The 115,343-nt window shown below is 28.7% G+C and carries 114 protein-coding genes, 1 pseudogene and 3 other annotated features (2 of these 118 running past the window's edge); of the genes and pseudogenes, 8 read left to right on the plus strand and 107 right to left on the minus strand.

Features of this window, described 5'->3' with window-relative positions; all coding sequences use genetic code 11:
• The 18 genes from ACN6I1_RS11495 to dapF all read right to left on the minus strand — a co-directional run.
• Positions 1-188: the 5' portion of a thiamine diphosphokinase gene (locus ACN6I1_RS11495; protein WP_419742007.1), read on the minus strand. Its footprint begins 463 nt before the window's first position; the window shows 188 of its 651 coding nt (coding positions 1-188); its start codon is at positions 186-188; the stop codon falls past the left edge of the window.
• Between the two features lie 9 nt (positions 189-197).
• Positions 198-854, minus strand: a complete 657-nt coding sequence (gene rpe / locus ACN6I1_RS11500; RefSeq protein ID WP_220796377.1) for a ribulose-phosphate 3-epimerase — start codon at positions 852-854, stop codon at positions 198-200.
• Between the two features lie 2 nt (positions 855-856).
• Positions 857-1,741 (minus strand): ribosome small subunit-dependent GTPase A, encoded by an 885-nt coding sequence (gene rsgA / locus ACN6I1_RS11505; protein ID WP_419742008.1) that lies wholly within the window; start codon positions 1,739-1,741, stop codon positions 857-859.
• Between the two features lie 141 nt (positions 1,742-1,882).
• Positions 1,883-3,718, minus strand: a complete 1,836-nt coding sequence (pknB, locus tag ACN6I1_RS11510) for a Stk1 family PASTA domain-containing Ser/Thr kinase (protein ID WP_419742009.1) — start codon at positions 3,716-3,718, stop codon at positions 1,883-1,885.
• Between the two features lie 12 nt (positions 3,719-3,730).
• A complete protein-coding gene (locus ACN6I1_RS11515) occupies positions 3,731-4,480 on the minus strand; it encodes a Stp1/IreP family PP2C-type Ser/Thr phosphatase (RefSeq protein ID WP_025162257.1) in 750 nt (249 codons plus the stop codon).
• Between the two features lie 16 nt (positions 4,481-4,496).
• On the minus strand, positions 4,497-5,525 hold the full coding sequence (gene rlmN / locus ACN6I1_RS11520) for a 23S rRNA (adenine(2503)-C(2))-methyltransferase RlmN (protein ID WP_419742010.1): 1,029 nt from the start codon (positions 5,523-5,525) through the stop codon (positions 4,497-4,499).
• Between the two features lie 8 nt (positions 5,526-5,533).
• Positions 5,534-6,859 (minus strand): 16S rRNA (cytosine(967)-C(5))-methyltransferase RsmB, encoded by a 1,326-nt coding sequence (gene rsmB / locus ACN6I1_RS11525; RefSeq protein ID WP_419742011.1) that lies wholly within the window; start codon positions 6,857-6,859, stop codon positions 5,534-5,536.
• A 58-nt stretch (positions 6,860-6,917) separates the two neighbouring features.
• Positions 6,918-7,616 carry a zinc metallopeptidase gene (locus ACN6I1_RS11530; protein WP_332840804.1) on the minus strand — a complete coding sequence of 233 codons (699 nt, stop codon included), beginning with the start codon at positions 7,614-7,616 and terminating at the stop codon, positions 6,918-6,920.
• A gap of 2 nt (positions 7,617-7,618) precedes the next feature.
• Positions 7,619-8,353 (minus strand): DUF116 domain-containing protein, encoded by a 735-nt coding sequence (locus ACN6I1_RS11535; RefSeq protein WP_021430099.1) that lies wholly within the window; start codon positions 8,351-8,353, stop codon positions 7,619-7,621.
• A gap of 4 nt (positions 8,354-8,357) precedes the next feature.
• Positions 8,358-9,290, minus strand: a complete 933-nt coding sequence (gene fmt, locus ACN6I1_RS11540; RefSeq protein WP_419742012.1) for a methionyl-tRNA formyltransferase — start codon at positions 9,288-9,290, stop codon at positions 8,358-8,360.
• 15 nt (positions 9,291-9,305) lie between these two features.
• Positions 9,306-9,746, minus strand: a complete 441-nt coding sequence (gene def / locus ACN6I1_RS11545; protein ID WP_021430007.1) for a peptide deformylase — start codon at positions 9,744-9,746, stop codon at positions 9,306-9,308.
• Between the two features lie 20 nt (positions 9,747-9,766).
• Positions 9,767-12,223 carry a primosomal protein N' gene (priA, locus tag ACN6I1_RS11550; RefSeq protein ID WP_419742013.1) on the minus strand — a complete coding sequence of 819 codons (2,457 nt, stop codon included), beginning with the start codon at positions 12,221-12,223 and terminating at the stop codon, positions 9,767-9,769.
• 130 nt (positions 12,224-12,353) lie between these two features.
• Positions 12,354-13,553, minus strand: coding sequence for a bifunctional phosphopantothenoylcysteine decarboxylase/phosphopantothenate--cysteine ligase CoaBC (coaBC, locus tag ACN6I1_RS11555; protein ID WP_419742014.1), 1,200 nt, complete (start codon positions 13,551-13,553; stop codon positions 12,354-12,356).
• Positions 13,554-13,557: 4 nt separating this feature from the next.
• Positions 13,558-13,827 carry a DNA-directed RNA polymerase subunit omega gene (gene rpoZ / locus ACN6I1_RS11560; protein WP_021430086.1) on the minus strand — a complete coding sequence of 90 codons (270 nt, stop codon included), beginning with the start codon at positions 13,825-13,827 and terminating at the stop codon, positions 13,558-13,560.
• A gap of 2 nt (positions 13,828-13,829) precedes the next feature.
• Positions 13,830-14,444 (minus strand): guanylate kinase, encoded by a 615-nt coding sequence (gene gmk, locus ACN6I1_RS11565; protein ID WP_021430076.1) that lies wholly within the window; start codon positions 14,442-14,444, stop codon positions 13,830-13,832.
• Positions 14,445-14,458: 14 nt separating this feature from the next.
• Entirely contained in the window at positions 14,459-14,719 is a 261-nt protein-coding gene (gene remA, locus ACN6I1_RS11570) for an extracellular matrix/biofilm regulator RemA (protein WP_021430041.1), read from the minus strand.
• Between the two features lie 11 nt (positions 14,720-14,730).
• Positions 14,731-15,612 (minus strand): YicC/YloC family endoribonuclease, encoded by an 882-nt coding sequence (locus tag ACN6I1_RS11575; protein WP_220796385.1) that lies wholly within the window; start codon positions 15,610-15,612, stop codon positions 14,731-14,733.
• Between the two features lie 3 nt (positions 15,613-15,615).
• A complete protein-coding gene (gene dapF / locus ACN6I1_RS11580; protein ID WP_021430043.1) occupies positions 15,616-16,446 on the minus strand; it encodes a diaminopimelate epimerase in 831 nt (276 codons plus the stop codon).
• Positions 16,447-16,626: 180 nt separating this feature from the next.
• On the opposite strand from dapF, the gene ACN6I1_RS11585 reads away from it, so the two are divergent.
• Positions 16,627-18,396 carry an Rqc2 family fibronectin-binding protein gene (locus ACN6I1_RS11585; protein ID WP_419742015.1) on the plus strand — a complete coding sequence of 590 codons (1,770 nt, stop codon included), beginning with the start codon at positions 16,627-16,629 and terminating at the stop codon, positions 18,394-18,396.
• Between the two features lie 28 nt (positions 18,397-18,424).
• Here the strand turns inward: ACN6I1_RS11585 and ACN6I1_RS11590 are convergent, their stop codons facing one another.
• The 53 genes and pseudogenes from ACN6I1_RS11590 to ACN6I1_RS11850 form a co-directional block, all read right to left on the minus strand.
• Positions 18,425-19,672: a uracil-xanthine permease family protein gene (locus tag ACN6I1_RS11590; RefSeq protein WP_419742016.1), complete on the minus strand. Its 1,248-nt coding sequence runs from the start codon at positions 19,670-19,672 to the stop codon at positions 18,425-18,427.
• A 100-nt stretch (positions 19,673-19,772) separates the two neighbouring features.
• On the minus strand, positions 19,773-20,306 hold the full coding sequence (gene pyrR / locus ACN6I1_RS11595; RefSeq protein ID WP_021430049.1) for a bifunctional pyr operon transcriptional regulator/uracil phosphoribosyltransferase PyrR: 534 nt from the start codon (positions 20,304-20,306) through the stop codon (positions 19,773-19,775).
• 197 nt (positions 20,307-20,503) lie between these two features.
• Positions 20,504-21,415, minus strand: a complete 912-nt coding sequence (locus ACN6I1_RS11600; protein WP_419742017.1) for an RluA family pseudouridine synthase — start codon at positions 21,413-21,415, stop codon at positions 20,504-20,506.
• Positions 21,416-21,423: 8 nt separating this feature from the next.
• Entirely contained in the window at positions 21,424-21,867 is a 444-nt protein-coding gene (lspA, locus tag ACN6I1_RS11605) for a signal peptidase II (RefSeq protein ID WP_419742018.1), read from the minus strand.
• A 111-nt stretch (positions 21,868-21,978) separates the two neighbouring features.
• Complete coding sequence (locus tag ACN6I1_RS11610; RefSeq protein ID WP_419742019.1) at positions 21,979-22,713, minus strand: polysaccharide deacetylase family protein; 735 nt, start codon at positions 22,711-22,713, stop codon at positions 21,979-21,981.
• A gap of 15 nt (positions 22,714-22,728) precedes the next feature.
• On the minus strand, positions 22,729-23,220 hold the full coding sequence (locus tag ACN6I1_RS11615) for a TraR/DksA C4-type zinc finger protein (RefSeq protein WP_195947801.1): 492 nt from the start codon (positions 23,218-23,220) through the stop codon (positions 22,729-22,731).
• A 9-nt stretch (positions 23,221-23,229) separates the two neighbouring features.
• Complete coding sequence (locus tag ACN6I1_RS11620) at positions 23,230-23,631, minus strand: DUF5665 domain-containing protein (RefSeq protein ID WP_419742020.1); 402 nt, start codon at positions 23,629-23,631, stop codon at positions 23,230-23,232.
• Positions 23,632-23,786: 155 nt separating this feature from the next.
• Positions 23,787-24,791 (minus strand): tryptophan--tRNA ligase, encoded by a 1,005-nt coding sequence (gene trpS, locus ACN6I1_RS11625; protein WP_419742021.1) that lies wholly within the window; start codon positions 24,789-24,791, stop codon positions 23,787-23,789.
• A 12-nt stretch (positions 24,792-24,803) separates the two neighbouring features.
• The gene (locus tag ACN6I1_RS11630; protein ID WP_419742022.1) at positions 24,804-25,502 is read right to left on the minus strand and encodes a 5'-methylthioadenosine/adenosylhomocysteine nucleosidase; all 699 of its coding nucleotides are present in this window, start codon (positions 25,500-25,502) and stop codon (positions 24,804-24,806) included.
• A 66-nt stretch (positions 25,503-25,568) separates the two neighbouring features.
• Positions 25,569-25,799 (minus strand) — a binding site (T-box leader).
• 241 nt (positions 25,800-26,040) lie between these two features.
• Positions 26,041-29,148, minus strand: coding sequence for an isoleucine--tRNA ligase (gene ileS / locus ACN6I1_RS11635; protein ID WP_419742023.1), 3,108 nt, complete (start codon positions 29,146-29,148; stop codon positions 26,041-26,043).
• A 52-nt stretch (positions 29,149-29,200) separates the two neighbouring features.
• Positions 29,201-29,433 (minus strand) — a binding site (T-box leader).
• 61 nt (positions 29,434-29,494) lie between these two features.
• Positions 29,495-30,004 carry a DivIVA domain-containing protein gene (locus ACN6I1_RS11640; protein ID WP_419742024.1) on the minus strand — a complete coding sequence of 170 codons (510 nt, stop codon included), beginning with the start codon at positions 30,002-30,004 and terminating at the stop codon, positions 29,495-29,497.
• A gap of 11 nt (positions 30,005-30,015) precedes the next feature.
• On the minus strand, positions 30,016-30,801 hold the full coding sequence (locus ACN6I1_RS11645) for an RNA-binding protein (protein WP_419742025.1): 786 nt from the start codon (positions 30,799-30,801) through the stop codon (positions 30,016-30,018).
• A 22-nt stretch (positions 30,802-30,823) separates the two neighbouring features.
• The gene (locus ACN6I1_RS11650; protein WP_021429989.1) at positions 30,824-31,075 is read right to left on the minus strand and encodes a YggT family protein; all 252 of its coding nucleotides are present in this window, start codon (positions 31,073-31,075) and stop codon (positions 30,824-30,826) included.
• Between the two features lie 22 nt (positions 31,076-31,097).
• Positions 31,098-31,568, minus strand: a complete 471-nt coding sequence (locus ACN6I1_RS11655) for a cell division protein SepF (RefSeq protein ID WP_195947805.1) — start codon at positions 31,566-31,568, stop codon at positions 31,098-31,100.
• A 28-nt stretch (positions 31,569-31,596) separates the two neighbouring features.
• Positions 31,597-32,301: a YggS family pyridoxal phosphate-dependent enzyme gene (locus ACN6I1_RS11660; protein ID WP_053832624.1), complete on the minus strand. Its 705-nt coding sequence runs from the start codon at positions 32,299-32,301 to the stop codon at positions 31,597-31,599.
• A 4-nt stretch (positions 32,302-32,305) separates the two neighbouring features.
• Positions 32,306-33,595, minus strand: a pseudogene (locus tag ACN6I1_RS11665) (HlyD family efflux transporter periplasmic adaptor subunit); the annotation flags it as partial.
• Positions 33,596-33,646: 51 nt separating this feature from the next.
• Positions 33,647-35,119 (minus strand): stage IV sporulation protein A, encoded by a 1,473-nt coding sequence (spoIVA, locus tag ACN6I1_RS11670; protein WP_021430059.1) that lies wholly within the window; start codon positions 35,117-35,119, stop codon positions 33,647-33,649.
• 91 nt (positions 35,120-35,210) lie between these two features.
• Entirely contained in the window at positions 35,211-36,224 is a 1,014-nt protein-coding gene (locus ACN6I1_RS11675; protein WP_220796396.1) for an NAD(P)H-dependent glycerol-3-phosphate dehydrogenase, read from the minus strand.
• Between the two features lie 29 nt (positions 36,225-36,253).
• Positions 36,254-36,859, minus strand: coding sequence for a glycerol-3-phosphate 1-O-acyltransferase PlsY (gene plsY, locus ACN6I1_RS11680; protein ID WP_419742026.1), 606 nt, complete (start codon positions 36,857-36,859; stop codon positions 36,254-36,256).
• Between the two features lie 17 nt (positions 36,860-36,876).
• Positions 36,877-38,199: a ribosome biogenesis GTPase Der gene (gene der / locus ACN6I1_RS11685; RefSeq protein ID WP_114542739.1), complete on the minus strand. Its 1,323-nt coding sequence runs from the start codon at positions 38,197-38,199 to the stop codon at positions 36,877-36,879.
• Positions 38,200-38,213: 14 nt separating this feature from the next.
• Complete coding sequence (locus ACN6I1_RS11690; RefSeq protein WP_419742027.1) at positions 38,214-39,542, minus strand: DUF512 domain-containing protein; 1,329 nt, start codon at positions 39,540-39,542, stop codon at positions 38,214-38,216.
• 92 nt (positions 39,543-39,634) lie between these two features.
• Complete coding sequence (locus ACN6I1_RS11695) at positions 39,635-39,826, minus strand: capping complex subunit for YIEGIA (protein WP_021429980.1); 192 nt, start codon at positions 39,824-39,826, stop codon at positions 39,635-39,637.
• Positions 39,827-39,829: 3 nt separating this feature from the next.
• Positions 39,830-40,756: a YIEGIA domain-containing protein gene (locus ACN6I1_RS11700; protein WP_220796401.1), complete on the minus strand. Its 927-nt coding sequence runs from the start codon at positions 40,754-40,756 to the stop codon at positions 39,830-39,832.
• A gap of 11 nt (positions 40,757-40,767) precedes the next feature.
• Entirely contained in the window at positions 40,768-41,700 is a 933-nt protein-coding gene (locus tag ACN6I1_RS11705; RefSeq protein ID WP_419742028.1) for a YIEGIA domain-containing protein, read from the minus strand.
• A gap of 61 nt (positions 41,701-41,761) precedes the next feature.
• Positions 41,762-43,048, minus strand: a complete 1,287-nt coding sequence (locus tag ACN6I1_RS11710) for a HAMP domain-containing sensor histidine kinase (protein WP_419742029.1) — start codon at positions 43,046-43,048, stop codon at positions 41,762-41,764.
• A 13-nt stretch (positions 43,049-43,061) separates the two neighbouring features.
• Positions 43,062-43,754, minus strand: a complete 693-nt coding sequence (locus tag ACN6I1_RS11715; RefSeq protein WP_021433875.1) for a winged helix-turn-helix domain-containing protein — start codon at positions 43,752-43,754, stop codon at positions 43,062-43,064.
• Between the two features lie 17 nt (positions 43,755-43,771).
• On the minus strand, positions 43,772-44,482 hold the full coding sequence (gene pgeF / locus ACN6I1_RS11720; RefSeq protein WP_150843311.1) for a peptidoglycan editing factor PgeF: 711 nt from the start codon (positions 44,480-44,482) through the stop codon (positions 43,772-43,774).
• Between the two features lie 6 nt (positions 44,483-44,488).
• The gene (nrdR, locus tag ACN6I1_RS11725; protein WP_021430012.1) at positions 44,489-44,944 is read right to left on the minus strand and encodes a transcriptional regulator NrdR; all 456 of its coding nucleotides are present in this window, start codon (positions 44,942-44,944) and stop codon (positions 44,489-44,491) included.
• Between the two features lie 29 nt (positions 44,945-44,973).
• Complete coding sequence (locus ACN6I1_RS11730) at positions 44,974-45,237, minus strand: YlmC/YmxH family sporulation protein (protein WP_021430001.1); 264 nt, start codon at positions 45,235-45,237, stop codon at positions 44,974-44,976.
• Positions 45,238-45,310: 73 nt separating this feature from the next.
• Entirely contained in the window at positions 45,311-46,993 is a 1,683-nt protein-coding gene (locus ACN6I1_RS11735; protein ID WP_419742030.1) for a diguanylate cyclase, read from the minus strand.
• A 67-nt stretch (positions 46,994-47,060) separates the two neighbouring features.
• Positions 47,061-47,180, minus strand: a complete 120-nt coding sequence (locus ACN6I1_RS11740; RefSeq protein WP_369284879.1) for a cyclic lactone autoinducer peptide — start codon at positions 47,178-47,180, stop codon at positions 47,061-47,063.
• A 23-nt stretch (positions 47,181-47,203) separates the two neighbouring features.
• On the minus strand, positions 47,204-47,845 hold the full coding sequence (locus tag ACN6I1_RS11745) for an accessory gene regulator ArgB-like protein (RefSeq protein ID WP_419742031.1): 642 nt from the start codon (positions 47,843-47,845) through the stop codon (positions 47,204-47,206).
• A gap of 10 nt (positions 47,846-47,855) precedes the next feature.
• Positions 47,856-48,320 (minus strand): hypothetical protein, encoded by a 465-nt coding sequence (locus ACN6I1_RS11750; protein ID WP_053832632.1) that lies wholly within the window; start codon positions 48,318-48,320, stop codon positions 47,856-47,858.
• A 128-nt stretch (positions 48,321-48,448) separates the two neighbouring features.
• On the minus strand, positions 48,449-49,222 hold the full coding sequence (gene sigG / locus ACN6I1_RS11755; RefSeq protein WP_021430119.1) for an RNA polymerase sporulation sigma factor SigG: 774 nt from the start codon (positions 49,220-49,222) through the stop codon (positions 48,449-48,451).
• Positions 49,223-49,312: 90 nt separating this feature from the next.
• Positions 49,313-50,044, minus strand: coding sequence for an RNA polymerase sporulation sigma factor SigE (sigE, locus tag ACN6I1_RS11760; protein WP_419742032.1), 732 nt, complete (start codon positions 50,042-50,044; stop codon positions 49,313-49,315).
• A gap of 20 nt (positions 50,045-50,064) precedes the next feature.
• Complete coding sequence (locus ACN6I1_RS11765) at positions 50,065-50,901, minus strand: sigma-E processing peptidase SpoIIGA (protein ID WP_419742033.1); 837 nt, start codon at positions 50,899-50,901, stop codon at positions 50,065-50,067.
• 134 nt (positions 50,902-51,035) lie between these two features.
• Entirely contained in the window at positions 51,036-52,217 is a 1,182-nt protein-coding gene (ftsZ, locus tag ACN6I1_RS11770; protein ID WP_195947815.1) for a cell division protein FtsZ, read from the minus strand.
• A 104-nt stretch (positions 52,218-52,321) separates the two neighbouring features.
• Positions 52,322-52,504: a DUF1290 domain-containing protein gene (locus ACN6I1_RS11775; protein ID WP_114543618.1), complete on the minus strand. Its 183-nt coding sequence runs from the start codon at positions 52,502-52,504 to the stop codon at positions 52,322-52,324.
• A 281-nt stretch (positions 52,505-52,785) separates the two neighbouring features.
• Positions 52,786-53,520, minus strand: a complete 735-nt coding sequence (locus tag ACN6I1_RS11780) for a cell division protein FtsQ/DivIB (protein ID WP_419742034.1) — start codon at positions 53,518-53,520, stop codon at positions 52,786-52,788.
• A 144-nt stretch (positions 53,521-53,664) separates the two neighbouring features.
• The gene (gene murA / locus ACN6I1_RS11785; protein WP_220796409.1) at positions 53,665-54,918 is read right to left on the minus strand and encodes a UDP-N-acetylglucosamine 1-carboxyvinyltransferase; all 1,254 of its coding nucleotides are present in this window, start codon (positions 54,916-54,918) and stop codon (positions 53,665-53,667) included.
• 84 nt (positions 54,919-55,002) lie between these two features.
• Complete coding sequence (gene murG / locus ACN6I1_RS11790) at positions 55,003-56,211, minus strand: undecaprenyldiphospho-muramoylpentapeptide beta-N-acetylglucosaminyltransferase (protein WP_220796410.1); 1,209 nt, start codon at positions 56,209-56,211, stop codon at positions 55,003-55,005.
• A 17-nt stretch (positions 56,212-56,228) separates the two neighbouring features.
• Positions 56,229-57,359, minus strand: a complete 1,131-nt coding sequence (gene spoVE, locus ACN6I1_RS11795) for a stage V sporulation protein E (RefSeq protein ID WP_419742035.1) — start codon at positions 57,357-57,359, stop codon at positions 56,229-56,231.
• A 33-nt stretch (positions 57,360-57,392) separates the two neighbouring features.
• Positions 57,393-58,751: a UDP-N-acetylmuramoyl-L-alanine--D-glutamate ligase gene (gene murD / locus ACN6I1_RS11800; RefSeq protein WP_419742036.1), complete on the minus strand. Its 1,359-nt coding sequence runs from the start codon at positions 58,749-58,751 to the stop codon at positions 57,393-57,395.
• An 18-nt stretch (positions 58,752-58,769) separates the two neighbouring features.
• Complete coding sequence (mraY, locus tag ACN6I1_RS11805; RefSeq protein WP_025162704.1) at positions 58,770-59,735, minus strand: phospho-N-acetylmuramoyl-pentapeptide-transferase; 966 nt, start codon at positions 59,733-59,735, stop codon at positions 58,770-58,772.
• Between the two features lie 39 nt (positions 59,736-59,774).
• Positions 59,775-61,148 (minus strand): UDP-N-acetylmuramoyl-tripeptide--D-alanyl-D-alanine ligase, encoded by a 1,374-nt coding sequence (locus tag ACN6I1_RS11810; RefSeq protein WP_419742037.1) that lies wholly within the window; start codon positions 61,146-61,148, stop codon positions 59,775-59,777.
• Positions 61,149-61,396: 248 nt separating this feature from the next.
• Positions 61,397-63,376 (minus strand): stage V sporulation protein D, encoded by a 1,980-nt coding sequence (locus ACN6I1_RS11815; protein ID WP_035115469.1) that lies wholly within the window; start codon positions 63,374-63,376, stop codon positions 61,397-61,399.
• Between the two features lie 11 nt (positions 63,377-63,387).
• Positions 63,388-63,744, minus strand: coding sequence for a hypothetical protein (locus ACN6I1_RS11820; protein ID WP_419742038.1), 357 nt, complete (start codon positions 63,742-63,744; stop codon positions 63,388-63,390).
• Between the two features lie 133 nt (positions 63,745-63,877).
• Positions 63,878-64,813, minus strand: coding sequence for a 16S rRNA (cytosine(1402)-N(4))-methyltransferase RsmH (rsmH, locus tag ACN6I1_RS11825; RefSeq protein ID WP_419742039.1), 936 nt, complete (start codon positions 64,811-64,813; stop codon positions 63,878-63,880).
• Between the two features lie 3 nt (positions 64,814-64,816).
• Positions 64,817-65,572: a prolipoprotein diacylglyceryl transferase gene (lgt, locus tag ACN6I1_RS11830; RefSeq protein ID WP_220796414.1), complete on the minus strand. Its 756-nt coding sequence runs from the start codon at positions 65,570-65,572 to the stop codon at positions 64,817-64,819.
• A gap of 10 nt (positions 65,573-65,582) precedes the next feature.
• A complete protein-coding gene (locus ACN6I1_RS11835) occupies positions 65,583-66,362 on the minus strand; it encodes a tyrosine-protein phosphatase (RefSeq protein ID WP_419742040.1) in 780 nt (259 codons plus the stop codon).
• A 255-nt stretch (positions 66,363-66,617) separates the two neighbouring features.
• Complete coding sequence (gene yfmH / locus ACN6I1_RS11840) at positions 66,618-67,904, minus strand: EF-P 5-aminopentanol modification-associated protein YfmH (RefSeq protein WP_419742041.1); 1,287 nt, start codon at positions 67,902-67,904, stop codon at positions 66,618-66,620.
• A gap of 9 nt (positions 67,905-67,913) precedes the next feature.
• A complete protein-coding gene (gene yfmF, locus ACN6I1_RS11845; protein ID WP_419742042.1) occupies positions 67,914-69,176 on the minus strand; it encodes an EF-P 5-aminopentanol modification-associated protein YfmF in 1,263 nt (420 codons plus the stop codon).
• 9 nt (positions 69,177-69,185) lie between these two features.
• Positions 69,186-70,292 carry a CbiX/SirB N-terminal domain-containing protein gene (locus ACN6I1_RS11850; RefSeq protein ID WP_419742043.1) on the minus strand — a complete coding sequence of 369 codons (1,107 nt, stop codon included), beginning with the start codon at positions 70,290-70,292 and terminating at the stop codon, positions 69,186-69,188.
• Positions 70,293-70,405: 113 nt separating this feature from the next.
• Here ACN6I1_RS11850 and ychF point away from each other — a divergent pair, with 113 nt between their 5' ends.
• Positions 70,406-71,503 (plus strand): redox-regulated ATPase YchF, encoded by a 1,098-nt coding sequence (gene ychF, locus ACN6I1_RS11855; protein WP_419742044.1) that lies wholly within the window; start codon positions 70,406-70,408, stop codon positions 71,501-71,503.
• A gap of 355 nt (positions 71,504-71,858) precedes the next feature.
• On the opposite strand, the gene ACN6I1_RS11860 is transcribed toward ychF, so the two are convergent.
• The 3 genes from ACN6I1_RS11860 to deoC all read right to left on the minus strand — a co-directional run bounded on the left by ACN6I1_RS11860 (position 71,859) and on the right by deoC (position 77,952).
• Complete coding sequence (locus tag ACN6I1_RS11860; RefSeq protein WP_419742045.1) at positions 71,859-73,313, minus strand: UDP-N-acetylmuramoyl-L-alanyl-D-glutamate--2,6-diaminopimelate ligase; 1,455 nt, start codon at positions 73,311-73,313, stop codon at positions 71,859-71,861.
• 197 nt (positions 73,314-73,510) lie between these two features.
• Entirely contained in the window at positions 73,511-77,050 is a 3,540-nt protein-coding gene (gene nifJ / locus ACN6I1_RS11865) for a pyruvate:ferredoxin (flavodoxin) oxidoreductase (RefSeq protein WP_419742046.1), read from the minus strand.
• Positions 77,051-77,277: 227 nt separating this feature from the next.
• Positions 77,278-77,952 (minus strand): deoxyribose-phosphate aldolase, encoded by a 675-nt coding sequence (gene deoC / locus ACN6I1_RS11870; protein ID WP_021430057.1) that lies wholly within the window; start codon positions 77,950-77,952, stop codon positions 77,278-77,280.
• 250 nt (positions 77,953-78,202) lie between these two features.
• On the opposite strand from deoC, the gene ACN6I1_RS11875 reads away from it, so the two are divergent.
• Positions 78,203-78,598, plus strand: coding sequence for a winged helix-turn-helix transcriptional regulator (locus ACN6I1_RS11875; RefSeq protein WP_021430030.1), 396 nt, complete (start codon positions 78,203-78,205; stop codon positions 78,596-78,598).
• Between the two features lie 139 nt (positions 78,599-78,737).
• Here ACN6I1_RS11875 and pduL read toward each other — a convergent pair whose 3' ends face one another.
• The 7 genes from pduL to ACN6I1_RS11910 all read right to left on the minus strand — a co-directional run bounded on the left by pduL (position 78,738) and on the right by ACN6I1_RS11910 (position 85,767).
• Positions 78,738-79,307 carry a phosphate propanoyltransferase gene (gene pduL, locus ACN6I1_RS11880; protein WP_021430061.1) on the minus strand — a complete coding sequence of 190 codons (570 nt, stop codon included), beginning with the start codon at positions 79,305-79,307 and terminating at the stop codon, positions 78,738-78,740.
• A 77-nt stretch (positions 79,308-79,384) separates the two neighbouring features.
• Positions 79,385-80,653, minus strand: coding sequence for a 3-phosphoshikimate 1-carboxyvinyltransferase (gene aroA, locus ACN6I1_RS11885; RefSeq protein WP_419742047.1), 1,269 nt, complete (start codon positions 80,651-80,653; stop codon positions 79,385-79,387).
• Entirely contained in the window at positions 80,646-81,674 is a 1,029-nt protein-coding gene (gene aroB / locus ACN6I1_RS11890; protein ID WP_419742048.1) for a 3-dehydroquinate synthase, read from the minus strand. Before aroB ends, aroA begins: the two co-directional genes overlap by 8 nt.
• Positions 81,659-82,831, minus strand: a complete 1,173-nt coding sequence (gene aroC, locus ACN6I1_RS11895; RefSeq protein ID WP_419742049.1) for a chorismate synthase — start codon at positions 82,829-82,831, stop codon at positions 81,659-81,661. The genes aroB and aroC overlap by 16 nt, the downstream gene beginning before the upstream one ends.
• A gap of 44 nt (positions 82,832-82,875) precedes the next feature.
• Positions 82,876-83,466, minus strand: a complete 591-nt coding sequence (locus tag ACN6I1_RS11900; protein WP_021430108.1) for a flavodoxin family protein — start codon at positions 83,464-83,466, stop codon at positions 82,876-82,878.
• A gap of 10 nt (positions 83,467-83,476) precedes the next feature.
• The gene (locus ACN6I1_RS11905; RefSeq protein WP_419742050.1) at positions 83,477-85,246 is read right to left on the minus strand and encodes a SpoIIE family protein phosphatase; all 1,770 of its coding nucleotides are present in this window, start codon (positions 85,244-85,246) and stop codon (positions 83,477-83,479) included.
• A gap of 32 nt (positions 85,247-85,278) precedes the next feature.
• The gene (locus ACN6I1_RS11910) at positions 85,279-85,767 is read right to left on the minus strand and encodes a hypothetical protein (protein ID WP_025162717.1); all 489 of its coding nucleotides are present in this window, start codon (positions 85,765-85,767) and stop codon (positions 85,279-85,281) included.
• A gap of 98 nt (positions 85,768-85,865) precedes the next feature.
• Between ACN6I1_RS11910 and ACN6I1_RS11915 the strand changes: the two genes are divergently transcribed.
• Complete coding sequence (locus tag ACN6I1_RS11915) at positions 85,866-86,339, plus strand: hypothetical protein (RefSeq protein WP_419742051.1); 474 nt, start codon at positions 85,866-85,868, stop codon at positions 86,337-86,339.
• A 29-nt stretch (positions 86,340-86,368) separates the two neighbouring features.
• On the opposite strand, the gene ACN6I1_RS11920 is transcribed toward ACN6I1_RS11915, so the two are convergent.
• The 10 genes from ACN6I1_RS11920 to hpt all read right to left on the minus strand — a co-directional run bounded on the left by ACN6I1_RS11920 (position 86,369) and on the right by hpt (position 93,501).
• Positions 86,369-86,566, minus strand: coding sequence for a hypothetical protein (locus ACN6I1_RS11920; protein WP_119472409.1), 198 nt, complete (start codon positions 86,564-86,566; stop codon positions 86,369-86,371).
• 126 nt (positions 86,567-86,692) lie between these two features.
• Positions 86,693-86,908, minus strand: a complete 216-nt coding sequence (locus ACN6I1_RS11925) for an alpha/beta-type small acid-soluble spore protein (protein WP_021430022.1) — start codon at positions 86,906-86,908, stop codon at positions 86,693-86,695.
• Positions 86,909-87,106: 198 nt separating this feature from the next.
• On the minus strand, positions 87,107-88,330 hold the full coding sequence (locus ACN6I1_RS11930) for an NAD(P)/FAD-dependent oxidoreductase (RefSeq protein WP_035115745.1): 1,224 nt from the start codon (positions 88,328-88,330) through the stop codon (positions 87,107-87,109).
• A 5-nt stretch (positions 88,331-88,335) separates the two neighbouring features.
• The gene (locus ACN6I1_RS11935; RefSeq protein WP_419742052.1) at positions 88,336-89,181 is read right to left on the minus strand and encodes a phosphatase PAP2 family protein; all 846 of its coding nucleotides are present in this window, start codon (positions 89,179-89,181) and stop codon (positions 88,336-88,338) included.
• A gap of 76 nt (positions 89,182-89,257) precedes the next feature.
• Positions 89,258-89,662 carry a hypothetical protein gene (locus ACN6I1_RS11940; RefSeq protein ID WP_419742053.1) on the minus strand — a complete coding sequence of 135 codons (405 nt, stop codon included), beginning with the start codon at positions 89,660-89,662 and terminating at the stop codon, positions 89,258-89,260.
• Positions 89,663-89,674: 12 nt separating this feature from the next.
• Positions 89,675-90,514 carry a PTS system mannose/fructose/sorbose family transporter subunit IID gene (locus tag ACN6I1_RS11945; RefSeq protein WP_142729785.1) on the minus strand — a complete coding sequence of 280 codons (840 nt, stop codon included), beginning with the start codon at positions 90,512-90,514 and terminating at the stop codon, positions 89,675-89,677.
• Positions 90,504-91,271 carry a PTS mannose/fructose/sorbose/N-acetylgalactosamine transporter subunit IIC gene (locus tag ACN6I1_RS11950; RefSeq protein ID WP_021433910.1) on the minus strand — a complete coding sequence of 256 codons (768 nt, stop codon included), beginning with the start codon at positions 91,269-91,271 and terminating at the stop codon, positions 90,504-90,506. Before ACN6I1_RS11950 ends, ACN6I1_RS11945 begins: the two co-directional genes overlap by 11 nt.
• 15 nt (positions 91,272-91,286) lie before the next feature.
• Positions 91,287-91,763: a PTS galactosamine transporter subunit IIB gene (gene agaB, locus ACN6I1_RS11955; protein ID WP_419742054.1), complete on the minus strand. Its 477-nt coding sequence runs from the start codon at positions 91,761-91,763 to the stop codon at positions 91,287-91,289.
• Positions 91,764-91,938: 175 nt separating this feature from the next.
• On the minus strand, positions 91,939-92,877 hold the full coding sequence (locus ACN6I1_RS11960; protein WP_419742055.1) for an ROK family protein: 939 nt from the start codon (positions 92,875-92,877) through the stop codon (positions 91,939-91,941).
• Positions 92,878-92,979: 102 nt separating this feature from the next.
• Positions 92,980-93,501, minus strand: coding sequence for a hypoxanthine phosphoribosyltransferase (gene hpt / locus ACN6I1_RS11965; RefSeq protein ID WP_021429996.1), 522 nt, complete (start codon positions 93,499-93,501; stop codon positions 92,980-92,982).
• A gap of 222 nt (positions 93,502-93,723) precedes the next feature.
• On the opposite strand from hpt, the gene ACN6I1_RS11970 reads away from it, so the two are divergent.
• A complete protein-coding gene (locus tag ACN6I1_RS11970) occupies positions 93,724-94,809 on the plus strand; it encodes a pyridoxal phosphate-dependent aminotransferase (RefSeq protein ID WP_419742056.1) in 1,086 nt (361 codons plus the stop codon).
• A 4-nt stretch (positions 94,810-94,813) separates the two neighbouring features.
• Here the strand turns inward: ACN6I1_RS11970 and ACN6I1_RS11975 are convergent, their stop codons facing one another.
• The 9 genes from ACN6I1_RS11975 to uppS form a co-directional block, all read right to left on the minus strand.
• A complete protein-coding gene (locus ACN6I1_RS11975; protein ID WP_419742057.1) occupies positions 94,814-95,191 on the minus strand; it encodes a YkvA family protein in 378 nt (125 codons plus the stop codon).
• A gap of 71 nt (positions 95,192-95,262) precedes the next feature.
• Positions 95,263-96,267 carry an aspartate--ammonia ligase gene (gene asnA, locus ACN6I1_RS11980; protein ID WP_419742058.1) on the minus strand — a complete coding sequence of 335 codons (1,005 nt, stop codon included), beginning with the start codon at positions 96,265-96,267 and terminating at the stop codon, positions 95,263-95,265.
• Positions 96,268-96,381: 114 nt separating this feature from the next.
• Positions 96,382-96,641: a binding site (T-box leader), on the minus strand.
• Positions 96,642-96,907: 266 nt separating this feature from the next.
• Positions 96,908-98,620, minus strand: a complete 1,713-nt coding sequence (gene ptsP, locus ACN6I1_RS11985; protein WP_419742059.1) for a phosphoenolpyruvate--protein phosphotransferase — start codon at positions 98,618-98,620, stop codon at positions 96,908-96,910.
• Between the two features lie 81 nt (positions 98,621-98,701).
• Positions 98,702-98,962: an HPr family phosphocarrier protein gene (locus ACN6I1_RS11990; RefSeq protein WP_021429993.1), complete on the minus strand. Its 261-nt coding sequence runs from the start codon at positions 98,960-98,962 to the stop codon at positions 98,702-98,704.
• A 59-nt stretch (positions 98,963-99,021) separates the two neighbouring features.
• Positions 99,022-100,227, minus strand: coding sequence for a patatin-like phospholipase family protein (locus ACN6I1_RS11995; RefSeq protein WP_025162726.1), 1,206 nt, complete (start codon positions 100,225-100,227; stop codon positions 99,022-99,024).
• A gap of 199 nt (positions 100,228-100,426) precedes the next feature.
• Positions 100,427-100,771, minus strand: coding sequence for a hypothetical protein (locus ACN6I1_RS12000; protein WP_021430017.1), 345 nt, complete (start codon positions 100,769-100,771; stop codon positions 100,427-100,429).
• Between the two features lie 48 nt (positions 100,772-100,819).
• Positions 100,820-102,556 carry an Eco57I restriction-modification methylase domain-containing protein gene (locus ACN6I1_RS12005; RefSeq protein WP_419742060.1) on the minus strand — a complete coding sequence of 579 codons (1,737 nt, stop codon included), beginning with the start codon at positions 102,554-102,556 and terminating at the stop codon, positions 100,820-100,822.
• A 110-nt stretch (positions 102,557-102,666) separates the two neighbouring features.
• Complete coding sequence (locus ACN6I1_RS12010; protein ID WP_220797571.1) at positions 102,667-103,452, minus strand: N-acetylmuramoyl-L-alanine amidase family protein; 786 nt, start codon at positions 103,450-103,452, stop codon at positions 102,667-102,669.
• A gap of 72 nt (positions 103,453-103,524) precedes the next feature.
• Entirely contained in the window at positions 103,525-104,169 is a 645-nt protein-coding gene (uppS, locus tag ACN6I1_RS12015) for a polyprenyl diphosphate synthase (RefSeq protein WP_419742061.1), read from the minus strand.
• A 154-nt stretch (positions 104,170-104,323) separates the two neighbouring features.
• Between uppS and ACN6I1_RS12020 the strand changes: the two genes are divergently transcribed.
• Positions 104,324-104,791, plus strand: coding sequence for a DUF4358 domain-containing protein (locus ACN6I1_RS12020; RefSeq protein ID WP_419742062.1), 468 nt, complete (start codon positions 104,324-104,326; stop codon positions 104,789-104,791).
• A gap of 132 nt (positions 104,792-104,923) precedes the next feature.
• Positions 104,924-105,868, plus strand: coding sequence for a mannose-6-phosphate isomerase, class I (gene manA, locus ACN6I1_RS12025; RefSeq protein WP_419742063.1), 945 nt, complete (start codon positions 104,924-104,926; stop codon positions 105,866-105,868).
• A 41-nt stretch (positions 105,869-105,909) separates the two neighbouring features.
• Here the strand turns inward: manA and ACN6I1_RS12030 are convergent, their stop codons facing one another.
• Both ACN6I1_RS12030 and ACN6I1_RS12035 read right to left on the minus strand, forming a co-directional pair.
• The gene (locus ACN6I1_RS12030) at positions 105,910-106,431 is read right to left on the minus strand and encodes an amidase domain-containing protein (RefSeq protein WP_419742064.1); all 522 of its coding nucleotides are present in this window, start codon (positions 106,429-106,431) and stop codon (positions 105,910-105,912) included.
• A 4-nt stretch (positions 106,432-106,435) separates the two neighbouring features.
• Positions 106,436-106,969, minus strand: a complete 534-nt coding sequence (locus tag ACN6I1_RS12035; protein ID WP_419742065.1) for a hypothetical protein — start codon at positions 106,967-106,969, stop codon at positions 106,436-106,438.
• A 298-nt stretch (positions 106,970-107,267) separates the two neighbouring features.
• Here ACN6I1_RS12035 and ACN6I1_RS12040 point away from each other — a divergent pair, with 298 nt between their 5' ends.
• The gene (locus tag ACN6I1_RS12040) at positions 107,268-108,236 is read left to right on the plus strand and encodes an LCP family protein (RefSeq protein WP_216561964.1); all 969 of its coding nucleotides are present in this window, start codon (positions 107,268-107,270) and stop codon (positions 108,234-108,236) included.
• A 32-nt stretch (positions 108,237-108,268) separates the two neighbouring features.
• Here ACN6I1_RS12040 and ACN6I1_RS12045 read toward each other — a convergent pair whose 3' ends face one another.
• The 5 genes from ACN6I1_RS12045 to ACN6I1_RS12065 all read right to left on the minus strand — a co-directional run.
• Positions 108,269-110,368, minus strand: a complete 2,100-nt coding sequence (locus ACN6I1_RS12045; RefSeq protein ID WP_419742066.1) for a family 10 glycosylhydrolase — start codon at positions 110,366-110,368, stop codon at positions 108,269-108,271.
• 101 nt (positions 110,369-110,469) lie between these two features.
• Positions 110,470-111,549 (minus strand): glycosyltransferase family 4 protein, encoded by a 1,080-nt coding sequence (locus ACN6I1_RS12050; RefSeq protein WP_419742067.1) that lies wholly within the window; start codon positions 111,547-111,549, stop codon positions 110,470-110,472.
• A gap of 70 nt (positions 111,550-111,619) precedes the next feature.
• Positions 111,620-112,429 (minus strand): PIG-L family deacetylase, encoded by an 810-nt coding sequence (locus ACN6I1_RS12055; RefSeq protein WP_419742068.1) that lies wholly within the window; start codon positions 112,427-112,429, stop codon positions 111,620-111,622.
• 24 nt (positions 112,430-112,453) lie between these two features.
• Positions 112,454-114,865 (minus strand): cell wall-binding repeat-containing protein, encoded by a 2,412-nt coding sequence (locus ACN6I1_RS12060; protein WP_419742069.1) that lies wholly within the window; start codon positions 114,863-114,865, stop codon positions 112,454-112,456.
• A 189-nt stretch (positions 114,866-115,054) separates the two neighbouring features.
• Positions 115,055-115,343: the 3' end of a glycosyltransferase family 2 protein gene (locus tag ACN6I1_RS12065; RefSeq protein ID WP_419742070.1), read on the minus strand. 455 nt of this gene lie beyond the right edge of the window; the window shows 289 of its 744 coding nt (coding positions 456-744); the start codon falls outside the window, past its right edge — the gene reads right to left on this strand; its stop codon occupies positions 115,055-115,057.

Here is a 115,343-nt window from a genome sequence, read left to right on the forward strand (position 1 = left end):
TAGTTTTTAACTTTTAATTCCAAAGAATCTAAATCCCCAAGTATATAATCTGGAACTACTTTTATTTTGTATAAAAAATTAGCTCCTCCATCTGCACAGATTATATAATCGTAATTTTCTTTATCAATCGTCTTTTTTAAAAAGTTTAAATCTTCTATTTTACCGTTTAATAAAATACATGCTTTCATAATATCCTCTTACTTAGATGCATTTAGTCTGAATTCTTTAACAGTAGCTTCTATATCATCACTATTAAATATAGCTGAACCTGCTACTATAACATTAGCTCCTGCTTTTACAACTTCGTTCACGTTTGAAGGTTTTATTCCTCCATCAACTTGTATATCCACATCTAATCCTTTTTCATCTATTAATGCTTTTAACTCTTTTATTTTATCTATCATTGTTCCTATAAATGATTGTCCCCCAAACCCTGGATTAACTGTCATTATAAGCACCATGTCTATATCATTTAGTATATATTTAATATTTTCTATAGGAGTTGCTGGGTTTAATGCAACACCAGCTTTAACATTAAATGATTTAATATTTTGTATAGTTCTATGTAAATGAGTACAAGCCTCTTCATGAACTACTATCATATCACATCCAGCATCTACAAAATCCTTTATGTAGTTATCTGGATTCTCTATCATTAAATGAGCATCAAATACCATATTTACATCTTTTCTTAATGATTTAACAATAGCTGGCCCTAAAGTTATATTTGGAACAAAATGTCCATCCATAACATCTATATGTAAATATTCACAACCTGCTCTTTCCACTTTCTTAACATCCTCTAATAACCTTGCAAAATCTGCTGATAAAATCGATGGTGCCATCTTTATCATCTTTAATACCTCCTCTTTGATTGTCTCTTTTCTTTTAGCAATTGTAAGTAGCTTTCATATCTTTCTTTAGCTATTTTACTTTCATTTACCCCTTCTTTAACCCCACATATAGGCTCATTTTCATGCATACATCTTCCTCCGAATTTGCATCCATCTGAAAACTCATCAAATTCTATGAAGTATTCCTTTAGCTCATCTTCTTCTATATCATCTAAAGTTAATGAACTAAATCCAGGAGTATCTGCTACCATACCTCCACATTCTAGCTTTAAAAGCTCTGCATGTCTTGTTGTATGTTTTCCTCTTTTTATTTTATCACTAACTTCACCTGTTTGCAGTTGAAATTTACTATCTATATTATTTAATAAAGTTGATTTTCCTACTCCAGAAGGACCCGCAAATACAACTATATTGCCTTTTAATTCCTCTTTTACCTTATCTATATTTATTTTAGCTTCATTACTAACGGGTATTACTTTGTAACCACTCGTTTCATATATACTTTTTAATTTGTTTAGTTCTTCATCTGTAGCTAAATCAGCCTTTGTAAGTACTATAACAATATCTAAAGATTCTCTTTCTGCTAAAACTATGAATCTATCTAGTAATGATAAATTTGGATTTGGATTTTTTATAGCAAATACAATTATCGCTTTATTTACATTAGCTATTGGAGGTCTTACTAATTCTGTATCTCTATCCTCTATTTCTTCAAGTACACCTTTTTTATTTTCCTCATCAATTATGTTTATTTTTACATTATCTCCTACTAAAGGAGTAATTTTGTCTTTTCTAAATATCCCTCTAGCTCTACATTCGTATACCCCTTGATTTGTATCTATATAATAAAATCCGCCAATACCTTTTGTAATAATTCCTTCTATCATTTAATTCCTCCTATAAAATTTAGTTAAACTTCTAATTAATATTATCTATATTAATTTACATAAATATTACAAAAAAGTCCAATAATTATTAATCATTGGACTTTTTATAATTATTATTTATTACATGTTTAATTTAAACTACTAGTGTTTTGTTCCATTACTCGCATCTTGATGATTTGTAGCTTGGGGTGCAGTTGGTGGTGTTGGTGTCCCTGTTCCTTGACCTTCTCCTCCGTTATTAGTCCCTTGACCTCCTCCAGTGCTTCCTCCTTGACCATCGCCTCCAGTTTCTCCTCCTGTTCCCGGATCAGTTGGTTTTTCTGGTTCTGTAGTTCCTCCTTCATTCCCAGATCCTCCTGTTCCTGGATCAGTTGGTTTTTCTGGTTCTGTTGGTTTCTCTGGTTCTGTCGGCTCTTCTGGTTTAGGTTCTGGCTTTTGTTGAGGTCCTTTACTAACTTCTACATTTACCTTATCTCCTGGCTTTATATTTCCAGAGTTTGGATTTTGAGCTACAACTATATCTTTAGCCTCATTACTATCTACATATTTTACATTTCCTAATTGTAGTTTATTTTCTTTTAAAATATTTCCAGCTTCTCCTAACGTCTTACCTACAACACTTGGTATAGATGTTTGACTTTTACCCTTACTTATAGTTACAGTAATTGTATCTCCTGGGTTAACTTGCGTTCCAGCATTTGGAGTTTGTGATATTACATGATTTTTTTCAACACTATCACTATATTCCTCTATACTAACTCTTATATTTAGTCCCAAATCATCAGCTTTCTTTTGAGCTTCATCAAGTTCCATGTTTAATAAATTTGGAGCAGTTCCTTCTGCTGTATCCTTATTTTTAAATCCTAAAGCAATTTTACCTATCACTACTATTTGTGTTATAAGCACTAAAGTTAAAACTATAGCTGCTATTTTCCATCTTTTTTTACTTTTAGGATTATCCTCTTTCTTATTTTTTTTCTTATTTCTTTTCGAAGAAGATTTAACAGGAACTACATTGTCTAGTTCTTCTTCTACGTCATCTTCTTCATATATATTTTGTGGTTTAGTCTCCGCTAACTTTAAAGCTTTATTTAGCTCAGCTTCATCTATTTTTTGAGTAGCGTAATTATCATATTCTTTTATAAAATCTAAATCTATATTTTTTTCTATATACTCGATATCTTCTATTAATTCATCTGCACCTTGATATCTATCAGCACTAGACTTTGAAGTTAATTTCTTTATTATATTTCTAACACTTTGAGGAATAGAAACTTTCTCTTCTTGAGTAAATTCTATCTCTTCATTTATATGTTGAAGCGCTATGGATATAGGGCTTTCTCCTGTAAAAGGAACTCTTCCTATTATCATCTCGTATAATACGATACCTAAAGAGTATAAGTCTGTTGTATTTGAAACAAATTTTCCTTTAGCTTGTTCTGGTGAAAAATAGTGTACCGAACCTATTACACTCCCAGTACTTGTTATCGTTGAACTAGATACAGCCTTAGCTATACCAAAATCAGCAACTTTAACAAGTCGACCTTCATTCGATATAAGTATATTATGAGGTTTTATATCTCTATGTATAATCCCTTTTCTATGTGCGGCACCTAACGCTTTTGCTATTTGCTTAGCTATATCTAACGCTGTATATTCATCTAAAGTACCTTCATTTTTTATTATATCCTTTAAATTTTGTCCTTCTATAAGCTCCATTACTATGTAATGAACTTTTCCATCTTCTCCTACATCATATACATTTACAATGTTAGGATGCGAAAGACTTGCAACGGCTTCGGCTTCTCTTTTAAATTTAGTTAAAAATTCTTCATCATCCACAAACTCTGGTCTTAAAACCTTTATAGCTACAGTTCTGTTTAAAAGCTTATCTCTAGCTTCATATACAAAAGCCATTCCTCCATCGCCTATTTTTTTTATTATTTCATATCTATTTCCTAAAACTGTTTCTCCCACTATATCACCATCCTAATTATAATTAACTAATATAACCGATACATTGTCTTTCCCTGATAGTTCATTAGCCTTGTTTATTAAATTTTCAGCTATAATTTCTACTTCCTCATCCTTAGATATAATTTCATTTATTTCGCTTTTATCTACAAACCCTGTTAATCCATCAGTAGCTAATAAAACTTTATCATCTTTATTAATATCTTTTTTATAAATATCAACTAATATAATTTGTTCCGTTCCCAGAGCTCTTGTTATAATATTTCTATTTGGGTGTGTTTTTGCTTCTTCTTCAGTTATAGCATGCTTTGCTATAAGTTCTTCGACTAAAGAATGATCTCTTGTAATTTTTTCAAACTCTCCATCGTGTAGCATATAACATCTGCTGTCTCCTACATTTGCAATATATACTTTACCTTTATGTATTATTACAGTTGTTAATGTAGTTCCCATTCCAGTGCATATTTCATCATCTTTAGATTTTTTGTATATTATAGAGTTTACGTTATTATAAGCTTGCTTAAGAATATCATCTATATAATTTATTTTTACAAATTCATTTTGAACTAAGTTATTTTTCAAAAACTTCACTATATTTTCTACAGCTAATTCACTTGCAACTTCACCCTTATTATGGCCACCCATACCGTCAGCTATTGCAAATATTCCTATATCTCCCGAATTTGTTGATATAATTTCACCTTTGCAATAGTCTTCGTTATTTTTTCTTATTCTTCCAATATGGGAAATACAACTATATTTCATAATTTTCCCCCTTCATCTATTTGTGTTTTCTTCTTAATTGACCACAAGCTCCATTTATATCCGCTCCCATTTCTCTTCTTATAGTAGCTGGTATATTTTTTTCATTTAACATATCTCTAAATTTATATACATAAGTTTTATCTGGTTTTTCATAATCTCTTTCTTCTACTTTGTTTATAGGTATTAAGTTAACATGACATAACATACCCTTTAAAATTTTAGATAATTGATTAGCATCATCGGTAGAGTCATTCACACCTTTTATTAATGAATACTCAAACGTAACCCTTCTATTAGTACTTTCTATATAGTATTTACACGCATCTATAACTTCTTTTATTGAATATGCATTTGCTATTGGCATTATCTCTTTTCTTGATTTATCAAAAGGAGAATGCAGTGACAACGCTAAATTTATAGGTATTTTCAAATCTGCTAATTCATACATTTTAGGAACTACTCCACATGTTGATAGTGTAATATGTCTATATCCTATATTAAGCCCATTCTTTTCATTAACTAGTTTTAAAAACTGCTTAGTATTATCAAAGTTATCAAGAGGTTCACCACTTCCCATCAATACAATATTTGACACTCTTTTACCTATATCCTCTTGAATTTGTATTATTTGATCTAATATTTCCCAAGGTTCTAAATTTCTTAGTAATCCATCTATAGTAGATGCGCAAAATCTACATCCCATTCTACATCCAACTTGATTTGATATACATACAGTTACGCCATGTTCATATTCCATCATTACACTTTCTATTATATTCCCATCATTAAGTAAAAATAAATACTTTCTAGTTCCATCAATTTTAGATTCTAATTTTAATTCAACATCTAAGCTGCCTATATATGAAACCTCATCTAATTTTTCTCTTAGAGCTTTTGGTATATTATTCATATCATCAAAAGATTTTGCTCCTTTATAAATCCAGCTAAATATTTGAGATCCTCTAAAAGCTTTCTCTCCTATACTTTTTAAAAACTCTTTTATTTCTTCTTCAGTTAAATTTTTTAAACACGTCTTATTATCCATATAATTGCCTACCTTACTCTCTTAAGTTTTGCTATAAAAAATCCGTCCATACCATGTATATTTGGATAAATTTTTATATATCCTTTATCTTGATTATCTAAATCAATCTTAACTTCATCAATAGGTTCTAATTCAAATTTTTCATTATCTTGTAAGAATTTATTAATTATATCTATATTTTCTTCATCGTGTATAGTACAAGTACTATATATTAAATGACCACCAACTTTAACATACTTAGCTGCATTATTTAAAATAGCGCCTTGTATAACCGGTAAGTCTTTAAGTTCTTCTTCTTTTTTAAACTTTATTTCTGGTTTTCTTTTTATTATTCCCATTCCAGAACAAGGAACATCCGATACTACATAATCGAATTTATCTATACTACTCTCATCTATTTCTAAGGCATCTAAGTTTTCTACTTTTACATTTTTTAATCCTAATCTATTAACAGTATTATTTATAAGTTTTAGTTTATGTTCAAATATATCTCTTGCTATAACTTGTCCACTATTATTCATTAAAGTTGCCAAATGTGTTGTTTTGCCTCCTGGTGCACTACACATATCTAAAACCAAACTACCTTCTTTTGGATTAGTTACTTTTCCTACAAGCATAGAACTTATATCTTGAATTGTGAAAAGGCCGTCTCTAAATAACTTATTACCTTCTATATTTTTAAGATTTTGTACCATTATAGCTTCATCAATTCCATTGACTTTGCTACATACAATTCCTTGATCCTTTAACTTTTCGATTAATTCATCTTTAGTTATTTTAGTTGTATTTACTCTTATATATAAATTAGGTTTTTCAGAATTAGCTTCTAATAAATCCTCTGTAAATTCTTCTCCAAATACATTCATCCATTTTTGAATTATCCATGGGCTATATGAATACTTTATAGATAAAGTATCTACCTTGTTTTCTTTTTCTATATCCATTATAGTCTCTTTGTTTCTTAGTACATTTCTAAGTATAGCATTCACAAATCCTGATGACTTTTTATCATATTTTTTAATAAGAGAAACGCTCTCGTTTACTGCTGCATGCTCTTTTATGCTATCTAAAAATAGTATTTGATAAATTCCTAACCATAATGATATTTTAACATAGGTTGACATTTTTTTCGATTTTATCTTAGATAATTTATCTATTATATAATTTAAATAATATTTATTTTCTATAATTCCATAAATAAGTTCTGTTGCAAGACCTTTTTCCTGATCACTTATATTTACGTTTTTAAAATTTTTGTTAATAGATAAATTTGAATAATTTTTATTTCTTTCTATATCGTATAGTGTTTTAAATGCTAATTCTCTTGCGTTCATTAAATACCTCCATATATTTAAATAGAAAAAGTCCTAGAAACCCCTAGGACAATCTCTATTAATCATCACGTCTTTGTGATATTGCAATTAATCTTAATAATTGAAGCACTGATGCTAATGCTGCTGCAACATATGTTAAAGCAGCTGCTGTTAGTACTTCTCTCCCTTGTTTTATCTCTTTTCCTTCTAATATACCTTCATTCCCAATTTGAACCATAGCTCTACTAGATGCATTGAATTCTACTGGTAAGGTAATTATTTGGAATATTACAGATGCTGAAAATAATAATATCCCAATTTTTAAGAAAGGACCTGTCATAAATAATCCTATGAATATTAAAAACCAAGATATATTAGACGCAAAGTTCACTACAGGAACCAAACTACTTCTCATTTGAAGAGGCGCATATCCCTTAGCATGTTGAATTGCATGCCCACATTCATGTGCTGCAACTGAAACAGAAGTAATAGATGTACCAGAATAAACATCTTGTGATAACCTAACTACATTACTTCTTGGGTCATAGTGGTCGCTAAGACTTCCTCTAACCATTTCAATATTAACATTGTAAAGTCCATTTGCATCTAATATTTTTCTAGCCGTTTGTTCTCCTGTATAACCTAATCTACTTTGAACTCTAAAGTATCTACTTGTTGTACTACTTACTTTGAACTGAGCATACATAGTAAATAATATACCTGGTATTAAAATAAACAATGTCGGATCAAAATAATATCCATAGCCATAGTGCATCATATTTAACACTCTCCTATAAAGAATTTTATTGCATTTTCAACTTCATTTGCATCAATTTTTGTATCTACGCAAGGCCCATTAGGTCTTTTGTTAAATACTCCTAAAACTGGTACTTGTCTTATATCTTGTACTCCTGCAGTTAAATCTCTTTCGCAAGCTACCGCAACTACAGCCTTAGGTCTAGTTTCTTTTATTTTCTTTCTAGCTAATGTACCTCCAGTTGCTATAAATACCTGTACATTGTACTTATCTTGTAAGTCAATTAAATCTTTTACATTACAAAGTCCACAACTTTTGCAGTTTCTTACATTTGTAGTGATCTTTAATTTACACTCACTCTTTTGAATGCAATGTGGTATTAAAATAAGTATGTCTTCAGGCTTTATCTTATACCTATTACTATATATATAATTATTATTTAATTTTATATATACTTTTCTTATTTCATTTTTAGGCACATTCAAAGTATTCCCTAAAACAATAAGTACAGGATATAAAAAGCTAACTATACTAAAGTTAAACTTCATTATATATTTATTTACTCTTTTATCATTTACAACCATATAGGTAACTAAAGTTGAAAATATAGTAATAATTAATAATAATATTATTACCCCATTTACTAATATAGAAAATATATTTTCAAGACTATTCATAAAAATATTTAATCCCACCAATAAAAATAGTAATATTCCTATTAAAAACACTGTAGTTGTCATGTATTTTTTAAAATTCATAATTTTAACTTCCTAATATAATGTCTGTGTTTATATTGTTCCCTTTTATATATTCAGGCACTTCCATTCTTTTCTTTCCAGCCATTTGAATCTCTTTAATTTGAAGTATTCCTTCACTTGTAGACACATTTATTCCTTCTTTATCTACACTAATTATAGTTCCAGGATCTTTATCACTGTTTTTATCTATGACTTTAGTTTTCCATATTTTCATAGTTTGACCTTCATAAGTTGTATAAGCACTAGGCCATGGATTTGTTCCTCTCACAAGGTTATGTATGTCTATAGCTGATTTTTTCCAATCTATATTTCCTAGTGACTTATTCATTATAGGTGAGTAACAAGTATTTTCATTACTTTGCTTTTCTCTAGGAGCCTCACCTTTTTCTATTAAATCGATAGTTTCTTTTAAAACTTTAGCCCCATCTATCATCATTTTATCATGAAGCTCTCCTGCAGTTATTTCATCATCTAAAGGTATTTCACTTTTTAATATCATATCTCCAGTGTCAAGACCTTCATCCATATACATTGTAGTTACACCTGTTTTTTCTTCTCCGTTTATTATAACCCAATTTAAAGGAGCTGCTCCCCTGTATCTTGGTAGTAAAGAAGCATGTACATTAACACATCCATATTTAGGTATATCTAAAATACTCTTTGGAAGTATTTGTCCAAAAGCTACAACCACTATAAGTTCTGGGTTCATTTCTTTTAATGTATCAACAAATGATTCTTCCCTAGCTTTTAAAGGTTGATATACTGGTATATCATATTTTAGAGCCAATTCCTTTACTGGCGGCATAGCTAATTTTTTACCTCTACCCTTAGGTTTATCTGGTTGAGTAACTACTGCTACAACTTCGTGGCCTTCATCTATTATTTTCTGTAAGCACGGAACTGCAAATTCTGGAGTTCCCATAAATACTATTTTCATATTTTTCAACTCCTACTACTTCTCAATTTTATCTACAAATAATATTCCATCTAAATGGTCTATCTCATGGCAAAATGCTCTTGCTAAAAGTTCTTCACCTTCTATTTCAAACATTTGACCTTTTCTATTCATAGCTCTAACTTTTGCGTAGTATGGTCTTGTTACAGGCCCACACTCATTTACAACACTTAAACATCCTTCATCATCAGTTTGAGTTCCAGAAGTTTCTATTATCTCTGGATTTATTAGTTCTATAATCCCATCACCTACATCTATTACAGCTATTCTTTTTAATATTCCAACTTGAGGAGCTGCAAGTCCTACCCCATCAGCCTCATACATAGTGTCTGCCATATCATCTAATAATTGAATTATTTTTTCATCGATTTTTTCAACATGTTTACACTTTTTTCTTAATACCGGTTCTCCTATTTGAACTATTTGTCTTAACGCCATTTTATATTCCTCCTAAAATTTTATAATACACTATAAGGGTTTATATCTATTGATATATTTGTATCCTTATCAAAAACTATATCGCGCTTAGTTATACATATATATTTTATTATACCCTTTAATAGATTAATTTCAATATCATCATCTTTAAATAGTATTTGCCATCTAAAATTTTGATTTATCTTGCTTATAGAACAAGGATTTGGCCCTAATATGAACTCTAAATTACTTATACCTCGTTCTCTTAGTAGATATACTAATGAATCATACATTTTTCTAGCATTTTTCTCTACCTTAGCATTATCTTTTCCACTAATTACAACACTAATCATATTATTAAAAGGAGTATATTCAAATGCTTTTCTTATTTTAATTTCATCTTCATAAAATCCTTTAAAATCATATTTTATAGCATGTCTAATTGCATAATGGTCAGTATCATATGTTTGTAATATAACTTTACCTTCTTTTTCGGATCTCCCTGCTCTTCCTGCTACTTGAGTTATTAACTGGAATGTAGTTTCTGAACTTCTAAAGTCAGGGAATTTCAAAATCATATCCGCAGATAAAATCCCCACCAAAGTAACATTTTCAAAATCCAAACCTTTACTAAGCATTTGCGTCCCTATTAACACATCTGCTTTCTTATTTTTAAAATCATTCAGTATATTTTCGAATTCACCTTTTCTAGATGTTGTATCCTTATCTAACCTCAATACATTTATATTCGGAAAAATCAACTTTATTTCTTCTTCTATTTTTTGAGTTCCTATTCCAAATGGTTTTATATATTTACTTTTACACTCTGGACATTCTTTTGGAATTTCTTTTTCATATCCACAATAATGGCATTTTCCAGTATTATTTTTTTTATGATATGTAAGAGATATATCACAATTTTCACAAGTAAATACATAGCCGCATTTTCTACAAGAAACAAAGTTCGAAAATCCTCTTCTGTTTAAAAATAATATAACTTGATTTCCACAATTTAAAGCGCTTTGTATTTCAACTTTTAACTTATTACTAAATATGCTTTTATTACCTACCATCAGCTCTTCTTTCATATCTACAACTTCGATTTTAGGCATAGGCTTTTTATTTGCTCTTTGATTTATTTCTAATAATTTATATTCTCCATTTAATGCATTGAAATATTCCTCAACAGATGGAGTGGCTGACCCTAAAACTAAAGAAACATCTCTTTTATTAGCTATATATTTAGCAACATCTATAGAGTTGAACTTTGGATTTTTTTCAGACTTATACGCACCTTCATGGAATTCATCTATAATTATAACTCCAAGGCTTGTAAATGGAGCAAATAAAGCTGATCTAGCCCCAATAAGTATCCTTATTTTCCCCTCTTTTATTTGTTTATACACATCATGTTTTTCACCTTCTGATAACTGACTATGGAAAACTCCAACTATGTCTCCAAATTTATTTTTAAATCTTGATATAGTCTGTGGCGTTAGTGAAATTTCTGGGACTAAAACAATACTATCTAACCCTTGGCTTAATGAATACTCTATTATCTCCATATATACTTCTGTCTTTCCACTGCCAGTTACTCCGTGTATCATATATGGTTTTTTATTTTCTTCAAACATTTCGCTTTTTATAATATTTACTGTATTTAATTGTTCTTCATTTAAATTTATTTTTTTATCCTCTACAGAATATATCTCTTTAGGTTTTCTATATAAATCTATTTCTTCAATACATACAAGACCTTTTTCTTCTAATTTTAATATACTTTGTCTACATGAGGGGAATACGTCATTTATTTTACTTAATTCAATAGGTTTCTTTTCTTGTACAAACTTAATAAGTTCTTTTTGTTTACTTCCTAGCCTTACCTTATTTTCCAGTATATAGCTGTCTATGTTATTTATTTGTTTAGATATATCTATAATATAATCTTTTTTCTCGTTTTTATGGTTTTTGTATTCCCATTTTACATCTATAATATTTTTTTTCTGTAGTTTATATATTAAGTTATTTAAATTGGGTACTTTCTTTATTTTTTCAAGTTTTATACATCCATGATTTTCTTTAATTATTTTTATTAAATTCATTTCACTATCACTTAAATTATCTAAATCATCATTTATAAGTGTTAAAACTTTATAATTATTTAACTTATAGCCTTTTGGATACAATAAGTTTATGCAATCTATATAAGTACATAAGTATTTATTTCTCATCCATCCAATTAAGCTTATATCATCTTTTGAAAAAATCGGCTCTTCATCTAATATATCTACTACTTTCTTAGTCTTTATATCTTCATCTAATTCGCTCACAATATCAAATACAAATGCTTCTACTGGCTTATTATAAATTCCAAAAGGAACTAGTACTCTATGCCCAATTTTTATATTTTCACTTAAAAATTTTGGAATTTCATATGTAAATAAATTGTCAGTGTATATAGAGTTATTTCTCACTATCACTTTTGCAAATCGCTTCATAATTTAACCTCTATTTCAAATTTATATCGTTATTATCATTTACAGTAAGTTCATTCTTTATAAGTTCATATATTATATCTATTACATTTGCCTATAAATGAAAATTAAGCATCTATATAAATATAGATGCTTATTTGTTTAATAGAGTTTTTATTTTGTCTAAGATAACATCTGCTACCTCTTCTTTTTTCATTTTAGGATGTTCTTGTACAACACCCTCTCTATCTATAATCTTAACTATATTGGTATCAACACCAAATCCAGCACCATCTTGAGTTAAGTCATTTGCTACGATAAAATCTAAATTTTTCTTTTGAATTTTATTTTTAGCATTTTCTAATAAATCATTAGTTTCTGCTGCAAATCCAACTAAAATCTTATTATTTTTAATTTTGCCTAATTCTAAAGCAATATCTTTAGTTCTATCTAGTCTTATACTTAAATCATCATCAGATTTTTTTATTTTATTATCTGAGTATTCCTTAGGTCTATAATCTGCAACTGCAGCGCTCTTTATAATAACTTGATTTTCATCCATATTTTTTAAAACAGCATTATACATATCTTCCGCTGATTCTATTTGAATAAATTTCTTTAAATTCTGAGGTGGAACTATATTTGTAGGCCCAGATACTAAAGTTACATCTGCTCCTCTTTCTATTGCCTTTTTAGCTATAGAGTATCCCATTTTTCCAGTTGATCTATTCGTTATGTATCTTACCGGATCAATACTTTCAACTGTAGGTCCAGCAGTTATTATCATGCTAGTTCCTTCTAAATCTTTCTTAATTTCTAAAAGTTCAATTATACTATTAAAAATAGTATCAACAGATGCAAGTTTTCCTGATCCTATATCTCCACAAGCTAATCTTCCGCTTTCTGGTTCTACAAACTTATAATTTAAATCTTTTAAAGTTTGTATGTTCCTTTGTACAACAGGATTTTCATACATATTAGTATTCATAGCTGGAGCTATAAGAACTTTTGCTTTTGTAGCCATAATAGTCGTAGTCAACATATCGTCTGCAATACCATTAGCTACTTTGCCTATAACATTTGCAGTAGCTGGAGCTAATACAAATACATCTGCTTTCTTAGCTAATGATATATGTTCTACATCCCAAGTTTTTGGAGATTCAAACATATCTTCAACTACATAGTTTTGACTTAATGTCTGAAATGTAAGCGGAGCTACAAATTCTGTTGCTGATTTAGTCATTATTACATGTACATTTACACCTGTTTTTTTCAACTTGCTAACTAAGTCACAAGCCTTATAAACAGCTATTCCTCCACATACGCCTATAACAACAGTCTTATCTTTTAGCATGATATTACTCCTCTATTATATTTTGAGTTTGAGCTAATAAATGCTTAGCTTCTTCTATTTCTATTTCTTCCTCAGTTAATTTTCTAAATGATATTTTTCTATCTGCAACTTCTTGAGTAGCTAAAGTAACAGGCTTTATTTCTTGATGCTTAGTAGTAGGAACGTATGGAGTAGCTCCATCTATTAATTCTCTAGATCTTTTAGCTACAGTTACTACTAAGTAGTATCTATTATCTATTTGGTTTAATACCTCGTTTATTGATGGTTTTATCATTTTTATAATTCCTCCTTGAATTTCTTTATTATATTATCTTTGTATCTATAAACTTTATTTTTTTCAGCTGATATTATATGTTCTAATTCTTGAGCTGAATTTTTCACATCTTTATTTACTATAAAGTAGTCATAATTTTCTATTTGACATATTTCATCCATTGCACAACTAAATCTTTTATTTATTTGTTCTTCAGTTTCTGTTCCTCTTCCAACTATTCTATTTTTAAGTTCGTCAAGAGATGGAGGAAGTATAAATATGAATACCCCTTCTGGATAAACTTCTTTTATTTGTCTAGCTCCTTGCATTTCTATTTCTAAAACAACGTCATGTCCATTTTCTAGATTTTCTAAAATTGCAGCTTTAGGCGTACCATAAAAATTATCATATATTTGAGCATGCTCTAACAGTTCATTATTAACTATCATTGATTTAAACTTATCTTTAGTTACAAAGAAATAGTTAACTCCGTCTACTTCACCGTCTCTTGGATTTCTTGTAGTAGCTGAAACTGATAACTTTACATCCTCATTATTATTTAAAAATTCTTTACATATAGTTCCTTTTCCTGCTCCTGACGGTCCAGAAACAACTAGCAATAAACCTTTCCTCTTCATCTATATCTTCCTTTCTAATTCTCTATATTATCATCTTTGTCTGTGAATCTATGTGCTACGGTTTCTGGTTGTACCGATGATAATATTATATACTGACTATCAGTTATTATAACTGCTCTAGTCTTTCTACCATAAGTAGCATCAATTAATCTTCCATTTTCTTTGCTTTCTTGTATTAATCTTCTTATAGGAGCTGATTCTGGACTTACTATAGCAACTACCTTGTTAGCCATAACTACATTCCCATATCCTATATTTATAAGGTTCGTACTCATAAACGCATCTCCTATTCTATGTTTTGTATCTGTTCTCTTATTTTCTCTAGTTCGCTTTTTACTTCAACAACTAAATTAGTTATATTTAAATCAGATGATTTCGATCCTATAGTATTAGTTTCTCTGTTCATCTCTTGTATTAAAAAGTCTATTTTTCTTCCTATAGACTCATCTTTATGTATAGCTTTTTTAAGTTGTATTATATGACTTTTAAATCTTACTATTTCTTCTGTTATACTGCATTTATCTGCATATATAGCAACTTCTTGAGCCAATCTATTTTCATCTACAAGACTTGGGTTTTCTAAAATATCAGCTATTCTGCCGTTTAATTTTTCTTTATATTCATTAACAACATTATATGAGTAGTTTTCTATTTGTTCAATATAATCTTTTAACAAATCACATCTCATATCTATATCATTAGCAAGTTTTAAGCCTTCTTCAACCCTCATATCTTTTAACTTAACTAAACAGTCATTTAATGCATCTCTTAGCATTAACCATAATAAATCTTCATCTTCTTCTTTTTCTTCACTTTTTATTATATCAGGGAATTTTGCTATATTCATAACCGTTATATCATCTTGTAAGCTAAATGTGTCTTTTATATTATTTAATATATTTACATACTCAGAAGCTAACTTCTCATCAAATTTTAAGTTTACATCTTCACTACCTACTAAGTCAAGTTTTATATATAAATCAACTCTACCTCTTTTTATATAATCTTTGACTACATTTCTTATTTTATCCTCTAGAAAAGATATTTTTCTAGGAAGACGTGTGTTTATATCTACATACTTATGGTTTATAGTTCTACATTCTACGGTAAAATGATAGTTATCATTTTTGTATTCGCCTCTTCCAAAACCTGTCATACTAATAGCCATATGCTATACCTCCAAAGTTCCTTCACATATTTTAACTGCATTTCCTATCATATATACATCATCAAGAAGCTCTATCCTTACGCTTCCGCCTTCTGATTTTACATTAACTATTTCATTAGTTTTACCTAAATAGTTAGCTAAAATTACAGAAGCTGTCATACCTGTCCCACATCCTAGAGTATATCCGCATCCTCTTTCCCATGTGTATACATGTATGTTATCTTTATCATCAACTTTAACAAAATTAACATTAGTTTTATTTGGGAAAATCTCATTTTCTTCTATAAGTTTTCCATATTTATATATATCTTCTTTTATAAGTTCATCTACGAATACAATAGTATGTGGCACTCCCATTAGAATTGAACTTACTTCTACTTCTTTATTATCTATTAATAGCTTTTCTTTTATAAAGACTTCTTTATTTGTATTTACTGGAATGTTTTTTGGATTGAAATTTGGTTTTCCCATATTTACTCTTATAGTATAATTTTTTTCACTTTCTATATTTAAAGATATTTTTTTTATTCCGTCAAGTGTGTATACACTAAATTCTGTATCTTTTACTATGTTATTGTCATACACAAACTTACAAAAACATCTTAATCCATTTCCACACATATTAGCTCTTGATCCATCAGAATTATAATATACCATTTCTACATCAGATATATCAGAGGTTTTAACTACTAGTAGTCCATCAGCTCCAACGCCAAATCTTCTATGACAAACTTTTTTAGCTAAATCTGAGTAGTCGTTAGAATCTTTATTATCAAACCTACCGTCAATTGCTATAAAATCATTTCCGACTCCATGTAATTTCCAGAAGTTCATTTATATCCCCCCTATAAAATTGAATTCTTAGCTTATTATACAATATTTTGTTCATAAAAGGAAATTATATTGAGTGTAAACTCTATATTATTTTAGACTATATTCTCAATATTATATTCACATTATTATTTATATGTGTAATAATTTACTTACTTAATAAATTTTGAAAGGAATGATATTATGGCATTCGATGGTTTAGTTGTTCATTCAATTTGTGATGAACTGTCTTCTAAGTTAGTTGGAGGAAAAATAGATAAGATATATCAACCAGAAAACGATGAAATAGTTTTACATATACGAAACAATAAAGAGAATTTTAAGCTAGTACTTAGTGCAAGCTCATCTAACCCTAGAATTTACCTTTCTAGTTCATATAAAAAGGAAAATCCTATGAATGCTCCTATGTTTTGTATGTTGCTTAGAAAGTATATCCAAAGCGGAAACATAGTTAGCGTTTCTCAAATTGGATTTGAGAGAATTGTAAAAATCACTGTTGAATCTTTAGATGAATTAAAATCAAAAACTACTAAAGATTTAATAATAGAAATAATGGGGAGACATAGTAATATAATTTTGACTCATGAAGAAGATAAAATAGTCGATTCAATAAAAAGAATACCTCCTAGTATTAGTAGGGTTAGACAACTTCTTCCAGGTATAACATATACACTACCTCCTGCTCAAGATAAGTTAGATCCACTTGAATTAATTTCTATAGATCAGTTTAAAGAATTACTTCAAGATTTTAATGGTCCTATATTAAAATCTATATATTCTAAATTTTTAGGTATAAGTCCGACTGTGTCTAAGGAAATATGCTTTAGATCAAATTTAGATAGCTCTATGCTAGCTTCTGATTTAAATGATGAAAGCTTTAACATGCTACACGAAGAGTTTGTAAATGTTATGCAGAGCGTCAAAGACGCAAATTATAACCCATGCTTAGCTTTAGATCCTTCTATTGATAAACTTTTAGATTTTAGTTGTATAAATCTTTCTCTATTTAATGACTTAAAAGTTGTTCATAATGAAAGTGTTTCATCAATAATAGAAAGCTTCTATTCAAATAAAGATGCTAAGGAAAGAATAAATCAACGTGCATCAGACTTTAAGAAAAGCATATCTATAAAACTAGATAGACTTTATAATAAATTAAAGAAACAAGAATTAGAACTTAAAGAATCTGATAATGCTATAATCTACAAAGTTAAGGGAGAGCTTATAACTTCATATATTTATATGGTTGAAAAGGGAATGAAGTCTGTAGAGGTTCAAAATTTCTATGATGAGAACTGTTCTACAGTAAAAATTGATTTAAACCCAAACTTAACTCCATCTGAAAACGCTCAAAAATACTTTAAAAAGTATACTAAATTAAAACATGCAAAGAAAGAGATAAGTGCTCAAGTTGAACTTAGCTTAGAAGAAATTAATTATCTTGAAAATATAATGCTTAGTGTAGATAACTGTGATAACCTAGCTGAACTTAACGATATAAAAGAAGAACTTCAAAAACTTGGATATATGCGTGGCAAAGTTAAATTAAAAAAAGAGAAAAATACTTTAACTACTAAACCAAATGAATTTTTATCTTCTGATGGATTTACAATCTTGGTAGGTAAAAATAATAAGCAAAATGATTTTCTTACTCTTAGAGTCGCTAATAATGATGATTTATGGATGCATACTAAAAACATCCCAGGTTCTCACGTAATAATAAAATCAGATGGTAAGGAAATACCTGAATCAACTATTTTTGAAGGAGCAATGCTAGCTGCATTTTTCAGTAAATCTAAAATGTCAGCTCAAGTTCCAGTTGATTATACCTTAAAGAAAAATGTAAAAAAACCAAATGGTTCTAAACCAGGAATGGTTATATATGAAACAAATAGTACTATTTATGTAACTCCATCTGAAGAATTAGTAGTTAAATTAAAAAAACAGGGTTAAACCCTGTTTTTTTAATTTCTATTTATAGTTATATAAGCTGAGAGTTAAGAACTTCTGATTCTTTCTCAGTATCCTTTTTAAAGTCTTCTGTATTTAATACTCTATTTAGTACAATACCTACTATTGCAGCTAAACTTAACCCTGTAATTGTAACAGTTTTAGTTACAGGTATTCCTATAACAATTCCTTTATTACTTAAGTAAGTAGTTCCTAAGCCTATTACCATTATAGTAGCTATTATTATTATATTCTTTTTACTTTCTACACATTTGCTATCGTTTATTGTTTTTAACCCTACATATGAAATCATTGAGAATAACATTATACTTATTCCACCCATAACTTCTGTAGGTATACTTTGTAAAAACCCTCCAAACTTACTTACACATGCTAGTAATATTGCACATATAGCAGTTCTTCTTAATATTGATGGGTCATAATTTTTAGTTATAGCAAGTACTGCTGTATTTTCTCCATAAGTCGTATTTGCTGGTCCTCCTAAAAATCCTGCCATAATAGTAGCCAATGCATCTCCCATTAACGTTCTGTGAAGCCCTGGTTCTTCTATGAAATTCTTTCCTACTACAGTTCCATTAGTAGTCATGTCTCCTATATGTTCCATGAATACCGCTAAAACTACAGGTGCAATTAAAACTATAGCTTGTAAACTAAATTTAGGTAGTGTAAATTGTGGTATTTGTAAAAGAGCCGTATTTGTACTCATAAATGAAATATCTACATTCCCTAGTATTAAAGACACAGTGTATCCTATAGCTACAGCTATTATTATATTTAATTGCTTTATAAATCCTTTACAAAATACATTTATTGCTATTGCTAATCCTAATGTCATAATTGCTATTAAAAAATTATTTGATGCCATATCAACTGCAGTTGGTAATAGGTTAAGTCCTATAACTGCTATCATTGCTCCAACTACTTGAGCTGGGAAATATTTTTTAATCTTATCTACACCTACTTTTTTTATAACTGCTGCCATTATTAAATATATAATTCCGGCTATTATTATTCCACCTTGAGCATATGCTAAATCTCCATTGTGAGCTTCTTTAGCAGCTATTATAACTGGTATAAATGCAAAACTTGAACCTAGGAAAACTGGAACTACTCCTTTTGTACATGCATGGAAAATTAATGTCCCTACTCCTGCACAGAAAATAGCAACCGCTGGATTAAATCCTGTTAATATTGGTACTAAAACTGTAGCTCCAAACATAGCTAATAAATGTTGTAATGATAACATTGTTTTTTTCATAAAAAAACCTCCCTATTTTTAGTTTGGGAGAAATAATTCTCCCTTTTTCAGTATCTCTGTACTGAATTAAAAGGTATTAACCTTATATAATTTTATGCTTTTACTCGTTTATAGTTACTGAATCTTGTTCATCAGTTTCATTTAACATAACTGAAATTACCTCATGTTTTGATGTTGGAACATTTTTACCTACATAATCTGCTCTTACAGGTAACTCTCTATGTCCTCTATCAACTAACACAGCTAATTGTATAGACTTAGGTCTTCCTATATCCATAATTGCATCTAAAGCTGCTCTTACTGTTCTTCCTGTGTATAAAACATCATCAACTAGTATTACAACCTTATCATTTATATCAAAGTTTATATTAGATCCATTTATAACCGGATCTGTATCTACTTTTTTTAAATCATCTCTATATAGAGTTATATCAATTTCACCAGTATTTACACATACATCTTCTATACTCTGTATTTTTTTTGCTATTCTATTTGCTATAGGAACTCCTCTTGTTTTTATTCCTACTAAAACAACATCTTCTACACCTTTATTTTTCTCTATAATTTCATGGCTTACTCTAGTTATAGCTCTTCCCATAGCTTTTTCATCCATTAATTGCGCCTTTTCTTTCATTAAAATCCTCCTTTGGCATAAGGTTAAATTCAAAAAAGCTTCTTACCCTTAGGCAAGAAGCTATACTTATCAAATATAATGAATCTTATATTTTCTATAAGTTCTCATTCTCTCGCCTTTTGATCTCTCTGGACCAATTAAAGGTAACATTCATTTTTTATAATTATATACTAATAAAGTCCTTTTAACAACCACTTTTATTTCATTTTAGATATTAAGTCACTGAAATATTTTGGAAGCTCTGAATTGAACTCAACATATTCATTAGTTGTAGGATGTATGAAACCTAACTTTCTAGCATGTAAGGTTTGTCCTTCTATCCCAAACTTATTATTTTTCGGACCATATAGAGGGTCCCCTAATAAAGGATGATTTAAAGATAATGCATGAACTCTTATTTGGTGTGTTCTTCCAGTCTCTAAAGTTGCCTTAACATGAGTAAAGTTTTCATATCTATTTATGACTTCAAAGTGAGTAATTGCATTTTTTCCATCTTTAACTATACCCATCTTCAATCTATCTTTAGGATTTCTTCCAATAGGTTTATCAACAGTTATTTTATCTTCTTTCATAACTCCGTGGCATATAAATTCATATTCTCTAGTTATTGAATGATCTTTTAGCTGTTCTGCTAGCGAATTATGAGCTTTATTATTTTTCGCAATCATTAAAAGCCCAGATGTATCTTTATCTATCCTGTGTACTATCCCAGGTCTTATCACTCCGTTTATAGAAGATAAATTCTCTCTACAATGATATAAAATTGCATTTACTAACGTATTATCATAGTTTCCAGGCGCTGGGTGAACAACCATATCTTGAGGTTTATTAACTATTAATAAGTCCCCATCTTCATACACAATATCAATTGGTATATCTTGTGGAGTCACTTCAAGAAGTTTTGGTGCTGGTATCTCAATAATTACATTATCATCTTCTTTTACCAAGTATTTTGCTTTTTCAATTTTATTATTAACCTTAACTTTTTTATCCTTTATAATCTTTTGTATATAACTCCTAGACATTTCACCTAACTGTCCAGACAAATATACATCTAGTCTATCGCCTTCTTCTTCATCTATAACTAAAAATTGTCTTACTTCTTCCATAATTTCACCTACTTGTCATTTTCAAAAAATATTATGTATATGCATAATAATATAGTTCCTATAACTACAAATACATCTGCTACATTAAATACATAGTTCCAAACTATTCTAAAATCAAAATAATCTACTACAAACCCCAATCTTACTCTATCTATAAGATTCCCTACAGCTCCTGCTATTATAAGAATAATAGCACTTTTACCAAGTAAGTTTAGTTGCTTTTTGTATAAATAATATAATCCAAATATGCATGCAGCCAAAGCAACCACTACAAAAATCATTTGGTTATTTTGAAACATTCCAAATGCTGCTCCTCTATTTTCTACATATGTTAAATGAAATATATCTTTAATTATAGGTATACTCCCTATATTAACTAAATACTTTACAGCTAAAAATTTAGATATTTGATCTAATCCTATTAAGCCTAATATAATAAGTATATATATCAAAAAAATATCCTCCTCAATTGTTTTAATCTATATATATTATATATATTAACATATATATGGGCAATACATGTTAATATCAAAAAAAGATAGCAATTGCTATCTATCTTTGATTTATTCTTTAACAAGATCTGATATAGTTACAAATTCATATCCTTGTTTTTGTAACTCTGGAATTATACATTCTAAAGCTTTTATAGTTTGTGATTTATCATTCCTTATACTGTTGTAGTCATGAAGTAAAACTATACTACCATTTTTCGCATTTTTTTCTATTGTGCTTATAATATTTCCAACTCCAGGATTACTCCAATCTCTAGCATCAAAATCAGACCACAACACAACTTTCATATCTTTTGATTTCATTAAGTTAAATAAACTTTCATTTATTGCTCTATATGGAGGTCTAAACCAAGTGGGTTCTTTACCTGTAACTTTTTTTATAATTTCTTGAGTTTTTATAATTTCACTGTTAAGCTTTTCAGGTGAATTGTTGCATACATTTATATGCGTAAATGTATGATTCCCAATTTCATGTCCATCATCAAATGCTCTTTTTACAATTTCAGGATTCCATCCAACTTTTTGACCTACTACAAAAAACGTGGCTTTTGCATTATTTTTTTTAAGTATGTCTAGTATTTGTGGTGTAAAATCTTCATCAGGACCATCATCAAAGGTTAAAGCTATAACTTTTTTCTGATCACTACCTCTTTTAATTATTATATCTTCATATTTTTTTGATATATTATTTTTATTATTAAAAACTTCACTTTCATTTGGCTTTGGCATATTAAATATACCTAATGCTAAAATCAAAAAAAATATAGGTATAATTAACTTTTTCATATTACCGCCTCTTTTCTAGTAGTCATCTCTCATATCTCTATTCATATCAACTAAGTCTTTAACTTCTCGTGTAAATAAATTAGGTCCACTAAAATTATCTTTTATGCTAACACTCTCTATATTATTTACTGGTCTTTCTTCTTTTTTAGCACAATCTACACATAATCTAGTTTCTGGAATAAAATCTAAGCGATCTTCCTCTATACCTTTTTTGCAACTTTCACAAATTCCATAAGATCCATTTTTTATTTTATATAAGGCATTATCAATTTCATTTAGCTTAAATTTTTCATGATTAGTTAAACTATTTTGCATCTCTTGCATATATACTTCACTCCCTATATCCGCAAGATGATTATCATAACTTGAAAGCTCACCTGATGTATACTTCTCACTTGTATGTTCAGTGGTATTTCCAAATACAGTGTTATCTTCCATTTCTGATACTAAATTTATTATATTATTTTTTTCTTCTAGTAACATATTCTCATATTTTTTATTATTCATAATAATCCTCTACCTTCCTCTAAAATTATCTACCATATCTAAAAATTCAGCTATATATTCTCCTATAATAGGTAAGTTAACCCATTTAGATATAACATATAAAACTAAACCTGTAAGAAAACTGAATCCAATAGCTTGCCCAAACCCTTTCCCAATTCCTGCTATAAAGTTAATTGCAAACATTCGTCTTCTACTATCTGTTAAAATCATATAATCCATAATTCTGCTTCTTTCAAACATGTATAGCAGACTATCTATTCTATTGTTTGCAATTTCAAGTGCTTTTAATAATGTGCTAGATTCATCATTTCCATGAATTCTTTTATCAATATCTTTCATACTCAATGCTTTAACTTCTTCTGTGTATATTTCTTTTTCATTTTTTCTATTTCCTAATCTATATCGCTTCAAAACTTAACACGTCCTCTTCACATAGAAAAACTTTTTACAATTTTATTATTCCAACTTTTATATTTTAAATACAAGAATTTGCTTTACTAATAGTACTTAATTAATGTTTTATTGCACAAAAAAAGCCCTATTAAATAGGGCTTTCAATTTTAAGTTTATAAAAATTTCTTTTCTATCAATCCAACTTTTTTATAAACTTTTCTTAGTGTTTTTCTAGCTTGATATTCTGCCTTTTGAGCACCTTTAGCATATATATTTTCTAAGTAATCCTTGTTTGACAGTAAATATTCATATTGGTCTTTTATAGGTTTTAAAGTTTCTACTATTACTTCAGCAACGTCATTTTTAAAATCTCCATATCCTTTACCTTCATACATAGCAACTACATCTTCTATAGATTTATTGTCTAGTTTTGAGTATATATCTAAAAGATTTTTTATACCTGGTTGCTCATCACTATATCTAACTACTCCAACAGAATCTGTTACACTTCTTTTTATTTTTCTTCTTATTGCATCAGCATCATCAACTAATAATATATATCCATTTTCATTTTCATCTGATTTACTCATTTTTTTAGTTGGTTCTTGTAAGCTCATTACTCTAGCTCCAGCTTTTGGTATATATGGTTCTGGAACTTTAAATGTAGAACTATATCTGTTATTGAATCTATTTGCTAAATCTCTAGCTAACTCTAAATGTTGTTTTTGATCTTCTCCAACTGGCACTAAATCTGTTTGATATAGTAGTATATCTGCCGCCATTAAAACTGGATAAGTAAATAATCCTGCATTCAAATTAGCTTCGCTTTTTTGAGATTTATCTTTAAACTGAGTCATTCTGCTTAACTCACCCATATATGTCATTGTATTTAAAATCCACATTAACTCTGTGTGACAACTAACATGTGACTGTATGAATATAGTATTTTTTTCTGGGTCTAAACCACTTGCCATATACTGAGCTAGTAACTGCATTGTATTTGCTCTTAAATTTTTAGCTTCTTGTGGAACTGTTATTGCATGTAAATCTACTACACTATAATAGCAGTTATAATCTTCTTGCAATTCTTTCCAGTTTTTTATAGCCCCAAGATAATTTCCTAATGTTAATTTACCTGATGGTTGAGCCCCACTAAATATTATTTTCTTTTCACTCATATTTAATGCCTCCTATAAATTTTTTAACATTCTAAGTACTATATCTTTTGAGTTGTGTGCTGCTTGACCTACAAACTCTTCATATGTTACATCTGCACTTCCGTCTGCTTTATCTGACATAGCTCTTATAACTACAAATGGAGTATGATTCACATAGCATACATGTGCTATAGCAGCTCCTTCCATTTCTCCACAGTATCCGTTAAATTCTTTTACTAGTTCATCTTTTAATTCCTTGCTACTTATAAATATATCTCCACTTAAAACTCTACCTTTTAAAACTTTATGAGTTTTAACTTCTGCTTTTGATGATTCATAAGCCGCATTTATTAATTTTTCATCTGCTTTAAATATTGAATTATCCATTCTAGGTATCATACCTTTTTTATCACCAAATACAGTAGTATCAAAGTCATGTTGTATCGCATCTGTAGATATAACTATATCATATACATCTAGTTCTTCATTTAATGCTCCTGCTACACCTGTATTAACAACTGCATCTACATTAAATTCACTTATTAATATTTGAGCACATAATGCAGCATTCACTTTACCTATTCCACATCTAACTAAAACAATATCTTTATTTTCTAATTTTCCTACATAAAATTTTAAACTAGCTTTTTCTATAGTTTCTTCTATGTCCATTATATCTCTTAATATATCTACTTCCTCATCCATTGCACCTATTATTCCTATTTTGTTCATTTATAAATTCCTCCTATATGTTATTAATCTTTAGTTTTTTATATAATAAAAAAATCCGTCCTAAATAAATAGGACGGATGTATTTTCCGCGGTACCACCTAAATTATACGTATTTTTATATACATATCACTTAATAATTTCTGCTATAACGTGCAGTCACGATATCAGCTACTTTTTAAATTTCGCCTAATTCCTCAAAGGTCCATTCATTAAATTTATTTATATTGAGTTCTCAGCTACCTCAATTCTCTGTATTAAATAAGAAATTTAATTACTAATCCTCTTCACTGGATTCTTATATTATATTTTTATATTTATTTTATATGATATGTTTTAATCTTAAAAAAGTCAACCATTTAAACTACATATTTTTTTCTACCACCTAATTCCCACAAAAAAGAAGCTGTCTCAAAATAGTTATCAAATAGTAAATATATAAGTTTTAGCGACCTTTAAAGCTTCTTTTTAGCTTTGGAAGCAAAACTTATATATTTATCCTATTCATACTACTATTTGAGTACAGCTTCTTCAATTTAAACTATTTTCTTGTAACTTTTATACCTGTCATGTGATCATTTAAGTTATGTTTTTCTATAGTTTCATCAACAACTCTATTTATGTTTAAAGCTAAAGTTTCTGATTTTATATATTCAGAGTATTCATTTATAGCATTTGCTATTTCATCATCTGAACAGTAATCAATATCTATATTATCTAAAACATCAAAGTCATTAGATTTTCTTAATTGTTGAACTTTAGATATAAATTCTCTAGCATATCCTTCGTTTATTAAAGTCTCATTTAAAGTTGTATCTAATATTACAAATAGGTTGTTTTCCATAGTAACATTAAAACCTTCTTTAGCTGATATATTTATTAATACATGATCTTTATTAAACTTAAATTCTTCTCCATCTATATCTACACTTATAGACTCCCCAGCTTCTAATTTAGGTACAACTTCACTTGCATCAAGTTTATTTAATGCTCCAGCAAAGAATTTCATCTTAGCTCCAAGCACAGGTCCTAAAACTTTGAAGTTTGGTTTTAATGTAAAGTTCATATATTCCCCTAAATCTTTGGCAAATATAACTTCTTTAACATTAAGTTCTTCTTTTATTAAGTCAACAACATCACTTATAGTACCTTCATATTTTCCATCTACTAATACTTTTTGTATAGGTTGACGAACTTTTATTCTAGTAGCTTCTCTTGATGCTCTTCCTAATGTAACTAAGTTTTTAACTAAATCCATTTTTTCTTCTAGATTATTATCTATTAAATCTAAATTAGCTTTAGGATAAGTAGCTAAGTGAACTGAAGTTTCATTAGTTAAGTTTCTATATATTTCTTCTGCTATAAATGGTGTAAATGGAGCTATTAACTTACAAAGTTGTGTTAATATTTCATAAGTTGTATTATAAACTGATTTTTTATCTTCTGTTAATTCAGTTGCCCAGAATCTTCTTCTTGAACGTCTTATATACCAGTTAGATAAATCTTCATTTATAAATTCTTGAACCATTCTAACAGTTTTATTTAATTCAAATATCTCTAAGTTTTCTTCTACTTCTTTCTTTAAGTTGTTAAATTTAGATAATATCCATCTGTCTAATTCTGGTCTATCTTTATATTCAACGAAAAACTCTGATGGATTTATATTATCTGTATTTGCATATAATGTGAAGAAGTTATATACATTTTTCATAGTTCCTAAGAATTTACTTTGAACCTCTTTTAATCCATCTACATCAAATCTTGTTGGAGTCCATGGTGGAGATACATATAATAAATACCATCTTAATGCATCTGCTCCATATTGATCAAATAATTCAAAAGGATTTACTGTGTTTCCTCTTGATTTACTCATTTTCTTACCTTCTTTATCAAGTACCAAGTCATTAACTAAAACTCTCTTATATGGAGCTTTACCTGTAACAAAAGTAGATATAGCAAGTAATGAATAGAACCATCCTCTAGTTTGATCTATACCTTCACAAATAAAATCTGCTGGGAATAATTCATCAAAGTTTTCTTTATTTTCAAATGGGTAGTGATGTTGTGCAAATGGCATAGAACCACTATCAAACCAACAGTCTATAACGTCTGTTACTCTAGTCATAGTTCCTCCACACTTATCACACTTAAAGTGTATGTCATCTACATATGGTCTGTGTAATTCTATAGTTTTTGGATCTATATCTTCTATAGCTTTGTTAGCAAGCTCTTCTCTTGACCCTACAGATTCTTTATGACCACATTCACACTTCCATACGTTTAATGGTGTTCCCCAATATCTACTTCTAGATATAGCCCAGTCATTTAAGTTTTCTAACCAGTTACCAAATCTTCCTTCTCCTACGAAACCTGGATACCATTCAACAGTTTTGTTGTTTGCTATTAATTGATCTTTTAACTTAGTCATTTCTATATACCAGCTTGGTTTTGCATAGTATAAAAGTGGAGTTTGGCATCTCCAGCAGTGAGGATAGTTATGAGCTACCTTTTCTTTGCTGAATAATTTATTTTCTCCGTGTAACCATTTTATAATTTCAACGTCTACACCATCTTCCATTACAAATTTGCCTTCCCATGGAGTAGTTGTAAACTTACCTGCTTCTGAAACTGGTTGTAACACTGGTAAATCGTATTTTCTTCCTAAGTTGTAGTCATCTTCACCAAACGCTGGTGCTGTATGAACTATTCCTGTACCATCTTCTGTTGTTACATAGTCACCTAAAGTAACAAAGAATGCTTTTTTATCTGCTTCAACAAATGGCATTAATTGTTCATATTCAACGTACTCTAAATCTTTACCTTTTAACTCTTCTATAACTTCATAATCTTCGCCTAAAACTTTATTAGCTAAAGCTTTAGCAACATAGTATATTTCGTCATTTTGCTTAACTTTTATATAGTCTATTTCAGCACCTACTGTTAAAGCAACATTTGATGGTAATGTCCAAGGAGTTGTTGTCCATGCTAAGAAATATTCATCAGCATCTTTTCTCTTGAACTTAGCTATTACTGTATTATTTTTTATTTCTTTATATCCTTGTGCAACCTCATGTGATGCAAGACCTGTTCCACATCTTGGACAGTATGGAAGTATTTTATGACCTTCATATACGTATCCTTCTTTGTTGAACTTATCTAATATCCACCATACAGACTCGATATAATTATTATCTAAAGTTATATACGGATTATCTAAGTCTATTTCATAAGCCATTCTTTCAGTCATGTCTCTCCATTGTTTTTCAAATGTGAAAACAGACTCTCTACACTTTTTATTGAATTTGTCTAATCCATAAGCTTCTATTTGTTGCTTATCAGATAAACCTAATTCTTTTTCTACTTGTATTTCTACTGGTAATCCGTGTGTATCCCATCCAGCTTTTCTTTTTACTTGATATCCATTCATAGTTTTATATCTACAAACAGAGTCTTTTAAAGTTCTAGCTATAACATGGTGTATTCCTGGGTTTCCATTTGCAGTTGGAGGCCCTTCATAGAATACAAAACTAGGATCATCTTTTCCTTTTTCTAAAGTTTTTTCTAACATATTTATGTCATTCCAGTAATCAGATACTTTAGCTTCAGCTTCTTTTACAGAAGAATCTACTAACGACTTAAATTTAGCCATTAAAATCCACCTTCCTTTAATTTTATTTTTCACACAAAAAAACCCGTCCCTGGAAAGGGACGAGTTATTACTCGCGTTACCACCCTAATTTTACAAATGTATATGATTACACTACATTTGTAACACTCTTTCAATATAACGGTATTTAACCGGCTCAGCTTAATAGATTAATCGTTCAGCCTGCAGCTTAGGAGTGATCTTCATTTTTATAAATTTATTGGTTCTCAGCTTCTCCAACTCTCTGTGAAATTATCTAAAAACTACTCTCTCCATCATAGCATTTATTATAATATTAGTTTATATGTATGAAATTTTATAATAAATTATTCAAATAGTCAATATATTTTTACTCTAAAGCATCTGATAATTCTTTTTGAAGCTCAGCTATTCTTTGAACTCCATTTTCATCTATATCTGAGAAAATATCATCAACACTTCTAATTTCATCTTCTAATAATGATTTAAATTTATTTCTAAATATCTTGAACTCTTTAACTATAGAATCATATTCTTTTCTTATTTCAATAACTCTATTATTAGCTTGTCCTATTATTTGTCTTGATCTAAGTTCAGCCTCTTCAACTATTATCTTAGCTTTTTTATTTGCAGCACTACATGTATCTTCAGCTGCAGTTTGAGCTGTTATAAGTGTTGCCTTTAATGTTTCTTCTATGTTTTCAAACTTACTTATTTGTTCTTGATACATTCTTATTTTATCTTTTAATTCCAGGTTTTCTCTATATACGTTTTCGAAGTCTTCTTTTATTAGATCTAAAAATTCATCTACTTCATCTTCTCTATATCCACGTATACCTTTTTTAAATTCTTTATTTTCAATATCCACTGGAGTTAGCATGTATTCCCCTCCTATATTATTAATTTTGCTTTTACTTTTGTTTTTCCTTTTTTACTTATATCTCCTATATCGGCTATTATCACTCTACCTTTACCTCTTACTGATATAAGAGCATCCCGTTCTATAGTTTTTGATGTAGATATTATTTTTTCATAATCAACAAAAACTTTTTCTGTATTTATAAGCTTCAAACTTTCTTGTCTAGAAATATTGTATATCCCACTTATCAAGCAATCCAATCTTTGTGATGATACAGTTAATGATATTTCTTTGTATTTAGGTTTGGAATATGCTATATCATCTTCGGGAATTTCCTTTACCTTAACACTATTTCTAGCAACTTTTTCTAAATTCATAATAATAAAATCTGAGATATCTTTACTTACAATAACCTGACAAAAGTTATCATGTATATTTATATCCCCTATTTTTTCTCTTTTTATACCTAGACCCAGTAAAGAACCTAAATAATCTTTATGCTTTATCTCTTTAAATTTAAAATTGCCCTCTATTTGTAACACTTTTATAGGTGATTGTACATCTTCATATTCCATATAATAAGGGAATATAGTAATAACTCTTCTTTCAGCTTCTTCAAAGCCTCCATCAACCCTATATTTTATATCGTCGAAACTATTTAATATTGATATAGAATTTTTTATTTCATAAGGATTTAGAAAATCAGTATACTTAATATCATAGCTTTTGATACAAGAATATGCTTTATCTATTACCTTAAACATCTTATTTTTTAAATCTATATCTTTAATATGATTTGTTAATGATACCTTGTCCATAATTTAACCTACTTCTAATATTTTAAAATATATTTATTATTAACATTCTTAAAAATTGAAGTACAAATAGCGCAATTATTGGAGAAAAATCTATTGGACCTTCAATATATCTAAACATAAAGTTTCTTATAGGCCCTTCTATAGGCTCTGTTAGCATACCTATAATATCATAGATTTTTGACTGTGTAGCTCCTGGAATCCATGACATTAATGCTCTTATTACAATCGCAAATTGAACTATGTCTGTTAAAACTAATAAAGAGTATTCTATCATTTCAATTCTTACTCCTTTTTATTTATTTATTTTGCCATGGAAAAAAAGCTTTACTTTCTAACTCTTTCTTCATGTTAGCATCTATATCTACATTATTAGGTGCTAATATAAATATTGCCTTAGATACTTTTTGTATACTTCCATCTAAAACATATACAGCTCCATTCATAAAGTCAAATATAGATTTACGAGTAACTGCATCATCTAAATTTTCTAAATTAACTATTACAGCTCTTCTTTGTTTTAATTGATCAGCTATAGATGTAACCTCTTCATATTTCTTTGGTTCTACTATGACAACTTTCATTTGTCCTGCTGTATGTATATTTACTATTTTATTGCTTTTAGGTTGAGATATAGATCCAACTCCATTACTTAAATCTTCTGATATCTCTACTTCTTCCTCAATCTCTTCTATCTCTTCATCCATAAACTCGTCTTCTACTTCATCTGTCATCCAATCTTTTATCTTACCTATGAAACCATTTCCCATTATTAACATCCTCCATTATATATATTCATTATTTTTTATTATAGTTTCTTTGTCCAAATATAGAAGTTCCAACTCTAACAAATGTTGCTCCTTCTTCAATAGCTATCTCAAAGTCATTGCTCATCCCCATAGATAGAGCTTCCATAGACACATTATTTATATTTTCATGATCTATTTTGTTAGCTAAATCTTTTAATCCCCTAAATACGGATTTTATTAAATTTTTATCATCTGTATTTGGAGCCATTGTCATAAGCCCCTTAACTCTTATATTTGGATAATTATTTGATATATTTTTTATAAAATCAATAGCATCTTCTTCAAGTATGCCGTGTTTACTTTCTTCCTTAGATATATTGACTTGTATTAAACAATTTATTTGTCTATCTATGCTTTGAGCTCGTTTTTGAATCTCATCACATAATGATAATCTATCTATAGAATGTATCATATATACTTTATCAATTATATATTTTACTTTATTGGTTTGCAAACTTCCAATAAGGTGCCATTTTACTCTATCACCTATTACTTCATATTTTCTAGCTAATTCTTGTGGCTTATTTTCGCCTACGTCAGTTACTCCACATTCTATAGCTTCGTTAACTGCATCTATATCTACAGTCTTTGTTACAGCTATTAATTTAACTTCATCATTACTTCTATCGGAAGTTTTACAAGAATCATTAATTCTTTTTTCTATATTAATTAAATTAGATTTTATAGAGTTCATTTTATCACCTGCTTTTACTAATTTTTTTACCTCTTGGGTTTAATATCACTTCATCATAAATACTAATACTTTTTAATCCATTTATATGATTTTTGTAATAGTCAATAACTATATATTCTTCACTCTCATAAAAAGTTCCTTGTAATTCTACAAATTTCTCTTCTCCTGTTTCAGAAATTACGTAGACACCTTTTTTACCATCTACTTCTACAAATGCATCTTTAGGAACCTTTAAGCCTTCTGTTGACTTATATATTATATCAAATTCTTTTACTCTTGTATCGCAAATTTCCATATTTTGTTCGCTTATAGCTAATATGGCAATGTAGTCATTTCCATCCTTATATATATCATATACATTTGCATTTATTTTTTCAACGTCACTAGATATAATTATTTTTTGTCCTACATTTAATTTTTTTATTTCTTTTTCATTACAGCTTATAGCTACATATTGCTTTAGATTGTTTACTATCCTTGCAACAGGTTCACCTTTTTTTACTTCTCCATCTTTCTTTATGTCTATATATTCTTCTTTTGTACTTTCTATATCTTCTTTTTTCACTTCTCCAATATTTTCTAAGTTAAATTTTTTCTCATTGTTATCAAACTTATATGAGATAATACCTGAATTTTTAGCCTTAAATAATTGTGAGTTATCTGCAATTAAATTTGAAACTTTTTCTGCTTCATTTTCTTTATCTTGTAATGTCTTACTATTTAAATCACTTCCTATTATTTCATTTTTGTCTTTTAAAAGTTTAGATATTTTGTTTAAATCACTATCTATGTTTATATCTCCATCTAATAAATCGTTTTGTAAATTTAAACTCAGTTTTTTTATACCCTCATTTATGTTTTTTATATCCGATTTTACTATCTTTGTATTTCCTGATTCTATATCTGATATATCTTGTTTTAAATCTTTTAGCGTACTTACCGCTTTTTCGTCTACATTACCATTGTAGATGTATGCTACTTCATCACCTTTTTTTATTTTATTACCTTCTTTAATACAGTATTTTACTTTTCCATCCATACTACTTTCTAATAAGTATTCATCTCTAATTACTAGTCCCTTTTTCTTGAAACTTTCTCGAACAACTTGATTTTCTAAAACTAAAGTATCTGCATTTTTTTTAATTATACCACTAAGTATATTTGATAATACATATATGCATATAAATATTAAAATCAACTTAGTATAATTAAATTTTAATTTTTTCAATATATATCCCCCTAAAAATAAATATAATACTATATTTATTTCTTCAATATAAATACAACTCCTCTTACTATTTTCAAAAACTTAAAAGGTGCATACCATTGTATGCACCTTTTTTATTTATAAAATAATAGTTATTATATTTGAACAACCATCATTTATTATTTTTTGTAAAGTTTTTTGTATCTTAACTCTTACATCATCTGGCATCATATACAATTTACTTTGTAATTGGTCTTTTACTAAGTCATGTAATGATTTTCCAAACATATTGTATTCCCATATTTCATTTGGATTTTCTTCAAAACCTTTTAGTAAACTTTCTAACATCTCTTTGCCCTGTTGCTCTGTTCCTACACCAGGAGAAATTTCTGTAGATATATCAGCTTTGATCATATGAATAGATCCAGCTTTTGCTCTTAATCTAACTCCATATTGTTTGCCTTGTTTAACTATCTCAGGTACGTCTAAAGTAAGTTCATCTATAGTAGGTGCTACTAAACCATAACCTTTCTCTCTTACGTCAGTTAACGCTTGTTCTACCTTTTCATATTCTGTGTTAACTTTTGATAATCGAGTTACTAGATTTAATAGTTCATATTCACCATCTATTTTAAATCCACTCTTCTCTTCTAAAACATTATAGAATAAGTCCTTTTTAGTTCCTAAATTTATGCTTACTATACCTTCTCCTAATTCTACATTATCAACTTGAGTTTCATCTAAGAAATCTAAACTTTCAAATCCATCTATTATAGAATTTACATCTCTTATAACTCCAACCTCATTTATACTGTCTTTTATAGCACATATTATGTTATTTTTTATCCAATGATTTTTTTCTAATCCTTCTATCCATTTAGGGAAGTTTATATTTATTTCATTTATAGGGAAATCATATAATACATTTTCCATAACTTCTTCCACATCCTCTTCATCCATAGCCAAAACATTTAATGGTATTACAGGCTTATCATATTTTTCTTCTAATTCTCTTTTTAATTCTAGAGTTGACTCAGCATATGGATCTAATGTGTTTAACACTATTACAAATGGTTTTTTAAGTTCTTTTAACTCATTTATTACTCTCTCTTCAGGTATAGAATATGATTTTCTATCTATTTCAGTAATACTTCCATCTGTAGTCATAACTATTCCTATTGTAGAATGATCTCTTATAACTTTCTTTGTTCCTATTTCAGCTGCCTTTTCAAAGGTCATAGCTTCATTAGACCATGGTGTAGATACTAGTCTTTGTTTACCATCCTCTTCATGACCTAAAACTCCATCAACTATGTACCCCACGCAATCAACCATTCTAACTTTCATTGAAACATTTTCTCTAATCTTTATTTCTACACCATCAGCTGGAACAAATTTTGGTTCAACAGTCATAATTGTTTTTCCTGAACCACTTTGAGGTATTTCATCTTGTGTTCTTTCTCTTTTAAATTCATTTTCTATATTAGGCAAAACTAATAATTCCATGAATTTTCTTATAAATGTAGATTTACCTGTTCTAACAGGTCCAACTACACCTACATATATATCCCCTTGAGTTCTTCTTGCTATGTCCTCATATATATTATTCATCTATAACCCTCCTGCATACAAATTCTTAATAAAGTATATTTTAATCTGCAGGTTAATATTACAAAAATAAAAAAAAACTAGATTTAATAATCTAGTTTTCTTTTACTACCTCTTCAACTTCATGTGTTTTATTTCTCATCATTAACTCATCTACAACTTCATCTGGATTCGATCCATTATGAAGAACTGAGTAAATAGCATTAGTTATAGGCATTTCTATGTTTAATTTTTTCGATACATCATAAGCAACTTCCGTTGCAGTTATTCCTTCTACTACCATTTTAACTTCTTTTAAAGTTTCTTCTAAACTTTTTCCTTGTCCTATAAGTATTCCAGCTCTTCTATTTCTACTATGCATACTCGTGCATGTAACAATTAAATCTCCTATTCCTGACAATCCAGAAAAAGTAGGTGATTCAGCTCCCATAGCAATCCCTAATCTGCTTATTTCACGTATTCCTCTTGTCATAAGAGCAGCCTTGGCATTATCTCCATATCCTAATCCATCACATATACCTGCTCCAAATGCGATGATATTTTTCAATGCTCCACCTAATTCAACTCCAACAACATCAGGATTTGTATATACTCTAAATTTAGGGCTCATGAACGTATCTTGGACTTTTTCAGCAGTGTTTAAATTTTCAGATGCTACAACTACAGTTGTAGGTATATCTCTTGAAACTTCTTCTGCATGTGATGGTCCAGAAAGAACAACATATTCACATTCTGGTATTTCTTGTTCGCATACTTTCGAAAGTCTTAATCCAGTCCCTTTCTCTAAACCTTTTGCAACATCAATTAATATTTGATTACTTTTTACAAATGGCTTAATTTGCTTACAAATACTTCTTATAGCTTGAGAAGGTACTGCTAAAACTATCATTGAGCTATCTGTTACTGATTCTTCTATATTTGTTGTAACTTTAATATTTGTTGGTATGTTTACACCTGGAAGATAATCTCTATTTTCTCTAGTTTCATTAATTAAATTGCATTGGTCTTCGTTTAAAGTCCACATAGAGACATCATAGCCTTTTTTAGCTACTACTAATGCTAATGCTGTCCCCCAACTTCCAGCTCCTAATACACAAATTTTTTCCATACAAACACCACCTAAATATACTTAAAGTATTATTTTTTTTCTCCTATTTTTCTTTCTGTTCCATTTAATAATCGTTTAATATTTTCTCTGTGTTTAAATATTACTGATGCTGATAAAAACAAAGTAACTGCTAATCCTTTATAATTTCCTATAAAAAACATTATTATAGGAGATGTACATATCCCAAGTACTGACCCTAAAGAAACATATTTTGTCACATATACAATTAGTATAAAAAATGCGAAACAACTTAAAGCTATCACAGGGTTTACAGCTATCATAGCTCCTAAAGAAGTAGCTACTCCTTTTCCACCCCTAAACCCTAGATATATAGGCCAGTTATGACCTATTACAACAAATACAACTGCTATGTAAGATGCTGTAGCTACATCTGTATGGGCTATAGTGGCTATTACCTTTGCTATTAAGACAGCTATTACACCTTTTAACAAATCTCCTACAAATGTAAGTATTCCAGCTTTTTTCCCCAATGTCCTAAGAACATTTGTAGATCCTGCATTTCCTGAACCTTGGGTTCTTATATCCACACCCATCATTCTTTTTGCTATTATATATGATGTCGATATACTTCCTATAAAGTACGATACTAAAATAATAATTAGGTAATTAATCATTTCTTCCCCCCTAATACCTATTTTCTTTTTTCTCTATAGTCAAACCATACAGGTGTACCTTCAAATCCAAAGTTTTCTCTTATCTTATTTTCAAGATATCTTTGATATGAGAAGTGAGTAAGTTGCTTATCATTTATAAATAATGTGAATTTAGGTGGTTGTGTTCCAGTTTGAGCTCCATAATATATCTTAAGTCTCTTCCCTTTATCTGAAGGAGGTTGGTTAAGAAGTACAGCTTCACCTATTACATCATTTAATGTTGATGTTGGAACTCTCTTAGCATGTTCTTCAGCTATATAAGTTACTGTTTCTAATATTTTGTTCATTCTTTGATTTGTTTTAGCAGATACAAATACTATAGGAGCATATGCCATGAACGGGAATTTTTCTCTTATAGTTTTTGTATATATACTCATTGTTTTATCATTTTTTTCTATTAAGTCCCATTTATTTATTACAAATAAACAAGCCTTACCTTCATCATGTGCAATACCTGCTACTTTTGTATCTTGTTCTGTTACACCTTGTTCTGCATCTATTACAATAAGAACTACATCCGCTCTATCTACTGCACTCATAGCTCTTATTACGCTGTATTTTTCTACATTTTCATATATTTTACTTTTTCTTCTAAGTCCTGCTGTGTCTATTAAAAGGAATTTATTATCTCCTTTTTCTAAATAAGTATCTATAGCATCTCTAGTTGTTCCAGCTATAGGGCTTACTATAACTCTTTCCTCTCCTAACATATTATTTAATATAGAAGATTTTCCTGCATTAGGTTTACCTGTTATAGCAACTCTTATTATATCTTCGTCATACTCTGTATCTAATCCTTCTGGGAAGTTAGCTACAACTTCATCAAGTAAGTCTCCAAGTCCCATACTATTTGCACTAGATATTGCAAATGGAACCCCTAATCCTAACTCATAAAAATCATATACATTGTCAAATTGAGTTTGACTATCTATTTTGTTTACTACTAATATTACAGGTGTCTTAGTTTTTCTAAGCATTTGTGCTACTTCTTTATCTGCTGCCGTAAGACCTGCTTTACCATCAACAACAAACATTATAACGTGAGCCATATCCATAGCAAGCATAGCTTGATTTCTCATTTGAGATAATATTATATCATCACTATTTGGCTCTATACCTCCAGTATCTACAAGTGTAAAATACTTATTTAACCATTCTACCTCTGTAAATATTCTATCTCTTGTTACTCCTGGAGTATCTTCAACTATTGATATTCTTTTTCCTGCTAACTTATTAAATAAAGTTGATTTACCAACATTAGGTCTTCCAACTACTGCAACTACCGGTCTATTATCGTTCATAATAACCTCCCTCTCTATTTCAAAATCTTATCAACAAAGTCTTTACCTTCATTTAAGCAAGGTACGACTTCAATATTCATAGTATTTTGTAATTCTTCTAGTGTAATATTGTCTAAAAATATTTCTTCATCTGCTTTTAACATACTTCTTGGTATATATAAAGTTTGTCCTAAGTCCTTGTTCTTTAACTGATTTATTATATCTGTCGCTGTTATAAGCCCCGATACAGTTATAGTTTCTCCGAAGAAATTATTTACTATCTTGTAAACTTCTATATCTACTCCTGGACATTTATTCATTATGCAACTCGCCATATTTTTTATAAATTCATATGCAGAATGTCCTGTAGCTATAGAAATTTTCTTTTTAGAATTTATCTTTTCATCCGAAACAGTTTGTAGATAATCATGAATTTCTCTTTCTAACTTACTTATCATACCTACTCCATTTTCGAATTGTATAAAGCCTTCATAATCATCATAATCTAATAACTTTTTATTTGACATTATATAAAACTCATCTGATAGGAATATAAATCTTGTTCCTAGTTCATTCAGATATTTTTCTTGTAATTCATGAACTAACTCTATAGTTTCTCCAGCAGTTTGTTCATTAAATATTTCTAAATTTGGTAGATGATCTCTGTGTTTAGTTATTCCTACTGGAACTGCTGCTGCACTATTTACATATGGATATAGTTTTGTTAAATCAGATACAGTTCTTTCTAATTCTGCTTTGTCATTGTAACCTGGACATAAAACAATCTGACAATTCATTTGTATCTGAGCATCCGCTAATCTTTGCATTATTTCATAAAGCCTTCCAGCAAACTTATTTTTAATCATTTTTTGTCTAAGTTCTGGATTTGTAGTGTGCACAGATATATTAATAGGGCTTATTCTATATTTAATTATATTATCTATATCTTCCTCACTCATATTTGTTAAAGTGACAAAGTTCCCTTGTAAAAATGACAATCTTGAGTCATCATCTTTAAAATAAAGTGTTTCTCTCATACCTTTTGGTAATTGATCTATAAAGCAAAATACACATTTATTTCTACAACTTTTAGCTTTATCTATTATAGGATTTGTAAATTCAATTCCTAAATCTTCATCATAATCTTTTTCTATTTCATATACATATATTTCATTATTTTTCTTTTTTATTTCTACTTCTAAGTACTCATCACTTAGCAAGAATCTATATTCTATTATATCATGTATCGGTTGATCATTTATAGAAATTAACAAGTCTCCAACTTCTATTCCTAGTTCCCAAGCGATGCTATCTTTGTATACTTTGCTGATTATATTATTTGTATTTTTTACATTGACTTCCATAAATTTCACCACTTTTCCTTTATAAGTACATCACATTATATTACCACGTTTTCTTTAAAATAGTCAATAAAAAGGTACCTTTAAAGGTACCTTTAATGCTTCACTACTATTAGAGTTCCATGATATACATCATGAACCATACCTCCCATAGTTTTAGATATTATTAAGCCTCTTTCTTGAAGTTCTTTTTCATCTTCTGCATAAAAAACAGGAATATTAGCCGATTTCATTTCTTTATTTGTAGTAATTATAGCTAATGTTACGTCAGTTATACCTACATTCATGTTCTACACTCCTTTTTGTTGTTTTATATTAAACCTCTTCAATGCCCAATTATTTCCTCTAGAGCTCTCAATTATAGGTGTGCTTTTAACTGCTGCTATAAGCTGATTTATATCTTTCTCAATAGGTATATATGGCATTACTAAACTTTCATTTTTAGGATTTCTTCTCAAAAGAGGAACAAAGTCTGGTTCATCTGGAGTTCTCATTATTCCTAGTCTTGAGTAAGCTATATTAGCTATTGTCTGTCTTTGTCCTGGACTTAATATGATGCCGCTATTTATGTAATTTCCATCTTTAGGTATGATTTCTACTGCTAGTCCATAATCTAAATATCGTTGTTTTGAAGAATCCAATCCTATATTGGAAATTACAACATCATTTACTTTTAAGAGAGGTCCATCAAATGATATTTTCGCCGGAATAACCTCCGCTATAGCTCCTATACTTTCTCTTACAAACAACTTCTTAAATATCAATGCCAATGCAAGCCCTGCTGCTGCCCCTAAGAAGACACTACCTCCTTCTCCTACATAAAGCTCCGTCTTAGATAAATGATACACCGCTGACGTCGTTAAAGCTGTAAGAATACAAGTATAACTTCTAACCTCATATGTTAGGGCAATTTCTTCAATAAACCCAGCTCCACGTTTTACTAATAAAGCATCTTCCATATCTGTCAAAGACTTTCTCTTACTATGTCTAACTTGTCTAAATTGACTAGCTGCAAGTGATAAAAATGTAATTGACGTATATGATTTTTGTATTAAAGCAGGAACTAGCATTGCTCCTAAAGCTGATCCTATAATAGCTAAAACAAGTTGTGATACTAACATATTTGGTTCTGTTGGATATTGTTTTCGGTCTGTCTTTAAAGTTATAACCCTTGAAATAATCCCTATAACTATACCAATTATAAATATACTTTTCATTTACTCACCCCTTAATTTTGCTTATTCTTATTTTTCTTTCTATATGCATTGTTATTTCCTTTTGAACTATCTAATATAGGTGCACTTTTTATAGCTTCTACTGTTAAATCCACATCCCTAACTAATGGAATATATCCAAAGTTAACTGAATTATCCTTGGGATTTGTTCTGGCTATAGGTATAAATTCTGGCTCATCAACATCTCTATCTATTCCCATATGTAAATATACGTTATGTAGCATAGCTTGTTGTTGAGCTGGATCTCCTATTATACCAGCAGATACCATATCTTTTGGAATAACTTTAAGCCCTATACCCTTTTCTAAATATCTTTGTTTTGATGATTCTAGACCTATATTTGTTAAAACAACTCCACCTACTTTTAGCAATGCTCCGTCAAATTCTATAGGTACAACTTCTACATCTACAATATCCTCTAAACTCTTATTTGCTAGTATTTTTTTAAATATATATCCAACTACTCCAGTTGCCACAACTGATGATATAGTACAAATAATAAAGTTGACTTTGAATGTATTAAATACTGTTATAAATGCTATAGATGCTGCTAGTGATGAAAAAATACTAAGATAATTTCTAACCTCATAGTTTTTAGACACATCGTGAATATAAGTCATTCCTTTTCTAATTAATTCATTATCATCTATATTAGACAATGTTATTTCCTCTTCACTTGCTACTTCTTGAAACTGCTGGATCCCCACGGCTAAAAATGTAAGAGCTGCAAACTCTTTATCTAATAAAGCTGGGAATGCTACAGCTCCTAATGCTGATGCAATAAACGATAAAATAAGTTGTTCTATATAATCTTGAGGCTGAGTTGGTTGTTGTTTATTTACTATTCTTAAAACTATAAGCCTTGATAAAACTCCAAGTATTAAAGCTACCCCAAATGCACGCCTAAATAATGTAGCATCATCCATTTATTTCCCTCCTTTTATTTTTCACTATATTTATTGTGTGCAAAAACAAAAAAAAATTTCCTTAATTAAGGAAATTTTTTTTTGGTATTGTAACTGTAAATTCAGTTCCTATATTTAATTCACTTTTTACACATATAGTTCCATTTAAAGATTTAACTATATGTTTTACTATAGCTAGCCCTAGCCCTGTACCACCTACATCTCTACTCCTAGCCTTATCAACTCTATAAAATCGCTCAAATACCCTGTCTTTATCTTCTTTAGATATTCCAATTCCATTATCTGAAACTTTTATAAATACCTCTTCATCACTTTCATATACACTAGTTTCTACAAAACCACCATCAGGTGTATATTTTATAGCATTGTCTATTAAATTTAAAAATATTTGTTTAATGTAATCTCTATTCGAATTTATAAAAATTTTCTCATCATCAAATTTAAATTTTAATTCAATATTTTTTATCTTGGCAGAGTTAATCGTTAACTCGTAAACTTCTTTAAATACATTTAGTACCTCTACATTTTCAGATGTTATAGTGTCTTTATTTTCTATAAATGAAAGTAATAATATATCATCTATAAGCCTTTTTAGTCTATCGGATTCTGTTTCAATTATTCCTAAGAATCTATCTCTCATATTTTTATCTATATTTTCATTTATTCTTAATGTTTCTACAAATCCACTTATAGATGTAAGAGGTGTCTTTAACTCATGAGTTACATTAGCAACAAAGTCACTTCTCATATTTTCTAACTTAACTCTTTCAGTTATGTTTTCTATGTTTATTATAGAACCAATGATAACATTATTACTACTTTGAAGGTATATGGGGTCTAGCTTTATATTATATACTATGTCTTCATCATTAGTAATTTCTTTCATTTCAGTTTTCTTTGATCCTATAAATTTAGCAATTTCATTTAATATTTTATAGTCTTTTATAACGTGATGTATATTCTTACCTTCTATTATCTCAATTCCATCACTTTTTATTATTTTTTTTGCTTCTTCATTTATCAATAAAACATTCCCATTTATATCAATAGCTAAAATACCATGTGATATACTTTTTACAATAGATTTTAATTGTAAGTTTTTGTATTGAACTTCTTGAATCGTAATATCTATTGTATCAATCATATCATTAAAATTATCAACTAGTTGCCCTAATTCACCTTTTGCTGATATGTTTATTTTTGCATGGAATTCTTTGTTACTTATTTTTTTTGAAACAGCTATAAATTCTTGTAAGTAATTTCTTAAATTTATAGCATATCTTATTGAAATTATAGAAACTATAATTGATACTAAAACAATTAAAAAGTATATGCTTATATTATCCATGTTAAAACGCCCCTTAATCTATTTTATATCCTATTCCTCTAATAGTTTCTATATATTTTTCTTCTTCACTGGTTCCTTCTATTTTTTTTCTTAAATATCTTATATGAACATCTACAGTTCTAGTTTCTCCATAATATTCATATCCCCATATTTTATCTAATAAGTAGTTTCTCGATAAAACCTTTCCTTTGTTTTCTAGTAAAAGTCTTAAAAGTTCAAATTCTTTAAGTGTTAAATCTATCTTTTCAGTACCTTTAATTACCTCATGCTTTTGTAAGTCTACTTTTAAATTCCCTATACTTAACACTGTTTTATCACTATTATCATTATTAACATTATATCTTCTTAAAACAGAGTTACTTCTAGCTAATAACTCTTTTACACTAAATGGCTTTGTTATATAATCATCAGCACCTGAATCTAAGCCCTCTACCTTGTCGTTTTCAATATTTTTAGCTGTTAGCATTATTACAGGTATATTTTTTAAATCTTTATCACTTCTAATTTTCTTTAAAAGGTCTATTCCACTTATATTTGGAAGCATCCAATCCAATAATATTAAGTCTGGCATTATCTCTTTAGCTTTTATAAATCCGTCAAATCCATCGTATGAATAATGAACCTCATAATCCATAGTTTCTAAGTTAAATTTTAAAAGCTCTACAATATGCTTTTCATCATCTATAACTAACACTTTAGTTTTCATCTTAAGTTAGCCCCTCTCTACTTTACTTCAAGTATCATACCTAGCCTTTTTGTTGTTTGATTGTGTTTTCTATAGGAATGAAACTTGTCACTGTTACAACTAGTGCATATGTTTAAATTAACTATATTCTCTTTTTTCACACCACAACTTGTCAATATCAATTCATTTACTTTCCATAAATCTAGATAGTACTTGCTTTCTTTAATTATATAAAATTTTTCATCTCTATTTGTAATAATTGTGTTAAATTTTTCAATTAAATCTTTAGATACCTCATAACAACAAGGTCCAATTGAAGGTCCTAATACACAAACCAAATCTTCAGGGTTTGTTCCATACAGCTTTTCCATATTTTCAATAGATTTTTGAGTTATTTTTGAATATGTACCTCTCCATCCTGCATGACAAAGTGCTACAGCTTCCTTCTTAGGATCCACAATAGCCACAGGAACACAATCTGCAACAAAAACTAATAGTGGAGTTTTTTTCAAATTTGTAACTAAAGCATCCCCTTCTTTTATTTTTCCTATATCTTCTTTTTTTATTATGTTTACTATATCTGAGTGAGTTTGTTTATTATTTGTTAAGTTATCAAAATTCATATTTAACTCTTTACAAAGATTTTCTTTATCAGACTTAGATGCCATATCAATATTTATATTGGAAAATGCTAAGTTTACAAAATCACACTTTTTATCAAATTCTTCAAATCTTATATAGTTTTTCATACTCAATCACCTTTTTTCTGTTAGTATATTTTTCAGCTCTTTAACAAATGTATTTATATCTTTAAATTGTCTATATACTGATGCAAATCTTACATAGGCTACTTCATCTACATCTTTTAATTTATCCATTACCATCTCACCTATCTTTTTACTTTCTATTTCTGATAAGTAAGCCTTGTTTATTTCATTTTCTATGTAGTGTATTATTTCTTCAACTTGCTCTATTGAAACAGGCCTTTTTTCAGAAGACTTCAATATACCATTTTTTATTTTATTTCTATCAAAATATTCTCTACTATTATCTTTTTTTATAACCATAATAGGAGTTAATTCTATTTTTTCGTATGTAGTAAATCTCTTTTTACAAGATTCACACTCTCTTCGTCTTCTTATAGATTGACCATCTGTATGTCTTGAGTCTATTACCTTTGATTCTTTATAATTGCAGTAAGGACATAACAAAGCCTATCCCTCCTTTTTTCTTATGTCTTTTATATATTAAATTCATCTAAACTATGATCTTGACCTTGGTTTACTATAATTGTATCACATCCTATTTTTATTATATCATTCCAAAAAACAACTTGCCCATCATAATTTCTTGAAAAAAAGTTCATACCTCCATCACCTTCAATTGTGAATGATAAAATTTTTCCTTCATTCGTATCCATCTCTATATCTGTAATAAACCCCATTCTTTTACCATTTTTAACATTTATTACTTCTTTATCCATTATATCAGAAATTCTAATCATATTATAATCTACCTCCTCTTAAAAATAAATATGTACAAGAATAAAAAAAAATGACCATACTGGCCATTTTAAATTATTTTTTTAATTCTATCATACTTATAAATTTTTCAACTAATTCTGGATCAAACTGACTTCCTGAACATTTTCTAAGTTCTTTTATAGCTTCTTCATGACCTTTTCTATTATTGTAAGGTCTATGAGATGTCATTGCATCAAAACTATCTGCTATAGATATTATTCTAGCTAAATATGGAATTTCCTTACCTTTTAAATTGTCTGGATACCCTCTTCCATCGTATCTTTCATGGTGATGTTTTATAGCTGGTAATAATTCTTCAAATGCTTTTACATGCTTTATTAAATCCACGCCCAATTCTGGATGTTTTTTTAACATATCATACTCTAAATCAGTTAGACTTCCTTTTTTATTTAATACTTCTTCTGGAATTTCAATTTTACCTATATCATGAAGATAAGCTGCTAGTTTTAAACGCAGTTTATCTTTTTCATTGAGATTTAAATAGTTTGAAAACCAACCTAGGTATATGACTACTCTTTCTGTATGTCCATATGTATATCTGTCTTTTTTATTTATCATATTTATAAGTCTTTTTAATGAATTGGCTGTTTCTTCGTCTATATATATATGGTCTGAAATTTCTTCTAAAACACTATAATATACTTCTACCCTATTTTTATTAAGTGACTTAGCCCTATAAAGAGCATCATCTGCCGTATTTATAAACTGATGCTTATTGCTTGCCCTTAGCGGATATGATGAAACTCCTATAGATATAGTCATGTTTTTATTTGGTTGATTTTCTTGCCCATAAAAATATGTATTTTCTATATTTATTCTAATTCTCTCTCCAACTAATATAGCATCTTCTTCCACAGTATTTGGAAGAATTACAGCAAATTCTTCGCCTCCATATCTTGCTACAATATCATGTTCTCTTACACTTTCTTTTAAAATTTGACCTACATCTTTTAAAACAACATCCCCTGCTTGATGCCCATTTATATCGTTGTAATTTTTAAAATAATCAATATCCATAAACAACATCGAGATTGATGTATTTTCACTATCAGCACACTCCATTAGTGTTTCTAATGATTCTTGAAAATATCTATGATTATATAAACCCGTAAGTTCATCTACATTAGCTAGATTTTGAAGTTCTTTACTATGCTCTTTTTCTATATTAACGTACATTCCTAGTATCCATGACGTTACAAAAAAAGCACTTACTATAACTATATCAATTTGAAAATAATTTGTTATTAATTCTTTAGCTGGTTCTTGAAGATGAGCTCCAAATTGTATTGATAGTACATCCACTCCGCAAACTAATATAGAACAAATTATAGAAACAATCATAGCATAGTTTCTACCAAATTGTATTGCTGCTATTATAATTATAAAAATATATAGAAATTTATAAGGACTCTCTTCTTTACCTGTTGACATTATTATAACTGTACATATTAGCATTAATAAAATTGTTTCTATATTGTCTCTAGATTTTGCTGGATTATCTATAAATTTATATTGTCTCTTTGATAACCATATAAAGTAAACTATTAAAAGTATTATTATAGCAACTATGTATATGTAAAATAACATATAATTATAACTTTCTATTGTTGTATAAGAACTTATCATAGCTACCATTCCTAGAAGCATGTATATAACTTTTATTATTGCTAATATTTCAAATACTTTTTTATTCCTTATATTTTCAAACTCATTCATTCTTTTCTCCTAAATTTCCTTTTTAATTAATAAACCATAAGGATATATCCTTATGGTTTATTTAAAATTACTCTTCTCTTAAAGATTTTGGCATTTCTGGTTCAAAGAATACCATAGCACACATTGTAGATGCAGAATTTCCTAAATTCACTGCAAAATCTGAGAATAAATTTGCTAAAAAGTTCATAGCTAATCCCCCTTAAATATTTTTTATTTAAGAAAACAATCTAATTTTAATATGATTGTTTCTCCTAGCTTAGTTATTGCTATTGTTTGTAATAAAATCCCTAATTCTATACAATATACAAACATAGCTATGTCATAATTTAAAATTTTAGTTAATCTAACTATTAAAAGTAATATTATGATTGCAATAAAAACATTAAGTCTATTAAATAATTTTTTTCTAAGTCTATTTCTAGTTTCTTCTTTCTTCAAAGGCTTATTTTTTGTTCCAACTGGAGCCTTTTTATAAAAAATATAATAACATGATACAATACTCACTATACTAAAAATATATATAAAGTTATATCCACAATATTTATTAAAAAAAACATAAATATAAGTAAAAATTAATGTTGTTATAATACCTATTATCAAACACCTATTAGGAGATGTTGCATGAACTCCGCCTGAAAACTTTTTCAAACTAGATGCAACAATAGAAATTAATAAAACTTCTATCGTTCTCCCTATCATTATTCCTACTAAAATCGTAGCTATATAAGCCAATATAGTATGTATCCAAATAAATAATCCATAATTCATAACTTGTATTTCATCTTTACTTTTGTTTGCCTTTTCACCTATTTTATTTGAAACATTATATGAAATCTTTTCTATAATATCCATAAGTTTACCCCTATATATTTTTACTTATTTTTTTAGTTATTACACTTAATCCAATAATTAATAAAATAAATATTAGCAATGATGGAAGTGATAGTATTGCGCTGTTTATACTTGTATTGTCAACTAACATTGTTGTAGGTACACCTAATATTTTTTCAGCAACAAGCATATATATAACCTCACTTGTAGCTAGACATATATATATTTTAGAAACATTAATTATGGTTGGTATAATTTGTTGATTTTCAAATTTATAAAAAATTACACCTATTATAAACATGCTAAATACTGTATGTATTCCAAAACTTATAGGCATCATCCTTATACTAGTTAATAAAATCAAAAAAAATAAAGAATTCTTTATAAGGTTCTTGAATTCTATTTTTAAGTTAAATAAAATGTATCCAGCTAAAACTAAAAAAATGCTTTCTGGAAAACTTCTAATTATTACATATGATAATGATGAATTTAACATTCAATTCTCCCTCTTCACTAATATTATCCACTACGAATTATACCATATTTTACATTTTTTTACAATTAATATACAATTATGAGCGCATCAAAAAAATATGCAAAAGTAATAGTACTTTTGCATATTTTTTATATATATTTTCTCATGTTTTTCAAAGCATTTTTCTCTATCCTAGAAACTTGCGCTTGAGAAATACCAATCTCATCAGCTACTTCAATCTGAGTTCTCCCTTTATAAAATCTTAAATCTAAAACCAATCGTTCTCTTCCATTTAATTTTTTTATAGCTTCTTTAAGAGCTATTTCTTGTAACCAATTTTCATCCGTATCTTTTTTGTCTTGAACTTGGTCCATTACAAATATAGCATCTCCATTGTCCTGATATACCGGATCAAATAATGATATAGGATCTTGAATAGCATCTAAAGCCATTACTACATCTTCAACATCTAGCTCAAGCTCTTTAGCTATCTCTGAAACAGTTGGTTCCTTAGAATTAGATCTTACTAGCCTCTCTCTCACTTGAAGAGCTTTATATGCAATGTCTTTTAAGGACCTACTCACCCTTATAGGATTATTATCTCTTAGATACCTCCTTATCTCTCCTATAATCATAGGGACTGCATAAGTTGAAAATCTTACATTTTGACTTAAGTCAAAATTATCAATTGCCTTTATAAGTCCTATACAACCTATTTGAAATAAATCGTCAATATTTTCCCCTCTGTTATTAAACTTTTGAATTACACTCAGAACCAATCTTAGATTTCCTCTTACAAATTCTTGTCTAGCTACTTCATCTCCATTTTTAATTTTTATAAGGAGTTCTGTCATTTGATTATTTTTAAGAACTGGTAACTCAGAGGTATTTACTCCACAGATTTCAACTTTATTTATTTGCATTACAACTCAGTCCTCTCTTAAAAAGTATTTCTTATACAATTATTTACATCTAGTATATTTTTATACTGTTTAAGAGCAATTATTTATTCTCTAAACAAATTTTTTCATCTCTTTTTTTAGTCTAGATATTATCTTTTTCTCCAACCTAGATATGTACGATTGTGATATACCTAACATCGTAGCAACTTCCTTTTGAGTTCTTTCATTTCCTTTGCTAGCTAGACCAAATCTTAACTCCATAATTTGTTTTTCTCTATCTGAAAGTCTATCAAGAGCCATAACTAAAAGATCTTTATCTATCTCCTCTTCTATTAACTTATATATTTCATCATTTTCTGTTCCTAATATATCAGATAATAAAAGTTCATTTCCATCTAAGTCAACATTAAGAGGTTCATCAAATGATACCTCGGTTTTCTTTTTATTATTTTTTCTTAAATACATAAGAATTTCATTTTCTATACATCTAGATGCATAAGTAGCTAGTTTTATATTTTTATTTAACTTAAATGTATTCACAGCTTTTATTAAACCTATTGTCCCTATTGATATAAGATCTTCCACATCAATCCCTGTATTTTCAAATTTCCTAGATATATATACTACCAATCTTAAATTTCTTTCAATTAAGATAGATTTTATACTTTCATCATGTTCTAAGTTTTTTAAAAGTTCTTGCTCTTCCTCAGTAGAAAGCGGTGGAGGCAATATATTTACGCCTCCTAAGTAATATAGCCCCTTTGGATTTAAAATACCTAATCTTTTTAATATTTTATAAAAATAACCTATACACTTTGACTTTAATTTTATAAAATTTTTCATAAAACTATCCCCCTTAAATTTTATATACTCATTAATAGTTGTGGATTTAATATAGCGTTATAACCATCTTCATTAAAATTGGAAAGCCCTAATATTACATTAGGTATTTTTTGTCCATCAACTTTTATGTAATCTGATTTTATGCCTATTACCAAGTTGCTGTCATTTATCTGCTTTACAGGTATCATTCTAATCCTATAAGATATATTTTTATCAACTTTATCTATAACATTATCAATTGAACTTATATTTATATTTTTAAGATCTAGTTTTTGGAATTCTTCAGGTAAAATTCCATATAATTTATTAGCACTTATAATAACAACTTCACTTTTGCTTATCGGATCTTTCAATAAGTTCCCTGTATCTATTAAAGCCTTAAGTTCCACCTCTTTTTCATCTATACATACCGTCATATCCTTTTTCATACTTGCTATATGTTTTAATTCTTTTATGTCATTATAGATATATTTAAGAACTACTCCACTTATATATGTAATTAAGATTATAAAAGATATAGTTAAATGTGTGAGGCCTGTACAATATATAATAAAAAATGAACTTCCAGCAATAAAAATATTAACAAAATAAAATATAGTCAAAGTCCTTAAGTATCCTTTTAACGATTCATTGTTAAATGCTATTTTAGTTACAATTAAAATTAATAATACTTTCATAGGAATCGAAAAAAATAAATTGAAATTATCAAATAAATATAAAATTGAATATACCATTCCAATTGTAGCACCTGTCCATTTTTTCTTCATAGAACTATTATTTTTTGAAATTATAGCAGTGCAACTTATTATTATATAATTTACTAATAAGTTTTCAATTGCATAATATTCTACGTACACCTCCATCCCCCCCTTGAAACATTTACCTATATTATAGTTTAGGTTTAATGAGTTTTATGTCATAATTGATAGTCGAACCAAATTTAATTTATTCTTAAATAAAACAAAAAAACGCAAAAAAAAAGAAGATAGTACTATCTTCTTCTTCTTAGGAATGTTGGAATCTCCATATCATCACTTTCTATGTATGTTGAACTTGTATTTTGTTTAACAACAGTTTCTTCTTCTTGTTTTTGTTCTGGCATTACTGGCCTTTGAGGCTCTCGTGCCGGATTATGATTTAAACTGTTTTGTTGAAAGTTTTGATGTTGTCCTTGATTCATTGCTTTGTTTCTATTTATTAAATCTAAATCCATATCTTGTCCATCTTCAAAACCTGTAGCTATAACAGTTATAACAAGATCATCTTTTAAATCTTCTTTTATTGTAGCTCCAAATATTATATTAGCTTCAGAATCACAAGATTCTTGAACTAATGTAGAAGCTTCATTTATTTCAAATAGTCCTAAGTTTGCTCCACCTGTTATATTAAGTAAAACACCCTTAGCTCCTTTTATAGACGTTTCTAGTAATGGTGATTGTATAGCTTGTCTTGCTGCTTCTATAGCTCTATTTTCGCCTTGAGCTCTTCCCATACCCATATGTGCTAGGCCTTTTTCCTTCATTATAGATTGAACGTCAGCAAAGTCTAGGTTTATTAAACCTGGTGCTGCAATTAAGTCTGATATAGATTCTATACCTTGTTTTAATACATCATCTGCTATTGAAAATGCTTCTAACATAGATGTATTCTTTTGAACTATTTGTAACAATCTATCATTAGGTATAGTTATTAAAGTATCAACTTTTGTCTTTAACTCTTTTATACCTTGTTCTGCATTTTTCATTCTTACTTTACCTTCAAAAGCAAAAGGTTTTGTTACTACTCCTACTGTAAGTATACCCATCTCTTTTGCTAATTGAGCAACTACAGGTGCAGCTCCTGTTCCTGTTCCTCCGCCCATTCCTGCAGTTACAAATACCATATCCGCACCTTCAAGAACTTTGAGAATTTCATCCTTACTTTCTTCTGCAGACTTTTTCCCAACTTCTGGGTTTGCTCCTGCTCCTAAACCTCTAGTAAGTTTCTCTCCAACTTGAATTTTATGCTCAGCTTTAGATGTATATAAAGCTTGTTTATCAGTATTTACAGCTATAAATTCAACACCTTTTAATTGTGCTTCAACCATTCTGTTGACAGCGTTGTTACCACCGCCACCTACGCCTATTACTTTGATTTTTGCAAAGTTATCCATTTCTACGTCAAAGTTTAGCATCTACAAACCTCCTTATTTAATATTCAAAGTAAATCTATGTATTAATTATATCATTTTATATTAGCATTTTGTTAATATTTAACTAACTTATTCCACAAAAAAGTTCATTTTCCTCTTTTTTTATTGCATAAATTAGATACAATCTGTCTTCTTATAATTGATAAATTATTAAATAACCTTGTCCCAAATACCAATATATCTACATAATACATAGGAACTCCTATTATATATCCTATGTAAGTAAATTTTTTAAAGCCTAATTTAATTTTTAATTTACTTATATCCAGAGTACTCTATTGTATAATGTCATTTAAATATAATACCCAGTTATTATAATAAGCGAACTACCATTAATTACCTATATTATAAATATTCACCTTCTATATTTTACTTTGAAATACCTCCATTATTCAAGTTTTTTATTCATGTTTTTTACAAGAATTTGTAAATATACATAAATTTCGTTATCAATTTGTAAAATTTAATAAACAAAAATTAATTTTCAAAACAATTTGTTGCTTATATTTTAGTAAATATAAGCATTTTGAAATTATAATAAAGTTTAACATCATGGAGAGTATATAGCTTGTTCTTTGGAAGTCAAATCTATATTACCACCTTTTTTATTATTAGATTTTAAATCAACTAGTATAGCCTTTAATCGATTGATATTATACTCTATATCTTCATCTATTTTCAAAACAATATTTGTGTTATCATCTGTTTTCATGTACATTTTATTTTTATTTATTTTTATACTTTCAATTTTCCTTGACATATTGTTCTTTTTCAATGTATCTATAGCTAAAATTATATAATTTGATTTATCTGAATTGATTTTAATCTTTGTGTTTAATTTTTTATTTTTTATTTCAATGCCACTTACTAAGGGTATATTCTTGTTCTTTATATCTTTTTTCTCTGATAAAACCAATCCACTTTCACCTATATAAATATAACTTGCTCCTTCTTTTATTATTGCATATTCACTATTTTCTTTAATTGTTATTACTAACTTATCGGGAAACTTCCTACTAACTTTAACATATTTTATATATGGGTTTACCAATAATTTTTTTTCTACATCATTTAAATTATATTTAAATATATTTTTGCCAGTTTCAATATCTCCTATTTTAATTATGTCGCTTTTAGTTATTTTACTATTTCCATCCACATCGATTTGTTTAAGTTCAAAAATACTACTACTTATACATATATATATAAATAATATAACTAGCAAAATAAAAGCATATATAGCAAATTTACCTCTCTTATTTAACTTGCATTTATTTTTTTTCATAATAACCCACCTTTAGTATTTTATATATTATAAAATACTACATAACAATAGCTTATCCTTTGTTATTTGATTATTTAATATTTTTAAATTACAAAAAAAGAAATCGTAATAGTACATAAAACTAATTCGATTTCTTTTTTTATACTAAATTTTTTTTATATTTGCGCCTAGACTTTTCAATGTTTTTTCAATATGCTCATAACCTCGTTCTACATGGCTAATATTAGTAACTTCAGTTATTCCTTCTGCAGCTAGACCTGCCAATATCAAGGCTGCTCCTCCTCTTAAATCCGAAGCTTCCACTTTAGCCCCAACAAGTTTATTTACACCCTTTACCATGCAAATATTTTCAGTTATTTTTATTATGTTTGCTCCCATTTTAGAAAGTTCTCCGCAATGCATGAATCGATTTTCAAATATTGATTCATGGAAAATACTAGTGCCTTCACTTAAACATAATAAAGTCATAAGCTGAGATTGCATGTCAGTAGGAAATCCAGGATGAGGCGATGTTTTTATTATATCTATAGGTAAAATTTTACTTGGAGCTTTAAGTTCTAATCCAGCTCCTTTATATTCAATATTACATCCCAATTCTTCTAATCTGCTAACTATAGGGTTCATATGGCTATTTATAACTCTATCAACTTGTAAGTACCCTCCAGTTATAGCACTAGCAATCATATAAGTCCCTATTGCAATCCTATCAGGAATTATTGTATGTTCAACAGAATGTAATTTATCTACACCCTCAATTTGAATACAACTAGTTCCTGCTCCACTTACTTTTGCTCCCATTAAATTCAAAAAATTTTGCAAGTCTTCTATCTCAGGTTCTCTTGCAGCATTATTTATTATTGTTATTCCCTTTGCTTTTACGGCTGCCAACATCGCATTTTCTGTAGCACCTACACTTGGAAATGTTAGGTTTATAGTATTTCCTACCAAATACTCTCTATTACAATATATATATCCTCTGTCTTCAGTTATTTTTACACCTAGTTTATCCAAAGCATATAAATGAAGATCTATCGGTCTAGAACCTATAGAACATCCTCCTGGATAGCTTATGCTTATATTGTTAAATCTTCCTATCATTGCCCCCATTACTATAATGGATGATCTTAATTTTTTCATATACTCTTCTTTAACACTGTTTACATTAACATTTTTACTATCTATATATAAAGTATACTCATTGTATTCAACTTTACATCCTATGCTTTTCAATATATCAATCATTACATGTACATCTGATATATCAGGAATGTTTTTTATTATATTTTCAGATTCATTTAGTATAGACGCAGCCATTATAGGCAATACAGAGTTTTTTGCTCCTCTTATATCCAGCCTACCTTCTACTTTGTTGCCTCCACTAATTATATACTTTGACAAAAGTATCCCCCCTAGTAGCAAGTATTTTTAGCCTAAAATATAACTTCTTATATTTTTAATACTATGTACTAGAGGGGAAATATGTTACTTTTTATTTTTTATACCGATTGTCTTAACTTCTTTTACTTCATTTTCACTTATTTTTTCATCTTTACTTTCAACTTTAGCCTCTTTTTTCGGCTTTTTATTGTTTCTATTATAAACTTCCATAACTTCTTTATATATTATGTCTATCGCTTCTGGTTTTCCTATTTCTTTACTTGCATTTGACATGTCTATTAAAAGATCTCTGTCTCCTAATAATTTAAATACTGTATCATTTAAAGTTTCAGCTGTAAGATTTTTTTCTAAAATAGCTATTCCAGCACCTTTGCTTTCTATACTTTTCGCATTGTATTCCTGATGATTTTCTGCTGTATAGGCTTTAGGTATTATTATAGATGGTTTACCAAGCGCTGTTATCTCAGCTAAAGATATAGCCCCTGCACTTCCTATAACTATATCACAAGCTGCTAATGCACTTGCCATATCTTCTAAATATGGTACTACCTTTTGATATGGCTTTAACGGTAAGTCACTTATATCACTCATAAAACCATCATAGAAATTCTTACCTGTAGCATATATAAACGCTACATCTTCATTAACAAGATTTCTTATTACTACCTTCATAGAATCATTAATTTTTCTTGATCCTCCACTACCTCCGTAGCATAAAACCATTTTTTTATCTTCTTGTATTCCTAACTTTCTTCTCGAATTACTCTTTTTAGATATAAGTATTTCTTTTCTAACCGGATTTCCTGTAAGTACTAATTTATTTCTAGTTTCTTCAGGGAATCTAACATGAGAATCCTCAAAACTAGTTAAAACTTTAGTTACCATTTTAGCTAAAATTTTATTAGTAACTCCAGGGAAAGAATTTTGCTCATGAATTATAGCTGGAACTTTACCCATAGATGCATTGAATAATACCGGTCCACTAACATATCCTCCAGTTCCTATAACAACATCTGGCTTAAATTTCTTAACAATCCTTCTTGACTGTTCTAATCCTTTAAATAATTTGAATACTCTTTTAACATTATCAAAATCTATTTTTCTTTTAAATCCTTGTACTGTAACAGTTCTTAGTTCATAACCATATTTAGGAACAATTTCAGATTCTATACCTTTTTCAGTTCCTACAAATACTATTTCAGCATCTGGATTTTCTTCTTTTATCTTATTTGCTATTGCGATGGCAGGATATACATGTCCTCCCGTTCCTCCACCAGATAATAAAACTTTCATTAACTTTCATCTCCTGTCTAATTCATTTTTACATGTTTAGAGACGTTAAGTACAATCCCTACTGCTGCCATAAATATTGTAAGGGAGGTTCCACCATAACTTATAAATGGTAAGGCGACTCCTGTAACAGGCATTGACGATGTTGCAACAGCTATATTTAAAGCTGCCTGAATCCCTATTTGCCCACCAATACCTACAACAAGCATACATGAAAATACATCAGGACATTTAATTGCAATTCTTATACATCTATAAACTAAAAATACAAATAGCATTATTACTATTGCACATCCTACAAGCCCAAGTTCTTCTCCTATGATGGCGAATATAAAATCATTTTGCGGTTCTGGTATGTAAAAGTATTTTTGTCTGCTTTTTCCTAGCCCAAGGCCAAACAGTCCACCTGATCCAAGTGCATACAGTCCTTGTATGACTTGGTATCCTGCTCCAAGAGGATCTTTAAACGGGTCTATGAATGAAGTAACACGCGCAAGTCTATACGGAGCTGCCAATACCATTACTGCAAATAATCCAACTCCTGCTCCAAACATAGCATAAACAATTTTCATATCCATTCCTGCTACGAATATCATTACAAAAGTAACTAATATTACTGTTCCAGCAGTTGATAAATTGGGTTGTAATATTATTAATACAAAGAAAATACTAGGTATTATAAGAAGTGGTATAACTCCTTTTGTTAAAGATTTTATTTTATCGTACTTTAATTCTATTAATTTAGCAGTTATTATTATTGTTGCAAATTTAGCTAACTCTGCTGGTTGTATTGTTAATCCTCCAACCCCTAACCATCTTTGAGCTCCATTTAACGAAGTTCCAAGAGGTGAAAGTACTAATAGAAGTAACACAACTACTACTATTCCTAATATTTTTGCATTTTTGTACCAAAATCTATAGTCTATCCTAGATGTAAAAATCATAGCAATAAATCCTATGGTTGCATAAATTATATTTCTTTTTAAAAAGAAATAGGAATCATCTAGTTTAAATGTAGATTGTATAAAACTAGCACTAAAAACCATTATGATCCCTATAAATACTAATAACATTGTTGTATAAAATACCACATTGTCAAAATCAGTTTTTATCCCCCTACTAACACGTTTCTTTACTATCTCTTTAGGCATTAATTAGACCTACCTCCATTCCCGGTTATATATCTATAATTTATATATATTCTCTTTGAAGTCTAATCCTCTTGCCTCGAAGTTTGGATACATATCCCAACTTGCACAAGCTGGTGATAATAAAACTACATCCCCTGATTCAGCTATTTCATAAGCTTTTTTAACTGCAGCTTCCATATTTTCAACTTTTGATATATTATTAATTCCATGTTCTTTTGCAGTTGTTTCTATTTTTTCTGCAGTCTGTCCTAATAGGACTAAAGCCTTTACATTTTTAGTTGCATATTTAATCATTTCAGTAAAGTCGCTTTGCTTTTCATATCCTCCAGCTATTAAAACTATTGGTCTTTCATATGAAGTTATAGCTTTTATAGTTGAATCTGGGTTTGTTCCTTTAGAGTCATTTACAAACATAATACCATCTTTATTTGTAACAAACTCTAATCTATGCTCTACACCTTTAAATGTTCTTAATGTGTCTATTATAACGTCAGTATCGATATTTAATACGTATGCCATTAAAATAGCCGACATAGCATTTTCTAAGTTGTGGTTTCCTGGTAAGCTCAATTCAGCTTTATTCATAAGAACTAATGCTTCACCATCTACCTTTATAACTATATTGTTATTTTTATCTAGATATGCACCTTGCTTTACTTCTTCTTTTATTGAGAAGTATAAAACATTTCCATTGCTGTTTTTACCTAAATCTCTAACAATAGAATCATCATAGTTTAGTATAGTAAAGTCCGTCTTATCTTGATTCTTAAACACTCTAGCTTTAGCATTTATATAGTTTTCCATAGTATGGTGTCTATTTAAATGATCTTCTGTAATATTTATTATAGTACTTACTTTAGGTTTAAAATCTTCTATACTTTCTAATTGGAAACTACTTAACTCTGTTACAAGATATGAGTTTTCATTAGTTAAATCAACAGTGTCTATAACTGGATTACCTATATTTCCAACTATATATGTATCTTTATTTGCTTTTTTAAACATCTCTCCTACTAAGCTAGTAGTAGTAGTTTTTCCATTTGTTCCTGTTATTCCTATGAATGTAGGGTTTTTAGATAGTCTATATGCTAATTCAACTTCTCCTATTATTTTAATGCCTTCAGATTTTATTTTTTCTATAAAAGGCAAGTCTAAAGGAACTCCAGGAGATACTATAGTTAAATCTATGTTTTCTATATTTTCAAGGTGTTTACCTAAAACATATTCTATATTATCTAAATTATCTATTTCTTCTATTATTCCTTCTAATTTTTCCTTAGGTTTTATATCATTTACTATGATATTTGCACCTAATTTATTTAATTTTTTTATAGTTGATACGCCAGTTTTTGCTAGTCCTACAAGTAAGACATTTTTATTTTTTAAATCCATTGCTCTAACCCCCGTAAATTAGAATACTGCTATTATACCTATCCAAGCTAATACTATAGATGTTATCCAGAATACAAATATAACTTTTGTTTCAGGCCATCCACATTGCTCAAAGTGATGATGTATAGGTGCCATTTTGAATATTCTTTTCTTTCTTAGTTTATAAGAACCTACTTGAAGTATAACAGATATAGCTTCTGCGAAATAAATACCTCCAACTATAGGTATTATAAGGACATTATTTGTAAGTACTGCAAATGAAATAACAGCCCCTCCTAATGCCATAGACCCTGTATCACCCATAAATACTCTTGCAGGATATGAGTTGAATCCTAAGAATCCTATACATGCACCTACTGTAGCTGCTGCTAGTATAGCTACATCTGTATATCCATAATTAGCTGCAAGTAACATAAAGAATCCAGATACTATAACAGTTATTCCTGATGCTAATCCATCTAATCCATCTGTTAAGTTTACTGCATTTACAGTTCCAAGTATTACAAATACCATAACAGGTACATATAAAGGCCCTAAATTAATCGTAAAGCTTGTAAATGGTATTAATAATTGAGCAGCACTTGGTGAATTAGTATATTGATAATATGCTAAAAGTGTTGCTAAAGCAATTTGTAGTAAAATCTTTTGATATGCTTTTAATCCTAATGATCTTTTAAATTTAATTTTTAAAAAGTCATCTACAAATCCTACAAAACCAAATCCTGTTATACATAAAAGCCCCATTGTCATATCTGAGCTTACTTTTGTTCTTGTAAGAACTGTAACTAGTATTGCTACTATCATCATTATACCACCCATTGTAGGTGTTCCATTTTTTTGTAAATGTGTCTGTGGTCCATCATCTCTTACAGTTTGACCGAACTTAAACTTAGTTAACATAGGTATAAAAATCGGTCCTAGTATAATCACTATTAGAAATGAAATCATCGCTGTATACGTAAGTTGTGTTATTCCTAACATAATATAACTCCTCTCCCTTGCTGGCTATTTCTTAATTATTGTCTACCTGCTTAAATATTGTACTATATTTTCTAATTGCATACCTCTAGACGCCTTAACTAAAACTACGTCATCCTTATTTATTATATCACTTAATTTCTCGATTGCTATTTCTTTATTGTCAAAATGGTACACATTAGAACTATTTAAAGCTAGTTTAATTGCTTCATCACTTATAAACTTTGAGCTTCCTCCTATTGTTATTAAAACATCTACATTTTCTTTTGCATATCCTCCTACAAGTCTATGCCCATACTCTGAATGTTCTCCCATCTCAAACATATCTCCAAGTATTGCTACTCTTCTTTTTTCATATCTTCCTAATATATCTAATGCAGCTTTCATAGAATCTGGGCTTGCATTATATGCATCATTGATTATTGTTAAATCATCTTTTTTAATAATATCCAATCTCATCTTACTTGCTTTGAAGTTTTTAAGACCTTCTTTTATATCTTTTAAATCCATTTCTAAGCTTAATCCTACAAGTATAGCTGCCATTGCATTATATATATTGTGTTTTCCAACTGTAGGTATATATATTTCTTCTTTATTATTATCTATCATACATGTAAATCTTAGTTCTTCTTCTCCTATAGAGTACTCTGTACAATATATATCATTATTGTGGTCAAATCCAAAAGTTTTTAAATCATAATTTAATTCATCTTTGCATATTTTTTTTAGATATTCATCGTCTCCATTTACTATTAGAGTGTTAGATTCGTCAAAGTTTGAAGTGATTTCTAGCTTAGCTTTTAATATGCCTTCTTGAGATCCTAAATTTTCTATATGAGATAATCCTATATTTGATATTACTCCTATCTTAGGATTAACCATATTTGCTAAATACTCTATTTCGTTAAAATGAGACATTCCCATTTCTATTATTGCACAATCATGACTAGAGTTTAAATTGAACAATGTAAGAGGAACCCCTATATGATTATTGAAATTACCTTCATTTTTTAGAGTATTAAATTTTGTTGATATAGCTGCATATATCATGTCTTTTGTTGTAGTTTTTCCGACACTACCTGTAACTCCAATATATGGTATTTCAAATTTGCATTTATAAAAATCCGCTATATCTCCAAGAGCCTTCGTTGTATCTTCTACTTCTATTAAATTTATATCCGAACTTTCAAATTTTATGCTATTACTTCTGTTTTTTATAAAAGTTTTACATCCATTTTCATATGCTGACTGCATAAATTTATGTCCGTCTAGGCTTTCACCTATTATAGCTATAAATACATCCGTAGATTTTGCTTTTCTACTATCTATAACTATATTTTGTATTTCATCTGATTCATTACCTTTTACCAACGTACCTTTAGTTGCTATAACTAGTTCTTTTATAGATAAAGATTCCATACTAAACCTCCTTAATTAAAGTAAATCTCCTTAAATATTATAAATCTTTTTATATTCATCATCTATACTTATAATATTTTAATATATAATTTTATAGAATACTAATTATTTTACACTTTTGTAAACCTTTAGAAATCCTAATAAAGAGCAATGTATATAAATTATATACATTGCTCTTTAAATTATTAACTCATTAATTATATACTATATATTAATATTTTTGAAGATGTTTATTCCTATATTGTCTTTTAATTATCTGTGTAAATTACTATTCCAGAATCTTGTGGTACTTCTGATCCTGCAGGAGGGAAAATTTCTTTAACCTTTGCACTTCCTTCAACCTCTGTGTCTGTGTCTTGTATCGGTTTTAATTTATTTTCTTCTAATACCTTTAAAGCATCTTCTATACTTAAGTCAACAATATTTGGTACCTTTACCTTAGGTTTTTCATATTCTTGCTTTTCTTCATCTGTATATTTAGGTTCAACCCCTAAATATTTTAGTGAATCATTCATGATTTCTTTTACTATAGGTCCTGCTGTTGTACTACCAAATGCACTAACACCAGTTGGTTCATCTACTATAGCTAATACTACTATTTGTGGATCATCACAAGGAGCTATCCCTACAAAAGAACATATATATTTACCTTGTGCATACTTACCATCTATAACCTTTTGTGCTGTTCCTGTTTTACCACCTATTTTAAATCCAGGTATATATGCAGCTTTACCAGATCCTTCACTTACAACAGATTCAGCTATTTCTAACATTTTTTTAGATGTATCTTCTGATATTACTTGTCTAACTACCTTTGGTTTTATATTTTCTGTTACGTTTCCTTGATTATCAACTTTTGATTTAACTACTCTCGGTTCCATAAGTTTTCCATCATTTGCTATTGCGCCTATTGCACTTATTAATTGCATAGGAGTAACAGATATAGATTGACCAAATGATATAGTTGCTAACTCTACAGGTCCTACATTTTTTTCATTATATAAAATACCTTTAGCTTCTCCAGGTAAATCTATATTAGTTTTATCCATGAATCCAAATCCTTCTATATAATCATACATCTTAGACACCCCTAATCTTTGCCCTAACTCAACAAAAACTGGGTTACAAGAATTTTGAACTGCCTGTTTAAATTCTTGAGCGCCATGCGGTCTATAATGTCTCCAACATTTCAATTTTCTTCCACCTACAGTAACACTACCTGTACATACAAATTTTTCTCCATCTTTTATAACACCCTCTTCTACAGATGCGGATGATGTTATAAGTTTGAAAGTAGATCCTGGTTCATACGTATCACTAACTGCAGGATTTCTCCACATTGAGAAATATCCTTTTATCTTGTCTTTATCACTATATTTTTCAAGCTCTTCTTCGTAGTATGGATATATAGGCGTTCTTGAATCATTTGGATCATAGTCAGGTTTTGATGCCATAGATAAAATATCACCAGTTTTTGGATCTAAAGCTATTGCCGTAACTCTTTTAGCATTATTTATTTCATAAGCTTTTTGAACTGCTTTTTCAGTATAGTGTTGAATTACTTCATCTATACTAAGAACTAATCCATTTCCTTGCACTGGCTCATAATATTTTTCCATACCATGAGGAATTTCTCTTCCTGATGCATCGGTACTAACAATAAGTCTTCCTGGTTTTCCTTTCAAGTGTTTATCATACTGCATTTCTATCCCAGCAATTCCTGTTGCATCGTCTGATGTATGTCCGATTACATATGGAGCAAAATTTCCATATGGATAATATCTTTGATTATCCTCAGCTACCCATATACCTGGTAATTTAGAGTCTCTTATTTTCTCTGCTGTTTTATCATCTATCCATCTTTTTACTTTTACCAAAGCCATGTTTTTCTTTTTCAATAATTTTAAAACATCATCATAGTCTTCACCTATCATTTCAGATATTACCTTAGCTGATTTTTCTTTGTCTTTAACTTCAACCGGTTTAGCCCAAACAGTATACTTAGTAACACTTACAGCAAGCTCTTTCATATTTCTATCATATATAGTACCTCTTTTAGGTTCTATTGGTATATCTCTTGTTTGCTGATCTAAAGCTTTTTCTGTAAGCCAATCCCCTTTAATTATTTGTAAGTATCCAGTCCTAAATATAAGCATCGTAAAAACAAAGCATGCTAGTATTAAAACAATTACTAACCTTTTTTTACTCAATCTCTTTATTTTACTCAAGCAAATCCCCCCTAATTAGGTACTTCTATGTACTTCATCTGACTTTCTTTAGGATAGTCCATCCCTAATTTCTCATTAGCTTTCTTTTCTATATCTCTACTTCTAGTTAATAGATCTACATCTACTTGTAAATTTTCTTTTTCTATAGTTTTATTATGTAACTCAGACTCTAAATCCCCGATTTTATATTTTAATTTTGCAACTTCACTATATCCATACATACACGCAAAAATTATACAACAAACACTTGCTACAGCTCCTAACTTTATACCCCACTTTGTAAATTTTTTTACCATTCTTCTTTTATAGATATTCTTTTTATTTGCTCTATATTCATTTATATCTTTTATTTTATTTTTTCTTTTCATACATATCCCCTTACTTTTTTATAAATAAATAGATATATATTATATTTAACTTTCTATATACGCCTTCCTTTTTAGTCTTAATACAAAATTAAAACAATAAAAAACAAAAAAGTCTAAGCTTTCGCTTAGACTTCTATATTCTTTCAGCAACCCTTAATTTTGCACTTCTAGATCTTGGGTTTTCTTCGATTTCTTTGTCTGTTGGTAATATTGGTTTTCTAGTTATAACTTTTACTAAAGCCTCTTTATCACACTGACATATAGGAATATGTGGTGGACATATACAATCTGTCGCTAAATCTCTAAATGCATTTTTTACAATTCTATCCTCTAAAGAGTGGAAAGTTATTATACATATTCTTCCGCCCTCATTCATAATAGAAGCTGCATCATCTATCATCTCAGTTATAACACCTAATTCATTGTTTACTTCTATTCTTATAGCCTGGAAAGTTCTTTTAGCTGGATGTGGCCCATCTATTCTAGCTTTCTTAGGTATAGCTTTTTTTATAATTTCAACTAGTTCACCTGTAGTTTCTATGCTCTTTTCTTTACGTCCTTCTACTATAAACTTAGCTATACGTTTAGCCCAATTATCTTCTCCATAATCTTTTATTATTTTTGATAATTCCGCTTCACTATATGTGTTTACAACATCATAAGCTGAAAAACTACATCTTATATCCATTCTCATATCTAAAGGTGCATCTTGCATATATGAAAATCCTCTATCAGCCTCATCTAATTGGTGTGATGAAACACCTAAATCCGCTAGAACCCCATCCACTTTATATACACCTATTTTTTCTAATTCATTTTTTAAATTTTGAAAATTACTGTGCACAAACTTTACTCTATCACTATATTCACTCAATCTTTCTTTTGCTGTATTTATAGCGTTTATATCTTGGTCAAATCCTATAAAAAGTCCATCCTTAGAAAGTCTTTTTACTATTTCTTTGGAGTGGCCTGCACCACCCATTGTACAATCAACATATACTCCATCTGGTTTTATGTTTAAATTATCAATACACTCATCTAAAAGTACCGATACGTGATGAAATTCCATATTTTATCGCTCCTTAGTATCATCTATTTCTTTTTTATTTTTCTTTGATAGATATAGGTGGACTATTATTCCGCCTATTACGCCTGCTAAGCTTATAACTTGAGCCATTCTAAGCGGCCCTATCATAAGGCTATCAGTTCTAAGCCCTTCTATAAAAAATCTTCCTAAAGAATATAGTATAGCATATAAAACTATAATCTGACCCTCATAAGATTTCTTTTTTCTAAATATACATAGGAATATAAATATACCAAAATCCCATATAGATTCATATAGAAAAGTTGGATGTACTTTTACTCCATCTACCATTATTCCCCATGGTAAATTAGTTGGACCTCCATGAGCTTCTTTATTTATAAAATTGCCCCATCTTCCTATAGCTTGAGCTAAAGGCATTCCAAGTATAACAGTGTCTGCTAATTTTAGAAAATTAATCTTCTTATATCTAGAAAATACATATCCTGCTAATATTCCACCTATTAAAGCTCCATGTATTGCCATTCCACCACCTCTAAAATTGAATATTTGAGATGGGTTATTAGAATAATATTCCCAATTAAATATTACGTAATACAATCTGGCACTTATTAGTCCTACCGGAATTGCAATAATTGCTAAATCTAATATATCATCTTCTTTGATTCCAACTCTTTTAGCCTCTTTCAATGCTATTAATGTACCTAAAATCATACCTGTTGCCATAAGTATTCCATACCACATTACATCTATTCCAAATATAGTAAATGCAATTCTATCCATAAACTAATCCCTACCTTTTAAATAGTCTTTTAAATAAATTTTTCTTTTCTATGTATTTTGTTGGTTCTAAAATGCATATATCTTTATTTTCTAAAATACATTTTTGATTTTCTTCAAATATATTTTTTGCATTTTCTTCTCCATATTGCTTACTTATGTAATCATATACTTCTTTAATTAGTGGTCTTCTCTTTGTACTACTATGTGCATCTGTCGCTATAAAGTGAACCATATTATTTTCTAGTAAAATTTTACTAGTCTTCTCTGCCTCTTTACCATTTTTCCCTATTACACTAGCTCCATTCAATTGAATTAAAGCTCCCTCATTTATACAATCATATATAATATTTGGATTTTCTTGTACTTTCGGATATCTTTCTACATGTGCTAATATAGGTGTGTATTTTTTTAACTTTAATTCATACACTATATCTGCTAAATTATTAGGAAAATTATTAGGCGAAAACTCAACTAATATATATTTACTGTTATTTAGGCTATGAAACTCTAATTTTTCAAAATCACATAATAAATCATCTGTAAAATAAAGCTCATTTCCTAAAAGAACTTCTATATCTATATTTTCATCTTTTAATTTCTTGTTAAAGCTTTTTAATATTGTTTTTAACTCTTCTCCACTTTTATATTTAAAATCTGGATGATAGTGGGATGTATTAATTATCTTTTTAATTCCTTCGTTTTGTGCTATTTTTGCCATTTCTATAGATTCTTCTAAGCTTTTTGACCCATCATCTACTTGCGGCAATATATGACAATGTATATCTATCATTTATCTCTCCCTCCTTTTATAAACTAAATAATAACATATTACCTATAAACCATCAATTTTCTTTAACTATTTCACTTTAAAACAAAGCTTTTTTTGAGCTTAAAACATATAAACGTGATATAACTAATTTTCATAGATTGTCCATAATTCTTTCATAGCTGTGCTTTGCTTAAGCGTAAAAAATTCACTTCGCTCATGTTACCAACGACTTTGTCCATTGCGTAAAAAAAGTGCTATAATTAGCACTTTTTAAATTTACTTAGGTTCTACTATTGAAATTACGCAATACTCTTCTTTTAAATGATTTTTTAATCTTTCTTCTACTTCTTTAAACTCTACTTCCTTAATAACATCTAAATAATCTAATAAGTTTATATCTTTAAACTTATATGCTATAAAATTATTAGCTATAAAGTTTACTGAATCAAAGTATTTTATAAACTGACCCATTTTTTTCTTTTTTATTCTATTGAAATCTTCTTCACATAGTCCTTCTTTTTGATACTTAGTTATATACTTTAATATAACATCTTTTACTTTCATAGGACTTTCAGATTCTCCTCCTACTAAAGTAAATGCATAATCAACTTGAGATGTAAATCCACACCCAAAATTGTCATTTATCAGTCCACTCATATATAACTCATCAAATACTTCACTACCTCTTTTAAAAATCATATCTAAAAGAATTTCTGTAACAACCTCTTTACGAAGTAGCTCTTTCCCTTTAATTCCTACGTTATAATCTTTAAATCCTATATTAAACATAGGCATTGATATAGGGAAGTTTGCAACTATTTCTTTTTTATTTATTTCTTTAGATTCTTGAGGGTAAAATCTTTTTATACTGTGATCTAGTTTTTCTATATTGCTATGATTACTGTTTTTGATACTTTCAATAACTTTATCAACTTCGACATCCCCTACTACAAATAAAGCCATATTTCCCGGGTTATAAAATGTATTATAACATTTATAAAGTTCGTCTTTTGTAATTTTGTATATACTTTCTACAGTTCCTGCTATATCAACATTTACAGGATAATCCTTGTACATTGCTCTTAAGCAATTGAAATATACATTCCAGTCAGGATCATCATTGTACATTTTTATCTCCTGCTCAATTATTCCTTTTTCTTTCTCTACATTTTCATCTGTAAAGTATGGTGTTTGTACATAATCTATAAGGTGTTCTAAACTTTCATAAAAGTTATCTGTGCAAGAAAATAAATATGCAGTCATAGTAAAATTGGTATATGCATTTGCACTAGCTCCTAACTTAGAAAATTTATCAAATGCATTTCCGCCATCTGGTTGCTCGAACATTTTATGTTCTAAAAAATGTGCTATACCTTCATTTACTCTAAATTTTTCATTTTCATTTATAGGAATGAATTCTAACTCATTAGATCCATAATTAGTAGCTAACACTGCAAATTTTTTCATAAACCCTTTTTTAGGCATAAAATATACATCAAGTCCATTGTCTAATTTTTCATAATAAAGTTCTTCTTTTAATATATCGTTAACTATCTTTTCCATATACTCCTCCTAATTTCTTAAGAAATAAATAGTATCTAATTGTAATTTTTTAAACACACTAATAATTTCTTCTTTATTCACTTTTTCTACATAATTAATAATATCCTCTATACTTAAATTTGTTTTACTTATATCTTGAGAAAATTTAAAATCAGATAATCCACCTATACTATCTTTTAAAGATCTCATAGAACTTATAAGTGATATTTTACTATTTTCAAGTTCTTCGTCACTTATATCTCCATTTATAATGCTTTCTATTTGTTGTCTAACTAAATCTGTTGTTTTTTCATAATTTTGAGTTTCTATACCTGAAGATATGAATAGTATTCCTTTATATTTTTCTATAGATGAATATATATAGTAACATAAGCTTTCTTTTTCTCTTATATTTATAAACATTTTAGATTGTGGTCCTCCACCTAAAATATTGCATCCTACAACTAGAGGGTAATAATTTTTTGCATCTGCAAAGTCTGTATTCGTTCTATATCCCATAACTAATTTACCCTGAGTTATATCCATTTTATCAACTATATTTTTAACAGATTTAACATTCTTTTCATATTTTTCTCTAGGTATTTCTATGACTTTTTCTCTTTCAAATTTAAATTTATTTTTTATAATATCTATAACTTTGTCTTCATCAAATTCACCTTCTATAACAATATCTATAGGAGATGTTTTTAAAATATCTTTATAGTGATTGTATAGATCTTTACCATTTATTTTATCAATTTCTTCTATATATCCGTATTCACTTATACTAAACTTTTCATCTTTGCACATTTCTTCAAAACATCTTTCTAGGGCATATCTTCCTTTATCATTTATCTTAGCTTTTATTCTTTCAGCTAAATTTTGTTTTTCTAATTTAAGATATTCCTCTTTAAAACCACCATTCTCTGTTAGTGGATTATTTATTATTTCATTCAAAAAATCTATTGAATCTGTAAATATAGGTTCTTCTAAATATTGTTCATTAGTTGTTACTAATTTTATATTTAAAACCTGTCTTTCCCCTCTCTTACTTACATCAGCTAAGATAGACGCACCATACAAATCTTCCAATTTATTAGATATATCTTTTAATGTTTTGTATTTGTTACTTGCATTAGTTATCATATTTGGAATCAAAGCATTTTTTGTAGTTTCATTCTTGTCTAAAATCCTTTGTATGTATACGCTAACTAAATTTGTTTTAAATTTTTTAGACTGTATTAAAGTTAAATTTATATTTTCATCTAAATTTATTTTTTTTATATTCTCCATATAATCCTCCTATTTTTCTATTAACAATATTTGAGTATACATTTCATCAATAAGTATCTTTACTTTATCTTTTGGTTCTATATAATGAAATCTAACCTCCGAAGTATCTAATTCTTTTAAAATACTTTCAACTAAATTTTTATTGTACATGTTATCAATTGTACATGTAGGAATAACTACATGCAATACATCGATTCCATATTCTAGAAGTTGTTCTCCTGATTTTATTATATCGTCTTTATTATTTTCTAAAAGTGGTAATTTTATTTGAATTTTTGTATTTTTCTCTTTTTCTATGTAATATTTTATTTTTTCTCTAAAAATAATATCTTGTTCTAAATTATTTTCATCTTCTAATCCTATTAAAAGAACACCTGAATCTACATCTTCATTTTTTATATTTCCCAAAATCTCATTAGTGTATGACTTTGCTAAATTGTTGGATTTATAAAAAACATCAGTAAGTTTAATATTCACTCCATATTTATTAAGACTCATACTATCTAATCTTTTGTTAAATATATCAAAATCTTTACCCTCTGTTATAAACATGGGACATATTATTATATTTTTATACCCTAGCTCCACAACCTCTTGTACCATATTTTCAAAATATGGTTTAGTGTACATATATGCATCAACGACTTTATATTTAGATCCTAATTTAGATCTTAACCCCGATGAAATTTTATGTGCAGTATCTTTAAATTCACTAGTGCCTAGATTTTCATAGTACCCTTTATACTTATGCAAATTATATATACTGGATATGTATGCCTCGTACCCCTTATCAAAATAAATTTCACTTGCACGTTCTCTAATATTATATTTTTTAGATTCTCCATCATATACAAGCATTACTAAAGTTTCATCTTGAATATCTCCATGTTCTATAGATTTAACTGCTATATCATCCTTTATGAAAACTACAATTAATAAATTTATTATTAAAAATGATACTATAAAACCTGCAAATAATTTTTTATAATCTTTTTCATAATATATAAAATATGTATATACAGACACTGTCGCAGCTATAATAAATATATTCTCCATATACCCATCAAATATAATGCTCAATCCAAATAAAATACCTAAACAAATTGGCATAACCATTGAATCAACTCCATTAAAAGTATAGTTTGCATGACTAATATATATGATGTATAATTAGAATGTATGTCTAAATTAAAATAAATATAAGACTTAAGAAGAGAGGAAGATACAATATGAAATTAGGTATAGTTGGTTTACCAAACGTAGGTAAAAGTACACTATTTAATGCGATAACTCAAGCAGGTGCTGAATCTGCTAACTACCCTTTCTGTACAATAGAGCCAAACGTAGGTGTTGTGGCTGTGCCGGACGAAAGACTAGAAAAATTAAAAGAACTATATGATTCTAAAAAAGTTGTGCCTACAGCTATAGAATTTTGTGATATAGCTGGTTTAGTTAGAGGTGCATCTAAAGGTGAAGGTCTTGGAAATAAATTCCTATCTCACATAAGAGAAGTTGATGCAATAGTACATGTTGTTAGATGCTTCGAAGATCCTAACGTTGTTCACGTTGATGGTTCAGTAGATCCTTTAAGAGATATAGAAACTATAAACTTAGAATTAATATTCTCTGATATAGAAATATTAGAAAGAAGAATTCAAAAGACTCAAAAAGCTGCTAAAGCAGATAAATCTTTAGCTTCAGAGCTTGAGTTCTTAAAAGAAATAATGGCTACTTTAGAAGATAGTAAATGTGTTAGAACTATGGAATTTACTGAAGATCAACAATCATTTGTTAACTCATTAAACTTACTTACTTCTAAACCAGTTATATATGCTACTAATGTAAGTGAAGATGATTTAGCTGATGAAGCTCAAAACAATGAATATGTAAATAGAGTTAGAGAATTCGCAGCAACTGAAGATGCTGAAGTTGTTGTTGTATGTGCTCAAATAGAAGCTGAAATAGCAGAACTTGACACTGACGAAGAAAAGAAAGAGTTCTTAGAAACATTAGGTCTTGAGCAATCTGGACTTGATAAACTTATAAAATCTTCATATGCTTTACTTGGACTTGTTTCTTATTTAACTGCTGGACCTCAAGAGGTTAGAGCTTGGACTATAAAGGTCGGAACTAAAGCTCCTCAAGCTGGTGGTAAGATACACTCTGATATAGAGAGAGGGTTCATAAGAGCGGAAACTATAGCATTTGATGATTTAGTTAATGTAGGAACAATGACAGCTGCTAAAGATAAAGGTTTAGTTAGACTTGAAGGTAAAGAATATATAGTTAAAGACGGAGATGTTATACTATTCAGATTTAACGTATAATATAGAAAAAGTATCGATATTTTTTATCGATACTTTTTTTAGTTAATAACACTAGAGGGAGTGAGAGTATATTTTGCTACACAAGATGAAAAAATGCTTGAAATGTAGCTAAAATATACTCTCACTCCCTCTTATATAAATTCACAAAATCTTTTAACTAGTATCGCACCTTATCTATCTACGGTAACGTCTAAAGGTGGAAATATTATTTGATAGTACTTATGTGCTAAAATTAAAGTTTTAAAATCAGATTAGCGAAGATTGAATATATAAGATTTAGCGACTTTTAAAGCATCTTTCCAGCTTTAGGATCAAAACTTATATATTCACCTGAGCGCCCCACTGTTTTAAACTATTATTTATTTTGTAAAAATTCGTTAGCTATTTCTTTATCATCAAAGTGATGTTTAACTTTACCGATTATTTGGTAATTTTCATGCCCTTTACCTGCAATTAGTATTACATCGCCTTTTTGTGCCATTTCTATAGCTTCTTTTATAGCTTCTTTTCTATCTATAACAACTTTGTAATTTTCTTTAGATTTATCTAATCCTTCTAATATATCATTTATTATAAGTTCTGGATCTTCTGTTCTTGGATTATCTGATGTTACTATACATATATCTGAAAGTTTTTGAGCAATATCTCCCATTAAAGGTCTTTTAGTTGTATCTCTATCTCCTCCGCATCCAAATACTGTTATTATCCTATTTTTAACAAACTCTCTAGCTGTTTTGATTACATTTTCTAATGCATCTGGAGTATGAGCATAATCTACTATAACACTTATTCCAGTTTCATTAGATATAGCTTCAAATCTTCCTGCTACTCCACCTGTATTTTTTAATCCATTTAGAACTATTTCTTTAGGAATTTCAAGTGCATAACATGTAGCTATAACCGCTAGAGTATTATAAACCGTGAATTTACCGGGAACCGGAACAAATATATCTTCTTCATAAGTTGGAGTTACAAGTTTATATGATACTCCTCTAGCTTCTATTTTTATGTCTTTAGCCATAAAATCAGCCTCGTGATCTATAGCATAAGTGTAACATTTTGTATCTAAATTTTTTATATTTTCATATATAACTTTTCCGCCTTCATCATCTATATTTATAACATTAGCATTAGTTGTCATATAGAATAATTTCTCTTTAGCATTTCTATAATCTTCTAAATCCTTGTGGAAGTCTAAGTGGTCTGGTGTTAAGTTAGTGAATACCCCAACCTTATACTTAGTTTGAGCCACTCTGTTTAATGCTAATGCATGAGATGAAACTTCCATAGCACAATACTTACATCCATTATTTATCATTTGATTGAAGTAATCTTGTAAATCTCTGCTTTCTGGAGTTGTTGAATTTGATTCAATTTCTTTGTCTCCATCAGATATTTTTATAGTTCCTATTAATCCTACTTTATTATCAGCTGATGTTAGTATTTCATTTAAAAATGTAGTTATACTAGTTTTTCCATTAGTTCCCGTAACTCCTATAACATCAAATCTTTGACTTGGATGATTGTAGAAATTATCTGCAACTTTAGCCATATCTTCTCTAGTGTTTTTAACTTTTATGAAAGTTACTCCATCTCTTTTGATATCTTCTTGAACTAAAAATGCCTTTGCACCTTTTTCTATAGCCATATCTATAAATTTGTGTCCATCAACTGTAAATCCTTTAACACATATAAATAGGTCATTTTCTCCTACTTTTCTAGAATCATATTGTATGTTATCTATTTCAATATCTAAACTTCCTTTAGTATCTAAAATATCTAAGCCTTTTATTACTTCTTTTAGTAACATAAATTTAACCTTCCTTCAATAAAAAATTCGCTATGCTTGAATACTTAACTTATTAATCAAGTTTAGCAGTTAGAATTTATAACTATATTATTATATAACAATATCATAAAAATAGAAATTGTCTAGTATGCTATTTTTATTGCAAAAAATGCAAAATAAAATAGAGAGGATGAAATCCTCTCTATTTATATACTAGATTAGTTTTGTTCAGCTAATCTCTTATAACTTTCGTATCTCTCTTTTGCATTTTCTTCTGCCATTTCAAATAATTCATCAGCTACATCTGGGAATTGTTTAGCTATAGCAGAATATCTTACTTGTTTCATTAAGAAATCTCTGAAGCTTTCAGTTGCTTCTTTAGAGTCTAATGTAAATGGATTCTTACCTTCAGCTTTTAAAGTTGGGTTGAATCTGTATAAATGCCAGTATCCACACTTAACAGCTTGCTCTATGTTTGCTTGAGCTCTTCCCATACCTTCTTTTAATCCATGAGATATACATGGTGAGTAAGCTATTATTAATGATGGTCCATCATATTTTTCAGCTTCTACTACAGCTTTTATTAATTGGTTCTTATCTGCACCCATACCAACTTGTGCTACATATACGTTTCCGTAAGACATAGCCATCATACCTAAATCTTTCTTTTTAGATCTCTTACCTGCTGCTGCGAATTTAGCCATTGCTGCAACTGGAGTTGATTTAGAAGCTTGACCTCCTGTATTAGAATATATCTCTGTATCAAATACTAATACATTTACATTTTCACCAGAAGCAAGTACATGATCTAATCCACCGTAACCGATGTCATAAGCCCATCCATCTCCTCCTAGTATCCATTGAGATCTCTTAGCTAAATAATCTTTTCTTGATTCTATTTCAGCTACTAAAGCTTTTATTTCAGCATTTTCTATATTATGAGCATTTGCTAATACTGCAAGTACTTCTTCAGCTGCTTTAACTGATGCTTCACTATCTTCTCTATTTTCTAACCAGTTAGTGAATGCTGTTCTTGCTGCATCACATATATCCATAGATATTAATTGTTCCATAGTCTCAACTAACTTAGCTCTCATTTGTTTAACACCTAAGAACATACCAAATCCGTACTCTGCATTATCCTCGAATAATGAGTTTGCCCAAGATGGACCTTTACCTTCATGGTTTACAGTGTATGGAGTTGATGGAGCTGATCCTCCCCATATAGAAGAACATCCAGTAGCATTAGCTATCATCATTCTATCTCCAAATAATTGAGTTACTAACTTAAGATATGGAGTTTCTCCACATCCAGCACAAGCTCCTGAGAACTCCATAAGTGGTTGTCTAAATTGACTTCCTTTAACTGTTGTTGGAGCCATTATATCTCCTTTTGGAGCTACTTTCTTAGTATCAACTGCAAATGCCCAGTTTTCAACTTCAACTTCTTGAGTATCAAGAGGTTTCATAACTAAAGCTTTTTCTTTAGCTGGACATACGTCAGCACAGTTTCCACATCCAGTACAGTCCATTGGACTTACTTGCATTCTGTATTGTAATCCTTCAAATCCTTTACCTATAGCTTTCTTAGTATCGAATTTTTCTGGAGCATTTTTCATTTCTTCTTCATTAACTAATACTGGTCTTATACATGCATGAGGACATATGTAAGCACATTGGTTACATTGGATACAGTTATCAACTATCCACTCAGGAACGTTTACTGCTACCCCTCTCTTCTCATATGCAGCAAGTCCAGCTGGGAATGTACCATCTTCTATTCCATTGAATGTACTTACAGGTAAATTATCTCCTTCTTGTGCATTCATAGGTCTTACTATATCTTTTACGAAAGCTGGTTCATTAACTTCTTCTTTAACAGCATCTTTAGCATCTGCCCAGTTAGCTGGTATATTAACTTTAACTAAAGCATTCATACCTGCATCAACAGCTTTGTAGTTCATATTAACTATTTTTTCACCTTTTTTACCGTAAGCTTTCTTTATAGAGTCTTTTAAGTACTCTACAGCATCAGCTTCTGGTATTATTTGAGCTAACTTGAAGAATGCAGATTGCATTATCATGTTTATTCTATTTCCAAGTCCTATTTCTTGTCCTAATTTAGTACCGTTTACTGTATAGAATTGGATATCATTTTTAGCCATGTAATTTTTCATAGCTGCAGGTAAATGTTCGTTTAACTCATCTTCATTCCATATAGTGTTAAGAACGAATATTCCACCTTTCTTTAATCCTTTTAATAGATCATATTGATATACATATGATTGATTATGACAAGCAATGTAATCAGCTTCATCTATTAAGTAAGTTGATCTTATAGGAGCATCTCCAAATCTTAAGTGAGACATTGTTATACCACCAGATTTTTTAGAGTCATATGCAAAGTAAGCTTGAGCATACTTTTCAGTGTTATCTCCTATTATTTTTATAGCTTGTTTGTTAGCTCCAACTGTACCATCAGATCCTAATCCCCAGAACTTACATCTTACAGTTCCTTTTTGAGCTATTTTTAATTCATCAGATAATTCTAAAGAAGTGTTAGTAACATCATCAACTATACCTAATGTAAATTGATCTTTAGGATTTTCTAATTTTAAGTTATCATAAACTGTTTTTATATGAGTAGGAACAGTATCTTTTGATCCTAATCCGTATCTTCCACCTATTATCATAGGAGCATTTTCTTTTCCATAGTATACTGATTTAACATCTAAGTATAATGGCTCTCCAGTTGCTCCTGGCTCTTTAGTTCTATCTAATACACATATTCTTTCAACTGTTGATGGCATAGCATCTACAAAGTGTTGCATTGAGAATGGTCTGTATAAGTGAACTTTAACTAAACCGTACTTTTCTCCTTGTGCATTTAATACATCTATTGTTTCTTCTATAGCTTCTGTTACAGATCCCATAGCTACTATTACATATTTAGCATCTTCTGCTCCATAGTAATCAAATAGTCCATGTTTTCTTCCAGTTAACTCAGACATTTGGTTCATGTATTTGTCAACTATTCCAACTATATCATTGTAATATTTATTTGAAGCTTCTCTTGTTTGGAAGTATATATCAGGGTTTTGTGCTGTACCACGAGTTACAGGGTGATTTGGTGATAAAGCTCTGTTTCTGAACTCTTGAACAGCTTCCATATTTAATAATTTAGCATAATCTTCATTTTCTAATAATTCAACTTTTTGTATTTCGTGAGATGTTCTGAATCCATCAAAGAAATGTATAAATGGTAATCTACCTTCTATTGCAGCTAAATGTGCAACTGGTGCTATATCAGCAACCTCTTGAACTGATCCAGAAGCTAATAATACACATCCTGTTTGTCTAGCAGCCATAACGTCTTGGTGGTCACCGAATATTGATAAAGCTTGTGATGCTAAAGCACGAGCACTTACGTGGAATACTCCAGGTAATAACTCTCCAGCTACTTTATACATATTTGGTATCATAAGTAATAAACCTTGTGATGCAGTGAATGTTGATGTTAATGCTCCAGCTTGTAAAGAACCGTGGAATGCTCCTGCAGCTCCTGCTTCTGATTGCATTTCTACAACACTAACCTTTTGTCCAAATACGTTTTTTCTTCCTTGTGCAGCCCATTCGTCTACAACTTCTGCCATCGTAGATGATGGAGTTATTGGATATATTGCAGCTACATCTGTAAATGCATATGCAACGTGAGCAGCAGCAGTGTTACCATCTACTGTTTTCATAAATTTTGCCATAGTATGTATCCTCCTTGTATATTCCTCCCAAAATAGTCCTTTGTATTCTATATTGAGTAAATATTTTGAATAGTTTAAGATATTCTTAAGTAATAAATTCTACATTAACTTACAAATTCCTTCTATTCAATATATGTTTTTGTTTTTTGTATACTTTAAAAGTTCAATATTACATATATACCCTATTTTGTATACTTAAAACATTTTTCTGCATTTTTTTATTTTTTTTAATATCCTTGTGTTTCAGAATCTTCACCTTTAGCAATTGCAATTGATGCACTTGCTCCTATTCTAGAACATCCAGCCTCAATTACAGCTTTTGCATCTTTTTGATTTCTTACTCCACCTGAAGCTTTTACTCCTATATTAGGTCCAACAACATCTCTCATAAGTTTTATATCTTCAGGAGTAGATCCGCCTGTTCCAAAACCAGTTGATGTTTTTACATAATCAGCTCCAGCTTTAACTGATAATTCACAAGCTATTTTCTTTTCTTCATCATTTAAATAGCATGTTTCTATTATTACTTTCACTAATGCTCTTTTATTAGAAGCATCTACAACAGCTTTTATATCATTTAGTACATAATCGTACTTTTTATCTTTTAATGCTGCTATGTTTATAACCATATCAACTTCATCTGCACCTTTTTTAATAGCATCGTCTGTTTCAAAAGCTTTTACTTCTGATGTATTTGCCCCTAGAGGGAATCCTATAACAGTACATACCTTTACATTAGATCCTTCTAATTCTTTCTTTGCAAGTTCTACATTTGCTGGGTTTATACATACTGAAAAGAAATTATATTCTTTAGCTTCCTTACATAATTGCTTTACATCATTTTCTGTGGCAAAAGCCTTTAAAATAGTATGATCAATCATTTTTGCTATATTTTTATCCATAAATATGTCTCCTTTTTATTTTTATAATGTTCTTTTATTATAGCAAATATATACATTTTTTGTATATATCACTTACTTATTATAATTTACAGAGTATCATATTTTTATTAAAAAATTTTAAGGTATCAACGAATAGATAGCTTGCGAAATTCATGATATAATAGTACCAATTAAGTTTTTTTATAACAAGTAGGTACTTTTTTGTTTTATAGTACCCAAAAGTATACTATTATAATTCAAGGTGGTTATTATGAAAATTCAACTCGAGGTACAAGATCATTCTAAATGTCACATGAATGAAAGATGTAATAAGTATGAAATGTGTCCTATAAACTTAGTTCATAAAATCATTTCGGGAAAATGGAAAATATTAATTCTTTGGTATTTAATGCCTAATCCTCTTAGATTTAGTGATTTAAGACGCAAACTTCCTGATGTAACTCAAAAAATGTTAACACAACAGTTGAGAAGTTTAGAGTCTCATAACTTAGTCTATAGAAAAGTATATCCTGTAGTTCCTCCGAAGGTAGAATATGGACTTACAGAATGTGGGGAGAAACTTATTCCAGTTTTAGAAAGTATGTATAGCTATGGGGTAGATTATCTTCAGGACAATAGTTTGGATAGCTTAAAATTAGATAAGTAGTTTTTGTGTGAATAGAGCCTTTATTGTATGTATAGGATTTGATTTAGTTTCTTATTTACATATATCTATAATTCAATCTTAAATAATTTCATATAAACAAAAAAAGTATGTGAAAAATCACATACTTTTTTTATATATATTACTCAGCTATTAACTCTACCATATCTCCGTTTCTAACAGCTGCTGCATTTCCTTCTTCAACGTCAACATGCATTTCTAAAGCAAAGTTAGCATTAGCTCTTACTAATACATTTTCGAAAACTATAGATCTAGGTCCGAAAGTTCTAACTTTTACTATTTGCTTGTCTTTTACTCCAAATTTAGCTGCGTCATCTAAGCTCATATGTATATGTCTTGATGCAACTATAACACCTTCTGTTAATTCTACTTCACCTGCTGGCCCAACTAATTTAACTCCTGGAGTTCCTTCTATATCTCCAGATTCCTTTATTGGAGCTTTAACTCCTAAAGTAAATCCGTCTGCTAAAGATATTTCAACTTGTGTGTTAGGTCTAGCTGGTCCTAAAACTCTAACTCCTTTTATAGTTCCTTTAGGTCCTACTAAATCAACTTTCTCTTCACAAGCATATTGCCCTGGTTGGCTTAATGGCTTGAATTCTACTAATTGATGACCTGCTCCAAATAATGTCTCTATATCTGCTTGACTTAAATGAACGTGTTTATTTGATAATGCTATTGGTAATTTCATTTATAAAGTCCTCCTAAGTTTTTTAAAATATTGCAATACAATTATACATAATATTCCTAATAAAATCAAATTTTATTCTAATTTTGCTTTAATAAATTATTTATTAAATCGAAATATCCCGGAAAAGATATATCTATACAAGCTGTATTATCTAAGTTTAATTTACCTTCTGAAATCAATGAAGCTACTGAAAATGCCATAGCTATCCTATGATCATTAAAAGTTTTTATATTTGCTCCTTTTAATTTTGTTTTACCTTTTATTACCATGCCATCTTCTAGTTCTTCTATTTCTGCTCCCATGTTTTTTAAATTTTCAACAACAGCTTTTATTCTATTACTTTCTTTTACTTTGAGTTCTTTTGCATCTTTTATTACTGTTGTTCCGTTAGCTTGAGTTGCTAAAATTGCAATTACAGGTATTTCATCTATTAATCTAGGTATTAAATTTGAATCTATAGTTGTACCTATTAATTTGTCGCTATATCTTACAATTAAATCTCCTACAACTTCTCCGCTTTCAACTCTTTTATCTATAATTTCAAAATTTCCATTCATAGCTTCTAATACATCTATTATTCCTGTTCTAGTTTCATTTAATCCAACATTTTTTATAAGAACTTCTGAACCTTCAACTATACTAGCAGCTGCAATTATAAACGCCGCTGATGAAATATCTCCTGCTACATTTATATTTCCTACTGAAAAAAGTTCCCTTACAGGTTGTACATCTATTTTTAAGTCATTAGATTTTATATCAGCTCCAAATGACTTTAACATTATCTCTGTATGATTTCTACTTTTTGATTTTTCAATTATAGTACTACTACTATCTGCATATAAAGATGCTAATATTATAGATGATTTTACTTGAGCAGATGCAACTGGCATTTTATACTCAATTCCATTTAAATTTCCACCATATATAGTTATAGGAGTAAAATTTGCATCATCATTTCCTTTTATACTACATCCCATTAATCTTAGCGGGTCAGTTACTCTTTTCATGGGCCTTTTCCCAATAGATTCATCCCCTATTACAGTGGACTCAAATTCATTTCCAGCAAGTATGCCCATCATAAGCCTTATCGTCGTACCTGAGTTTCCAACATTTAAAATTTCATTAGGCTTTTTTAGACCTCTCAATCCAACACCCTTTACGATAACTTCATTATCATTTATATCTATATTTACACCCATTTTTCTAAAACAATCAATGGTACTTAAACAATCTTGTCCCATTAAAAAATTTTTTATTCTTGTAGTACCTTTCGCTATAGATGAAAACATTATAGCTCTATGAGATATGGATTTGTCTCCAATTAACTCTACAGTTCCTTTAAGCATTAGTGCACCTCTTTATTACTTCTAATATTTCACTTTCTTTTATATTATCAAAAACTTCCACTTTTCCTCTTCCAACTGGTATAACTAGATTTATACTTCCAAAACTGTTTTTCTTATCACTTTTCATCAAGTCTAGTATTTCTTCTGGATTATGGTATTTAATAGAAATAGGTATATTTAATAATTTAGATACGTATAAAAATTGTTGGTAGTATTCAGCGTCTATAAATCCTTTATCTAAGGCTAAATTAAATGCCATGTTTGTACCTATATTAACCGCAAACCCATGGCTTAATCCACAAAGTTTTTCAATTCCATGACCAAATGTATGACCTAAATTCAAAATTTTTCTTAATCCATTTTCTTTTTCATCTTTGCTCACTACTTCCCATTTTATACATGTGCATTTATTTATAATATAAGACAATACATCTTGATTTTTCAATAATACACCTTCACTATTATCAATTATGTAATTTAAAAATTCATAATCATATATAAATGAGTATTTTAAAGCTTCTGCCATCCCACTTAAAAACTCACTTTCATTTAAAGTTTTTAGTGCATTTACATTTATATATGTAAATTTAGGTTGATAAAATGCTCCTATTATATTTTTTATATTGCCTATATTTATACCTGTTTTTCCTCCAACAGATGAATCAACTTGAGCTAATAATGTTGTCGGAACTTGAATTAAATCAATTCCTCTCATATACGTAGCTGCAATAAATCCAGCTAAATCTCCTACAACTCCTCCCCCTAATGCAATTATAGCTGATTTTCTAGTTATCCCAACAGTTATGCAAAATTCCATTATATTTTCATAAACAGCCAAAGTTTTAGATTGCTCTCCACTTTTAACTATAAACACTTCTATAAACTCATGATTCAATACCTTTACAAATTCATCAAACTGATATCTATTTACATTTTCATCAGTTATTATAAGTAGCTTATCGTATCTACAGTTTAATTCAAATTCATTATAATCATATTCAATTTTTATAGATTTTTCCATCCTCTATCACCTAGCCTATTCATATACGAATTATAGTTATTCACTACATCTTCTATATTATCTTTTCCAAATTTATCTAACATAAATTGTAAAATTACAAACGCAACTACATTTTCACATACAACACTGCATGCTGGAACTGCACAAGTGTCTGATCTTTCAACAGTCGCTTGGAAACTTTCCAATGTTTTCATGTTTATAGAGTTTAGAGGTTTGTATAGTGTAGGTATTGGTTTCATTGCACACCTTACTACAATTTCATCACCTGTAGTCATTCCACCTTCTATTCCGCCTAATCTATTACTTTCTCTGTATATACCTTTTTCATCGTTATAGAAAATTTCATCCATAACATTTGATCCTCTATTGTTTGCAACGTCAAATCCTATTCCTATTTCTACCCCTTTTATAGCTTGAATACTCATTACATTCATAGCTATGTGAGCATCTATTTTTTTATCATAATGGACATACGATCCTAATCCAGGAGGTACGTTTTTTACCCTTATCTCAATTATTCCGCCTAATGTATCCTTTTCAGATTTAGCCATATCAATTTCTGATATCATTAATTCTTCTATATCTTTATCAATACATCTAACTTCACTTATATCCACATTGTCTTTTATAAACTCAAAGCTATATAGTTTATCAACCTTTGCATTTCCAATTTGAACTACATGTGATGCAAATTCTATGTCAAATGTTTTTAGAACCTGTTTGCAAATTGCTCCTATTGCAACCCTACTAGCAGTTTCTCTCGCACTCGATCTCTCCAAAACATTTCTAGCATCATCAAAATTATACTTTAAAGATCCAATTAAATCTGCATGGCCTGGTCTTACTTGTTCAACTTTTCTAGTTTCTCTATCAATATCTTCAACTGGATTCATATATTTAATCCAATTTTCATAATCTTTATTTTTTATTTGTATAGCTATTGGTCCTCCAATAGTAGTTTTTCCCCTAACCCCGCTAAGTATATCCACAGTATCACTTTCAATTTTCATACGCCCGCCTCTTCCATATCCAGATTGGCGTTTTTTCATCTCTAGGTTTATTTCATCTATATTTAAACTAACATTGGCTGGAATTCCGTCTATTATTGATGTCAAACATTTACCATGTGACTCTCCACTTGTTATATATCTAAGCATAAATTTCTCCTCTCGTTTGGTTTATACGTAAAAAAAGCTTGTATTTAACCAAGCTCTTTTATATCTTTCACATAATTTTCTATTTTTTTTTCTAAATGTACCTTTTCAATTTCATTCTCTATAAAAGCTAATTTATCACTGCTATTTATATAATGATTATAAGATAGCTTGGTATTTATACTTTTAAAGAAAAAATCCATAACTATCTGTCCACCTTTAAATTGAGATGGATATGGATCACTACCTCCAACGGCAATATACATACCAACTCGTTTTTTATTTCTATCAATGGATGGTTTTTTTAGTATATATTTACTTGCATATATTGCTTGTGTTCTATCAACCACAGTTTTAACTTTTGCAGATATGCAATCAAAGTGAACAGGACTGACTACTATAGTTCCTTTAGCCTTATCAAACATATCATACATAGGTGTCATATCATCCTTAAATTTACAAAACCCTGTTTTTTCACAAAATCCACAAGCTGTGCAATATTCTATGTTCATATCATATATGTCAAAAACTTTGTAGGTTATTTTATTTTCATCCAAATTTTTAATTATCGATTTTACTACAGCTGAACAATTTTTATTTTTTCTTGGACTTCCATTTATTATTAAAACCTCGCTCATATTAATCTCCTTATCTCTCTTTAAGAGTAACAATTAATATATCATCTTCAAAGTTGCTTTTTCTTGAAAACTCCCATAGCTTCGATTTCAAGCTAGTTTCCATATCATCTTGATCTGAAGAACTGGTTTCTTCTAAAAATGTTTTTAGCCTATCAACACCAAATTCTTCTTTGTTGTGGTCTTTTATTTCTAATACCCCGTCTGTGTATAAAGAAACAGTTTTATATTTAGATATATCAATTTCTTTATCTGAGTATTCTACTTCTTCTAGTATACCTATTGGTATCCCCTTACTACATTTTAAAAATGAAGCCTTATGATTCTTATCTACTCCAATTGGATAGTAATGACCTGCATTTGATACAATCATTTTATTTTCATTACTTTTTATTACCGCTATTATGCAAGTGGTAAAAACTCCCATTTTATCAAATTCATCAAATAAGAATTGATTTATATTTTCCATTATTTCGCTAGGTGTATCGTATTGTTTTGCTAATACTTTAAATGCTCCCTTTATCATAGCAACCATGTAGTTGGATACAATACCATGTCCCATTACATCCGCTAGTATAGTTACAACCGTTCCATCATCTTTCTTTATAGTATGGTAGAAATCTCCACCTACTACTTTTGCTGGTTTATGAAAATATCTCAATTCTCTATTGTTATCTAATACTTTATTCCCTTTATTCATTATAAGTTTTTGTTGTTGATTTAAAACTTTAAGCTCATTTTCTAAAACTTGATGCTTTACCTCACTTTTACTATACTCATACAACTGCATAGCAACAGCTACTTGCTTAGCAAGTATACTAAGTATATTTAAATCGTCTTTAGTGTAGTTTTTAGCATTAGTACAAGCTATATATCCTACTATATCATTTTTATTTATTAACTTATGATATATATAAGTCTGAATTCCTTGTAAGTCCACATCCCCATGTATTTCATTTGAGTACGAACCTACAGTTTGGCTGTCAATTATTTTATCTAATGTATAATAAACATCTGGTTTAATTTTATCTAAGGTAAAAAAGCTTGATAGCTCTTTTTTCTTTCCATTTATATTTGCTCCATGTATTACTATAACAGCTTCTCTACTTTTTGTTATATTACAAGCTTGTTTACTTAGATGATCTAAGAAACTCTTTATATCTTTGTTTAAATATAGTTTCTTTGTTGCATCATTTATAGAAGATATAGCTCCTCTTAATTTGTGTATAAGATTTTGTATATCATTATTCTTACTTGTTATCTCTATAGATAAACTTATTAAAGATGCTACTGACGAAATAAAGTCCATATCATCATCTGTAATTTTATCATCTTCTGTTAAAAAGCATGTCATAAATCCAGTTACTTTATCATGAACTATAAGTGGAAATACGATTCTTCCTATATATCCTTCATTTGTAGCTAAATCCCTCTCATCAAGAGCTCTTTCATCTGAAAATACATTTTTAACATAAACTACTTTTTGCTCTTTTACAGCCTCATGAATATACTTAGGATACTGATTAAAATCTATTTTAACTCCTATTGGCTTCTCTATAGGAAACACCTTAGATATATAGTTTAGAGTTTGCGAACACACTAAATAAGCATGTTCATAATTATTTTTATAAAATAAATTTACACATGCTTTTGCTGGATGAACTACATCTAACATTTTTTCAACTATTTTATCTTTTATTTCAAAGAAATTATCTGACTCCGTTACTAAGGTTGATATTTCTACTACACGCTTAAGTCTGTCATTTTCATTGTAGTAATTCATATAGGTGTTTTCTCTCCCCTCTTTATAAAAGTCTATTTATTAATATTACTATATATATCTTTTATAGTAAACATAAAAACTATTATAAAGCACCCTATGATTATGTAGTTAAAGTTCGAAAATATACCTATAAACAATAAACATACTAATGCGTTTATCTTTTGCTTAATTTTATCTGTAACTACACTTTGACTACTAGATTCTAAATTTATTTTTATATTTTCCATTCCATCTTTAACCTGATCTGTTATTTGATTTGCAATATGAAGTTTACTAATTCCATATAAAATTAGTATCAATGTACTCCCTACTCCAAATAATATATTAATACTTAATGATATTACTATTATAGTTAACCCTATTATTAATTTGAATGCTACTAAAAAAAAGCTGTCTACCTTCATAGCTATATTACTTATATCTTTAAATTCATCTCTAATATCATATTCTTTACTTGGCATACTTTTCATTTTTGATTTAACTATTTCAGAATAAAAAAGCTTAATAATACCATTTATCATAAATTCATCCTCCTTTATATATATTTGTAATATTTACAATTATATTATTTCCTATACTTGTTAATACTGTTAATATAACGTAATTAAGGAGTGATTTAATGCTTATTGAAGATTTAGACTTGGAAACCAGAAGTAAGATATATAGTTTTACTAAAAAAATTTTAAGAAAATATCAAAAAGGTATAACTACAGGAAAATTAACTGCTGCTAAATTTGCTGAAAATATACTATCTAACGAAGAAATAACAGATGTTATAAATTCTAATTTACTTGATGACGAGGATTTTAAAAATTCCTATACAAGTTATATTCAAACACTTATTAAGGATCAAAATGAAACTATTAGTAATTCAAAAAAGAAAAAAATTAAAAAAACAGTGTTAAAACCATCAATTACTCAACAAATTCAATTAAAAAAACTTTTACACGAAACTGGTTTTGAACTTAATATACCTCAACAATATTTAAATGAAAATGACGTTAGTAATATTTCAAAATATATTTCCACTGGGCAAATAGATTTAGGTAATGAAAAAATTTATAATTATGTTCATAAAATACAAAAGCACTAAGGTATATAATTTCCTTAGTGCTTTTATATTTATCCTAAAGCTTTTTCTAACTTAGAAAGATGTTGAATTGGATAATACTTAAGTAATTCTCTAAATTGTTCAACTGAAAGTCCTTCAGTTGTAGTATATATTCTTATTTTTTCATCTAAATCTCCATTTATAAATTTAGTTTTTACTTCTTCAAAGTTTATTGCCATAACAACTATTCCTCCTTTTATGTATTTCATTTATATTTTGTCCATCTCTTCTATTTTTACTCTAAAATTAAAACAAATAAATTTAACTTTAATAATTTGTACACATTTTTATTTTTGAACATAAAAAAAGGAAGGTTTTACCCTTCCTTTCTTTAATTATCTTTGTTGTCCACTTAATTGTTGTTCTGCCATTTCAACTAATTTTTTAGTCATGTATCCACCAACATATCCATTTTGTCTTGCTGTCATATTTCCTTTGTCAGCAGTGTCATAATTAGATATACCTAATTCATTTGCTATTTCTAATTTCATTTGTTTTAAAGCTGCTTTAGCTTCTGGTACTGCTTTAGTGTTATTATTGTTTGTTGTCATGTTGATTACCTCTCTTTATATTAGTTTATTTGTAGTATTTATGGAGTTTTATTTATAAGTGGCAAATTTACCATGAACAACTTTTACTCCATTTACTTTGTTCGTTGTTCATGTTCTTATTATGCCAATCTTAGTTTTTTATATACTAAATTTTATAAATTTTTTATTTTTTTTTAACTACAAATGTTAAAAGAGAATTTAACAACTTATTCCCGCTAAATATCCTGTTGAAAATGCAATTTGTAAATTGAAACCACCTGTATATCCATCTACATCTATTACTTCTCCTGCAAAAAATAGACCGCTAACGATCTTTGATTCCATCGTTGATGAATTTATTTCATTTGTCTTAACTCCTCCAGATGTTACTATAGCTTCATCTATAGGTCTATATCTTTTTATATTGAATTCCATATTTTTTAATAAATTAACTAAATGTTTTCTTTGTTCTTTTGAAATCTGATGAACTACTAAATCTTTATCTATACCACTTTGTTTAATAACATAAGGTATTAGTTTTTTAGGTAGTAAATCATCTAAACTATTTTCAAATTTTTTATTAGTATATTTTTTAAAGTCCTTTTGAATTCTCTTATCTAAAGTTTCTTCACTTAAGGCTGGCTTTAAATCTAAATAAATCTTATATGTTTCATTTTCAAAAGATTTCATTCTGCAACTTGCTGATTTTATTATAGGCCCATCTATTCCAAATTCATTAAATTCCATTTCTCCAAAATCTTCAAAGATATTTTTTCCTCTCTTATCCATTACTTTTATAGCAACATTTCTAAGAGATAGCTTATTTAACTCATAAACATCTTCCATAGTTTCAAGTCCAATTAAAGATGGTATAGGTTTCACTATAGTATGTCCTAAATTTTTAGCAAATTTATATCCATCACCTGTTGAACCTGTTCTTGGGTAACTCATTCCTCCAGTTGAAACTATTACACAATCACAGTTTATAATCTTTTTATCTTTTAGAACAACACCTTTGACGTTTCCATCTTTTACCTCTATCTTATCAACTGATGCATTCATAACAATTTTCACATTATTTTGTTTTAATTGTTTTTCTAGTGCAACAACAACATCCTTAGCTTTATCACTCTCTGGAAAAACTCTTTTTCCTCTTTCAGTCTTAGTTTTTACTCCAAGAGAATTAAACATATCTATAACTTGATCATTTGTAAATGTATAAAATGAACTATATAAAAATTTTCCATTAGTAGGAATATTTTCAATAAGCTCTTCAATATCACAATCATTAGTTATATTGCATCTTCCTTTTCCTGTTATAAGCAATTTTTTGCCTAATCTATCATTTTTCTCTAGTAAAGTAACATCGTGACCCATACTAGATGCAGTTGATGCTGCTATCATCCCTGCTGCTCCTCCACCTATTACAACTACTTTTTTCAAATTTATCATTCCTTCCAAATTTTATCGAATAAATATGGCGCTCCTGCAATTGCATATACCATCAACATAAAATATCTTAAATAACTACCTACATAGTTTTGAGGCATAATTAATTTTAAAATAGCATATACAGCTCCTAGACTTAGCAATCCAAATATATACCTAAATATTTTAGATTTTAAGCTAACATCTACTTTAAAATTTATACATTGTCTTTCTATTATATAACCAACAATAAATCCACTTAATAGTCCTGACATTTTTATGTACTCTATGCTATTTACAATAAATATACCTAATATCATAGGGATTACTATTATCATAAAATAACTATACTTTTGACTTTCTTCAATTTTTATTATTATACAATTGCATATAATAGTGAAAAATATTCCGAAAAACCATCCAAATAATACGTCAACAGGCCAATGGACACCTAAATATAATCTTGATAACCCTATACATATAAACATTATTGTACCAAATAAATACATGTACTTATTTTTTAATATATTCATTATACTAACCCAAAAAGTAGTTCCTATTTGAGTATGACCACTTGGAAATGAATACCCTGTTGCAGTTGATGTTCTCATAGATTTAATTCCTTCAACACCTATTGGTCTTGGAGATTTAAAATACTCTTTTACTCCAGTATTTAATGCTATATTTCCTGTTAATGCAAAAAGTAATCTTGCTCCATACTTTTTATTTATACACCAGTATAGAATTGAAGCTAATACTAAAATAACAGGTATCTCTGTGCTCATAGTTATTATTAAAAATATCGTATCTAATATTGGATTATTAAAAGATTGTACATACTTTAATATTTCAACTTCCATATTCATTTTTAATATCACCCTCCTTTTAAAAATAAATATAATTATTATTATATAGAAAAAGAGTAGCCTAAGCTACTCTTTATTATATCCCGTCTTCGCAAAACTCAATTATTTTCTTTTTTGGTTTTATGCTATTTATTCCTGTTTCTTTTATTAAATCAATGTCTATTTGGCAACCTAACGACTCCATCATAGTAGATTCAACTACCATAGGCAAATTAGTTCCGCAAAACACTTCTATATTTTTATTTTCTAATTTTAACTCACTACTAACCTTAAATGGAGTTCCCCCTGCTAAATCTGTAAATATATATGTTTTTGTTTCTATATTTTCATTAACTAAGGACTGTATTTCTTCTTTTAAATCTCTTGGAGTCTTTTCTTCAGTAAAATCAACTACTTTTAAAAATTCATATTCTCCTACTATTAAATTTAAACTACTTTTTATTCCTGATGCAAACTTTCCATGCCCTGTTATTATAATCAATTCAACTTCCTCCTAAAATAATCCTATATACGCTCCTAATATACCTATTGCTACCATTATTAATATATTTACAAGCGGGCTTACATTTTTCTTAACCAATCCGTACATTCCAAAAGTCAATCCAAGAGGTAATATTTTAGGCATTATTCCATCTAGTATTTCTTGTACCTTCAAAGTAGTTTCTCCTATCGGAATTTCCGTTACTATATTTATATTTACATAAGAAGCTATAAGTGCACCTACAACGATCATACCTAATATTGTTGCAGCTCTTGTAAATTCTTTTGCATTTTTAGTCAATCTTGTAATACCATCAACTCCAGCTTTATACGACCAATGCATTAGCCCAAATCTTAATCCTAAATGAACAACATTAAACATTAATAAGAAGACTATAGGCCCTGCTATACTTCCTTGAAGTGCTAAGTTTGCTCCAACTCCTGCTGCAATTGGGAGTAATGTAAACCAGAATATCGCATCTCCTATTCCACCTAAAGGTCCCATAGCTGCAACTCTTAAAGATCTTATAGTTTGTACATCTGATTTCTTTTGCTCTAAAGATAATATAATTCCCATAACGAAAGTTATTAAAAATGGATGACAATTAAAAAATTCTAAATTATGTTTCATAGAAGTTGCTAAGTCGTCTTTATTTTTGTGTATCTTTTTAAGCCCTGGTAATATAGAGTATAACCATCCTCCAGCTTGCATTCTTTCATAGTTAAATGATGCCTGTAAAAACATAGATCTAAAAGCCATTTTATTTAAAGTCTTCTTATCTAATGTTTCTCCTTCGTTTTTGTCTATATACTCAGTATGAATTATTGATTTTTGTTCTATATTAGATGCCATCACTCATACCTCCTCCGACATTTTTAGTTTTTACACTAATATTAAAGTCATATATAGCAACTACTAACCCTACTATAGCTAACGCTAAAAGTGGTAAGTTTAAATATGCAACTAATACAAACCCTAACATCATGAATATAGCATAATCTTTACTTAACATAACTTTAAGTAACATTGCAAATCCTAGTGCAGGCATCATTTTTCCTGCTGCAGTTAATCCAGTCCAAACTTGTTCTGGTAAAACTCTTGTCAATGTATCTCCTATCGCTTGACCTGCTAATAATCCAGCCAAAACAATTAATGCAAATGATATTCCTAATATTGCCATAGCCATATAGTTTACTTTATCTATTCCCTTTGGATTAGCTTCATTAGCTGCCTTATCGCATAATCCCATTAACGGAGACATTACTGTAAATAGAGCTGTTACTGCATATTGACCTAATAATGCAAATGGTATTGCAAGTGGTAATGCTGCACTAGTGTCTAGTCCTGATGTAATTGCAAATACAGTAGCCATAATTCCACCTATAACCGCATTTGGAGGTTGTGCTCCTCCAACTGGCATAGCTCCTATCATCATAAGTTCATATGATCCACCAACTATAAGTCCTGTGTTTAAATCTCCCATTATAGCTCCAACTATTGGCCCCATAACTATAGGTCTATATAAAGACTCTAAAAAGTTAAATTGGTCAATAGCTGCTATAAAAGTTACAATTAGTATAAGAACAATCTGCATAAAACCTAATTCCATGACTTTACCCCTTTCTTATTTGAATAATTCATCTATACTTTCAGCAGATTCACTAGGAATTCTCCTGATTTCTAGCTCTACACCTAATGCTTTAAGTTTTTTAAATGCGTCTACATCATTATCATCTACACAAACTGCTTTAGAAACTTGTCTTTTACCTTGAGCCATATGCATATTTCCTATATTTACTTTTTTTATAGGAACGCCTCCCTCAACAAGTTTTAAAACATCTTGTGGAGTTTCACAAATTATAGCAATGTGCTGAGATTCACTAGCTCTATTTATTATATTTATTGTTTTTTCTATAGAAAAATATCTTGTTTGAGCAAAACTTGGAGCTGCCATATCCATTAATCCCTGTCTAAATTCATTTTTTGATACTTCATCATTTGCTACTAATAATAAATTAGACCCCACACTAGAAGACCACATAGTCGCTACTTGACCGTGAATAAGTCTATTGTCAATTCTTGTTAAAACTATATTTGGCATAATATCATCCCCCTTAGATTTTTTATGTAATTGTTTAAATACTTGTGTTTATACTTAATTTTACGTAGGTAACTTGTCCTTTATTATAATTTTTTGTGTAATTTAAATATATTTGAGCAAAAAAAAAGAGAAGTACTAAACTTCTCAAAATCATTAATATATTTATTATAAAATTTTAGTTTAAAAATGCTGCCCCAACTATACCTGCATCTGCACCTAACGTTGCTATTACAATGTCTGCGAAGTCTTCATTTTTATAAATTATATACTTTCTAACTAATTCATCTAATCCATCTAATATTATATCTCCAGCTCTTGATACTCCTCCACCTAAAGATATAACTTCTGGGTCTAATGTATTTATCATACCTGCAATAGCTTTCGCTAAATACTCTTTGAATCTGTTTATAGTTTCAATAGCAACTTTATCGTTTAATCTATATGCATCAAATACATTTTTAGCATTTATGTTCTCTATATTATTATTAGCTAATTCTAGTATTTTACTATCATTGCCTTCTTCTATTAATTTTTTAGCATACTTTATAATAGCTGTAGCTGAACAAAAAGTTTCTAAGCATCCATTATTTCCACAGTTACAATCAAAATAATTAGTGTCTACTATAACATGACCAATTTCAGACCCCATATTATGTGCTCCATTGAAAACTTTCCCATTTATTATTATTCCTCCACCTACTCCAGTTCCTAAAGTATACATAACACCTACATCGCAACCTTTCATACTTCCAGCTTTAGCTTCTGCCAAAGCTGCAACTGTAGCATCATTTTCAGCGTATACATTTGTTTCTGGAAACTTAGACTTTAAAGTATTTATAAAATCTTCTTCCTTCCAACCTAAGTTAACACATGTGACTTGCCCCTTTTTATTTATAAAACTAGGAACTCCAAATCCAATTGACTTAATTTCCGAAATTTGAACATCGTTTTCCTTTAACATGATTCTTACGAGTTGATTAATATCTTCCATTATTTTTTCAAATCCACTTAAAACATCCGTTGGACATTCTTTTCTAAAAAGAATTTGCCCATTTTCATCTACTACACCAGCTTGTACTCCTGTACCACCTATGTCTACACCTATATAGTACATATTCATATCCCCCTTATTTTATAATTAAGTTCTATTTATAATTTTATTATACAATCAATCTTAATTATTTAAAATATGTTTTAAAAAAATAATAGTAGAAGATTACTCTCCTACTATTCCTATATATGGTAAGTTTCTATATTTTTCTGCATAGTCAATTCCATATCCAACTATGAACTTGTCTTCTATAACAAATCCCACATAGTCAACATGCATATCAACTTTTCTTCTTTGTGGCTTGTCTAATAACGTACATAATTTTAAAGATTTTGGATTTCTAGTTTTTAATGCTGCCACTAAATTGCTTAATGTTAATCCGCTATCTATTATATCTTCAACTATTAAAACATTTTTACCCTCTATATCTACATCTAAGTCTTTTAATATTTTAACTGTTCCTGAAGATTCTGTTGAGCTTCCATAGCTTGATACACTCATAAAATCTATATTAACATCTAAGTTTATATTTCTTATTAAATCAGCAACAAATACACTCGCACCTTTAAGTATACCTACTACTAATAATTCTTGTCCTTTAAAATCTTCCTCTATTCTTTTTCCTAGTTCTTTAACTTTCGTTAATATCTCTTCTTCACTTATCATTACACCTGTAACCTTGTACATAATTGTACCTCCAATTTACCGTATATTAATATATATCATTATAACATATACTTTAAATAATTTGTGAATATTTTTTTATTTTATTTGATAATAATTCGTGTTTATTTCTTATCCTTATTATTCCCTTCATATATTTTTATTTTTTACGTATTAGTTATATATTATATGCAAATTATTATATATAATTATTATTGTAATCAATATTTTAGGAGGACTATTAAAATGAGTACAAACCATGGTGCTAACTTATACGACCTATCAAATAAATTAGGTTTTAAAAAAAATGAATTAAAAGATTTTAGTTCAAATATAAATCCATTAGGCTCTTCTAGTTTAGGTAAAAAAGCTATTGTAGACAATATAGATATGGTATCTATATATCCTGACCCAAACTACTATAACCTAAAGAATTCAATATCAGAATATTGTAATTGTAATATAAAAAATATAGTATTAGGAAGTGGTGCAACTGAACTTATTTCATCATTTATAGAAATAGTTAATCCAAAAAAATCAGTTTTATTATCTCCATCATATTCTGAGTATGAGAAAGAGTTAAACAAAGTAAATTGTGAAATACATAAATTCTTTTCAAAAAAAGAAAATAAGTTCAAAGTAGACGTAGATGAGTTTATAGATTACATAAACATAAGTAAGTGTGATTTAGTTGTTATTTGTAACCCAAATAATCCAACTGGATTTGCATTTACTAAAAATGAAATTAAAAAAATATTAGAAAATACAAATGCCTTTTTAATGGTTGATGAAACATATATTGAATTTACAGATACACAAACTTATTCTTCTACACATTTAGTTGATAATTTTGGTAAGTTATTTGTAATAAGAGGTACCTCTAAATTTTTTGGTACACCTGGTATAAGGCTTGGCTATGGACTTACATGTAATTCTCAAGTACAAGATTCAATTGAAAATCATATAGACCTTTGGAACATAAATACATTAGCATCTGTTATGGGTGAAGTTATGTTTACTGACGTAGACTTTATAAATACTTCTAGTTCTATATTAAAATGCGAACGAGAGTTTTTATTAAGAGAGCTTTCTTCAATTGAAGACTTAGAAGTGTATCATAGCGACGGTAATTTTATACTTAGTCAAATTAAAACAAAAAAAATAACAGCATCAAAGTTAAGAGAAGCTCTAATTGAAAAGAAATTTATAATAAGAGATTGTAAGTCTTTTGAAGGGTTAGATGAATATTTCTTTAGAATTTGTACTTTAAATCATGATGATAATGTTTTATTGATAGAGTCTTTAAAATATATATTCAAAAATGAAGAGTAGTAATCTACTCTTCATTTTTTATTGTAAAATCTACTCCCTCAATTATATTTGGGTCATAGCTTTCTTTTTTATATTTTTCTATTTCTTCACTAATTATACCTAAACTCCATAACAGTACAAATAAATCATCTACAAAACCAAATACTCCAGTTATCATCTCTGGGATAAAGTCTATTCCCGATACAAGATATGTTATAGCTATAAAAATTGCAGATGTAACTTTGGCTTTACTTATTATATTAACCGCTTTATCTGTAAAAAAGTCAGGTAATTTAAATAGATTAATTATAAACATTATTCCAAACTTAGCATCTTTAAATCTTACTAAAACTTTTTTTAATATATCTAAAAGTATATCTAAAATTCTCATTAATACTTTCATAATTACCACCCCTAAAGTTATAACTTAAAACTATTATAACTCATAGAGCATTTTTCTTAAACATACAATTTTTACAATAAGTTAATACCAGATTGCTCACATTTTTTTATCATATCTTTCGGCCATATACCTACTTGAACTTCACCTATATGGGCTTTATTTAGAAAATACATACAAATTCTAGATTGACCAATTCCTCCACCTATAGTGTATGGCAATTCTCCTTTTAATAAAGACTTATGATATTCTAATTCTTTTCTATCTTCACACTTAGATAACTTTAATTGCTTTTCTAAGCTTTTTTCGTCTACTCTTATACCCATAGATGAAAGTTCTATCGCATTATCTAATACTGGGTTATAAAATAATATATCTCCATTTAATTCCCAATCGTCATAATCTGGACTTCTTCCATCATGTTTGTCTCCTGTAGATAATACTTTACCTATTTGCATTAAAAACACAGCGCCTTTTTCTTTTACAATTTTATCTTCTCTTTCTTTTGGCGTTAAACTCGGATACATATCTAAAAGTTCTTGAGATGTTATAAATGTAATCTCTTCAGGTAAAGTTTTTTGTATTTCTGGATATATACTACTTACATGTTCTTCAGTTTCTTTAAAAACTGAATAAATATTTTTTACAATACCTTTTAAAGTACCTATGTTTCTTTCTTTTTTATCTATTATTAATTCCCAATCCCATTGGTCAACATATATTGAATGAATGTTATCTAATTCTTCATCTTTTCTAATAGCATTCATATCTGTATATAATCCTCTTCCTATTGAAAATCCATATTTTTTCAAAGCCATTCTCTTCCATTTAGCTAAAGAGTGAACTATTTCTGCATTTTTCTTTATATCTGGAACTTCAAAACTTACAGCTTTTTCAGTTCCATTTAAGTTATCGTTTGTTCCTGTCTCCGGTAGAACAAATAATGGTGATGATACTCTTGTAAGTTTTAATGTTTCTCCTAGTCTACTTTCAAAAAAATCTTTTAAATCTTTTATAGCTTGTTGTGTTTGAATCACTTCTAATTTTGATTCATATCCTTTTGGTATTATTAAACTCATATTAATACTCTCCTTTATATTTTTTATTTTAGAGAGTATGACGTCATACATTTTTAACTTATAGTGTGGCCATCACTATTTATTGCATAAAAAAAACTCTCATCTCTATATAAATATAGGGACGAAAGTTTATATTTCCGCGGTGCCACCCTGATTAACCTGAATATATTATCAAGTTCTCTCAAATAACGCAGCAAGACAAATCTTAGTGCGTTCCAACTTGATAACGGTTTGGTTCCGTCTAAGCCTACTCTTTAAAATTTCGGTTAGCAACTCCAGGATGTTCTTCAATATAGGCTTCGTGTTGGACTCACACCATAACCAACTCGCTCTTGACTACTTCCTATATATACTCTTCCTTTCAACGTCTTTTTAAAAGATTTGAAATTGTTTAAAGTAATTCTATTTCAATATATGATTTATGTCAACTAAAATTTCTTGCCAAATCATTTTTTATAATTTAATTAAATATATAATTTGTTATTTTCTTATTTTTTTATATTGTTTTTACTCCAATTAACTTTATTTTTTATTCCATTTTATGTTTTTTAATTTATTTTCAAAAAACTTTATTTTTTCAGAATTTTTCTTCAAAATAAAAAAGCTACTATATTTATAGTAGCCTTTTTTATTTAAGATATTACATATTGAAAGTTTTATCTACGTAAGCTTTTATCTCTTCTGCTGTTCCCATAGTTAATACTTCATTAGCAAATTTTTTCATATCTTCATATTTAACAGAAGTTATGAACTTTCTAGCTGGAAGTATAGATATTGGAGACATAGAGAACTCATCAAGTCCCATTCCTAAAAGAATAGGTATCATTCTTTGATCTCCTGCAGCTTCTCCACACATTCCTACCCATTTACCTTCTTTATGAGCATTATCTATTACCATTTTTATAAGTCTTAATACAGCTGGATTAAATTGATTGTATAAATAGCTTATTTTTTGGTTCATTCTATCTACTGCACAAGTGTATTGTATTAAGTCATTAGTTCCTATAGAGAAGAAATCTACATGTTTAGCTAATATATCTGATATTACTGCTGCAGATGGTATTTCTATCATCATTCCAACTTCTACATCTTTAGAATATTCCATTCCTTCAGCATCCATTTCAGCTAAAACTTCTTTTATTATCTCTTTAGATTTTAATAGTTCTTCTAAAGAAGATATCATAGGGAACATTATTCTTAATTTTCCATGTACACTAGCTCTATATAAAGCTCTTAATTGAGTTTTAAATATATCTGTTCTATCTAGACATAATCTTATAGCTCTATATCCTAAAAATGGATTCATTTCTTCGTCCATTTTGAAATATTTTAATTCTTTATCCCCACCTATATCTAATGTTCTTATTACTATAGGTTTTCCATTCATACCTTCAAGAACTGCTTTATATGCTTCATATTGTTCTTCTTCACTTGGGAAATCATCTTCCTTATCCATGTATAAGAACTCAGTTCTATATAGTCCTACACCTTCTGCATCATTTTTTATTAATCCTTCTAAATCATTAGGGCTTCCGATATTCCCTGCAAGCTCTACATGTCTACCGTCAAGAGTTATAGAAGTCTTTCCTATCAATTGTTTTAACGCTTCTTTTTCTTCATCGAACTTAGCCTTTAAATCTCTATACTCATTTATAACTTTTTCATCTGGATTAACTATAACTTGTCCTGTTTCACCATTGAATACTATAAAATCTCCATCCTTAACTTTTTCAGTTACATCACTTAAGCCTACTACTGCAGCTATCTCTAATGTTCTAGCCATTATAGCAGTATGAGAAGTTCTACCACCTATATTAGTTAAGAATCCTAAAACCATTTTTTTATTCATTGTTGCAGTATCTGATGGAGTTAAGTCATGAGCTATTAATATAACTTCTTCAGATAAAGCTGATAAATCTACAACTTTTATCCCTAATATATGTCTTAAAACTCTATTTGTAACATCCTTGATATCCGCTGCTCTTTCTCTCATATATTCATTGTCCATTGACTCAAATATACTTACAAACATTTCTTTAACTTCGTTTAACGCAAAGTCAGCATTTACCTTTTCATCTCTTATTTTAGCTATAGTCTGATCTATTAATTCTGGATCTTGTAAAACTAATAGGTGAGCTTCAAATATTTCAGCTTCATGTTCCCCTAATTCAACTTTAGCTCTTTCTTTTACTTGCTCTAACTCTTTTTTTGACTCTTCTACTGCAGCTTGTAACTTTTCAACTTCAGTCTCAACATTTTCTATGTTTTTTTTCTCTATATTAAGTTCGCTATGTTCTATAACCAAAGCTTTTCCTAAAGCTACTCCTGGTGATGCTCCTGTTCCTTTATACATATATGCGTCCTCCCATTGTCTTGTGTATACATTATATATATTCAACAAACCTCGGTTTTCACCGAGGCTTTTTATTTTTTATTATTCACCAAATCCGCTTTCTATTAACTCAACTAATGCGTTAACTGCTGATTCTTGATCTTCTCCATTAGCAACTACAACAACTTCATCTCCTTGAGCTAATCCTAAACTCATTATTCCCATTATTGATTTAGCATTTACAACTTTATCTTTTGCCTTTATCTCTACTGTTGATTTGAACTCAGATGCTTTCTTTACAAACATTCCTGCTGGTCTAGCATGTAATCCACTTGCATTTTTGATAGTTACTATTTTTTCCATTGTAATACCTCCATAGATTTCATTTGTTATATTCTGATATAAATATTTGCAATATTAATTTATGCCTTTATATCATTTATTATTATATTTGTTAAAAGTTTAGTAAACCTATTCCTATGAATTGTAATTATAGGTCTAGTTTCAAAACTAGATTCCCAATTCACATTAGAATTCATATTAGTATTTACTACTTCTACTACCTTATTAAAATCATATAAGTTTGTTCTATTTATATTATTTTCCTCAAGCTTTTTCTCATATATGCAATAAAATAAATCTTTATACGAGAAGTCTTTTGGTAAATTTAAACACTCTCCTAATTTTGGAATTATGTTTTCTAAAAGTGTTCTTTTACTTATATCTCTTTTTATGTTCAATGCCTTTGTTAATGATTCTATAGTTTCTTTGCTCAAGTTGCTTAACTTGTAAAAACAATAATCATCATCATATTTATATTCCTTGTTGAAATAATATCTTAGACCATCATATCTGTCAAAGGTTTTCATAGCATCAAAATACCCTAGCTTAATGTTTTTACTTACATTGTCTGGATCTAAGTTTAGACACCCTCCTAGAGATTCTGACGGTACAATTATCTTCATGTTCACATCTTGATGGTGATTTAAATTTATCTTTCCAAATAAATCATCAACTAGTCTTATAACAACAATATCTTCATATCCTTTTTCTCTCAATAAACTTACAGGTATATTATTATGAAATAAACCATCTAAAAATAATTTATCGTCTAATTTATCTAGTTTAAATATAGGCAAGCTAGCACTTGCAATTAGATAGTCTAGCAATTTTCCTTTTTCAATATTTTCTAAGAACATAGGACTTGGAATTATTTTTCCATCCCATACAACTGTTACTAACCCAAAATCTTTATTGGAATTTCTTATAATATCTTCATCTATGGTCTTTTCTAATAAACTTCTAAATGGACTTATATCTATTCCTTTATTTTTTCTAGCTTTATTTATAAGAGATATCACTCTATTTATATTTTTAGGAGTAAAGTCAACATTTTTTATATTGTGATATGTTTCCTCATCCACATCCATAAAATGAGTGTAGTCATACTTAGTCCATATCTCTTCTAGTACCTCTAGGTTATTTTGGACTATATACGCTCCATTCAAGGCTCCTATAGAAGTTCCTGCAACACCTTTAAATTCTATCCCTAACTCTCTTAACGCCTTATATGCACCTAACTGGTAAGCACCCTTTGTGCCTCCACCTTCAAGTACTAATCCTTTCATAAATATCACCTTATATAAGTTATAAAGATATATCTTCCTAAAAACAAATATATTACAAGTTTCTCCCTATTTCAAGTAAAAATTATATTTTTTTATAATATTTATTCAATTTTAATTTTATGTTAGATTCTAAAAATAACATAGAAGCTTGTATTTTTAGCATTTCACTAAATTAAATATGCAAAATTTACTATTTTTACTATTTCACATCTAAATCACTATTTACTATTTTCACTACTTTTAAGAACATCTTTTTCTCTATGGGATTTAGCTTTATATTTGACATTATATAGTTATTAGGGTCTATTAAATATATCTTTTTATAACCAGTTTTATAAAACATCATACAAACATTTTTAATATCAGAAAAATTATCTGCATCAAATGGATCTACATCTATTATTAAATTATACTTAGATGTTTTTATTCCCTTTATTTTATCTTTATAATCATTTACAAACGTTTTTATTTCATTGCTATTTAAATATCCATTAACTTTTATATACACTTTACTATTTTCACCTAAAACCTGAGTATATATCATAATTTCCCCCCTGTAAAATACATTTACTATGAATATATGTATATATTCTTAATTTAGTGAATTTAGATTCAATGATTTTTTTATTAGCTCTTCTATTTCTTGTTGTAAATAATTTATCTCTTCATTTACTTTATTATCAAATTTAATATTTTTTATAATTTGTTTTGATAAATTTTCTATTTCTAAGTAATTTTCATCTTTAAAAATACTTATTTCCATAACTTTGTTCGGATAATAATCATATAAATTTTTACCCATCTTTTTTGCAAATACCTTAAAATAATTATCATATATCTTTGAATTTAATAATCCTAATAAATATTCATATGAAAATTCTTCTTCATACTCTTTTTTTATACAAAATGAATATACATCAGCACTGCAAAAACTATCATTTTCATCAATAGCAAATTTATTTTCATTTGACTTATATGGGTACATTATCTTTTTTCTTTCAAACATTGATTTATCTCTACCCCATTGTAATTGATACCATTTGCGAGTATTTTTCTTACATTCTCTTCTATTTTGCAATTTATTTTTATAATTTTGTATGTATTTTATAGATTGTATATAATTATTTATATCATTTATATCATCACTATATATAAGTTTTAAGTCACTTTTTTCTATATAATATTTCTTAATATTTTTATTTTTAATCCAATTTTTCACTATATCTTTTTCTATATTATTACATTGTATTTCATTATTTTTTATAACAAATGCTTTATCACATCCAGTTATAATTCCCTGAAAACTTATACATATATCTTTTAGTTTATATTTACAGCTCTTTTCTATAACGTTATATAAATTTACATTTTCCTTTTTATCTATAATCCACTTTTCACTCATATCACTTTGATTCATATGTATTTTAGTAAAATAGTCACTAAACTTTAGAGTTGATTTGATATCATCTATAAATTTCAATTTAATATTATAGTTGGTAATCCTATAAAAATCAAAACTCGAATCTATATATTTTGACTTTTCCATGGTAAATATACAACTTGCTACATTTGCATTTTTAAATACATTAAATCCATTAAAATCTATAATTTCTTTAATTTTAACATTATTAATGATATAGTTTCTTAAATTTTCTCCACTTGTGCTTTCCAAAAAATATCTTGGAGTTATTATACTTGCAACTCCATTTTTTTTAAGTAAGTCAATTATACGTTTATAAAAACAAAAATAAATGTCTGCTTTATCCTTATATACGTCACCATAATTTTTTATTAATTGCTTTTTATATTTCATAGTCAAATTTTTATGTCCTATATAAGGAGGATTTCCTATTATATAGTCAAACTTCTCACCCCAGAATGTTTCTTTCAAAGTATCATCTATTCCTTCATACATCAAACTATCAAAACAGTATATATTAAATTTAACAGTAGATGAATCTACCTCTTTATTCCTCAAAGAATATTTCAAAACATTTACTGCATTTTGATCTATATCTATACCATATATACAATTTTTAATTATATGTTCATGTATATTTTCAATATTAAGATCATTTTTTATAACTTCAAACTTTTTATACAAAACATCATATACCTCTAGTAAAAAATTTCCACACCCACAAGACATGTCCAATATTTTAGGAGATGGATTCTTGTTAAAATCATGTTCTGTCAAAATTTTATTAACAATATAATCTATTACATATTTAGGAGTATAATAAATCCCCAAAGCTTTTTTTTCATTTTCACTTAAACTATTTTCATATAAATCAGATAAATAGTAGTTATTACAATTTAGAATCTCCATATAACTTCCCCCTAGAAAATACACTTTCTAGCTACCATTATATCAAAGTTTGAATTAATTAATATATAATTAAACATAAATAAAAAGAAGTATATATTATATACTTCTTTTTATTTATGTTTAGAGTCTATGTATCTTAGTATTCCTTGAGCTATACCCTCTGCCATTTGATTTTGGTAACTTGAGTCACTAAGCTTTTTTTCTTCTTCCTTATTACTTATAAATCCAGCCTCAACTAAAACTGATGGCATTTCTGTCTCTCTTAAAATTTCTAAGTTAGAAGGATAAATACCTCTATTTTTAGTATCTAAATATAAGCATATTGTATCTTGTATAGATTTAGCTAATTTTTCTGATCCATCAATATTATTTGACTGATAATATGTCTCTGTTCCAAACGCGGATCTTCCTCCACTTTCTGAATTTAAGTGTATTGAAACAACCATATTTACCCCTTGCTCATTAGCCATTTTACTTCTTTCTTCTAAAGATACATATGTATCTTCTGTCCTAGTTAGAATAACTTCTAAATCTTCATATTGAGATAAATCGCCTGCTACTTTTTTTGCAATTTCTAAAGATATATTTTTTTCTAAGCTGCCATCTACTCCCTTAGCTCCTGCATCATTTCCTCCATGTCCAGGATCTATCAATATCTTAATTTTCCCTTTTGATTTGTCTTCATCTAAGCTAAGATGTTCAATTTCAGTATTGTCTTGAGCTTTAGTCTCATTGCTTTTAGAATCAGTTTTTGTTTTATCTTCACTCGTTGACCCTGTTAACATCTTTAACCCAAACATTATTGAAAATATAATTGCTAATAATAAAAATACTAAAATTAATAGTCTTGATTTTTTTATTCTTTTTCTCTTAACAGTTTTTTTCTTCTTTGCCATACATCCACCCTTCTACTCTATAATTCAGGTTAATTTTAGCATTTTTCGATTATATTTTCAATATGACTAACTTTATCCGCCTAAAGTAATATCTTGTTTGCTATACCAATTTATTGCTTCATGTATATGGTTGTGTTTAAAATCTGGCCAGTAATCATCTAAAACATAAAAATCTGCATATATAGATTGTACAGGTAAAAAACCACTTAGCCTTCTTCTTCCACCCCATCTTATTATTAAATCTAATCTAGATACGTCAAAAGACTGTATGTATTCATGTATATTGTTTTTATTATTTCCTTTAGCCTTAGATAATGTATTTAGGTCCCAATGCCACCCATAGTTAACTAACAAATTAGCTTTTATTTGCCCATCCTTAGCCTCTGTACGACTAGTATATGGAATTAGTTCCTTTGGGAACATCGGCGAACTCGTATTTCCTATAACCAGTAAAGATGCTCCTTCGTCTACTAACATCTTAGCTGCATTTACACACGCATCAGTAAAAGCTTTGGTCTGGGGTGCAGGTCTCTTTGTATTATCCGTAGTAAATCCATAAAATGTAACTTCATCTACGCCTATATCTCTGCATACCCTGTATGCTTCAAGTCCTGGGTCTAGTCCATTATCATACCCTTTGTCTTTAGTAAGGCCATTAGATTCAGCCCACCTTCTATTTCCATCTGGTATTATTCCTACATGTTTTGGAATTCTCATTTTAATCACCTCTTGATGTGAATTATTGACACATATAGAAATTTTACACAATTTAAAATATTTTATTAAAATTTTTAAAATTTTCAATAAAATAACTCCATTATTTATTATATTTATAGTAAACTATAAATATATTTTTATTCGGAGGTATTATATGAGGAAAAATTTGTTTTTAGTTTTTTTACTTTTTACTTTTTTACTTGTAGGTTGCTCTTCTAAATCAGATATTAAAGATGTACCTGTAAGTGAAATTAAAGATGCTATATTAAAAAATAATCTTTTAGACGTAGATCCTTTAAATTATATTCCCGCTTCAGAATTCCATGCTCTTAGTTCTGTAAAAAATGATATTAACGAAGGCTTTATGTTAAGTGCTATGATAAATGTTAAATTAAGAGATGTCATAGTTATTAAAACTGATAATCCTGAAGTTGTAATTAAAGCTTTAGAAAAATATAAAAATAATTCACTAAAACTATTTGCTGACGGATATGGTGGAGAAGATAATATGGAAAGTGTCTCAAATTCAATATTAAAGACAATAGGCAACTATGTATATTTTATAGCTACTCCAAACGCTGATGAGATTGAAAAAGTAATTTTAAATACTATTCAGAAATAACAATTGATCTATCTGATTTATTCTGTTAGTTAGCTATTAGTAGTTTAAGGACATCTAAGTCTTGTTGTTTTTTTTATTAAATATATTATATAATCACTTTAGATATATTATTTTAATTTTAGGAGGGTATTCATGGAACCGTTATTTTTAAAACCATTGTTTATGTACAGAATATGGGGAGGAACTGCATTAAGAGATAAGTTTAACTATGAAATTCCATCTGAAAATACAGGTGAGTGTTGGGCTATAAGTTCTCATGAAAATGGAGATTGCGAGATTACAAATGGAAAGTTTAAGGGGATGACTTTATCTAACTTATGGTCTAATCACAAAGAACTATTTGGAAATATGCCCGGAGATAAATTTCCACTACTTACAAAAATCTTAGATGCTAATGATAATTTATCAGTTCAAGTTCATCCTGATAATGAGTATGCTAAGAAAAACGAAAACGGAGAATTGGGTAAAACTGAATGCTGGTACATAATAGATTGCGATGATGATGCTGAAATGATTTTTGGACACAATGCTAAATCTAAAGAAGAGTTAGAATATATGATTTCAAATAACAAATGGAGTGACTTACTTAAAAGGGTTAAGGTTAACAAAGGAGACTTTTTCTATGTTCCTAGCGGAACAATACATGCTTTATGCAAGGGAACTTTAGTTTTGGAAACTCAACAAAATTCTGATACTACTTACAGAGTTTATGATTATGATAGAGTTGACTCTAATGGGAATAAAAGAGAACTTCATGTAGATAAATCTATAGCTGTTACTACAGTACCTCATGTTGAAAATAAACCTGACTACAACATTCTTGAAAACGATAACTTTAAACTTACAACATTTGTAAGCAATGAGTTTTTTAGTGTTCATAAATTAGATGTTTTCACCGAGTATAGTTCAATTCAAGATAAGTCATTTGAATTATATAGTGTAATAGATGGTGACGGAAAACTAGTATCAAATTCAAATGAATATAGTTTAAATAAAGGCGATAACTTTATATTACCTAATAACTTTGGAGAATTTAAACTAATAGGTAATTTACAATTAATAATTTCTCATATGTAGTTAAAGAGGGATGCATATTTATTTTAATACATCCCTTTTCCTTATTTATAATACCCTAATATCTTTATATATCTTCTCTCTCCTTCTTTTTCACTTAAAGGAAAATCTATCAAATCATCTGTATGCTGACATATTAAGTAATCTAATAAGTAATTTCTATCATCTAATATTACTTCACTTATTATCATTGTATGATATGCACTACCTTTATATATTAATTGAACTAAATCTCCTTTTTCTAACTCATCATAATCTGCTAGCACTGCATATATACCGTAATTTTCTGTTTTGTATTGATTGTTATTTAAAACATATCTACCAAATGCATCTGCAGACGTCCAAGTTGGAGTTCTACTAAAATCACTATACCAATACCATTTATGCATTATATCTTTCCCTTCATGATCAAGTGGTATGTCACCTGCATGTATGCACTGAGATATATAATTAGTACAGTCCCCTCCCCATGGGTCATAGTCTTTATATTTAGGATTTCTGTATAAAGCCCACGTTCTAGCATAATCAACTGCTGACTCTCTATCATATTCATTTAGAAATCTCATATTTTCACTCCATTATATAACTTTTAATGTAATTTGATATGTCACTTTCATTATCTTTAAAATTAATTTTAATTTCATCTATATCGAATGTATCTTTATTTTCATATGAAGAAAATACTATAGATACGTAGTCCTTTGTTATATAAAATTTTTGGTCTATATTCTTATCTATAAGATCTGCTTTATTGAAAATATCTTCTATTAATAATTCTCTCTTTCTTTTAAGATCAAAATTATAAGTATTTATATAATTTATTATTTTGTTAGAATTGTATAGTTCCGAAAATATTATAGATATACTAATTATATTATTTTTATTAAGATGTACTTTAAAAGCTACAAGAATAATTGTATTATCGCTAGAATACATATATTCTTCTTCTGAAACTTCCTTAAAAATTAATATATCATCGTATATTTTCTTATTTATATATTCTATGAATGAATTATTATTTAAATTTGTTATTACAGGATATTCTATTATGCAGTTTAAATTCTCGTACTCCTCATCTATATATGATTTATCTATTTTTAGCATCAAAATAGCCTCCTGTCTTTTAAGTATATTATTATGTATGCTTATTTCCTAAATTGTGTTATATTTTTCTGATATTTCGGTACTAAAATTATGCTTATCGTTTAACATAATATAAATATTTCAAAGTTTCAAAATAGTGTAGTATAATGCTTAAAATAAGTCATTGTGAAATTTGTCATTCATATATAAATTATGTCAATATTGTTACATATTTTGTAATATTTAGTGTATTGAATATATGTTCATAGTTTAATATAATTAGGTGTATGCTAAAAATAGTTAGAAAGAAGGGATTATTTTGTCGAATTTAAAAAAATTCGTTATTGCACTTTTGCTTCTGGTTGTATTAATACCAGCAGGTGCATTTGGTTATATATACTTTAAATTAAATAGTATGTATGACAGTTCTTCAGATACAAAAACACTTACTAAAACTGATTACAAAGCAGAAAAAGGAATAACTAACATTTTATTAGTTGGTACTGATGGAAGAACATTAGAGGAGGCTTCTAGATCAGATTCTATGATGATTCTTACTATAGATAACAAACATAAAAGCGTAAAGTTAACATCTTTAGCTAGGGATACATATGTTAATATTCCTGGGCATGGTGAACAAAAACTAACACATGCTTACGCTTATGGAGGAATTAATTTATTAGTAGAAACAATAGAGTCTAACTTTAAGCTAGATATTCAAAACTACGCTATAGTTAACTTCTTCTCATTTATGGATATCATCGATACTTTAGGTGGAGTTGTCGTTGATGTTAAAGATAGTGAAATTAATGAATTAAATAAATTTATACCTGAATGCTATAATTTTGATAAAAACTCTAACAAAGGTGACCTTAAGTTAATAGAGCATTCTGGTAATCAAAAACTAAATGGATATCAAGCACTAGCTTATGGTCGTATTAGAAAAAATGATAGTGCATTAGAAAGAGATAGACGTCAAAGAGCTCTTATGGAAGGTATGTTTGAAGGAGTTAAAAACTTACCAGTAACTAAATATCCAGAATTAGTTGATACTATACTACCTTATATAAAAACAAATATGAAACCAACTACTATTTTATCGCTTGGAAGTTCAGTTTTAGCTATGGGCGGATTAAATATTAAGACATTAGAATTCCCTATGGAAGAATATAGTAATGGTGGAATTTATGGAAATGCCGGATGGGTTTGGCGTTATGACGAAGATAAATGCCTACCTATTTTACATGACTTTATGTTTAATGATGTTATGTACCAAAAAACAAACTAGAAAAAAGCACTTACATTCGTAAGTGCTTTTTTCTAGTTTAATAATTCTACAACTCTTTTAAATGAGTTCTCATTTATATCATCCGCAATCTTATATATTAGATTAGTACTTTTTTCACTTAATACTCTTTGTTGATAATTACTTACCTCATTTCCTACCATAACTATTGGAGATTTCAACTTGGCAGCTAATGGTCCTGCAGTAAGTGCATCTACAAGAGGATCACTTTTAGATACAAATAAAGCATTATAACTACTTTCATTATAGAATTTTTCAATTACCTTTGCATTAGTTTCCTGTCTATCAATTCCACCTAATCGATTTCCCTTTACGTCATTCGATGTTATTCCATTTACCTTTTCTATTATATTATCTCCTACTACTTCCTCATCACCAATAAAATATGCATTTTTTATTCCTTTTGATTTTATCCAATTATAAACTTCATCTTCCATTTTATAAGTGTCTGTTAATATTATCGGTTGAACTTCTTCACCTGCATGAGATGCTACAGAAAGTGCATCAGCTTCTTTAAATCCATTAGCCAAATATATATTCTCTATAGGTTTATATTTTGCTATTTCTTTAGCTATTAATAAAGCTGTTTCATACCTATCAATTCCACCTATTCTATTTACACTTAAATTTGATATATTTCCTTTTAATATATTTATTAAGTTATCTCCAGTTACATCATCTGTACCTATCAATACCACTTCACTTGGATTTAATCGTTTGATTTCATCCATTGTTGATTTTGGCACATCATTTCTATTTGTTAATAGTATCGGACAATCATATAATGACGCTAATGGTGTAGCCGCTATGCCATCTATCATAGAATATCCATTAACTAATATAACCTTATTAGCTCCATCTTTCCAACCCTCTTTACTTATTGCTGTAGCAGTTTCAAAACGAGTTTCACCTGCTAAAGTTTTTATTTCTTTATTTTCACTATCTTTTATATATAAAGTTTTTAAGTCTTCTTGAAGTTTTTTATTGGATATAATATCTTTTGCAGAGAAATACATACTTCCTTTTATATTTGAATATTGTCTATTTAAATTTACCTGCTGTATTATTTGTCCTGCAATATCCTGACCTACCCAATCTCCAGTTCCTTGTTTATATATACCTTGTCCTATATATAAATTCACATTACTTCCGCTTACTTCATTCGCCCACCAGCTAACTAATTTTGAATAATCTGCTACTGAGTATCCAATAGGCCAATATAATTGTGGAGTAACGTAATCAATTAGATTATTTTTTATCCAATATCTAGTATCTGCATATTGAGTAGAATAACTTTCACTACCTCTTGTATCCGAACCTGTTGGATCACTTGATTTATTCCTCCATATCCCCGATGGACTTACTCCAAATTTAACGTTAGGTTTAATTGACTTTATAGAAGTTTTTACATCTTTTAATAAATTATTTACATTTGATCTTCTCCAGTCACCTTTTTCCATACCATTTCCATACTTATTGTAGGTTTGGTTATCTGTAAAGTTTGAATCTGGATAGAAATAATCATCAAAGTGAATTCCATCTACATCATAATTGCTTACAACTTCATTTACAGTGTCAACTATATGCTTTCTAACTTCAGGTAATCCTGGATCATAATATAATTTATTATTGTACGATATAACCCACTCTGGATGTAATTTTGCAGGGCTATTTGCTGCTAACTTATTAAAATCAGTCCCACTTGTAGTAACTCTATATGGATTAAACCATGCATGTATCTCCATGTTTCTTTTATGAGCTTCTTCAACAGCAAATTTTAATGGATCATACCCTGGGTCTTTTCCTGCAGTTCCAGTAAGAACATCAGACCATGGATTTATAGATGACTTATATAATGCATCTGCTTTAGGCCTTACCTGTAAAACAATAGTATTGATTCCTGTTTCTTTTAACTTATCTAACATATTAATCAGTTCTTGTTTTTGCATTTGAGGATTGTTTTTGCTATTACTACTTGGCCAGTCTAAATTATAAACAGTTGATACCCATGCTGCACTCATCTCGTCTGTTTGTGCACTTGAATTAACTCCTGTTATCATAAATAAACTTAACCCAATCAAAAAAGAAATTAAGTATTTTTTCATCAGTTTCATATTTCTCCCTATTTTTTCATTTTTTTCCTTTAAAATATATCACAAATTGTCTATTTTTGCAAAATAAAAGTAGGGATTTGATTAAAATCAAATCCCTACTTTTATAATACTTTGCTATATAGATTTTTTATTATTTTAAAATTCTCATTAACGTCTAGTTCTTTACACACAAATTCTCTAGCTGAAATCCCCATATCTTGTCGTTTTCTTTCATTTTTTATTAATTCTATAATCGCATCTCCAAGTTCTTCTACATTTTTGCTATTAACTAATATAGAACTCTCTCCTTCTTTAGTTGCTTCTGGCAATCCTCCTACATTAGTTGCTATTACAGGAATACCGCAAGCTTCTGCTTCAACAGCAGCTACTCCAAAGCTTTCTTTTAATGAAGGAAATACAGCTATATCAAATTTATTAAAAATATCTACTATATCAGCTTGATCTACATACCCTATAAATTCAACATATCTATCAATTTCTAATTCCTTACTCAAATTTTTCAAGTATTGTTTTTTACTTCCATCTCCACCTATTATCAACTTTAATTCTCTATCTGGGAAATAATCCTTTACATATTTAAATGCTCTTATAAGGTAATCTATACCATACTTATCCTCTAATGTTTTTATAGTTCCTATAACAATTGAGTCTTTTTTTATTTCCTTTTTAAGTGGTTTAAAAAAGTTTACGTCAACTCCAAAAGGTGTTATATGTATTTTTTTGTCAGTATACAGTGATGTTTCTTCTGCCATAGCCTTACTTGTAGACAAAACTATATCAGCTTTTTTTAAATTATACTTTAATATATGTTTATTTATAATGTTTAGCCTAGGAAATTCATAAATATCTGTTCCCCATACAGAAAGTATGTATGGCTTAAAATTAATTAAACTGCCTAAAAGCCCATAACTACTAGCAAAATGAGCATGTACAATATCAGGGTTAATAGACTTTACTATGCTCTTTATTGTTTTTATAGATTTTAAATATCCTATTTTTTTAAAAGTTTTTTCATTCTTCAACTTTTTAACTTCGTAATCTAAGCTATATACAATCGCACTATCAAGCTCACCTTCATTTAAAGATATAACATATATTTCATATCCATGTTTTGAAAAATAGTCACAAAATTTTTTAGTATGAGTACTCGATGCATCCGCTAAGTAACAAATCTTTTTCATCTTAATCTATCCTTTTCTTATCTGAAAAATCTATTTTATAAAATTAACAAAATTAATTATAACATAAATTTTACTTTTTTATATTGTAATAATAAGATACAAATCCATCATTATCTAAATCTTTTTCTATTTCATTAAATAACTGACTTACGGAATGCTCTCCTATTGCGTAATGTTGATGCTTAGGGTCAAAATTGGTGTATGAATACATGCTTCTTTTAATTTGGTTACTATTCGTTGGATAGTAATTTTCTAGTTTTATATTTTTATTTTTTTTCTCAAAATTTTCACGTACGTAAAACTCCACAAAAAGATCAAGGTTATTTATTTTACCTTCATCATAAAGTTCCTTCGCTGCTATCCCTAAAGTATAATGATCATTATGTCCTCCCTCAACGTTTTGTGACATATTTGATATAGTAAATACTTTTGAATTTGGATATTGCTCTAAATAATCAGATATAATGGCTTTAGCCCTCTCCTTATCTAAAGTTCCATCCTTAACTGCAAACCTAGAAATATGAATATTATTTTGTTTAACTCCTAACGAAGTTAGTGCCTGCTTATACTCCTGATCTCTTAATCTCGTAAATTCAGTCTCGCTTATTTTAAAGTCGTGCCTTTCATTATGAATATTACATACAGCTCTTCCATTTAACAAATTTTCACGAATAGATGACGATATACCATCTGTAGACAGTATAACATGTACATCATATCCATCTTTTATATATCTCTGGATAGCAGGAGAAAAAGTCAAAGTTTCATCATCTTGGTGAGGTATAAAAAACAAAGCTGTTTTTTTAGGCATACTAGTAAATATTAAATATATTAGAACCAATATACATATTAAAATACCTATTATCTTTTTTATTTTCAATCTTTTTCCCCCTATAAATTTTTATTACTTTAAAGCACCTTCAATTATTGATTGTGCCATTTTTTCATAAGATTCACTTCCATATGATATAAATTTATCCATATCGCCTTTACTAGTTATAAACATTCCTTCAACAATAACTGAAGGTGCTTTAGTATTAGTTAAAATGTATAAATTATCTCTATATCTAGCTCCTCTATTTTTAAAATTAAACTCATTAGAAAGTTTATTAGCTATATTTTCAGCTAATAATTTTGATTGTCCGTTTGTATTACTATATAAAACTTCACTTCCCATTTCATTATTAGTTTGATCAGAACTGTTAAAGTGAATAGATATCAGTTTATCTACTTCATTTAGGTTAGCTACAGTTGATCTTTGCTTCAGTTCATCTGCTTGCGTAAACTTGCCTTTAGGTAATGTATCAACGACATTATAGCCTAAATTTCTTAATTTATATATTATTTTTTCTCCAACAACTTTAGTTAAGTAATCCTCATCATAAGCCCCATTTATAGCACCTCTTAACATAGGTCTAGGTACATTATGACCTATATCTACAGCTATAGTTGGCTTAACCATAGAATCTGTGTCACTAGATACTATAACTCTTACTTGAATTTCTTTTATGCTATTAATTGTTCCTATTTCACCTGCAATTTTATTGTCTTTCACCCAAGCTTTCCAACCTCTATCATCTTTTACTCTGTAAAATACGTGATAGTTTTCTGGAGCATTTTTTAAATTAATTCGTATCCCTTGTATATTGCTTACTCCATCTCCAACTGCCGATCCATCAGACCCTTTTTGCCAGCTATTATTATAAAATGCACTGTAATCTATTCCAAAGTCTGAATGCTTTTCTATTGATAAACTTTTTAATCCTGAACTATATACAGGGTTAACTTTTATTGTATTCTGATATTCATCTTGTGCTGAGTCTGTTATTCTACTATCTTGGGGTGAATCTACATAATTTGGTGTTGGTTTTGGATCTGGAAGTGGCTTCTGATCACCCGTGTCTACCGGAGTATCACTTAAATAATTATTACTTACATATGCATATGCATATGTACTGTTATATTTTATTTTTGCCCATCCCGTACTAGTTATATCTACAACCTCAACAGAGCTTCCATATGGTAATTTACCTATTATTTCATCACCTGTACTTGGCCCTTTTCTTACACGCAATCCATCTTCAGCTGTCACATATTTTATTTTTACTGTATTATTATTATCATCAGGCTTCGTATCGCTTAGGTATGATCCACTCATATAAGCTTCTTTTCCATTGAATACAATTTTAGCCCACCCATTATCAAGCATTTGTATAACTTCTATAGCTTGTCCTTTTTTTACTTCTCCTACTTTTTCAAAGTTTATAGAAGGCCCACTTCTAACATTTACAGTTTCTTCATTAGTTACGTACATAATTTTATTAGTATTTTTTGAAAATAATTCTTTTAGTTGATTAAAAGAATTTTCATTTCCTTCATTTCCCACTTGTGTCAAAACAGGTGTCCTTTTATCTTTAAATAGCTTAGATTGAGCTTCAGATAATTGATTCCCTACAATAGCAACTGGAGAATTCTGTTTTGAAGCTAATACTCCTACAGAAAGTGCATCAACTAACTCATCTTGTTTTTTCATGCCATCTTTAGCTACATATACATTATTTAATTGCTGTTGTGGATAAAATTTAGATATTACTTTTGCATTAGTTTCATTTCTGTCTATACCACCCAATCTTTCTGGGTTAGGTACATTTTTTTCTATATTAGTAGGAACTACATCATCAGTTCCTATTATGTAAGATTTGCTTATATTTTCTGATTGTATAAATTCATCAAAAGCTTTAGTCCCATTTTCAGGAGATATAGGCACTATAGCCATGTTGTTCGTAGCTGCTACAGATGCTATACTTACTGCATCTGCAAGTCCATTCATTCCATTTACAATTGCGATTTGAGAAATATCTTTTATTGAGTCCATTTTTTTCACAATTTTTAATGCAGTTTCATATCTATCTACTCCACCTAATCTTTCTGTAGATATTCCCATAGATTTTACTTCTTGATTTACCCTATCTGAAACAACATCATCAGTCCCTATTATATAAACATTTTTTACTCCTAATCTCTCCAATTCTCTTTTTGTATCTTTGTTTAAATAATCTTGTTGAGTCAATAATATAGGCGCATTTTTTAAATTTGCAAGAGGTGTAACAGATAAAGCATCAACTATAGCACTACTATTTACTATAATAGCATTTTCAGCTGACTTCCATCCATCTTGACTAACCTTTATAGCAGTTTCATATCTATCTACTCCTACTAATTTTTTTTCTTCTACGTTATTTGCATATGCTGCAGGTGACATAAGCAATATCGCCGAAGTCGTTAATACTGATATTGCAATATTTCTTTTTTTCACTAAATTTCCCCCTTATAAATTAACATCCTTCAATAAAATAGGTTTTCTTACTAATTGTACCATTTTATCACATAATTAATAAGACCCTTATGCTAAATTATACGTATTAAATAAAAAATCTTTAGTCAAAGACTAAAGATTTCTTAATTTAATACGTATAATTTAATTAATATTGATACTTTGAATATATTACAATCTCTTTTTTACTGCATTTAAAACATAATACGAAGTTACATAAGCTGACTTTACTAAAGATAATTCTTCAATATCCCTATATACTTTCCAGTTTCTACGTATCATTTTTAATTTATTAGAAGATATTGAATTCGATACAACTCTATATCTCGCAAGAGGAATATTTATACCATATGCAGTATATCCTTTTTTTAATATACTTAGCCAAGTTACGAAATCTTGTCTTGCCCTTAAATTTGGCATTTGTATATCACCAACTATATCTTTATCAATAACTACTGTT

Source organism: Paraclostridium dentum (genome assembly GCF_048568265.1).
GTDB classification, from domain to species: Bacteria; Bacillota; Clostridia; order Peptostreptococcales; family Peptostreptococcaceae; genus Paraclostridium; species Paraclostridium dentum.

What these genes read in the sequence shown, in the direction of transcription:
- ACN6I1_RS11535 (WP_021430099.1), bottom strand. Translation starts at nt 8,353, where the DNA reads ATGAATTTTAAAAAATACATGACAACTACAGTGTTTTTAATAGGAATA.
- ACN6I1_RS11995 (WP_025162726.1), bottom strand. Translation starts at nt 100,227, where the DNA reads ATGAAAGGATTAGTACTTGAAGGTGGAGGCACAAAGGGTGCTTACCAG.
- ACN6I1_RS11660 (WP_053832624.1), bottom strand. Translation starts at nt 32,301, where the DNA reads ATGAACTCTATAAAATCTAATTTAATTAATATAGAAAAAAGAATTAAT.
- ACN6I1_RS11675 (WP_220796396.1), bottom strand. Translation starts at nt 36,224, where the DNA reads ATGGAAAAAATTTGTGTATTAGGAGCTGGAAGTTGGGGGACAGCATTA.
- ACN6I1_RS11650 (WP_021429989.1), bottom strand. Translation starts at nt 31,075, where the DNA reads ATGATAGAATACTCTTTATTAGTTTTAACAGACATAGTTCAATTTGCG.
- rsmH (WP_419742039.1), bottom strand. Translation starts at nt 64,813, where the DNA reads ATGGAATTTCATCACGTATCGGTACTTTTAGATGAGTGTATTGATAAT.
- rsgA (WP_419742008.1), bottom strand. Translation starts at nt 1,741, where the DNA reads ATGATAGAAGGAATTATTACAAAAGGTATTGGCGGATTTTATTATATA.
- aroA (WP_419742047.1), bottom strand. Translation starts at nt 80,653, where the DNA reads ATGCTTAAAGGAACTGTAGAGTTAATTGGAGACAAATCCATATCTCAT.
- ACN6I1_RS12005 (WP_419742060.1), bottom strand. Translation starts at nt 102,556, where the DNA reads ATGGAGATTCTAAATTGTAATAACTACTATTTATCTGATTTATATGAA.
- sigE (WP_419742032.1), bottom strand. Translation starts at nt 50,044, where the DNA reads ATGAAAAATTTTATAAAATTAAAGTCAAAGTGTATAGGTTATTTTTAT.
- yfmF (WP_419742042.1), bottom strand. Translation starts at nt 69,176, where the DNA reads ATGGAGAATATAAAAAAAATAAATTTAGATGAAAATATAAATTTAACT.
- uppS (WP_419742061.1), bottom strand. Translation starts at nt 104,169, where the DNA reads ATGAGAATTCCAAAACATGTAGGAATAATACCAGATGGAAATAGAAGG.
- ftsZ (WP_195947815.1), bottom strand. Translation starts at nt 52,217, where the DNA reads ATGCTAAACTTTGACGTAGAAATGGATAACTTTGCAAAAATCAAAGTA.
- ptsP (WP_419742059.1), bottom strand. Translation starts at nt 98,620, where the DNA reads ATGTATAAAGGAACAGGAGCATCACCAGGAGTAGCTTTAGGAAAAGCT.
- ACN6I1_RS11875 (WP_021430030.1), top strand. Translation starts at nt 78,203, where the DNA reads ATGAAAATTCAACTCGAGGTACAAGATCATTCTAAATGTCACATGAAT.
- ACN6I1_RS11975 (WP_419742057.1), bottom strand. Translation starts at nt 95,191, where the DNA reads ATGAAAGTATTAATGAGAATTTTAGATATACTTTTAGATATATTAAAA.
- aroC (WP_419742049.1), bottom strand. Translation starts at nt 82,831, where the DNA reads ATGCTTAGATATATAACAAGTGGAGAGTCACATGGTAAATGTTTGACA.
- ACN6I1_RS11575 (WP_220796385.1), bottom strand. Translation starts at nt 15,612, where the DNA reads ATGGCTATTAGTATGACAGGTTTTGGAAGAGGCGAATACAAAAATGAT.
- remA (WP_021430041.1), bottom strand. Translation starts at nt 14,719, where the DNA reads ATGAGTACGAACCTTATAAATATAGGATATGGGAATGTAGTTATGGCT.
- ACN6I1_RS11860 (WP_419742045.1), bottom strand. Translation starts at nt 73,313, where the DNA reads ATGTTACTAAAAGAAGTAATAAAAGGCTTAGATATTTTAGATACTAAA.
- ACN6I1_RS11905 (WP_419742050.1), bottom strand. Translation starts at nt 85,246, where the DNA reads ATGAATTACTACAATGAAAATGACAGACTTAAGCGTGTAGTAGAAATA.
- ACN6I1_RS11960 (WP_419742055.1), bottom strand. Translation starts at nt 92,877, where the DNA reads ATGTACTATATAGGTGTAGACATAGGTGGTACAGGAGTACAAGCTGGT.
- rpe (WP_220796377.1), bottom strand. Translation starts at nt 854, where the DNA reads ATGATAAAGATGGCACCATCGATTTTATCAGCAGATTTTGCAAGGTTA.
- asnA (WP_419742058.1), bottom strand. Translation starts at nt 96,267, where the DNA reads ATGAGTTTAATAATACCAAAAGGATATGAATCAAAATTAGAAGTGATT.
- ACN6I1_RS11640 (WP_419742024.1), bottom strand. Translation starts at nt 30,004, where the DNA reads ATGCTAACTCCAGTGGATATTGAAAATAAAGAATTTAAAAAAGGTATA.
- gmk (WP_021430076.1), bottom strand. Translation starts at nt 14,444, where the DNA reads ATGAAGAGGAAAGGTTTATTGCTAGTTGTTTCTGGACCGTCAGGAGCA.
- ychF (WP_419742044.1), top strand. Translation starts at nt 70,406, where the DNA reads ATGAAATTAGGTATAGTTGGTTTACCAAACGTAGGTAAAAGTACACTA.
- rsmB (WP_419742011.1), bottom strand. Translation starts at nt 6,859, where the DNA reads ATGAACGCAAGAGAATTAGCATTTAAAACACTATACGATATAGAAAGA.
- ACN6I1_RS11715 (WP_021433875.1), bottom strand. Translation starts at nt 43,754, where the DNA reads ATGAAAACTAAAGTGTTAGTTATAGATGATGAAAAGCATATTGTAGAG.
- ACN6I1_RS11910 (WP_025162717.1), bottom strand. Translation starts at nt 85,767, where the DNA reads ATGATAAATGGTATTATTAAGCTTTTTTATTCTGAAATAGTTAAATCA.
- ACN6I1_RS11990 (WP_021429993.1), bottom strand. Translation starts at nt 98,962, where the DNA reads ATGGAAAAAATAGTAACTATCAAAAATGCAAGTGGATTACATGCTAGA.
- ACN6I1_RS11920 (WP_119472409.1), bottom strand. Translation starts at nt 86,566, where the DNA reads ATGAAATACATAAAAGGAGGAATAGTTGTTATGGCAATAAACTTTGAA.
- priA (WP_419742013.1), bottom strand. Translation starts at nt 12,223, where the DNA reads ATGAAGCGATTTGCAAAAGTGATAGTGAGAAATAACTCTATATACACT.
- rlmN (WP_419742010.1), bottom strand. Translation starts at nt 5,525, where the DNA reads ATGGATAATAAGACGTGTTTAAAAAATTTAACTGAAGAAGAAATAAAA.
- ACN6I1_RS11585 (WP_419742015.1), top strand. Translation starts at nt 16,627, where the DNA reads ATGGCATTCGATGGTTTAGTTGTTCATTCAATTTGTGATGAACTGTCT.
- der (WP_114542739.1), bottom strand. Translation starts at nt 38,199, where the DNA reads ATGAACGATAATAGACCGGTAGTTGCAGTAGTTGGAAGACCTAATGTT.
- ACN6I1_RS11530 (WP_332840804.1), bottom strand. Translation starts at nt 7,616, where the DNA reads ATGATGCACTATGGCTATGGATATTATTTTGATCCGACATTGTTTATT.
- ACN6I1_RS11600 (WP_419742017.1), bottom strand. Translation starts at nt 21,415, where the DNA reads ATGGAAGAAGTAAGACAATTTTTAGTTATAGATGAAGAAGAAGGCGAT.
- pduL (WP_021430061.1), bottom strand. Translation starts at nt 79,307, where the DNA reads ATGAAATTACCAATAGCATTATCAAATAAACACGTTCATTTAAGTCAA.
- ACN6I1_RS11740 (WP_369284879.1), bottom strand. Translation starts at nt 47,180, where the DNA reads ATGAACTTTTTAGCAAATTTATTCTCAGATTTTGCAGTGAATTTAGGA.
- ACN6I1_RS11945 (WP_142729785.1), bottom strand. Translation starts at nt 90,514, where the DNA reads ATGGCATCTAATATAGAACAAAAATCAATAATTCATACTGAGTATATA.
- nifJ (WP_419742046.1), bottom strand. Translation starts at nt 77,050, where the DNA reads ATGGCAAAATTTATGAAAACAGTAGATGGTAACACTGCTGCTGCTCAC.
- deoC (WP_021430057.1), bottom strand. Translation starts at nt 77,952, where the DNA reads ATGGATAAAAATATAGCAAAAATGATTGATCATACTATTTTAAAGGCT.
- murG (WP_220796410.1), bottom strand. Translation starts at nt 56,211, where the DNA reads ATGAAAGTTTTATTATCTGGTGGAGGAACGGGAGGACATGTATATCCT.
- coaBC (WP_419742014.1), bottom strand. Translation starts at nt 13,553, where the DNA reads ATGCTAAAAGATAAGACTGTTGTTATAGGCGTATGTGGAGGAATAGCT.
- ACN6I1_RS11590 (WP_419742016.1), bottom strand. Translation starts at nt 19,672, where the DNA reads ATGAAAAAAACAATGTTATCATTACAACATTTATTAGCTATGTTTGGA.
- ACN6I1_RS12035 (WP_419742065.1), bottom strand. Translation starts at nt 106,969, where the DNA reads ATGCTAAAAATAGATAAATCATATATAGATGAGGAGTACGAGAATTTA.
- agaB (WP_419742054.1), bottom strand. Translation starts at nt 91,763, where the DNA reads ATGCCAAATATAGTTTTAACAAGAATTGACAATAGACTTATTCACGGT.
- yfmH (WP_419742041.1), bottom strand. Translation starts at nt 67,904, where the DNA reads ATGGAAAAGATAGTTAACGATATATTAAAAGAAGAACTTTATTATGAA.
- ACN6I1_RS12020 (WP_419742062.1), top strand. Translation starts at nt 104,324, where the DNA reads ATGAGGAAAAATTTGTTTTTAGTTTTTTTACTTTTTACTTTTTTACTT.
- manA (WP_419742063.1), top strand. Translation starts at nt 104,924, where the DNA reads ATGGAACCGTTATTTTTAAAACCATTGTTTATGTACAGAATATGGGGA.
- ACN6I1_RS11820 (WP_419742038.1), bottom strand. Translation starts at nt 63,744, where the DNA reads ATGAAAAGAAAAAATAAAATAAAAGATATAAATGAATATAGAGCAAAT.
- ACN6I1_RS11610 (WP_419742019.1), bottom strand. Translation starts at nt 22,713, where the DNA reads ATGAAAAAGTTAATTATACCTATATTTTTTTTGATTTTAGCATTAGGT.
- ACN6I1_RS11935 (WP_419742052.1), bottom strand. Translation starts at nt 89,181, where the DNA reads ATGAATATGGAAGTTGAAATATTAAAGTATGTACAATCTTTTAATAAT.
- ACN6I1_RS11630 (WP_419742022.1), bottom strand. Translation starts at nt 25,502, where the DNA reads ATGAACAAAATAGGAATAATAGGTGCAATGGATGAGGAAGTAGATATA.
- trpS (WP_419742021.1), bottom strand. Translation starts at nt 24,791, where the DNA reads ATGAGTGAAAAGAAAATAATATTTAGTGGGGCTCAACCATCAGGTAAA.
- ACN6I1_RS11705 (WP_419742028.1), bottom strand. Translation starts at nt 41,700, where the DNA reads ATGGATGATGCTACATTATTTAGGCGTGCATTTGGGGTAGCTTTAATA.
- ACN6I1_RS11745 (WP_419742031.1), bottom strand. Translation starts at nt 47,845, where the DNA reads ATGGATATTATAGAAAAGATTTCATATAATGTTTCAAATAAAATAGGT.
- ACN6I1_RS11970 (WP_419742056.1), top strand. Translation starts at nt 93,724, where the DNA reads ATGAGTACAAACCATGGTGCTAACTTATACGACCTATCAAATAAATTA.
- def (WP_021430007.1), bottom strand. Translation starts at nt 9,746, where the DNA reads ATGGCGTTAAGACAAATAGTTCAAATAGGAGAACCGGTATTAAGAAAA.
- spoIVA (WP_021430059.1), bottom strand. Translation starts at nt 35,119, where the DNA reads ATGAATAATATATATGAGGACATAGCAAGAAGAACTCAAGGGGATATA.
- ACN6I1_RS11700 (WP_220796401.1), bottom strand. Translation starts at nt 40,756, where the DNA reads ATGAAAAGTATATTTATAATTGGTATAGTTATAGGGATTATTTCAAGG.
- ileS (WP_419742023.1), bottom strand. Translation starts at nt 29,148, where the DNA reads ATGGCTAAATTTAAGTCGTTAGTAGATTCTTCTGTAAAAGAAGCTGAA.
- ACN6I1_RS11925 (WP_021430022.1), bottom strand. Translation starts at nt 86,908, where the DNA reads ATGACAACAAACAATAATAACACTAAAGCAGTACCAGAAGCTAAAGCA.
- ACN6I1_RS11730 (WP_021430001.1), bottom strand. Translation starts at nt 45,237, where the DNA reads ATGATTAGAATTTCTGATATAATGGATAAAGAAGTAATAAATGTTAAA.
- ACN6I1_RS11810 (WP_419742037.1), bottom strand. Translation starts at nt 61,148, where the DNA reads ATGGAATCTTTATCTATAAAAGAACTAGTTATAGCAACTAAAGGTACG.
- ACN6I1_RS11710 (WP_419742029.1), bottom strand. Translation starts at nt 43,048, where the DNA reads ATGGATAATATAAGCATATACTTTTTAATTGTTTTAGTATCAATTATA.
- spoVE (WP_419742035.1), bottom strand. Translation starts at nt 57,359, where the DNA reads ATGCCTAAAGAGATAGTAAAGAAACGTGTTAGTAGGGGGATAAAAACT.
- ACN6I1_RS11835 (WP_419742040.1), bottom strand. Translation starts at nt 66,362, where the DNA reads ATGATAGATATACATTGTCATATATTGCCGCAAGTAGATGATGGGTCA.
- plsY (WP_419742026.1), bottom strand. Translation starts at nt 36,859, where the DNA reads ATGATTAATTACCTAATTATTATTTTAGTATCGTACTTTATAGGAAGT.
- pyrR (WP_021430049.1), bottom strand. Translation starts at nt 20,306, where the DNA reads ATGAAAGAAAAGGCGCAATTAATGGATGAAAAAGCTATGGGAAGAGCT.
- ACN6I1_RS11900 (WP_021430108.1), bottom strand. Translation starts at nt 83,466, where the DNA reads ATGAGCGAGGTTTTAATAATAAATGGAAGTCCAAGAAAAAATAAAAAT.
- ACN6I1_RS11615 (WP_195947801.1), bottom strand. Translation starts at nt 23,220, where the DNA reads ATGAATAATAAAAAATATGAGAATATGTTACTAGAAGAAAAAAATAAT.
- ACN6I1_RS12000 (WP_021430017.1), bottom strand. Translation starts at nt 100,771, where the DNA reads ATGATATATACTCAGGTTTTAGGTGAAAATAGTAAAGTGTATATAAAA.
- ACN6I1_RS12030 (WP_419742064.1), bottom strand. Translation starts at nt 106,431, where the DNA reads ATGAGATTTCTAAATGAATATGATAGAGAGTCAGCAGTTGATTATGCT.
- murD (WP_419742036.1), bottom strand. Translation starts at nt 58,751, where the DNA reads ATGGATTTAAAAAATAAAAATGTCTTACTTGTAGGACTAGCAAAAACT.
- sigG (WP_021430119.1), bottom strand. Translation starts at nt 49,222, where the DNA reads ATGCAAATAAATAAAGTTGAAATCTGTGGAGTAAATACCTCTGAGTTA.
- ACN6I1_RS11690 (WP_419742027.1), bottom strand. Translation starts at nt 39,542, where the DNA reads ATGGAAGTCAATGTAAAAAATACAAATAATATAATCAGCAAAGTATAC.
- ACN6I1_RS11655 (WP_195947805.1), bottom strand. Translation starts at nt 31,568, where the DNA reads ATGGGAAATGGTTTCATAGGTAAGATAAAAGATTGGATGACAGATGAA.
- ACN6I1_RS11780 (WP_419742034.1), bottom strand. Translation starts at nt 53,520, where the DNA reads ATGAAAAAAAATAAATGCAAGTTAAATAAGAGAGGTAAATTTGCTATA.
- aroB (WP_419742048.1), bottom strand. Translation starts at nt 81,674, where the DNA reads ATGGAAAAATCTATAAAAATTGAATATGATTATAATGAATTTGAATTA.
- ACN6I1_RS12050 (WP_419742067.1), bottom strand. Translation starts at nt 111,549, where the DNA reads ATGAAAAAGATTTGTTACTTAGCGGATGCATCGAGTACTCATACTAAA.
- ACN6I1_RS11695 (WP_021429980.1), bottom strand. Translation starts at nt 39,826, where the DNA reads ATGAATGTAGGTATAACTGACGTAACATTAGCTATAATTACTACAAAT.
- ACN6I1_RS11645 (WP_419742025.1), bottom strand. Translation starts at nt 30,801, where the DNA reads ATGGACAAGGTATCATTAACAAATCATATTAAAGATATAGATTTAAAA.
- ACN6I1_RS11850 (WP_419742043.1), bottom strand. Translation starts at nt 70,292, where the DNA reads ATGGTTATGCCAATTTGTTTAGGTATTTTATTTGGATTGAGCATTATA.
- dapF (WP_021430043.1), bottom strand. Translation starts at nt 16,446, where the DNA reads ATGAACTTCTGGAAATTACATGGAGTCGGAAATGATTTTATAGCAATT.
- ACN6I1_RS11950 (WP_021433910.1), bottom strand. Translation starts at nt 91,271, where the DNA reads ATGGAATTAGGTTTTATGCAGATTGTTCTTATACTAATTGTAACTTTT.
- ACN6I1_RS12010 (WP_220797571.1), bottom strand. Translation starts at nt 103,452, where the DNA reads ATGGCAAAGAAGAAAAAAACTGTTAAGAGAAAAAGAATAAAAAAATCA.
- ACN6I1_RS11515 (WP_025162257.1), bottom strand. Translation starts at nt 4,480, where the DNA reads ATGAAATATAGTTGTATTTCCCATATTGGAAGAATAAGAAAAAATAAC.
- hpt (WP_021429996.1), bottom strand. Translation starts at nt 93,501, where the DNA reads ATGTACAAGGTTACAGGTGTAATGATAAGTGAAGAAGAGATATTAACG.
- pgeF (WP_150843311.1), bottom strand. Translation starts at nt 44,482, where the DNA reads ATGAAAAACTATATAAGATTTGAAGAATTTGATAAAAAGTGTGATTTT.
- lgt (WP_220796414.1), bottom strand. Translation starts at nt 65,572, where the DNA reads ATGGATAGAATTGCATTTACTATATTTGGAATAGATGTAATGTGGTAT.
- ACN6I1_RS11915 (WP_419742051.1), top strand. Translation starts at nt 85,866, where the DNA reads ATGCTTATTGAAGATTTAGACTTGGAAACCAGAAGTAAGATATATAGT.
- fmt (WP_419742012.1), bottom strand. Translation starts at nt 9,290, where the DNA reads ATGAAAATAGTATTTATGGGAACTCCAGAATTTGCAGTTCCGTGCTTA.
- rpoZ (WP_021430086.1), bottom strand. Translation starts at nt 13,827, where the DNA reads ATGATAAAACCATCAATAAACGAGGTATTAAACCAAATAGATAATAGA.
- ACN6I1_RS12045 (WP_419742066.1), bottom strand. Translation starts at nt 110,368, where the DNA reads ATGAAACTGATGAAAAAATACTTAATTTCTTTTTTGATTGGGTTAAGT.
- ACN6I1_RS11750 (WP_053832632.1), bottom strand. Translation starts at nt 48,320, where the DNA reads ATGTTAAATTCATCATTATCATATGTAATAATTAGAAGTTTTCCAGAA.
- ACN6I1_RS11735 (WP_419742030.1), bottom strand. Translation starts at nt 46,993, where the DNA reads ATGAATGAGTTTGAAAATATAAGGAATAAAAAAGTATTTGAAATATTA.